Raw genomic sequence first — 80,816 nt, 5'->3', positions numbered from 1 at the left:
GCCGAAGAAACTATGGGATCGGCTTGGGCTTGTCTCGATACTGGATACGATCAACCGGCTTAGTCGCATGACCTGAACCGCCGTGTACGGAACCGTACGCACGGTGGTGTGAGAGGACGGCGGGTGTGAATCCGCCTCCTACTCGATCATGCCTCGCCATCCCCGGAGTTCTCTGTGGTTGAATAGTGGCTCGCTGAAGTGCCAGGTACTTCAGGTCTTGCCAGAAAGGAACTCGCAACGTGAGCTACCCAAAGTTGATTGGTTACAGTTATTCGATCCGCGAGGAGGCCGAGCGATATCTGCTCATGATCATTATCGAGGAGGAGGCCAACGAGGAAGAAATCGAGAGCTCTCTTCTCGAAGGCATCTTCATCAGATTTGAAGATATCCAGGGCGGGAAGGAAGGCGCCTACGCACTTGCGGTAAAGATTGGCGAGATGTGGGTGCGAGAAAAACAAAAGGACGATCCGCGCTTTGCGTCCCAGCTCGCGCAAGCATCGGTGAACTAGAGTGGACGACGGGCAGGTAGCGCCCAATCCATGAACAAGGAGGTTTAGATGCTCGCGAAGTTGCTGGTCACCGTTGGAATCATCTTTTACGCCGTGGTCGTGCCGATTTTCGAGATCAACGATACCCATGTATTCAACCCGGCCTGGGAGTCGCATGCGCGGCTTCATGAAACCTGGCAACTGTTCACCAACACCGCGCTCGGGGCATTCAGTGTCTGGCTTGTCTGGGGCAGGAATGACCTGGCGCTGGCGAGTCTGCTCACGACCTTCGTCACCGGCGGGTTCCTGATGGCCTACTGGCTGCGGGATGGCTACGGTGGGTCGATGATCCTCACGGACGGCTCCGAGAAACTGATCTTCGGTCTGAACCTGGGACTGGTCGCCTACCTGCTGGCCATCGCGCTTGCCGGGCTTGCGGTGGCCATCGATCAACGCGATCGAAAGTTCTCCCAGGGGCCCGAATGATGCACAGCTGATCCGAGTCGCACCGTTCACGCAGGCAGGAAGAAGCCCGGCAAAGGCCGGGCTTCTTCGATATTGGCAAGACGACGGCTGTGCAGGCGAGCACGGCCAGGGCGATCAGTGATGCCGATGCCGGCGCTTGTGCTTGTGTTTGCCCGAGTCACGGTTGTCGTCCGCCAGGTGGTTGCCCAGCGCGCCACCCGCGGCGCCGCCGAGGCCGGCGCCGATGGTCGAGCCGGTGGAGCCACCGACCTTGCCGCCGATCAGCGAGCCGCCCGCCGAGCCCAGGCCGCCGCCAATCGCCGCTTCGGTGCGGTTGCCTTTCTTCGCGGCCACGGCGCTGCCGGCGGCGCCACCGAGGCCGGCGCCGATGGCCGCACCGGTGCTGCCGCCGATCTGCTGGCCGACGACGTTGCCAAGCACGCCACCAAGACCGCCGCCAATGGCGGTGGTGCCGTCACCGGCCAGTGCGGTCTGGGAAATCAGGAAACCTAGAGCGAGGGTAGGCAGGGAGAAACGCATTGGAAAAACCTCGGGGGCAATGGAGCGGTCAGGCAAACAGGAGTGGGGTGCGATCAGTCGTCATCGCGGTAGCGGCGATCATCGCGGCGGTGATCGTAGCGGTCGTCGTAACGGCGCCGGTCATGATCGTGCCAGCGGCGTTGATCGCGATCGCGCCAGCCATCGTCGTCACGGTCATGATGATGGTGATGCGCGCAGCCGCTGGCGAGCAGCACTGCGGCAAGCAGGGAAAACTGAGTCAGACGGGTCAACACGATGATTTCCTCGAATCGACGCTGAAGGGTCGATGGCGCGGTTATGACCACGTTTTTCCGTTTTTGTTTCCGGGTGTTGGCGCCAAGTAACTGGCAGATATGAAAAAAGCGCCTCGATGGGCGCTTTTCCGGGATTGGTGCGAGTGGCGGGACTCGAACCCGCAAGGCTTGCGCCGACAGATTTTAAGTCTGCTGTGTATACCAATTCCACCACACTCGCGGTCTGCGTCGGCCATCACAAGGCTGATCGAAGCAAGCGGGCTTTATAACTCATCGTTATATTCCAGTCAATGCTTGCGACGCTCGATCAGCGCGCCATGTAGCGTTGCACCCAGCGCCGCGGAATCAGCAGCGATGCCACGCCGAGCAGGGCTGCGAGCAGGCTGCTGAACAACAGGGCGGCGAAGCCCAGGCGATGTTCCAGCCAGCCACCGAGCACCGCGCCGACCAGCATGCCGGCCCAGGGCACCAGTTGCATGCGCCAGCCGCTGCGGCGCTCGCCCATCAGCCAGCGGCCGAGGCCGCGGCCGAAGCGGGAGAGGGCGCCGGTGACATAGGTCAGGCCGATGGGCAGGCCGTTCACTTCCTCGACCGCGGCGTTGAGCATGCCCATGGCCAGGATGGCCGCGAGCAGTGCCAGCAGCTCGAGGTAGTCGCCACAGAAGGCCGCGGCCAGCAGCAGCAGGGCGGTGAGCCCCAGCAACGGCCAGGCGCGCTTGCGGCTGGAGCGCGCGATCATCACGCCGAGGGCATTGCCGAGGACGAAGGTGAGCACCAGCAAGGCCAGGCGCAGGACCAGGTCGAGATGTCCCTGGCTCACCGCTACCGCCAGGCGCGTGGTGTTGCCGCTCATGAACGAGACGAAATCACCGCTGGCGAGAAAGCCGATGGCATCGGTCATGCCGGCCAGCACCGAGAGACCGCCGACGAAAAACAACCCGACCTGGCCACGCTGTCGATACAGGCGCAGGGCTTGCGGTCGGCGTTGTCCCCCGGGGTGTTCTGGCAGCATGGGCAAGGTCGCTCAGGTGGGATCGATGCTGCTGGCGACCGCTCGCAGTTCGCTGATCGAGGCGTTGAGGCCACTGACCCGTTCGTTGACTTCGACGGCATCGCCGGCATGCACCGAGCCCTGCAGGTACACGGCATGTCCGGCCAGGCCGCGGGCCAGTTGCTCCATGCCGTCGGCGGTATGCTCGAGATCGTCGTGGATGATTTTCATGCGTTTGTTGATGACCAAGATCCCTTTCCTCAACCGCTTGTCTGTCGTAACCGTCGGGCGGGCAACTATAGCAAGTCACCCCGCATCCCGCAGGCGCGATGGCGACAATCGCGCTATACCTTGATCCAGCGCAATGGTTGTGGGGCATATCTATGTTCAGCGCAGGAACATTCTTGCGGTGATGAAGGAATACGCCTTACTCGGTGTCGTCCTCGGCGTATGCTGTAGCTACACTCCGATCATAGACAGCGGACTCCGAAATGGATCCATCCGAACGTGTTGACCTGCATGGCATGAATGCCGGTCTGTACGAGCAACTCGTGCAGACGGTGGTGGACTATGCCATCTACATGATGGACCTCACTGGCCACATCATTTCCTGGAACGCCGGTGCCGAACGCATCAAGGGGTACCGTGCCGAGGAGGTCATCGGTCGGCATTTCTCGCTGTTTTTCACCGAGCACGACTGCCTCGCCGACCGCCCCGGTGTTCTCCTCGACAAGGCCCTCAGCGACGGGCGCGCCCAGGACGAAGGCTGGCGCGTGCGCAAGGACGGTACGCAGTTCTGGGCGCTGGTGGTGCTGGATGTGGTGCGCTCGCCGGAGGGCAAGGTGATCGGCCTGGCGAAGATCACCCGTGATATCACCGATCGCCGCGATGCCGCGCTGCAGCTCGACGCCATGCGCGCGCAACTGTTCCAGTCGCAGAAGCTCGAGGCCCTCGGCCAGTTGACCGGGGGCATGGCCCATGACTTCAACAATCTGCTGACCATCATCCTCAACTCGGCCCGGCTGGCGATGAACAGCCAGGATCCGCAGCGCACCCGGCGCCTGCTCGAACATGTGCTCGACGCCGGTCAGCGCGGCAGCCAGATGACCCAGCAACTGCTCAGCTTCGCCCGGCGCAAGGAGCTGAACGTGGTGCGTATCAATCTGTCGGACGTGATCGAGTCGATCCGCGCGCTGCTGCACCAGGCCCTGCCCAAGGGCATCGAGCTGCAGGTGCGCTGCGATGACAACCTGGCGCCGGTGGAGGTGGATGCGGGGCAACTGCAGATGGTCCTGCTCAACCTGGTGCTGAACGCTCGCGATGCCATGGAAGGGGGGGGCGAGATTCGCATCCACGCACGCAACGAGGCGCTGCTGGGGGAGCGCGATGGCCTGGTCGGCGACTATGCCCTGGTCAGTGTCAGCGACACCGGCAAGGGCATCGACGCCGAGGTGCTGCCGCGGATCTTCGAACCCTTCTTCACCACCAAGGGGTTCGGCAAGGGCACGGGTCTGGGCCTCAGCCAGGTGTACGGTTTCGCCAAGCAGAGCAATGGCGGGATCTGGGTCGACAGCGAACCGGGACAAGGCACCTGCATGACCCTGTGCCTGCCGGTCGTGATCAACGGGGAGGGCAGTGAATCGTGGAACAGCTCCAGCGTCTAGCGACGGGAATCAAGGGTCTCGACGAGCTGCTCATGGGCGGCCTGATCGCCGGTGCCGCGTACATCGTCCAGGGCCGGCCCGGCTCGGGAAAGACCGTGCTGGCCAATCAACTGGCCTTCAATCATGTCGAGCAGGGCGGCCGGGTGCTGGTCGCGACCTTGCTCAGCGAGTCCCACGAGCGTCTGTTCCAGTATCTGTCGACCCTGTCGTTCTTCGATGCGGCGAAGATCGGCGACCAGATCCAGTTCCTCAGTGCCTTCGACACCATGGAGCAGGAGGGCCTGGAGGCCGTGGTGCGCCTGCTGCGTGGTGAGATCGCCCGGCACGGCGCTTCGCTGCTGATCGTCGATGGCCTGCTCAATGCCCGCTCGCGGGCGGAGACCGTGCTCGACACCAAGAAATTCATCTCCGAACTGCAGGCCCACGCGGCGTTCGCCGGTTGCACGCTGCTGCTGCTGACCAGCAGCCACCTGGAGGATGACTGCCCCGAGCACACCATGGTCGACGGTGTGATCGAGCTGGGCGAGGACCTGCACGGCGCCCGCGCGGTGCGCCGTATCCAACTGCGCAAGACGCGCGGCAGCGCGGCGTTGTCCGGCTTGCACGAATGCGATATCGGCAGCGACGGCCTGCAGGTCTATCCACGCCTGGAATCCCTCCATGGCCACCCCTCCGGACCCGGCAGCGAGACCTGGACCCGGGTCGGCAGTGGAGTTGCCTGTCTCGATGAACTGCTCGACGGTGGCCTGGCGCAGGGTTCGGTGACCCTGGTGATGGGGCCGTCCGGCAGCGGCAAGACTTCCCTCGGCCTGAGCTTCCTCGGTGCCGCCACGGTTCAGGCCCCGGCCCTGTATTTCGGGTTCTACGAGCCGGCCACGCGCCTGCGCGCCAAGGCCGCCAGCCTGGGCCTGGACTTCGCCGGGCTGGAGCGCGAAGGGCGCTTGCACATCGCCTGGCAGCCGACCACCGAGGGTTTGCTCGACGATGTCGGCGCGCGCCTGCTGCGCCTGGTCGGCGAGCATGGCAGCAAGCGGGTGGTGATCGACAACCTTGGCGCTTTCGCTCGCCTGGCGACTCGCCCTGAACGCCTCAATGGCTTCTTCCGCGCACTGATGGGCGAACTGCGTGCCCGCGACGTGACGGTGCTGGCGACCTGGGAAATGCGCGATCTGTTCGGCGCGGAAATCACCGCGCCGGCTCCGGAGCTGTCGAGTATCGTCGACAACCTGCTGCTGATGCGCTTCGTCGAACTGAACTCGCAGCTCAAGCGTGTGCTGTCGATCCTCAAGGTGCGCGACAGTCGCTACGACCCGTCTCTGCTGGAGGTGTGCTTCGGCGCCGGCGGGATGGAGCTGCACAAGACATTCAACGAGGCCGCCGCGGTGCTATCGGGCACGGCGCAGCCGCTGGAGCGGTCCTGATGGCCGCGGTCTGATGATATGAGCACAGTCCTGGTGGTCGACGACGAGTACGTGATCTCCGACATCCTGGAGCTTGCCCTGGAAGACGCGGGGTATCAGGTGGAGAAAGCCAGCAATGGCTTGAGGGCGCTGGAAGTGCTGGACAAGACACGGGTCGAGCTGCTGATCACCGATTACATGATGCCGGTGATGAATGGCGAGGAACTCGCTCGAAAGCTTCGCGACGACCCGCAATTCAAGGCCTTGCCGATCATTCTCATGAGTGGTGCGCAGGCCAGTATCGGTCGGGAGAACCCGGGACTGTTCGATGGCGTGCTGGATAAACCGTTCGATACCGAAATGCTGATTGCCATGGTTCAGCGGCTTGTCCCGCCGCCCGGGGGCTGAGCCCCGGTTTCGCGATCAGTGGGTTCGAGGGTCCGGGCTGGGACCAGGCGCATCCGTGCGACTCCAATCAAACGGATGGCTTACTGATTGTTTTCTCCTTTTTCCGGTGCCGGGCTGCCGGCCTGAATGCGTTTGTAGATCTCTTCACGGTGCACCTGAACGTTCTTCGGTGCATCGATGCCGATCCTCACTTGCATCCCTTTGACGCCTAGAATGGTGACCTTGATGTCATCGTCGATGACGATGCTTTCGCCAACCTTGCGGGTGAGTATCAGCATGTATTTCTCCTTGGTAACTTGAAATGCCTCGCAGGCGGTACCCACTGAGGATGGGGGCGCCGGGGAGCGCTTCCCTCTTTCCCTTCATTAAAGACGCATTCGTTGAAAATTAATTCCCCGAGCAAAATATTTGCTGATGTCTTTTTCGGGTTGGGAGTCGATCGGGCTGTGTGAATTTCGCGTGGCGAATTTGTTCACCCCGCAAGCATAGGGGGCTTCAACGAATATGGGAAATTTCTCTTGTGAAAAGAGAAACTTTCGTGAATTAACGTTCATTCAGTAGGGTTTTAATGCGCTGCCCCAAATGAGTTTCATTCCTGCCAAAAAGCCCCGGTCATCTGCTCCGGAGAACGGCTGAAGTGCCTGCCCGGCGATGTCGCTGGCGCACTCGCGAAATCCTGGCGGGATGGCGGCCCTGTGGTGCTGGTGCTGAGGTTTGCGTGCATATCCATTGGCCAAGGCGACCTTGAGTCACCTTTCCGCCCTTACGGCGGGTCACTTTTGCTGGGCGGCAAAAGTAACCAAAAACGCCACGCTCCTGCATCCGGCCCTCCGCTGCGCTACGGGTTCCCTCCCTCCGCACTGATTCCGGGGGCCGCGCCATACGGGCTCCTGCCCGATGGCGCTTTCCGGGCCATCCATGGCCCTCCACCCCCTCCATCAGCGCTCCACTCGGCCTCCTGATGTCGCACGTAGATCAAGATCAAAAGCACAATTCGCTACGCTCTTGCCGGGCGAGAGTGCTCTCAGGAGGGTGACGGCTACGCTCTGGATTTTTGCTTTGCTTTGCTTTGCTTTGCTTTGCTCTTGATCTGGCTCTTGATCTGCCGGCGACATCAGGAGGCTGAGTGGAGCGCTGATGGAGGGGGTGGAGGGCCATGGATGGCCCGGAAAGCGCTATAGGGCAGGATGCCCGTATAGCGCGGCCCCCGGAGTCAGTGCGGAGGGAAGGAACCCGGAGCGAAGCGTAGGGCCGGATGCAGGAGCAAGAGCGTTTTGCCCACTTTTGCGCTGTTCAAAAGTGGGTCGCCGTAAGGGCGAAAAGGTGATTCAGCGTCGCCTTGGCAAATGGATCAACACACGATTCCCGTACCCGCAGCGCTCAACACAAAGCATCTGAGCACCGTACCTCTGGCTCAAGAGCTCCCACAGGGTTCACGCGCTATCTTGAGAAAGCATTTCAGGCACTGTGGCCGAGCAAGGCCACGCCCTTGATCTGCGCCCACAACACCTGCCCTTCGTGCAGGCCGAGCTGATCGCTGGAATAGCGCGTGACCCGGGCCAGCAGCGGGTGCCCGGCGGCGTCCAGGCTGACCAGTACCTGCGCCGGGTTGCTCTGTGCGCTCAAGGCGCGCAGGGTCACCGGCAGGCGGTTGATGATGCTCGAGCGGCTGTCCTCGGCCAGGCTCAGGCTGATGTCGCGGGCCTGGACCTTGACCCGCAGCAGCGACCCCGGCGGCAGCGCGGCATGGGGAATGCGCAGGCGCAGGTCGCTGCCTGGCAGGTGCAGGTCGAGCAACTGGTAGGTCGCGTCGTAGGCGCCGGTGCGGCCTTCGATGATCACGCCGGCGTCTTCGTCCTCGGCCAGCGGCAGGTCGAGGCGGGCGAGGGTCTGGTTGAGCGGGCCGCTGGCCAGGACCTGGCCCTGTTCCAGCAGCACCAGGTGGTCGGCGAGACGGGCGACTTCCTCCTGGGCATGGCTGACGTAGATCAGCGGGATGCGCAACTCGTCGTGCAGACGCTCGAGGTACGGCAGGATCTCGCGCTTGCGCGGTGCATCCAGCGCCGCCAGCGGCTCGTCCATCAGCAGCAGGCTCGGACTGGTGAGCAGGGCACGGGCGATACCCACGCGCTGGCGTTCGCCGCCGGACAGGGTGTCGGCCTTGCGCGCCAGCAGGTGATCGATGCCCAGCAGTTCGCAGGCCTGCTGCAGGTTGATGCGGCGGCTGGCGGCCTCGATGCGGCGCCAGCCGAACTCCAGGTTGCCGCGCACCGAGAGGTGGCTGAACAGGCTGGCTTCCTGGAAGACGTAGCCGATCGGGCGCTGGTGCGGCGGGACGAAAATGCCGTTCGCCGAGTCCTGCCAGACCGTCCCGGCGACTTCGATATAGGCGTCGCCGGCCCGCTCCAGGCCGGCCAGGCAGCGCAGGCAGGTGGTCTTGCCCGAACCGGAGGCGCCGAACAGGGCGCTGACACCCCGGCCCGGCAGGCTCAGGTTGACGTCCAGGGTGAAGTCGTCCCGGGCCATCTTGAGGCGGGCGTGGATCTGCGAGGTCATGCGGCGCTCCAGGCCGATTTGCGGCGGCTGCCATACAGGGCCAGCAGCACCAGGAACGAGAACACCAGCATCGCCCCGGCCAGCCAGTGGGCCTGGGCGTACTCCAGGGCCTCGACGTGGTCGTAGATCTGCACCGAGACCACCCGGGTCTTGTCGGGAATGTTGCCGCCGATCATCAGGACCACGCCGAACTCGCCCACGGTGTGGGCGAAGCCGAGGATGCTGGCGGTGACGAAGCCGGGGCGGGCCAGGGGCAGGACCACGCTGAAGAAGGTGTCCCAGGGGCTGGCGCGCAACGTCGCGGCCACTTCCAACGGCCGTTCGCCGATCGCGCTGAAGGCGTTCTGCAGCGGCTGCACCACGAACGGCATGGAGTACACCACCGAGCCGATCACCAGCCCGCTGAAGCTGAACACCACGGTCCCCAGCCCCAGTGCCTGGGTGGCCTGGCCGATGAAGCCATGAGGACCGAGGGCCAGCAGCAGGTAGAAGCCGATCACCGTCGGCGGCAGCACCAGGGGCAGGGCCACCACCGCGCCGACCGGCCCGCGCAGCCAGGAACGGGTGCGCGTCAGCCACCAGGCGATCGGGGTGCCGACCAGCAAGAGGATCAGGGTGGTCAGCGACGCCAGCTTGAGGGTCAGCCAGATTGCGCCGAAATCGCTGGCGTCGAGCGGCATCAGAGTTCGTAACCGTAGGATTTGATGATCGCCGCGGCCTTCGGCCCTTTCAGGTAGTCGACCAGGGCCTTGGCGGCCGGGTTGTCCTGGCCTTTTTCGAGGATCACCGCGTCCTGGCGGATCGGGTCATGCAGCTCGGCCGGGACGATCCACGCCGAACCGCTGCTGACCTTGCCGTCCTGGTAGATCTGCGACAGGGCGACGAAGCCCAGCTCGGCATTGCCGGTGGAGACGAACTGGAAGGCCTGGGTGATGTTCTGGCCTTCGACGATCTTGGCTTTGGTCGCTTCGCTCAGCTTCAGCTTGTCCAGCACCTGGGTGGCGGCCAGGCCGTAGGGCGCGGCTTTCGGGTTGGCGATGGACAGGTGCTGGAATTCGTTCTTCTTCAGCACCTCGCCCTTGGCGTCGACATAGCCGGGCTTGGCCGACCACAGGGCAAGGGTGCCGATCGCGTAGGTGAAGCGCGAGCCCTTGAGCGTGGCGCCTTCGTTTTCCAGCTTGGCCGGGGTGCTGTCGTCGGCGGCGAGGAAGACTTCGAACGGCGCGCCATTCTTGATCTGCGCGTAGAACTGTCCGGTGGCGCCGTAGGCCGCGACCAGCTTGTGACCGGTGTCCTTTTCGAAATCCTTGGCGATCGCCTGGATCGGCGCGGTGAAGTTGGCCGCGACAGCGACCTGGACCTCATCGGCCCACGCGCTGTTGAGCGCCATCAGGGTGAACAGGCCGGTCAGGGCAATACGAGGTGCAGGCATACGCATGAAACAGCTCCGTGGATGAATGAAGGCAATCGCTATATATGGAAATATATAGCGATTGCCTTGCAAACGGAAAGCCCTGTTTCAGCGATGGAGCAGGGCGAGGCTGCGTTCGGCGAGTTCGCGGGTCAGTTCGGCGGCCGGACGTTCGACACCGAGGCGCAGGGCCTGGCCGGACCAGAGGTTGCTGAAGTCGCTGCTGCCCTGGGGTTCGCTGATGGCGCGCAACGGCATCAGCGCGCCACCGGCCAGGGGGAAGGCCGGTGCCAGGTCGCTGACCGGACCCAGTTCGCGCATGATCCGGTTGACGATGCCGCGGGCCGGGCGACCGGTGAACAGGTTGGTCAGCGCCGTGTCGCTTTCCCGCGCGGTGTGCAGGGCGCGGCGGTGCGCCGGGGACACCTTGGCTTCCGGGCAGAACAGATAGGCGGTGCCCAGTTGCACGGCCGACGCGCCCAGGGTGAAGGCGGCGGCGATACCGCGGGCGTCGCCGATGCCACCGGCGGCGATCACCGGCACGCGCACCGCGTCGGCGATCTGCGGGACCAGGGCGAAGGTACCGACCTGGCTGGCGAGGTCATCGCTGAGGAACATGCCGCGATGCCCGCCGGCTTCGTAGCCCATGGCGATGATCGCGTCGCAGCCGCGCTGCTCCAGCCACAGCGCCTCGGCCACCGTGGTGGCGCTGGAAATCACCTTGGCGCCGGTGGCCTTGACCCGCGCCAGCAGGCGTGGCTCGGGCAGGCCGAAGTGGAAGCTGACCACCTCCGGCTTGTACGCCTCGACCAGCGCGCAGCCCGCATCGTCGAAGGGCGCGCGACTGGACACCGGCGTCGGCGCCGCGAAGTCGGCACCGACTTCGTCGTAGTAGGGCTTGAGCGCCTGCTTCCAGCGCTCGATGCGCGCCGGATCGTCGGCAGGCGGGGTATGGCAGAAGAAGTTCACGTTGAGCGGGCCGCGACTGGCCTGGCGGAAGGTTTCCAGTTCCTGGCGGATCTGCTCGGTGCTGAGCATGGCGCAGGGCAACGCGCCCAGGCCGCCGGCATTGCTCACCGCAATGGCCATCGCCGAGCCGTTGGCGCCGGCCATCGGCGCCTGGAGGATCGGCTGTTCGATGGCGAACAGATCGAGAATGCGCGGGTCCGGCCATTGCCTCATTGCTGCGGTCTCCTTGCTGGGGTCGCGGGCTTCAGAGCGCCTTGCTGACCTGGATGTCGGTGATCTTTTCCGCGTCGTCGCCATGGATCTTGCGCAGTGCGGCCTGGGCCTGCTCCAGCGAGTTGTCCGGCAGTTGCGCGAAATCCCAGCGGCGTTCGCCGTCGAGCTTGTACTTGATGACGTATTTGATGGTGGCGGTCATGGGGCTTATCTCAGTTGCGACGACGAGCGACGGATGATCTTGATCTTGTGGCTGAAGGTCGGCTTGCGGGTCACCGAGATCGGCCGCGGGGTGACGGTGTCGATGGTGATGTTCCAGAAACCGGTGCTCGGCACAGTGATCTTCGCCGGGAAACGATCGAAGGCCCCGCCGTGATAGGTGTGCCGACCGCCATTCTTGAAACTGCGGAAGTTGGCGTCGTTCATCAGGCGGATATTGCAGCGCTGGGAACACTCGATCACGACGATATCGTCTTCGTTGAGGTGTTCGCGCTGGTGGACGAATTTCATGTTACGGCTCCGCAAGGGGTGTTTCGGCAAAGCGGCACGATAACAGATGGATGTAGGAGGAATGTAGGACTCGTCACATTCCCTGTGATAAATATGACAATCAAGGGAGCAAATTGGCCTAATAGTGGTCTTAGGATTTTTATATGTGGGAGCGGGACTCGATGAAATGGTTTGTATCTGCCTTGGCCTTGACGCTGACTGGTTGCGCCAGTGTGACCGAGCTGGAACAGAGCCCTGAAACTCTCGATGTGATTTCCGGCAAAACGCCGGACCAGTACCTGACCTGCGTCCAGGAGCGGCTGAAGGACAGCCGCGATTCGCTGCAGGTGACCCGCGACAAGAACTCGATTCGGGTGATCGTGCCGCAGAAACTCTCGGACGGACCGGCGGCGGTGATGGACATCAGTGAGCGTTCCAGTGGCAGTGCCATCAAGCTGCATGAGCGGCTGAACAACTTCCCGTTGCGCCTTTCGGACGTGAACAACGCGGCGACTCGCTGCATTTCCGGTTGAAGCCTTGACTGTGTGTCGCTAGTCCGGTGGGAGCGAACCCTGCTCCCACCGTCGCTCATGAATTAATCGATTCACTCCTCCAGACGCTCTCTTTTGGTGCATTTCGCCGTTGTGATGGCGAAAGGATAGTCCTACTATCCATAGGCTTATATTTTTTAAGTCTAAGCATATAACCATAAGAAGGAGCTCCGTGATGAGTCCACTGGACCGAGTCCTGATCAGCAGCCTGCTGTTGTTCGCCCTGCCGGCGGCGCACGCCGATCAGGGCCAGAACGTCTTCACCCAGGGCGGTGCCAATCCCGCCGCCATGGCCTGCCAGGGTTGCCATGGGGCGGACGGCCTGGGCATGGCTGCCGCCGGTTTTCCCCGTCTGGCCGGGCTGTCGGCCGCCTACCTGAGCAAGCAACTGCGCGATTTCCGCGATGGCACGCGCCAGAACCCGATCATGCAACCCCTGGCTGCGGCCCTGAGCGACGAGGAAATCGCCGCGGTGACCGACCGCCTCGCCGCCATGCCGGCCCCCGCCGCGCCGGACGCGCGCCGTCAGCAGATGGCCAGCAGTGCCGTGCAGCAACTGGCCCTGTATGGCGACTGGAGCCGGCAGATTCCCGGTTGCGTGCAATGCCATGGCCCCGGCGGCAGAGGGGTGGGTGAGCACTTCCCGCCGCTGGCCCATCAGCCGGCCGCCTACCTCAGCGCGCAGCTCAACGCCTGGCGCGACGGCAGTCGGCACAACGATCCCAACCAACTGATGGTGGGTGTGGCCAAGGCCATGACCGATGACGAGGTCAACGCCATCGCCGAATATTTCGCCGCCGGCCAGGAGGTCAAGCCATGAAAGCATTCGTTGTTACCGCGCTGGCCTTCGCGCTGGGTACGGCTCATGCCGCGCAGGTTGCCATGGAGGACCAGTCGCAACTGAAGGTGCCAGCGGCCAGCCAGACGCCGTTCTTCGTCCCGCCGGCGCAGAGCGAACTGCCGGACAACGCCTTCGGCAAGATGGTCCGCGACGGTTACGCGCTGTTCGTCGATACCGGACGCCTGGCTCCGGACTACGTCGGCAACGGCATGAAATGCAGCAACTGCCACCTCGACCAGGGGCGCCTGGCGCACTCGGCGCCACTCTGGGGCGCGTATCCGATGTACCCGGCCTATCGCAAGAAGAACGACAAGGTGAACACCTACGCCGAACGCATCCAGGGTTGCTTCCAGTTCAGCATGAACGGCAAGGCACCTGCGGCTGACAGCCCGGAGATCACCGCGTTGTCGGTGTATTCCTACTGGCTGGCGAGCAAGGCCCAGGTCGGTGTCGAACCACCGGGGCGCGGCTACCCCGATGTCGCGCAGCCGGCGGGCGGTTACGACATCGCCCGCGGCGAGAAGGTGTACCAGGCGCAATGCGCGATCTGTCACGGTGCCGATGGCGAGGGCCAGAAGGTCGCCAACGACTACGTGATGCCGCCACTGTGGGGCAAGGACTCCTACAACTGGGGGGCCGGCATGCACCGGATCAATACCGCGGCGTCCTTCATCAAGCACAACATGCCGCTGGGCAAGCCGGGCAGCCTCAGCGACCAGCAGGCATGGGACGTCGCCGCCTTCGTCAACAAGCACGAGCGCCCGCAGGATCCGCGGCTGGTCGAGGGTTCGGTGGAGAAGACGCGGGTGAAGTTCCACGCCAACGACGGCGTCAACCTCTACGGCCAGACCCTCGATGGCGTGCTGATCGGCCAGGGCACCGGCAAGTGATGACACGACACCCTGAAAAGTGATGGCCATGGCGCCGTTTCGCCCCTGCGAGCGGCGCCTTCGTGGCGTCAGAAGGATGGCGCGAAGCCAATATTTCCAGTGGTCGGGAACTATCTCCCGCTGGATTTCTCTATGATGGCAACGGTTGCGCCCAGGTGGGGCATTGTAAGGTGCCCGCCGCCTGATTAGACTGCGCCGAATTTCGTACGCACAGCCCTTCGTTAAGGACTTTTATGATCAAGAAATGCTTGTTCCCGGCAGCCGGCTACGGCACGCGCTTCCTGCCAGCAACCAAAGCCATGCCCAAGGAAATGCTGCCGGTGGTCAACAAGCCACTGATCCAGTACGGCGTCGAAGAAGCCCTCGAAGCCGGCCTGACCGAAATCTCCATCGTCACCGGTCGCGGCAAGCGCGCCCTGGAAGACCACTTCGACATCAGCTACGAGCTGGAAACCCAGATCAAGGGCACTGACAAGGAAAAATACCTGGTCGGCATCCGTCGCCTGCTGGACGAGTGCTCCTTCTCCTACACCCGTCAGACCGAGATGAAAGGCCTGGGTCACGCGATCCTCACCGGCCGCCCGCTGATCGGTGACGAGCCGTTCGCCGTGGTCCTGGCCGACGACCTGTGCGTCAACCTCGACGACGACGGCGTGCTGACCCAGATGGTCAAGCTGTACAAGCAGTTCCGCTGCTCGATCGTCGCCATCCAGGAAGTCGATCCGCAGGAAACCAACAAGTACGGCGTGATCGCCGGCGAAATGATCCGCGACGACATCTATCGCGTGCACAGCATGGTCGAGAAGCCGAAGCCGGAAGACGCGCCGTCGAACCTGGCGATCATCGGTCGCTACATCCTGACCCCGGACATCTTCGACCTGATCGAACAGACCGAGCCGGGCAAGGGTGGCGAGATCCAGATCACCGACGCGCTGATGAAGCAGGCGCAGAACGGTTGCGTCATGGCCTACAAGTTCAAGGGCAAGCGTTTCGACTGCGGTGGCGCCGAAGGCTACATCGATGCGACCAACTTCTGCTTCGAGAACTTCTACAAGACTGGCAAGGCTTACTGATCGGTAGCCGCTGTCTGTAAGAAAAAGCCACCTTCGGGTGGCTTTTTTGTTTATGCCGGGCACTGGCGCTATGCTGGCGACCTGCCGAGGAGATTGATATGGCCTACGATTTTGACCTGTTTGTGATTGGTGCCGGTTCCGGCGGTGTGCGTGCCTCGCGATTCGCCGCGGGCTTCGGCGCCCGGGTGGCGGTGGCGGAGAGTCGCTACCTGGGCGGGACCTGCGTCAACGTTGGCTGCGTGCCGAAGAAGTTGCTGGTGTACGGCGCCCATTTCGCCGACGAGTTCGAGCAGGCCTCGGGTTTCGGCTGGTCGCTGGAGGATGCGCAGTTCGACTGGAGCCAACTGATCGCCAACAAGAACCGCGAGATCCAGCGCCTCAACGGTATCTACCGCAACCTGCTGGTCAACAGCGGCGTGACCCTGCTCGAAGGCCACGCCCGGATCACCGCGCCCCACGAAGTGGAAGTGGAAGGCAAGCGCTACTCGGCGAAGCACATCCTCATCGCCACCGGTGGCTGGCCGCAGATTCCGGAGATTCCGGGACGTGAGCTGGCCATCAGCTCCAACGAGGCGTTCTTCCTGAAGGACCTGCCCAAGCGTGTGCTGGTGGTGGGCGGCGGCTACATCGCCGTCGAGTTCGCCGGGATCTTCCAGGGCCTCGGCGCCGATACCACCTTGCTCTATCGCGGCGACCTGTTCCTGCGTGGCTTCGACGCCTCGGTGCGCAACCACCTCAAGGAAGAACTGGAGAAACGCGGCCTCGACCTGCAGTTCAACAGCGATATCGCGCGCATCGAACAGCAGGCCGACGGCAGCCTCAAGGCCACCCTCAAGGACGGTCGCGAGCTGATCACCGACTGCGTGTTCTACGCCACCGGGCGCCGGCCGATGCTGGACAACCTCGGCCTGGAGAACACCGAGGTGCAACTGGACAAGCGCGGCTTCGTCCAGGTCAATGACCAGTTCCAGACCGACGAACCGTCGATCCTCGCCATCGGCGACGTCATCGGCCGCGTGCAACTGACCCCGGTGGCCCTGGCCGAAGGCATGGCGGTGGCACGGCGGCTGTTCAAGCCGGAAGAATACCGTGCGGTGGATTACCGCAATATCCCGACGGCCGTGTTCAGCCAGCCACCGATCGGCACCGTCGGCCTGAGCGAAGAACAGGCGCTGGAGGCCGGGCATTCGCTGAAGATCTTCGAAAGCCGTTTCCGGCCGATGAAGCTGACCCTCACCGAGGTCCAGGAAAAGACCCTGATGAAGCTGGTGGTGGACGCCGACAGCGACCGCGTGCTGGGTTGCCATATGGTCGGCCCGGACGCCGGCGAGATCATCCAGGGCCTGGGCATCGCGCTGAAGGCCGGGGCGACCAAGCAGCAATTCGACGAGACCATCGGCGTGCACCCGACGGCGGCGGAGGAGTTCGTGACCATGAGGACGGTCACCCGCTAAGGAATATCGTTGCGTGTCCACTGTAGGAGCGTGGCTTGCCCGCGAAGGACCGCAACGCGGTCCCAGACATCACCGTTATTAGGGACCGCTAACGCGGTCCTTCGCAGTGGTTCGTCACACGACAAGCCAGCTCCCACGATTTCCCTATAGCCAAAACCAATCACCTACATGGTTTTTGCCAATGAGCATTAACCGACTCTATTGACTAGGATCTCTCCATCAAGTTTTCACAACCCCTGAAGGAGAGTCACCGATGCCTATCATCAACAGCCAGGTCAAACCGTTCACCGCAACCGCTTACCACAACGGCAACTTCGTTCAGGTCTCCGACGCCGATCTGAAAGGCAAATGGTCCGTTGTGTTCTTCTACCCAGCCGACTTCACTTTCGTCTGCCCGACCGAGCTGGGTGACCTGGCCGACAACTACGCCGAGTTCCAGAAGCTGGGCGTGGAAATCTACGGCGTGTCCACCGACACCCACTTCACCCACAAAGCCTGGCACGACACCTCGGACACCATCGGCAAGATCCAGTACCCGCTGATCGGTGACCCGACCCACCTGATCTCGCGCAACTTCGACGTCCTGATCGAAGAAGCCGGCCTGGCCGATCGCGGTACCTTCGTGATCAACCCGGAAGGCCAGATCAAGATCGTCGAACTGAACGACGGCGGTGTCGGCCGTGACGCCAGCGAGCTGCTGCGCAAGGTCAAGGCTGCCCAGTACGTCGCCGCCCACCCGGGTGAAGTCTGCCCGGCCAAGTGGAAAGAAGGCGAAGCCACCCTGGCCCCTTCGCTGGACCTGGTCGGCAAGATCTAAGCCGCTCATGTCGCCGCGGGCGGTGTTCGACCGCACCCTGTAGCCGCAACCCCGCCCCGCACAAACGCCCGGGCGCTTTCGCCCGGGCGTTTGCATTTACAGAATCTGAAAAAGGAATCGCCCGTATGTTGGACGCCACGCTTAAAACTCAGTTGAAAACCTACCTGGAGCGGGTCACTCAGCCGATCGAGATCGTCGCTTCCCTCGATGACGGCGCGAAGTCCCGCGAACTTCACGACCTGCTGCGCGAGATCGCCAGCCTGTCGAACCTGATCACCCTGCGCGAGGACGGCAGCGACGCCCGTGTCCCGTCGTTCTCGCTCAATCGCCCCGGGGCCGATATCAGCCTGCGTTTCGCCGGCATCCCCATGGGCCATGAATTCACCTCCCTGGTCCTGGCCCTGCTGCAGGTCGGTGGGCACCCGTCCAAGGCCAGCGCCGAGCTGATCGAACAGATCGCCGGGCTGAAGGGTGAATTCAATTTCGAAACCTACTTCTCGCTGTCGTGCCAGAACTGCCCGGACGTGGTCCAGGCGCTGAACCTGATGGCGGTGCTCAACCCCAACGTGCGCCATGTCGCCATCGACGGGGCGCTGTTCCAGGCCGAAGTCGAATCGCGCCAGGTCATGGCGGTGCCGAGCGTGTACCTCAATGGCCAGGTGTTCGGTCAGGGCCGCATGGGCCTGGAAGAGATCGTCGCCAAGCTCGACAGCGGCGTCAGCGAGCGCCAGGCCGAGAAGCTCAACGCCAAGGACGCCTTCGACGTGCTGGTGATCGGTGGCGGCCCGGCCGGTGCGGCGGCGGCCATCTATGCCGCGCGCAAAGGCATCCGGACCGGTGTCGCGGCCGAGCGTTTCGGCGGCCAGGTGCTGGACACCATGGCCATCGAGAACTTCATTTCGGTGCAGGAAACCGAAGGGCCGAAACTGGCCACTGCGCTGGAAGAACACGTCAAGCAGTACGACGTCGACATCATCAACCTGCAACGCGCCGAGGCCCTGGTGCCGGCCGCGGTCGGTGGCCTGCACGAAGTGCGCATGGCCAGCGGCGCGACGCTCAAGGCCAAGACCGTGATCCTCGCCACCGGCGCGCGCTGGAGGGAGATGAACGTGCCGGGTGAGCAGGAATACCGCAGCCGTGGCGTGGCCTACTGCCCGCACTGCGACGGCCCGCTGTTCAAGGGCAAGCGCGTGGCGGTGATCGGCGGTGGCAACTCCGGTGTGGAAGCGGCCATCGACCTGGCCGGGATCGTCGCCCAGGTGACCCTGATCGAGTTCGACAGCCAGCTGCGCGCCGACGCCGTGCTGCAACGCAAGCTGCACAGCCTGCCCAACGTCAAGGTGATCACCAGCGCCCTGACCAGCGAAGTGCTCGGTGACGGGCAGAAGGTCAACGGCCTGCGCTACAAGGACCGCACCACCGATGCCGAGCATGAGCTGGCACTGGAAGGGATCTTCGTGCAGATCGGCCTGCTGCCCAATACCGACTGGCTCAAAGGCACGGTGGAGCTGTCGCCGCGTGGCGAGATCATCGTCGACTCCCGTGGCCAGACCAACCTGCCGGGCGTGTTCGCCGCGGGTGACGTGACCACGGTGCCGTACAAGCAGATCGTCATCGCGGTGGGCGAGGGGGCCAAGGCGTCGCTGGCGGCGTTCGATCACCTGATCCGCACCTCCGCGCCAGCCTGACTGGCCTCATCGCGGGCAATGCCCGCTCCACAGGTATTGCATGCACCGCAAATCCCTGTGGGAGCGGGCGTTGCCCGCGATGACGTCCGACCAGACAACAAAAATCCCGGCCAGTTGGCCGGGATTTTTCATTCAGCCCAGGCTCAATGCGCCCCAGCTGCCTTGCTCAGATCACTCTCCTGCCACTCGGTATAGACACAGGCATCCGCCACTGCCCAGCGCACCTTCACCTCATCCCCCGGCTTCATCGACATGCCCGCCGCCGACAAGGCCTTCACGGTCATGGCCGTGCCACCGGCGGTGATCACGCTGCAGGTCTGGCTCTCACCCAGGAACAGCACCTCGCAGACCTTCGCCGTCACCTCGTTCCAGCCCGCCGGCAAGGCCTCCAGCGCGGCCTGCTCGCGGCTCAGGGCCAGGGCCTTTTCCGGGCGTACCATCAGCAGCGCATCCTGGCCCTTGGCCAGGCCTGGGGTCAGGCGCATGGCCACCGCCTGGCCCTCGAAACTGGCTACGCCATTGCCCTGGGCCTGCACTCGCAGGAAGTTGGAGTTGCCGAGGAAGGAGGCGACGAAGGCATTCGGCGGATTCTGGTACAGGTCATAACCGCTGCCCAGGCCGACGATCTTGCCGTGGCTGAAAATGGCGATGCGCTGTGACAGGCGCATGGCTTCTTCCTGGTCGTGGGTGACGTAGACGATGGTGATGCCCAGGCGCCGGTGCAACTGGCGCAGTTCGTCCTGCAGGTCCTCGCGCAGTTTCTTGTCCAGCGCGCCCAGCGGTTCGTCCATCAGCAGGATGCGTGGCTCGTAGACCAGCGCCCGGGCGATGGCCACGCGCTGCTGCTGGCCGCCGGACAGTTGCGCCGGGCGGCGATGGGCGAACTTGTCCAGTTGCACCAACTTGAGCATGGCGTCCACCTGTCTGTCGCGCTCGGCGGCGCTGCGCTTGCGGATGGCCAGGGGGAAGGCGATGTTGTCGCGCACCGACAGGTGCGGGAACAGCGAATAGCGCTGGAACACCATGCCGATGTCGCGCTTGTGCGGCGGCACGTTGACCAGCGACTGACCGTTGACCAGGATCTCGCCGCTGCTCGGCGTCTCGAAGCCGGCGAGCATCGACAGGGTGGTGCTCTTGCCCGAGCCGCTGGAGCCGAGGAAGGTGAGGAATTCGCCGTCCTGGATCTCCAGGTCGATGTTGTCCACCGCGGCGAAGTCGCCGTAGTGCTTGTTCAGGTTGCGCAGGCTGACGAGGGTCTTGGCCTGGGCGGCATCTTTGATCACTGCACTCATTTCTATTCTCTCCAGGCGCTCAGGCGCTGACTTCGTTGCGCCGGCGCAGAGCGGCGGCGATCACCATGACCAGTACCGACAGGCCGATCAGCAGCGTCGAGGCGACGGCGATCACGGGCGTCAGGTCCTGGCGCAGGGTGGTCCACATTTTCACGGGGAGGGTCTGCAGGGTCGGGCTGGCCATCATCACGCTGAGCACCACTTCGTCCCACGAGACGAGGAAGGCGAACAGGGCGCCGGCGATCATCCCCGGGCGGATCGCCGGGAAGGTCACCTTGAATACCGCCTGCAGGCGCGAGGCCCCGCAGATCACCGCGGCATCCTCGATCGACTGGTCGAACAGCTTCAGCGAGTTGATGATCGAGATGATGGTGAAGGGCAGGGCGACGATCACGTGGCTGACCACGAAGGAAAACAGCGTGCCGGTGTAGCCCAGCTTGAGGAACAGCGCGTACACCGCCACGGCGATGATCACCAGCGGCACGATCATCGGCAGGGTGAACAGGCCATAGAGCATCTCGCGGCCGGGGAAGCGCCCGCGCACCAGGGCGAAGGCGGTGGGCAGGCCCAGGGCTACGGCGCAGATCGTCGTCAGCACGGCCACCTTGAGGCTGGCCAGGGCCGCGTCCATCCATTCGGCATTGGAGAAGAACTGCGTGTACCACTTCAGGGTCCAGCCCGGCGGCGGGAACACCAGCCACTGCGATGAGCCGAACGACAGCAGGACGATGAACACGATCGGCAGGAGCAGGAACAGCGCGATCAGCCCGGTGGTGGCGTAGAGCCCGAAACGCATGCGCCGGCTCATGGCATTGGGGGTCAGGAGCATGGTCGCTTACCTCGCGTTGCTGTTGCCGACCGGGGATTCCGGTTGCAGCTTCAGGTAGAAATAGAACAGCACCAGGGTGATCAGGATCAGCAACGCCGCGGCGGCACTGGCCAGGCCCCAGTTGAGGAACGACTGCACCTGCTGGACGATGAACTCCGGCAGCATCATGTTCTGCGCGCCACCGAGCAGGGCCGGGGTCACGTAGTAGCCCAGGGACATGACGAAGACCATCAGGGCCCCGGAGAACAGGCCCGAGCGGCACAGTGGCAGGAACACCTTGAAGAAGTTGGTCCAGGGGCTGGCGCCGCAGATCGAACCGGCCTGCAGGACCATCGGGTCGATCGCCTGCATGGTCGCCTGCAGCGGCAGGACGATGAACGGGATCATGATGTAGCTCATGCCGATCACCACGCCGGTGAGGTTGTGCACCATCTCCAGCGGGGCATCGATGATGCCCATGGCCATCAACGCCTTGTTGATCACCCCGGAGGCCTGCAGCAGTACCAGCCAGGAGTAGGTGCGGGCGAGCAGGCTGGTCCACATCGACAGCAGGACGATATTCAGCAGCCAGCGGCCCCAGCCGCGCGGCACCAGGGTGATCGCCCAGGCCAGGGGAAAGCCGAGCAGCACGCTGATCAGGGTGACCAGGCCGGCCACCGAGAAGGTGTTGAACAGCACCCGGGCGTAGGCCGAGTTGGCGAACAGCTGCTCGTAGTTGCCCAGCCCCGGCACCGGCTCCAGCACACCGCGCAGGAGCAGGCCGATCAGCGGCGCGAAGAAGAACAGGCCGAGGAACAGCAGGGCCGGCAGCAGGTTGCGGCTGCCGCGCCAGCGTTGGCGCAGCGGGGGCGTGGACGGCATGGCCGCTCCCTTGGCGCCGGTGCCGCCGGCACCGGTCGCGTTATGCAAGGCGTTGATGGCGACTTTCATTTGACCAGCCACTCATTCCAGCGGGTGGCGATGGCTGGACCGTTCTTCGCCCAGTAGGCGAAGTCCAGGGTGACCTGATCCTGAGCGTAGGCGGTCGGCAGGTTCGGCGCGAGGTCGGACTTGAGCTGGCCGATGCTGTCCAGGTTGACCGGGGCGTAGGCGGTGAGGTTGGCGAAGTCGGCCTGGCCCTTGGCGCTGCTGGCATTGGCCAGGAACTTCATGGCCGCGTCCTTGTTCTTCGCGCCTTTCGGGATCACCAGGAAGTCGGCCATGACCAGGTTCTGCTTCCAGCTCACGCCGACCGGCGCGCCGTCCTGCTGCAGGGCGTAGACCCGGCCGTTCCAGAACTGGCCGAGGGTCGCCTCGCCGGAGGCCAGCAGTTGCTGCGACTGGGCGCCGCCGCCCCACCAGACGATGTCCTTCTTGATGGTGTCGAGTTTCTTGAAGGCGCGGTCCAGGTCCAGCGGATAGAGCTTGTCGGCGGGTACGCCGTCGGCCAGCAGGGCCAGTTCCAGCACGCCGGGGCTCGGCCATTTGTACAGGGCACGCTTGCCGGGGTAGGTCTTGGTGTCGAACAGCGCGCTCCAGTCCTGTGGCTTGTTGCCGCCCAGCTTGCCCTCGTTGAAGCCGAGGACGAAGGAGAAGAAGAACGAGCCGACGCCGTGGTCGGAGACGAAACGCGGGTCGATGCGGTCGCGCTTGATGGTGTTGAAGTCGAGGGGTTCGAGCAGGCCTTCGCTGGCGGCGCGCAGGGCGAAGTCGGCTTCGACGTCGACCACGTCCCACTGCACGTTGCCGCTTTCGACCATGGCCTTGAGCTTGCCGTAGTCGGTCGGGCCGTCCTGCACCACCTTGATTTCGCTGCTCTTGCTGAAGGTGTCGGCCCATGCCTGTTTCTGGGCGTCCTGGGTGGTGCCACCCCAGCTGACGAAGTTCAGGCTGTCGGCTGCCTGGGTGGCCTGGCAGGCCAGGGTCAACAGGCTGGCGGACAGCACTGCGGTTACACGTTTGCTCAACAGCATGGTTACGCCCTCGTTGCTTTTGTTATTCGAGGCGGGCTTCTGTCGCCCGCCAATCATGTTCGGGGAGCAGCTTTGAAACAGTGTCGGTGGCCGGGTCTGAGTGTAGGAAACGGCCGGGCAGTTTTAAGGTCTACGGGATATCATATTATGGTATTCCAAACTTTTGGCAAGAGGTTGGAGGCTACCGGCTATCACTTGCCAATTTGCCTGTTGTAGGAGCTGGCTTGCCTGCGAAGGCCCGCAACGCGGGCCCAAACCCTGAATCCACTGTCTACCGGAAACACTGCGGAGAATGGTTTCGGGCCCGCGTTGCGGGCCTTCGCAGGCAAGCCAGCTCCTACAGGGAGTGCAGGGAGTGCAGGGAGTGCAGGGAGTACAGGGAGTACAGGGAGTACAAGGAGGGCGCCGCTTCATTCTTCAAACGGAATGCTCTGCACTACCTCCAGGTCATACCCGGTCAGCCCCGCATACTTCAGCGGCGGCCCCAGGTGGCGCAGCTTGCCCACTCCGAGGTCCTGGAGGATCTGCGCCCCGGTGCCGACCTCCGAGTAGGTCCGCGACTGTCCGCGCTGGTACGGCCGCGGCGGCTGGGTCAGCTGCGGCACGCGCTCCAGCAGGGCCTGGGACGACTCATGGTTGGCCAGCACCACCACCACCCCGGCGCCTTCGGCGGCGACCTTCTGCAGCGCCGCCCACAACGTCCAGTTGGCCGGCCCGGCATAGTCGGCGCCGACCAGGTCGCGCAGCGGATCGATCACATGCACGCGCACCAGGGTCGGCTGCTCGCGACGGATATCGCCCATGACCATGGCCATGTGCACGCCACCCTCGATGCGATCCTCGTAGGTCACCAGGCGGAAGGTGCCGTGCACCGTCGGCAGCTCGCGTTCGCCGATGCGCTTGATCGTCTGCTCGGTGCTCAGGCGGTAGTGGATCAGGTCGGCGATGGTGCCGATCCTGATGCCGTGACGGGCGGCGAAGATTTCCAGGTCGGGACGGCGGGCCATGCTGCCGTCGTCGTTGAGCACCTCGACGATCACCGAGGCCGGAGTGAAGCCGGCCAGGCGCGCCAGGTCGCAGCCGGCCTCGGTATGCCCGGCGCGGGTCAGCACGCCACCTTCGCGAGCGCGCAGGGGAAAGATATGGCCGGGCTGGACCAGGTCGTCCGCCGTGGCGTTCGGTGCCACCGCCGCGGCCACGGTGCAGGCGCGGTCGGCGGCGGAGATGCCGGTGGTGACCCCGCGCGCCGCCTCGATCGACACGGTGAAGGCGGTACTGAAGGCACTGCCGTTGGCCGGCACCATCTGCTCCAGGCCCAGGCGCTGGCAGTGTTCGTCGGTCAGGGTCAGGCAGATCAGGCCGCGCGCCTCGCGGGCCATGAAGCTGATCGCGGCGGCGTCGCAACGCTCGGCGGCGATCAGCAGGTCGCCTTCGTTTTCCCGGTCTTCGTCGTCCACCAGCAGGACCATCTTGCCCTGGCGATAGTCTTCGAGGATTTCTTCGATGCTGTTGAAAGCCATGCTGCGCGCTCACTGTGGTTCGCTGAAAATTATGGTATACCATAATACGAATTGACCCAGTAGAGGAGCATGACCCGATGAAGGCGTACTGGATTGCCCATGTCGATGTGAGCGACCCCCAGCAGTACCAGCAATACACCCAGCGCGCCCCGGCGGCGTTTGCCGCGTTCGGCGGCAGGCTGCTGGCCCGTGGCGGGCGCAGCGAGGCGATGGAGGGGCGAGCGACGCCGCAGCGCAGCGTGGTCATCGAGTTCGAATCGTACGAGAAGGCCGTGGCCTGCTACCGCTCGGCGCAGTACCAGGAGGCGTGTGCCCATCGGCAGGGGGTGGCCAAGGCGGAAGTGATCATCGTCGAAGGCTGCGAGCCCTGAACCGACAGGCGGTCCAGGGCTCGCGGGCGATCAGGCCATGCCGGGCAGTTCGTGCGGACGCAGGTCGAACACCAGGACCTCGGCATCCTCGCCGTTGCGCAGCTCGACGATCTGCTCCTGGCGCAGGCGCACACCGTCGCCTTCACCCAGTTGCAGGCCGTTCAGCACCACGCTGCCGCGGGCCACATGCACGTAGGCGTTGCGCTCTGCCGGCAGGGTCAGGGTGGCGCGCTCGTCGCCATCGAACAGACCGGCGTAGACCCGCGCGTCCTGACGGATATGCAGCGAACCGTCGGCACCGTCCGGCGAGATGATCAGCTTCAGCCGACCGCGTTTTTCCTCGGTACCGAAGTGTGCCTGCTGGTAGCGTGGCTCGGCACCATTGAGCGCCGGGACGATCCAGATCTGCAGGAAGTGCACCGGCTCGTCGTGCGAATGGTTGAACTCGCTGTGGGCCACGCCGCTGCCGGCACTCATCAACTGCACGTCGCCCGGACGGATCACCGAGCCGGTGCCGAGGGTGTCCTTGTGTTCCAGCGCGCCTTCGAGGACGTAGGAGAAGATCTCCATGTCGCGGTGCGGGTGCTGGCCGAAACCCTTGCCCTCGCTGACCCGGTCGTCGTTGATCACCAGCAGGTCGGAAAAGCCCTGCTCGGCGGGGTTGCGGTAATGGGCGAAGGAAAAGGTGTGGTAGGACTTCAGCCAGCCATGGTTGGCCAGGCCACGATCGGACGCTTTGCGCAGGGTAAGCATGGTGAATCTCCTTGTCTGGTCGGGTTGCGGAAGGCAACCGTCGCTGTGATGGGGCTAGATTACTGGTTACCCTTTAGCGCAATAAGTAGGCGTAAATGGAATGACTGTCCTGATTGAGTGGACAATATGCCAGAGCGTTCCGATGTCACGGTGCGACACGTCATACTGCGTCGCACTCCTTCTCTAGACCTGCGGTGACCCCCTTCGATGAAAAGCGTGGCCATGGTGCTGTTCCCGGACTTTCTCCTGCTGGACATGGCGGGGCCGCTGGAGGTGTTCTCCATCGCCAACCGCTACCTCGAGGCCGAGCACCACTACCAGTTGACCACCCTTGGCGCGGTGCCCGGGGCGATCCGCGCGTCCAATGGCGTGACGGTGCAGCCCGACCGCCCGATCGCGGCGGACGATGGCGGCTGGGACCTGCTGCTGGTACCCGGCGGCCCCGGGGCCTACAACGAAATCTGCCCGCCGCTGAACCTGTGGCTGCAGACGCTCGCCAGCCGCGCCCGGCACTACGGTTCGATCTGCACCGGCTCGTTCATCCTCGGCCATGCCGGCCTGCTCGACGGCTATCGCGTCACTACCCACTGGCACTACACCGAACGCATGGCCCGGGCGTTTCCCCGGACCCGGGTGGAGACCGACCAGATCTATGTCCGCGACCGTCAGTTGATCACCTCCGGCGGGGTCACAGCGGGGATCGACCTGGCCCTCGGGGTGGTGGCCGAGGACCATGGCAAGAAGGTCGCCCAGGATGTCGCCAAGGTGCTGCTGGTGGTGATGAAGCGCCAGGGCGGGCAGGCACGTTTCAGCCCGCTGGCGGGGGCGGTGGCCAAGGAAGAGACGCCGATCACCCGGGTCCAGCAGCATGTCCTGGCGCACCTGGAAGAGCCGTTCGGCATCCAGCGCATGGCGGCCCTGGCGGCGATGAGCCCGCGGCATTTTTCCCGGGTGTTTCATCGCGAGGTGAACATGACGCCCATGGCCTTTCTGCAGAACGCGCGGATCGACCGGGCGCGGGAGTTGCTGGAAAGTGGTGATCTGCCCTTGAAGACCGTGGCTTACCGCAGTGGCTTCGGCAGTGTGCGGTACATGCGCCAGGTGTTCAGCGAGCGCCTGGGGGTGACGCCGGGCGAGTATCGGCAGCAGTTCGGTTGAATTGAACTCTGAAAACCCCGTAGGAGCTGGCTTGCCTGCGAAAGGACCGCGCAGCGGTCCCAGTATTTGTTGACATCACCCGCAGGGGACCGCTGCGCGGTCCTTTCGCAGGCAAGCCAGCTCCTACGGCTGATGTCCGTCCTCGACACCCCTTTGGCCGGATCCTGCCCTTCGGCGCGGTTGTCCTGACGTGTACGCCTGCCAAGATGAATCCATCGATTCATGCGCAGGAGGTGACAGGTCTTGGGGGCGCTCGCCAGTATTTCCGGCAACGACGCGGTGCTGCGTTTCGGTCGCTACACGTTGCGCGCCAGGCAGCGCCAGCTGCTCGATGGCGCCGAGCCGCTGCGCATCGGCGGGCGGGCCATGGACATTCTCCAGGTGTTGCTCGAACGCCCCGGCACGGTGGTCGACAAGCACACCCTGATCGCCCGTATCTGGCCCCACAGCGTGGTCGAGGAAATCAACCTGCGGGTGCATATCGCCGCGCTGCGCCGCGTTCTCGGCGAGGGCTTCATCGTCAATGTGCCGGGGCAGGGCTACCGCTTCGCCGCCGCGGTACGTCACGAAGGCAGCGTCGCCAGCCACAATCTGCCGACCCGCCTGACGCGCCTGGTCGGTCGCGACGATGAACTGGCGGCCATCGACCGGCTGCTGGCGCAACGGCGCCTGGTCACCCTCAGCGGCCCGGTCGGGGTCGGCAAGACCGCCCTGGCCCTGGGCGCCGCCGAAGCGCAGATGCGCCGCTGGCGCGACGGCGTCTGGCTGATCGACTTCGCCCAGGCGCAGTGTCCCGCGCAGGCCGTGGCCAATCTGCTGCGCGACCAGGGCCTCGAGCCCAGTGATGAATGCCCGCTCGGCGGCCTGCCCGGCTATCTGCTGGAGCGTCGTCTGCTGCTGGTGCTGGATCACTGCGAGGCGCTGCCCCAGGGCAGTCGGCGCCTGGTCGAGGCGCTGCTGGCGCTGGCGCCGGGTGTGACGATCCTCACGGTGAGCCGCGAGCCGCTGCGCATTCGTGGGGAAACCCTGTTGTCGGTGCTGCCGCTGGCAGTGCCGCCCAATGGCGACGGGCACAGTGTCGAGCAGTTCATGGGCTATGCCGCGGTGCGCCTGTTCGTCAGTTGCGCCCAGGCCCGTCAGGCCGACTTCCGCCTGCGCGAGAGGGACCTCAAGCCGCTCTGGGAGATCTGCCGGCGTCTGGACGGCCTGCCGCTGGCGTTGGAGCTGGCGGCGGCGCAGATCGATGTGCTTGGCCTGGTGGGCCTGCGCGCGCAACTGGAGGCGGGCCTGCAGGTGCTCAATCGCGGCCGGCGTACCGCCGAGGCCCGCCACCAGTCGCTGTGCGCGGCGCTGGAGTGGAGCTTCCAGCGCCTGCCGGACATCGAACAGCGGGTGCTGCGCCGGCTGGCGCAGTTGCCACGGCCGTTCGACCTGGAGCAGGCGGTGGCGCACGTTGCCGCCGATGGCATCGGGCCGCTGCGCGCGGTGCGGGCGGTGGAGCAACTGGCGGCCAAGTCGTTGCTCACCCTGCACGACGCACCATCGCGCTATCGGGTGCTCAACAGCACTCGCTGGTACGTCCAGCGCCACGCTCAGCCGGCGTAGCGGCTCGGGGACTTTTCGCGGGCGGGCAAGCGTTGCAGCAGATGCCCGGCCTCAACCAGTTCACGGCTGGCGAACCCCTCGCTGAAACGCGCGTACACCGGCGCCAGCAGCTGCCGCGCCGGCAATGGCCGGCCGTCGTCCAGCCACAGTTGCGCCAGGGCGCTGGCACTGCGCAACTCCCAGGCCAGCGCCTGCTGCCTGCGCGCGATGCCCAGGGCCTTGAGCAGCAGCGCCTCGGCTTGCTGGCGCTGGTCGTCGGCGAGCAACCCGGCGGCCTGCGCGCAGAGCAGGGCGGCACTGGCCCAGCCGGCCTCGCCGCTGTGGGCGCGGGCCAGTTGCCCGGCGTCGACCCGCCCCGGCACCAGGGTCGCCAGCAGGTCGCCGAGCAGGCCCTGGGCGCTGCTCGGCAACGGCGCGGCATCCTCCAGGGCCTGGGCGTAATGCCCGGCCCAGTCCTGGAACAGCCACAGCGCATGGCGAAGCGACTGCTCACGCAGCAGCGCCACCCGTTCCCGGGCCAGGTCGCGCTCGCCGTTGTACCAGGGGATGACGCAGCCACTCAGGGCCAGGGTGTAGCACAGCGTGGTGCCATGGTTGATCTGCAGGGCCAGGTTCAGCGCCTGGTCGGCGGTGCGCGCGGCCTGTTCCGGCAGGCCCTGCAGCCAGAGGATGCGCGCCAGCAGGGTGAGGGCGGCGACGCTCTGGTCGTACTGCACGCCGAAGCCCTGGGTGAAGCGGTTGAGACGGCCGCTGTGGGCCATGCGCTGCAGGGCATCCTCGGCCTCGCGACGGGCGCCCGCCTGGTCGCCGCTGAAGTGCAGGCCGAGCCCGCGCAGGCGCTGGGCGCTGAGGGCCAGCAAGGGATCCGCGGCCGGGCCGCGCTGGTCGAAATCACGGCTCAGGCGCAGGGCCTGGCGGTATTCGCCGCGGTACAGATCCACCGCCATGTGCCCGGAAATCGCCCGCAGCTGACCGGGCAGGTCACCGTGGCGCTCGGCCAGTTCGCGGGCGCTGGCGAAGGCTTCCAGGGTCTGGGCACTGCCGCCCTGGCCGTGATAGCTGAAGGTGCCCATGGCCAGTTTCAGGTCGATGTGCAGGCGCCAGCCCGGATGGGCCTCGCTGTCGAGGCGGCGCAGGGCCTTGCGGATATGCCGGCCGTGCTCGGCGAGCAGCGACAGCTCCTGCCAGAGAGGCGCCGACGCCGCGGTCAGGCGGGCGCCGAGCAACCCGGCGTCGCCGCTGGCGAAACTCCACTCGAGCGCCGCGCGCAGGTCGTCGAGGCCCCGCGAATAGCGCTCCAGCCATTGCTCGGCGGCGGTCTGCGCCCATTCGCCTTCGGCCTGCTGCATCACCGCCAGGCAACGCTCGGCATGGCGTTTCTGCGCGGCGGGCAGTTCGCCGGCCTGTTGCAGCTTGCCCAGGGCATAGCAGCGGGTGGTGTCGAGCATGCGGTAGAACACGTCCTCGTCGCCGACATCGACATTCAGCAGCGACTTGCCGACCAGCTGGCTCACCGCATCCAGCACCTGTTCCGGGGCGAGCCGTTCGCCCGCGGCCAGGGCCTGCGCCGAGGCCAGGCTGAAGGCGCCGCGAAACACGCTGAGGCGGCGCAGGCAGGTGCGTTCGCTGTCGGCCAGCAGCTGGAAGCTCCAGTCGAGGGTGGCGGCGAGCAGGTGCTGACGCTGTTCGTCGCTGGCGGACGGCACCAGGTGGCGGCGCAGGTCGGCGAGCAGGCTGTCGAGGCCGAGGCTGTCCAGTTGCGCGGCGGCCAGCTCCAGGGCCAGGGGGATGCCGTCGAGATGACGGCAGATGGCGATGACCGTGGCCAGGTTGTCCGGGGTCAGTTCGAAGCTTTCCCGGCTGGCCATGGCCCGTTCGACGAACAGCTGCACCGCGCCGAAACCCAGGGCGGCGTGCGGTTCGAGGGGGGCGTCGACGACGGGGCAGTCGAGGGCCTGCAGACGCTGCAGGCATTCGCCCTCGGCGCGCAGGCTTTCCCGGCTGGTGACCAGGATCTGCAGGCGCGGCGCGCAGCGCAGCAGGTGTTCGACCAGGGTGGCGACCGAGTCCACCAGGTGTTCGGCATTGTCGATCAGCAACAGCAGGTGGCGCTCGCGCAGCCAGGCGCAGAGGGCATCCAGCGGCGCCTGCTCGGGCAGGGTCAGGCCGAGCACGCCGGCGAGGTTGCTGACGATGGTCGAGGGGCTGTTCAGCGGGCTAAGGTCGAGCAGGCGGATGCCGTCGTCATAGTGGCCGAGCAATTGCTCGGCGACGCGCAGGGCCACGGTAGTCTTGCCGATGCCGCCGGGCCCGGCGAGCGTCAGCAGGCGCTGGCGGGTCAACTGGCCGAGCAACTGGTTGACCAGCACCTGGCGGCCGATCAGGCGGGTGCGCCGTGGCGGCAAGTTGTGCCGGACCTCGCCGCTGGCCGGCGCCGGCAGCTCCCGCGCCTGCGCCAGCGTAGCGACGAAGCTGTAGCCACGCTGGGCCACGGTGACGATGTAGCGCTGGCCGCCCTGGCCATCGCCGAGGGCCTTGCGCAGCGCGGCGATATGTACCCGCAGGCTGATTTCCTCGACCACGCTGTCGGGCCAGACCCGCGCCAGCAGTTGTTGCTTGCCGATCACCTCGCCGGGTCGCTCCAGCAGCACCAGCAGGATGTCCATGGCCCGGCGTCCCAGGCGCAGGGGGCGATCGTGCTCGACGATCAGGCGCTGGCCGGGATAGACCCGATAGGGGCCGAACTGCACGGCCTGTTCACGGTTGCGGCTCAAAAACTTTCACTCCCGACGCTGGTTCCCGACTATCGGCAGACCCTTGCAGAGGGCTCTAATCCGTGGCTCGCGCGCATGTTGGGCGGGTTTGCGCAACAACGCAACGCCTGCAACTTCGATGCCTGTCACCCCGGGCGACTACGCTTGTACGGCTTCGCTCGCCAGCCCCGTATCCAGGGGCATTCGTCCCGACCCGCGGCAAAGACACTACGCCGCATGGGGGGATAATTAACAACGATTAACTCGTGCATCACCCGCTTCACGCCCAAGAATCCACTGGATCAAGCGCTAACGGGGGAACTTCGCATGACTGAATCATCCATGTTGCGGCCTGACGCACACCCGGTCGCCGCGACTGCCGGTGAGGGCGTGACCCTGGTGGTGCGTCACCGCATCAAGGCCGGCCACGAAGCCGCCTACGAGGGCTGGCTGCGGCAGACGGTCAGCACCGCCGCGCAGCGTCCCGGTCACCTCGGCGTCGATGTGGTGCGCGGGCGTGATGGCGGCCTGCATACCTTCACCAGTGTGCTGCGCTACAGCTCGGTCGAGGCCCTGCAGGCCTGGCTCGATTCCGCCGAACGCCGCGAGCTGGTCAGCCAGGCCGAAGCGATGCTGGCCGACGGCGACCAGGTCGAGCTGCATCCGTTCAAGGAGTTCTGGTTCACCCCACCGAGCGACACCGCCAGCGCGCCGCCACCCCGCTGGAAACAGGCGCTGGTGACGCTGCTGGTGATCCTCCCGCACACCCTGCTGGTGCCGCTGGCGTGGCAACCGCTGCTCAAGCTCCACCCGTGGCTGTCCAGCTACTTCGTCGCCACCTTGCTCATCACCCTGACCATCGTGCTCTCGGTGGTCTACGTCTGCATGCCGGCGGCGACCCGACTGTTCGCGCCATGGCTGCAGGGCAACGGAGAACGGCCATGACCGACAAGGATGAGCGCAACGATCCGACCCGTCGCCACCTGCTGGCCGGTTCGCTGCTGACCGCGGCCGCGGCGCTGCTGCCGCGGCTGTCCTTCGCCTCCTTCAACCCTGACCAAGGACCTGCAATGAATGCCGATCTGATTCTGTTCAATGGCCGGTTCCACACCGTGGACCGCGAGAATCCCGAGGCCACCGCGGTGGCGATCAAGGACGGGCGTTTCCTCGCCGTTGGCAGCGATGCCCAGGTCATGGCCACGCGCGGCGCTGCCACCCAGGTCATCGACCTCAAGGGCCGCTGCGCCATTCCCGGCCTCAACGACTCGCACCTGCACCTGATCCGTGGCGGCCTCAACTACAACCTGGAACTGCGCTGGGAAGGCGTGCCGTCGCTGGCCGACGCCCTGCGCATGCTCAAGGACCAGGCCGCGCGCACGCCGACGCCGCAATGGGTGCGGGTGGTCGGTGGCTGGAACGAATTCCAGTTCGCCGAAAAGCGCATGCCGACCCTGGAAGAACTCAACCAGGCGGCACCCGACACCCCGGTGTTCGTCCTCCACCTGTACGACCGCGCGCTGCTCAACCGCGCCGCGCTGCGGGTCGCCGGCTACACCCGGGACACGCCGAACCCGCCGGGCGGCGAGATCGTCCGCGATGCCCGTGGCGAGCCGACCGGCATGCTGGTGGCGCGGCCCAACGCGATGATCCTCTACTCGACCCTGGCCAAGGGGCCGAAGCTGCCGCTGGACTACCAGATCAACTCGACCCGCCAGTTCATGCGCGAACTCAACCGTCTCGGCCTGACCAGCGCCATCGATGCCGGCGGCGGCTTCCAGAACTACCCGGACGACTACGAGGTGATCGAGCACCTGGCCCGGGAAGACCAGTTGACCGTGCGCATCGCCTACAACCTGTTCACCCAGAAACCCCGGGAGGAACTGGCCGACTTCAGGAACTGGACCGGCAGCGTCAAGCTGCACCAGGGCGACGACATGCTGCGCCACAACGGTGCTGGCGAGATGCTGGTGTTCTCCGCCGCCGACTTCGAGGACTTCCTCGAGCCGCGTCCGGACCTGGCGCCGTCCATGGAGCAGGACCTGGAGCCGGTGGTGCGCCACCTGGTCGAGCAGCGCTGGCCGTTCCGCCTGCACGCCACCTACGACGAATCCATCAGCCGCATGCTCGATGTGTTCGAGAAGGTCGACCGCGATATTCCATTCAACGGCCTGCCGTGGTTCTTCGACCACGCCGAGACCATCACCCCGCGCAATATCGAGCGGGTCCGCGCCCTCGGTGGCGGTATCGCCATCCAGGACCGCATGGCCTTCCAGGGCGAGTACTTCGTCGACCGCTACGGCGCCAAGGCCGCCGAGGCCACGCCGCCGATCAAGCGCATGCTCGCCGAGGGCGTGCCGGTGGGTGCCGGTACCGATGCCACGCGGGTCTCCAGCTACAACCCGTGGACCTCGCTGTACTGGATGGTCAGCGGCCGCACCGTCGGCGGCCTGGCCCTGCACCAGGAAGGCCTGCCGCGCGCCACCGCCCTTGAACTGTTCACCCGTGGCAGTGCCTGGTTCTCCTCGGAGCAGGGCAAGAAGGGCCAGATCAAGGTCGGGCAACTGGCCGATGTGGCGGTGCTCAGTGCCGACTTCTTCAGCGTCGAGGAAGAAGCCATCAAGTGGATCGAGTCGCTGCTGACCGTGGTCGGCGGCAAGGTGGTCTATGGCGCTGGCGACTTCGGGTCGCTGGGGCCGAAGGAGATCCCGGTGCTGCCGGACTGGTCGCCGGTGGCCAAGGTCCCGGGGCACTGGCGCCCGACCTCGCCGCTGGTGGCCCAGGTGCACCAGTGCAGCGGGCCGTGCGCAGTGCACTCGCACAGCCATGAGCGGGCGCGCCTGGCCAATGTCCCGGTCAGCGACTTCCAGGGGTTCTGGGGGGCCTTCGGCTGTTCCTGCTTCGCCTTCTGAGTTCCACCCCGGCGCGGGCAGGGGCCCGCGCCTCATTCAATGCAGAGGAGTCATGAGATGAGCAACGACTACAAACGCCTGAACAAAGACGATGCCGTGGTGTTGCTGGTGGATCACCAGACCGGGCTGATTTCCCTGGTGCAGGATTTCTCGCCGAACGAGTTCAAGAACAACGTCCTGGCCCTGGGTGACCTGGCGAAATTCTTCGGTCTGCCGACCATCCTCACCACCAGCTTCGAGCAGGGTCCCAACGGCCCGCTGGTGCCGGAGCTGAAGGAGCAGTTCCCGGACGCGCCGTACATCGCCCGTCCTGGCCAGATCAACGCCTGGGACAACGCCGACTTCGTCCAGGCGATCAAGGACACCGGGCGCAAGCAACTGATCATCGCCGGCGTGGTGACCGACGTGTGCGTGGCCTTCCCGACCCTGTCGGCACTGGCCGAGGGCTATGACGTGTTCGTCGTCACCGATGCCTCCGGCACCTTCAACGAGACCGTGCAGCAGGCCGCCTGGGCGCGCATGAGCGCGGCCGGTGCGCAACTGATGAACTGGTTCGCCGTGGCCTGCGAGCTGCACCGTGACTGGCGCAACGACATCGAAGGCCTGGGCAACCTGCTGTCGCAGCGCCTGCCGAACTACCGCAATCTGATGAACAGTTATGCGGCGCTGAAGTAATGAACTGCGCCCCGGATGTTGGACAACAAATCCAACACCTGGGGTGTTTTACATGAGCAAGTACTCAAAGCAGTTCAAGCTGTCCAACATCGAAGCCTTCATCACACGAGGCCTTCGGCAACACTGGAAGATCCGTGCTTATTGAGTGACCTTCGGTTTGGTTGGGCGGTCGCCTATGCAGTCGGGAGCGTTGGGGCCAATAGAAATAAAACCTGCCTTCACCACAGGGTTACCAGTGTGCCCCCATCTTATTGGACCGCTTGCATTTTCCAGATCGTAGATTTTGCTTTGCCCGAGGAATTCTCCTGTTCGCTGGTCGTATAAACGATAGAAACCCGGCAGGCCCCAACGGGGAAACCAGGTCGGAGGGCGATCTTCGTCCGGATGCGACTTGCGATGGAACATGTCAGGCAGTAACCAGAACGGTTTGAGTTCAACAACCCGATAGCAGCCGTTGGGGCTGAGTACTGGATCATTCAAAGGCTGTGCGAGTCTGCTCTGCCACCATTCGGAGGCGAGCCAGATCCCCCCTATTGCTCCAACAGTGGCCAGGAGGCTCCTGAGCACACTCATTGATTGCTTTCTAAATGGACAGGTTTATCGCCAATGCAATCGGCGACATTAGGACCGATAGGTATCAATCCGGCCGATACTTCGGGGAAGCTTTTGGTGCCCCACAGCAGCGGTCCGCTGGTACTTTCCAGATCGTAGATTTTGCTTTGGCCAAGAAACGCTCCATTGCGCTGGTCGTAAAGACGATAAAAGCCTGGGTTACCCCATCTGGGAAGCCAGGTTGGCGGTCTGTCTTCATCAGGATGCGAGCGGCGATGAAACATGTCAGGCAGCACCCAAAAGGGCTTGAAACGTTCTACCCGATAACATCCATTCGGGCTGAATACCGGCTCACGAAGTGGCTTGGCCAAGCCGGTTTCCCACCACTCCGATGCGAGCCAGATGCCACTGACGGTTCCAACCGAATACAAAAGGAATGCCATCAACTTCACGACAACTCACCCAGTTCAATGACCCCATCGTACTTTCGCCACAGTACGTCGGAATAGATCACGAAATCGCCGCCCCGTCTGTGCCTTGTTCGATAATCACGAAAATCAGAATTGCTGACCGCAGCAAACGGCTCATTCCCCACATTGATTATGGTTTGACCAGCGAGTGTTAGACTGAATATTGTCTCCGACTTGCTGAGCACCCTATCCTCAGTCCATGTTCCAAGATATTGAGGACCGTTGAAGTCATAGTTATCCCGGATGTAAAACCCAAGGTATGAAATCTTGAAGTAGTGATGAGTCTTGTCCGTAAGCGGATCGATTTCGGAATAAGCATTGCCTACAACCCCCACCTTTAGGGTGCCAACCCCTATCGCACCATACATATCATCCAGCGTGTCCAGCTCGTCGCCAAATACAGCAATATTCACTTGGGATACAGCATCCATCTGTAGCGCTGACATGTTGTAAAAACCAAGATCACAAGTCGAGCCGGGTACCCAGCCAGCAACCTTCAATCTTTCCTGCAGCAGTTTGACTGCTTTGGGTGTAGCAATACGTCCTTCTGCAATCTCTACCGCTTTTCGGCAACTGGGAAATCTCATTGCCCATTCCATTTTTACAATCTGATCATCGCAAGTCGCAGCAGTCAGGCTCCTCGGATCGGGCCTGGTTTCGTCATCTTTCCACACCTCCGGCATCGTCCACGCCGGGCTATCGAACCACCGCTGCATCAACGCCGCCGCCGTATCCCAGCCCATCTTGCGCATGGCACCCGGCAGGGGGGTCAGGGCGAGGCGATTGACCATCACTTTCTTGGGCGGATGATGCTTGCCCGGGGCGGTATCCAGCGTGGCGTCCAGGAGATACAAGGTATCCGGGCCCAGTGCGTCGGCCTGTTCAAAATCGTTGAGGGACATGGGCATTACTCCAGGGCAGGCGCAGGCGCGCTGATGGCGATATCGAGATCGAGGGGATTGGTGCTGAAGCAGATATGGCAGTAGCCCTCGTCATTGAGGGTTTCTCCAGCTAGGCAGGCGCCATTGCGCAGCAAGGCGTACTGGCGCGAGCCACAAGGCAGGCGATATTGGTCGAGCAAGTGGAAACTGCCGCTGCAGCGCTCGTCTGCCGGCTCGGCACTTGCCGCCGATGGGGAATGCGCCTGCGAACTGTCCGCGGCCTGCGTGGCAGGACTTGCGGATTGACCAGCCGCTCCAGACCCGCCATGCGGGGGCGGCATCTCGTCCTCGTAGTCGTATTTCACATGGGTGATGGAAGCTTGAAACTGCGCGCGGCATGGACAGGAGCTGACGCTGTGCAAGGTCCCGGCTCTTCGGCTGCCATGGGTATTGAACTGGTTCAGGCCACCCACGATCTGGTAGGTCTTGCCGGTCACGCCACAGGTGACTGCGTGACCTTCCCGGGCATGGCCGAAGCCGAACATGTTGATGCGATCGTCGCCTTCCACGACGACACCGCCGCAGGTGGTGCGGTCACCTTTGCGAATGAAATATCCGTAGGTCATCAGGCCTCCTTTTTCGCGTGCCAATCAATGATTCGGACGCTTGTTCAGGTGACGGACGACAGCGGCTTTCCCGAGGGATGAAAGCTATGTCGTCCAAGGGGGCAGAGGATGGAAGTTATTTGGAAGGAAATAAGTAGGAAGAATCTGGTGTTTTCAGTGGAAATGGCTGTACCGATCAATGGATATGCTCATAGCCCTTCGTGCCACTGCGGCAATACGTGCCGAATCGTCGCGAAGGGCCGCAAAGCGGCCCTCGAAGCGATTACTGCAGATGCGCCTTCAACTCGACCGCCGCCTGGCGCATCGCCGCCTGCACCGCCGGCACCCTGGCCAGCGGGTTGAGCAGGCCGTAGTCGTGGATCATGCCGTTGTAGCGCACCGCGGTCACCGTCACCCCGGCGGCGTCCAGCTTGCGCGCATAGGCTTCGCCTTCGTCGCGCAGGACGTCGAGTTCGGCGGTCTGCACCAGGGCCGGTGGCAGGCCCTTGAGCTGTTCGACGCTGGCGCGCAGCGGTGAGGCATGGATCTGCGCGCGCTCGCCCTGATCGGTGGTGTAGCTGTCCCAGAACCAGTTCATCACGCTGCGGGTGAGGAAGTGACCGTTGGCGAACTGCTGGTACGAGGCGGTCTCGAAGTTGGCATCGGTCACCGGCCAGAGCAGCAACTGGAAACGCAGGTCCGGGGTTTTCCGCTCCTTGGCCATCAGTGCGACCACCGCCGCCATGTTGCCGCCGACACTGTTGCCGGCCACTGCCAGGCGCTTGCTGTCGACACCGATTTCCTTGCCATGCTCGGCGACCCACTGGGTGGCGGCGTAGGCCTGGTTGATCGCGGTCGGGTAGTGGGCTTCCGGCGATGGCGTGTAATCGACGTACACCGCCACCGCGCCGGAGCCGACCACCAGGTCGCGGATCAGCCGCTGGTGGGTCGGGAAGTCGCCGAGCACCCAGCCGCCGCCGTGGAAGAACATGAACACCGGCAACTCACCGGCGACCTTGGCCGGGCGCACGATCTTCAGAGTGAGCTTGTCCTGGCCGACGCCGATGATCTTCTCGCTGACCTCGATGCCGGACAGGTCGACCTGCACCGAGGCCTGGGCGCCGCTGAGCACCGCACGGGCGTCTTTCGGCGCGAGCTGTTCCAGCGGTTTGCCGCCGGCTTTTTCCAGCGCTTCGAGGAAGGCCTGGGTGGTGTGTTCGACACCCGGGCTGCCGGCGGCGAAGGCGTTGCCGACGGAGAGGGCGAGGAGGGTGGCGCCGAGGGTCTTGTTGAGGAGGTTCATGTGCAGATTCCTTTTCTTCGCAATGAGTCGGGTAGCAAGGCTTGGAGCCTTCAGCGCCGCGGGTTGTGGGTGGGCTGCGCTGCAAGGTGTGGCTAGATTATTGGGATGCGTAAAAGTGAAAAAGCGGCTATAAAGCGTTTTACTGTCTACCAGAGAGTGACAATGAACCCGTTCGAAGACATGCGTATCTTTTCCCAGGTCATGGAGTCCGGCAGCTTTACCGCTGCCGCCGACAAGCTGGGCCTGTCCAAGCAGTTCGTCAGCCGCCGGTTGATGGCCCTGGAAGAGCGCCTGGGCGTGCGTCTGCTCAACCGCTCGACGCGCCGCCTCGATCCCACGCCGCTGGGCCAGAGCTATTACGAATCGGCGCTGCGCCTGCTCAGCGAGGTCGAGCAGGTGGAGCAGGGGATTGCCGGGCAGACCAGCGAGCCGCGCGGCACCGTGCGGGTCAGTGCGCCGCTGTCGTTCGCCGTGGCCCACCTGGGCTGTCTGCTGCCGGAGTTTCTCCAGCGCTACCCGCAGGTCAGTGTCGAGGTGGACCTGAGCGATCGCTCGGTGGACCTGCTCGGCGAAGGCTACGACCTGGCGCTGCGCATTGGCGTGCTGGAGGACTCGACCCTGATCGCCCGTCGTCTGGCGGCCATCGAGCGGGTCTACTGCGCCAGTCCCGATTACCTGGCGCGCAAGGGCACGCCGTCACGCCCGGACGAACTGGCCAGCCACGACTGCCTGCCCTACGGCCATGGTCGCCAGGTGCAGTGGCGCTTCGTCGAGCAGGGCAAGGCCAGAGTGGTGACGGTGTGCGGGCGAATGCGCGCGAACAACGGCGAGCTGCTGCGCGATGCGGCGATCAAGGGGATGGGGATCACCTATCTGCCGACCTTCATCGTTGCTGATGCGCTGGCGGCGGGGCAGCTGGTGTCGGTGCTGGAGACCTTCGCCCCCGAGCCGTTGCAGCTTTCCGCGGTCTACCCGCAACACCGGCAGAGCGCGCGGCCGGTGCAGGTGCTGATCGAGTTCATGCGCGAGCGCCTCAGCGTATGAAGTGCACTTTGCCGCTGTCGTCGTTGCCCATGTAGATGCCATAGACCCCGGCCTGGCGTTCCTCGATATAGCGTTCGAGGATCTGTCGGATCGCCGGGTAGTAGATGGCGTCCCAGGGAATCTCGTCGGGGGCGAAGAAGCGGCAGTCCATGGTTTCCGGGCCGTACTGGCCGGTGATTTCCACGGCCACGGCGCGGAAGATGATGTACACCTCGCTGATCTTCGGCACGCTGAAGATCGAGTAGGGCGAGACGATGTCGGCGCGCACCCCGGTTTCTTCCCAGACTTCGCGCAGGGCCGCCTGTTCGGTGGTTTCCCCGGCTTCCATGAAGCCCGCCGGCAGGGTCCAGGTGCCCGGGCGCGGCGGGATGGCGCGCTGGCACAGCAGGTACTTGCCGTCGCGCTCGATGATGCAGCCGGCGATGATCTTCGGATTGACGTAGTGGATGTAGCCGCAGCCGGCGCACATCAGGCGCTCGTGGGTATCGCCGTCCGGCCGTCCCTGGTGCAGCGCGGCGGAGCATTGCGGGCAGAAACGCGGGACGGCGGGCATGATCAGCGACCTATGCGGGGTTCTTTGAGGGCGATGGGCGTGGCGATTTCACGGATCTTGCCGGCGTCTTCCTGCTTCGAACGCAGGTAGTCGAGGGCCACCCTGGCCGCGGCGCGAACGTGGTCGACCGAGGCCTGGTGCGCGGCCAGCGGATCGCCGCTCTTGATCGCCTCGACGATCTTTTCCATTTCCTGGTTGCTGGCGCCGCGGCGGTTTTCCTGGGACACCGAAGTGGCGCGCAGGTAGCTGATGCGCGCCTGCAACTGGCGCAGCTGGGTGGCGGCGACGTGGTTGCCGGAGCCTTCCAGGAGCACGTCGTAGAAACCCTGCACCGAATCCAGGACCTGTTGCAGCTCGCCGTCGGTGAGGGCGTTGCGGTTTTCTTCCAGGGCCTTTTCCAGGGCGCGGATGTCCTTGGCCTTGGCATTGAGGGTGAACAGCTGGACGATCAGGCCTTCGAGCACGCAGCGCAGCTCGTAGATGTCGCGGGCGTCTTCCAGGGTGATGATGGCGACCCGCGGACCCTTGGCGTCGGCGAATTCCACCAGGCCTTCGGACTCCAGGTGGCGCAGGGCCTCGCGGACCGAGGTGCGGCTGACCCCGAGGCGGTCGCACAGATCGCGCTCGACCAGGCGATCGCCCGGCAGCAGGTGGAAGTTCATGATCGCGCTGCGCAGTTTGTCCAGCACGATTTCGCGCAGGGTAACGGGGTTGCGGTTGACCTTGAAGGTGTCGTCGAGTGGCTGGCGTTTCATCGTCTGCGCTCTGAAATTGACTGTTGCCAGCGACATCGGAGCACTCGACAACCGGGTGCTCCCTGCGGTGGTTTCGAACAGCCAGTGTTTAACTGGTTGACTCCGAGTCGGCCTCGGCGAAGGCTTCGCGGGCCAGGCGGAAGCTGTCCACGGCCGCGGGTACACCGCAATAGATACCGACCTGGAGGAGAATCTCGCGTATTTGTTCACGACTCAGTCCGTTGCGCAAGGCGCCGCGGATGTGCAGCTTGAGCTCGTGGGGTCGGTTCAACGCGGAAATCATTGCCAAGTTTATCATGCTGCGTTCTTTCAGCGATAAGCCGTCGCGGCCCCAGACGTGGCCCCAGCAGTACTCGGTGACCAGTTCCTGCAGCGGTTTGCTGAACTCGTCGGCGTTCTGGATCGAACGCTGGACGTAGTCTTCGCCGAGCACCTGGGTGCGGATGGCGAGGCCTTTCTCGTACGTGTCGTTGCTCATGCGGGCAGGTTCCTGCATCGGTTGTAAAAACGGGACTCTCCCCCCACTCGTAGGAGCGAGGCTTGCCCGCGAAGGACCGCGCAGCGGTCCCCATTTTCGGTGACATTGGGGACCGTTTCACGGTCCTTTCGCGGGCAAGCCTCGCTCCTACGAGGGGGCAGTGAGCGTCAGCCCAGGGGCGGCAGTGCCCCGAGTTTTCCCTTGTGGTAGATCATCGGCGTCACCGGCTGTTCGGGCAGGATCAGGTTCTTCACCTCGCCGACGATGATCGCGTGATCGCCACCGTCGTATTCGCGCCACAGTTCGCACTCGATCACCGCGGTGGCATTGGCCAGCACCGGGTTGCCCAGTTCGCTCATGTGCCAGTCGATGCCCTTGGCCTTGTCCTTGCCCTTTCCGGCGAAGGCATAGGCTTCGGCGGTCTGGCCGGCGGCCAGCAGGTGGATGGCGAAGCGCTTGCTGTCGCGCAGGATCGGGTAGGTGTCGGAAGCGTAGTTGGGGCAGAACAGCACCAGCGCCGGGTCGATCGACAGCGCGCTGAAGGCGCTGGCGGTGATGCCGACGATGCCGCCCTCGGCGTCCAGCGTGGTGACGATGGTCACGCCGGACGGGAAGGAGCCCATCACGTCTTTGTAGATGCCGGGTTCGATCATGTCAGTTCACCTGTCAACGCATCACGAAGGGGTCGGGCATGGGCGCGGTCGAGAGGTTGATCCAGACCGTTTTCAGTTCCGTGTAGGCCAGCACCGAGTCGATACCGCTTTCGCGGCCATAACCACTGTTCTTGAAGCCGCCGATCGGCGCCATGGCCGATACCGCGCGGTAGGTGTTGACCCAGATGATCCCCGAACGCACGTCGCGGGCCAGGCGGTGGGCACGGCCCAGGTCGCGGGTCCAGATGCCGGCGGCGAGGCCGAACTGCGAGTCGTTGGCGATGGCCAGGGCCTCTTCCTCGGTCTTGAAGCGGATCACCGCGGCGACCGGGCCGAACACTTCTTCCTGCATGATCTTCATCGAGTTGCTGTCGCACTCGAACAGGGTCGGCTCGTAGAACCAGCCGTCTCCCTCGACCTCGGCGCGCTTGCCGCCCATGCGCAGGCGCGCGCCCTCGGCATTGGCCGCGGCGACCAGGCCTTCGACCACGGCCAGTTGCTGGGCGGTGGCCATGGGGCCCATCTCGCTGGCTTCGTCCTGCGGGTTGCCGATGCGAATGCGCCTGGCCCGTGCGATCAGGCGCTCGACGAATTCGTCGAAGATCTCGTCCTGCACCAGCAGGCGCGAGCCGGCCACGCAGCTCTGCCCGGAGGCGGCGTAGATGCCGGCCACGGCGCCGTTGATGGCGCTGTCCAGGTCGGCGTCGGCGAAGATGATGTTGGGCGATTTGCCGCCCAGTTCCAGGGACAGCTTGGCGAAGTTCTCGGCGCTGCTGCGCACCACGTGGCGGGCGGTGGCGGCGCCGCCGGTGAAGGCGATCTTGCGCACCAGCGGATGGCGGGTCAGGGCCGCACCGGTGCTCGGGCCGTAGCCGGTGACGACGTTGACCACGCCGGCCGGGAAGCCGGCCTCGAGGGCCAGGCGCGCCAGTTCGAGGATGGTCGCCGAAGCGTGCTCGGACGGCTTGATGACGATGGTGTTGCCGGCAGCCAGGGCTGGGGCCAGCTTGATCGCGGTGAGGTACAGCGGGCTGTTCCACGGGATGATCGCGGCGACCACGCCGATCGGCTCGTGCACGGTGTAGGCGAACAGGTCGGGCTTGTCGAGGGGCAGGGTGCCGCCTTCGAGCTTGTCGGCCAGGCCCGCGGTGTAGTGGAAGAACTCCGGCAGGTAGCCGACCTGGCCGCGGGTCTCGCGGATCAGCTTGCCGTTGTCGCGGCTTTCCAGCTGGGCCAGGCGCTCCTTGTTCTCGCCGATGAGGTCGCCGAGGCGGCGCAGCAGCTTGCCCCGGGCGGTGGCAGTGAGGCCGCGCCAGGCCTTGCTGTCGAAGGCTTTCTGCGCGGCCTGGACGGCGCTCTCGACGTCGGTTTCGTCGGCATCGGGCAGTTGCGCCCAGGCTTGCGCGGTGGCCGGGTCGAGGCTGTCGAAGGTCTTGCCGTTGTGGGCATCGCGCCATTGGCCGTCGATGCACATCTGGAAGCGAGTGAGCGTCATGCAACGATCCCCTTGGCTGAGTCGGAGAGGGTTCGGGCGTGCCCGAGGAAGTCCAGGAGCATCTGGTTGACCAGGCGCGGCGACTCCACTGGCATCATGTGCCGCTGTTCGGCGAGGACCACGCTCTGCGCGCCGGGAATGCGCGCGGCGAGTTCGCGGGTCATGGTCGGGGTCGAACCGAGGTCGTGCTCGCCGGTGGCGATCAGGGTCGGCACCTGGATGCTGCCCAGGTCGTCGGCGCGGTACATGTCCTGGGTGGCGAACAGTTCGTAGGTGGTCAGGTAGCCCTGCGGGTCGTTGCCGGCCAGGGTCTGGCGGATGGCCGCGACCTGGGCCGGGTTGGCCGCCTGGTATTCGCGGCTGAACCAGCGCGCCAGGGCCGCTTCGGCATTGGCGTCGGGGCCGTGTTCGGCGGCCTGGGCGGCGCGGGCGATGACCCCGGCGCTCTGCTCGGGGCTGCGGTTGAACACGCTGTTGAGCACCACCAGCGCGGACAGGCGCTGCGGGTAGTGCAGGGCGAAGGCGCGGGCGACCAGGCCGCCCATGGAGAAGCCGATCACCGTCGCCTGGGCAATCTGCAGGTGGTCGAGCAGTTCGACCAGTTGCGCGGCATAGCCGTGCAGGTCGGTACCGGGTTGCGGACGCGGGCTCTGGCCATGGCCGAGCATATCGTAGGCGATGACCCGATGATCGCTGGCGAGGCCGACGAACTGTCCGCCCCACATTTCTTTGTTCAGGCCGACGCCGTGGATCAGTACCACGGGTTGGCCCTGGCCGCTGTCCAGGTAGCTGGTGCCGGCGGGTGTACGTTCAGCGACAGGCTGAATCATGGTGGGGCGCTCCTTCAGAGTCGGGCGTGGTGCGACCCACGCCCCGGCCCGGTGGAATTGTTGTTATTGGTTTTTTTCCGCTGCCAGCTCTTCCAGGTCGATGTAGCGGTTGCCGATGCGCGGGTGCAGGCGGCCGCCGTCGGCAGCCCCCAGGACCACGACGATCTCGTCGGCGCGCGGGGCGTCTTCGATCTGCATTTCCAGGGTGATGTAGTGCGAGCGCAGGCCTTCGTCGTCCTTCTGCATCATCGGGATCTGGATCGAGGTGCCCGGGCCGCCGCGCTTGTTGGTGAAGCTCAGGTAGCTCTTGGCCTGGACCGCTTCACGGTAGTGGTTGCCGAAGCGCAGGGTGTGGATCACCGCGGAGGCATGCTCGATCTCGCCGTCGGCACCGACCACCGCCGCCTTGCCGTAGGCCTCGATCCGGTCGGCACCGCCGATGGCGGCGGTGAGGCGCTCGACCATCAGTGCGCCGAGGTCGGAGCAGTTGGCACGGATCTCCGGCTTCAGGTCCTCGACGAAACCGCGACCGGCCCATGGGTTCTTGATCACCACGGCCAGGCCGACCATGGTCACCGGCTTGTCGGTGGCCTTGCCGCCTTCGATGCGGGTTTCTTCGGAGTAGGTGACGATCTTGCGGATTTCGAAACTCATGGGGCGGGGCTCCTGTGGCGTGTGTTCAGGTCTTGTTGTCTGATGGTATACCATAATATTTGATGTGCAATAGGTATCGAGAAATTTCTACAGGAAGGGGATAGGTGGTTGGAGCGGAGGGAGGGTAGTGCGCGGACGGCGTGGGAGCGGATTTATCCGCGATTGGCCGCAAAGCGGCCATAAAACCTGAGTCCCGGGTGTGTCAGGTAGATGCGGGACTCAGGTTTTACGACGGCTTCGCCGCCGATCGCGGATGAATCCGCTCCCACGCCGTGATGTGTCAAGCGAAAGAGCGGTGATGTTTATCCAGTTGCTGATCCACCAGCCATCGGCCATGCGCCAGCGACGCATGCTGGGCATTCTCCAGGTCGGCCATGAACGCCATGTTCACCGGCAACGACAGGCGCCGGCTGGTGTGGCCTTGGGGATCGGTGATGAGGCAGCCAGCGGCATAGGGGGTGGGGATGCCGGGATGGGCTTCGACGCTGGCGGTGATGATGTAGTCGCGGTGCTCACAACTAAGGGTTTTCATCGTCCTGACCTCGCTGCGGAAAAATCGGAAGTCTCCTACCGATATACCACAGCGTCGGACCGGGGTTCCCCGGCCCGACGAACGTGCCTTACCTGAAGGCCGGCACCACTTCATTGATGAACAGCTCCAGCGACTTGCGCTTCTCTTCGTGCGGCAGGCTGTTGTCGCACCAGAAGCTGAACTCGTCGACGCCCAGTTCCTGGTAGTAGCGAATGCGTTCGATGACCTGCTGCGGGGTACCGATCATCGCGGTCTGGTGCAGGCTTTCCAGGCCGAACTCCGGACGTTCGGCGAACTTCGCTTCCGGGCTCGGCGCCAGGAAGCCGTTGTCCGGAGTCTGCTTGTTGCCGAACCAGGCGTCGAAGGTGCGATAGAAGCGGTTGATCGCCTGGGCGCCGATCTTCCAGCCCTCGGGGTCGTTTTCCGCGTGGACGTGGGTATGGCGCAGCACCATCAGTTGCGGGCGCGGCACCCCCGGGTTGTTGGCCAGGGCGGTTTCGAACTTGTTCTTCAGGTCGACCACTTCCTCGTCGCCCTTCATCAGCGGGGTGACCATGACGTTGCAGCCGTTGGCGACGGCGAAGTTGTGCGAGTCCGGGTCGCGGGCGGCGATCCACATCGGCGGCATCGGCTTCTGCAGCGGCTTGGGCACCGAGGTGGAGGTGGGGAATTTCCAGATCGCGCCGTCGTGGGCGTAGTCGCCCTGCCACAGCGCGCGCACCGCCGGGACCATCTCGCGCAGGGCCGCGCCGCCTTCGGAGGCCGGCATGCCGTTGGCCATGCGGTCGAACTCGAACTGGTAGGCACCGCGGGCCAGGCCGACTTCCATGCGGCCGTTGCTGATCACGTCGAGCAGGGCGCATTCGCCGGCGACGCGGATCGGGTGCCAGAACGGCGCGATGATGGTGCCGGCGCCGAGGTGGATGGTTTCGGTGCGCGCGGCGAGATACGCCAGCAGCGGCATCGGGCTTGGCGAAATGGTGTATTCCATGGCGTGGTGTTCGCCGATCCACACGGTGCTGAAGCCGCCTTTCTCGGCCATCAGGGTCAGCTCGGTCAGGTCTTCGAACAGCTGCCGGTGGCTGACCTGTTCATCCCAGCGTTCCATGTGCACGAACAACGAAAATTTCATGAGGCGTTTCCTCGGCTCTTGTTATCGGTCGCCCGGCGGATCGGGCGACAGCTGACGGGACGGACAGGCGGCACCTGTCACCAGAATAGGGGCTCAGGCGAAGGCCGGCAGGCTGGCCATCTTGCCGCGGCAGTAGACCAGCGGGCTGGGGGCCTCCGCCGGAACGATCAGGTTCTTCACCGCGCCGACCATGATGGCGTGATCGCCACCTTCGTATTCGCGCCACAGCTCGCACTCGATGATCGCGGTGGCATTGGCCAGCAATGGATTGCCCAGCGCGCTCAGGGTCCACTCAATGCCCTGGGCCTTGTCCTTGCCCTTCTTCGCGAAGGCATAGGCCTCGGCCTGTTGCTGGCCGGAGAGCAGGTGGATGGCGAAGCGCTTGTTGCGGATCAGCACGGGGTAGGAATCGGAGCTGTAGTTGGGGCAGAACAGCACCAGCGGCGGCTCCATCGACAGGGAGCTGAAGGCACTGGCGGTCAGACCGACGATCTGGCCGTCGTCGTCCAGGGTGGTGATGACAGTGACGCCGGACGGGAAGGAGCCCAGAACGTTCTTGTAGACGGTTGCGTCGATCATGGCGTGGTCCTCGGATACAGCGGTTTGGTCCGCGTTTTTATCGTTGATGTGTCTGATGGTATACCGTAATACCTAATTTGCAAGAGGAATCTTTCGCCCCTGACGAACGTGTCGATTCAGCTCGAGGCCAATGATTACGGGGCCTGGCGGCAAAAGGGCGGGCGCGGGGAGGGTGGGCAAGGCAGATCAGTTGGTCGGCAAAACAGCGAATCAGTGTTGTCAAAATATTGGAATACCATAATATGGTCTTCAGCTTCGACGCCGCCTGCCGTGTGCCGCAAGCGGTTTCCTACAAAGATAAAAACAGAACCTTTCGAGCTTTTTGCCCATGTCCCAACCGTCTTCGCAACACCAGTTGATCGAGAACCATACGGTCGATTACGTACCGCCAGCAGAGCGCCATGGGAAGGCGCGGGATCTGTTCACGCTGTGGTTCAGCACCAATATCGCGCCACTGCCGATCGTCACCGGGGCCATGGTGGTCCAGGTGTTCCACCTCAACCTGGTCTGGGGCCTGCTGGCCATCGTCCTCGGCCATCTGCTCGGCGGTATCGTCATCGCCCTGGCCTCGGCCCAGGGGCCGCAGCTGGGGATTCCGCAGATGGTGCAGAGCCGCGGTCAGTTCGGTCGCTACGGCGCGTTGCTGATCGTGTTCTTCACCGCGCTGATCTATGTCGGCTTCTTCATTTCCAACATCGTCCTGGCGGGCAAGTCGATCCATGGCATCGCCCCGAGCGTACCGATGCCCACGGCGATCATCCTCGGTGCCCTGAGCGCCACCGCCATCGGCGTCATCGGCTATCGCTTCATCCATACCCTGAACCGCATCGGCACCTGGGTGATGGGTTCGGCCCTGCTGGCCGGCTTCATCATGCTGTTCGCCCAGGACCTGCCGGCGGACTTCTTCAGCCGCGGGGGCTTCAACCTGTCCGGCTGGATCGCCACGCTGTCGCTGGGGGTGATCTGGCAGATCAGCTTCTCGCCGTATACCTCCGACTACTCGCGCTACCTGCCCCGTGAAGTGGGGATCGCCAAGCCGTTCTGGGCCACCTATTGCGGTGCGACCCTGGGCACCATCCTCTGCTTCAGTTTCGGTGCCATTGCCGTGCTCTGCGTTCCTGAAGGCACCGAGGCAATGGATGCGGTGAAGCAGGCCACCGGCTGGCTGGGGCCGATCCTGATGGTGCTGTTCCTGCTCAACATCATCAGTCACAACGCCCTGAACCTGTACGGCGCGGTGCTTTCCATCGTCACCGCGATCCAGACCTTCGCCAGTGCCTGGACGCCGAGCATCAAGGTGCGGGTGATCCTCGCCGGGGTGATCCTGCTGGGGTGCTGCCTGACCGCACTGAGCGCGAGCTCGGACTTCATCGGCCACTTCATCGGCCTGATCCTGGCGCTGCTGCTGGTGCTGGTGCCGTGGGCGTCGATCAACCTGATCGACTTCTACCTGATCAAGCGTGGCAACTACGACATCGCCTCGATCTTCGCCGCCGATGGCGGGATCTACGGGCGCTTCAACCTGCACGCGATCATCGCCTATGCCTGCGGCATCCTGGTGCAGTTGCCGTTCGCCAACACGTCGCTGTATGTCGGCCCTTACGCCAACCTGGTGGAGGGGGCGGACCTGTCGTGGCTGGTGGGCCTGGTGGTGACGCTGCCGCTGTATTACTGCCTGGCGACGCGGGGGCGGGGCGAGGCGCTGGTGGCGGCCTGGCGGACGGAGTAATCCCTGAATGTCTGCGGACTCCCACAGGGTTTTGTGCCTGCCCCGGGATGGAACCTGTGGGCGCTGGCGTCGCCAGCGATGAGGCCAGTGGCGACACCACATGACACCAACAAAAATGCCGCGATGATCGCGGCATTTTTCGTTTATCAGAACTCGGTCGGCTGGATGATCTCGACCCAGTACTCATCCGGGTCCTTGATGAACGCCAGGTGCTTCATGCGCCCGTCGCTCAGGCGCTTCTGGAACGGCACGCCCAGTTCTTCGAAACGCGCGCAGGCGGCCCGGATATCCGGCACGGCAATGCAGATATGGCCAAAGCCGCGCGGGTCGGTATTGCCGTTGTGATAGGCGAACGCCGGGTCGTTCTCGGTGCCATGGTTATGGGTCAGTTCGAGAATGCCGGGGATCGATTTCATCCACTCGGTACGCTTGGCCGCATCCGCGGGGATCTGCGCCTTGTCCACCAGGGCGAGGAAGTACAGGCTGAATTCCGCTTCCGGGAAATCGCGCTTCTCCACCAGGCTGAAACCCAGCACGCGGGTGTAGAAGTCCAGGGACCTGGTGATGTCCTTGACCCGCAGCATGGTGTGGTTGAAGACGAAGTTGGCGGTGGCGGCATCGGGTTGCGCGGTGACGCCAGGGAGGGTATCGAGATCTTGCAGGCTCATGGGCACTCCGCAGTAGAGGCCGACGCCAGTGACGCCGGCGGAACAATCAGGCGGCCATCATACGGAACTGAATCAATTGCGCAAACGACAACGCCCCGTGGCCGAGGCTCACGGGGCGTTTGAATTAGAAGCCCGCCGAAGCGGGCGCATGGGGCGCTAGTCCTTTAGCAGCCTTCATCCTGATCCAGCGCTTGTGAAAAATATGTGAAGCGAAACTCATTTGCGCAACCAGCTTTCTACCGTTGGTCCGCCGTACTGTTCTTTCCAGGCTTTCAGGCCGCGATGGTTGCCACCCTTGGTCTCGATCAGTTCACCGGTGTGCGGGTTTTCATAGACTTTCACCACCCGCGCGCGGCGTTGTTTCGGCGCCTTGGGCACGGCCTTGCCGACCGTGGCCGGATCGAGGATGGCGATGATGTCGCGCAGGCCCTTGTCATAGCTTTTCATCAGCGCGACAAGTTTCTGTTCGAATTCGATTTCACGTTTAAGGCCGGCGTCCTTTTTCATTGCCTCCAGTTGTGCGAGCTGTTCCTGAAGGGCTTTTTCGGCGGCACGAAACTCTGCAAGTCTGGACACGGTAATCACTCCTTTATCGGCAGTGGACGCCGCGCGGCGCGAGATGATCGACGCGAATAACACGGGGTCCACAGGGGCTGTAATAACAGCATAGTTAACAGTGTAGCCAACGGCTCATGGACTAACAGCAAACTTTTATGAGGCCGCGCCGGGAACTTTCAAACTTGCTCATGTTCGTCTTCCCTGAGTATTAAGCGGAGGCCGTTACCGGGTGCTGCGACCATGGTCCAATGGCCCGGGGCAGAGCGCTCGCGGATAATCGGCAGGCGTCGTGCGCGAAGCGGCGGCGATCATCGCCCCGGCTGTTGCGACGGGGCGGCTTGTTGGTTTCTTATTCGGATTCGTGGTCCTCATGTTTGTCCCTTTTTCCTGCTCTTCCGGGCGCGCGCTATGTGGCCTGGCGGGGCTGTTCGGCGCTGTTTCGGCGCAGGCCGGTGGTTTTATCCAAGACAGCAGCGCGCGCCTCGAGGCACGCAATGTTTACTTCAATCGCGACTTTCGCGATGGGCACAGCAGTTCCGCGCAGGGCGCCTCGAAACGCGAAGAATGGGCGCAGGGTTTTATTCTCGACGTGCGTTCCGGTTATACCGAAGGGACCGTGGGATTCGGCGTCGACGCACTGGGCATGTATGGGCTGAAACTCGATTCAAGTCCCGCCGACAGCAACAGTGGCCTGCTGCCCTCCCGTGGCGATGATCCGCGACACTCGGTGGATCAGTACGCCAAACTCGGCGTGGCCGGGAAAGTGCGGATCTCGCGGACCGTGCTGAAGTACGGCGCGATGCTGCCTGACATGCCCTTGCTCAAGTACAACGACGGCCGCCTGCTGCCGACGATGTTCCATGGCGCGTCGCTGACCTCGGAAGAAGTGCGCGATGTGCGTTTCAACCTGACCCGCCTGGACCGGTACACCGCCCGCGACTCCACTGATGCCCAGGACATTCGCGTGCACTGCAAGAACAAGCGCTACGCCTGCGACACCCGTGCCGATCATTTCGACCTGGCCGGGGTCGACTACCGGGTCAACGAGCGCATCAGCGCCCAGTACCAGGTGGCGAAGCTGGAGAACATCTATCGTCAGCATTTCCTCGGCCTGGTCGCCAGCCAGCCGTTGAGCGTCGGCAGCCTGTCCGCTGACCTGCGCCTGATCAGGAGCGACGACATCGGCCGTGCCCGTGCCGGCGCGATCGACCACCGCGCCTTCAGCGGCATGCTCGCCTACAGCCTTGGCGGACACCGGATCAGCGCGGGCTGGCAGCGCATGTTCGGCGACAGCGCCATGCCGTATCTGGATGGCAGCAACCCGTACCTGGTCAACTATGCCCAGGTCAACGACTTCGCCGCGGCCCGGGAACGCTCCTGGCAACTGCGCTACGACTACGATTTCAAGGCGATGGGGGTGAACGGCCTGAGCTTCTTCACCCGCTACATCAGCGGCGAAGATATCCAGGTCCCCGGCAGCCTCGCCGAAGGCAGGGAATGGGAGCGCGACAGCGAGCTGAAGTACCAGGTCCAGGGCGGCACGTTCAAGGACCTCAGCGTGCGCCTGCGCAATTCCACCTATCGCAGCAACTACGAACGTTTCGCCCGCGACATGGACGAAACCCGGGTCATCGTCAGCTACAACTTCTCGATCTGGTAAAACTGCGCCCGCTGCGTCGACAATGGGCCGCTGCATTTCGGGAGTTCGTCCATGAAACACCTGCTGTTGATCGGCATCGGCCCGGGCAACCCGCGCCAGATCACCCTGGAAGCCGTCGATGCGCTGAACCGCGCGGATGTCTTCTTCGTGCTCGACAAGCACCAGAGCAACGACGACATGCTGCACCTGCGCAAGGCGTTGCTGGAGCAACTGGTCAAGCGTCCCTACCGCCTGGTCCAGGTCGATGATCCGCGGCGCGACGGCGCGGCCGCCGACTACCAGGGCGCGGTGCGCGACTGGCACCGCCAGCGGGCGGCGCTGTATGGCCGGCTGATCGCCGACGAGCTCGGCGAGGGGGAGTGCGGCGCCTTCCTGCTCTGGGGCGAGCCGGGGCTGTACGACAGCACCCTGCGCATCCTCGAACTGATCGACGAGCAGGCCTTCACCCTCGAGGTCATTCCCGGGATCAGCAGCGTGCAGGCGCTGGCGGCCCGTCACCGGGTCCCGCTGAACCGGATCGGCGAGCCGCTGCAGATCCTCCCCGGCAGGCGCCTGGCCGAGGTGGCGAGGATCGACAACGTGCTGGTGATGCTCGACGGCCAGTGCGCCTTCGCCGAACTAGACGACCCCGACCTGGACATCTACTGGGGTGCCTACCTGGGCAGTGCGGACGAGATCCTGATCAGCGGGCCGCTGCGCGAGGTCAAGGCGCGGATCCTCGCCGCCCGCGAGCAGGCGCGGGCGCGCAAGGGCTGGATCATGGACACCTATCTGCTGCGTCGGCGCCACTGACGCGGTTCTTCGCCTCGATTCACTGCGCCATGTCCCTGGTGTTCTTGTGCTGGTGATGACGCAGCATGGCCCCGGTGAAGTTGTACAGGCGCTGGTCGGCCAGCTGCGTCAGGGTCTGCTCGATGCGCTCGACCAGCGCGCTGCTGTGCCAGTGCCAGTCATAGCGGGCTTCGAGCAGGCGGCGGCGGGCCATCGGCCAGATGTTGTGCTTCATCCAGAGGAGTTGGGCTCGGGCCAGACGTAGCCAATGATCAGGACGTGCAGGGAGGAGGCGGACATGCGCGAGGGGCCTTGGGGCAAAAGAGCGTATTAGAAGCGCTCGGGCTGGATGCGGCAAGAAATGCAAAGAGCGCAAAGCGGCCCCGTTGGCATAGGTATCTACACATCTCTGAAAACCTGGCGGAAACCGCATCAAGGCCGCCAGGTGCCTGTCTTGAGTCTTGCAGCGCCCTCAAGATCGAGCGCCGCCCGCGCGGCGCATCGCGGGCTACGCCCGCTCCCACATTTGTTGCAACGTACCTATGGCTGACAGGCCATGGTTGGCCGCCTTGTTGGTTCGACTCGATACCGAGTCGAGCCCAACAGCCTCCCCGCGATGCATCGCCGAAAAAACAAAGGCTGACAACTCAAATCCAACAGGCCATGGCACGTTGCAAAAGATGTGGGAGCGGGCGCAGCCCGCGATGCGCCGCGCGGGCGGCGCTCGATCTGGAGGGCGCTGCAAGGCTCAAGACAGGCACCTGGCGACCTTTATGCGGTTTCCCGCCAGGCCGTCAAAGTTGTGTAGATACCCATGCCTATCGCACAGGCGTCAATGACAGCAGGGCTTCTGCCCCGGGGGGCCCTCGTAGCGATCATGGTGCCGCACCCAGTCCATCGTGCCGTCCTCGTTCCGGCCCTTGGGCATCAGGTCGAGGAAGTTGTAGGTGCCTACCAGGATGTCCAGGCCACGGGCATAGCTGGAATAGGTATGGAAAATCTCGCCGGCCTCGTCACGACAGAACACGCTGAGCCCGGGCAGCTCGGTCTCGTTGCCCGCATAGGGCTCATAGTTGTACTCGGCACCTTCGGCCGCCGGTGTCACGCCGAAATCCCGGTTGAAGCTGCTGCCATGGGACGACACCCAGGGGAAGCGCCAGCCCATGCGCTGGCGAAACGCCTGGAACTCCGGGTAGGGCGCCCGCGATACCGCCACCAGCGAAACATCATGGTGGGCCAGGTGCAGGTTGGCGCCATCGAAATGGTCGGCAAGGAACGAACAGCCAGGACAGCCTTCGTCCCAGCCATCGGCGAACATGAAGTGATAGACCAGCAACTGGCTGCGCCCGGCGAACAGCCCGGCCAGGTCGACCTCACCCTCGGCGCCCTGGAAACGGTAGTGCTCTTCCACCTTGACCCAGGGCAGGGCGCGGCGCGCGGCGCTGAGTTCGTCGCGTTGATGGGTGAAGGCCTTTTCATGCAGGAGCAACTGGCGGCGGGCGCCGAGCCATTCCCGCCGGGTGACCACCGGGTGCTTGCGATCGTTGTTCATCTGGATGACTCCGGGGTGGGGGTGTCTGTTCTTCTGGTCGTCTGGCGCTGTCACCGTTCGACACAACGATCCCGCAATCTTCATGAAACCGACGAGTGGAGCGCTTCCGGCCCGTGAAAAACATTGATAGCATCCGGCCATCTTTTTACGAGTCATTTTTGTGACGCGCTTCTCTTTTCTCGCCGGCCTGAGCCTGGCCCTGATTTTCCTCGCCAACGCCTCCTGGGGAGGCAATACGCCCTGTTCCGGGCGCAAGGGCGGTATCGCGGGCTGCGCCGGCGATGCCTTCCTGTGCAATGACGGTTCGCTCAGCGCCTCGAAGAAAAGCTGCAGCGCCTACACCGGCAACCGCAACCCGCGGCCAGTGGCGCAATCATTGCAAGGTGCCAGCACTGAGTGCAGCTGCGCATCGGGGACCTTCTGCACCGGCCCCCGGGGCGGGGTGTACTGCCTGACACCAGGCGGCCAGAAAAGCTATCGCCGGCACTGACCAACGGCGATTCAGGTTCGCCAGTCGGCGGCCGATATCCAATTGACACAATCCAGACCTTACAGGGACGTAGCAAGATGAAGCAGGCAGTGTGGTGGGCGGCGTTGGCCTTGATCAGTGGTGTGGCCCAGGCCGCGACCGAGGGCGATCCCTTGCTCGATGGCGCCACCTCTGCCGCCAGCGAGGTTCGTGGTGTACTGCGCGCGCGTTCCCAGGCGGTGCTGGCCAGCGAGCTGCCCGGGCGGGTGGTGGAAATGCCCTATGCCGAGGGCCAGTCGTTCAGCAAGGGCGATGTGCTGGTGCGCTTCGACTGCAGCGCCTACCAGGCCCAGGCCAATGCCTCCGGCGCCGCCGTGCGCGCTGCCCGTGAAGAGCTGCGCAACAAGCAGCAACTGGCGGCGCTGAACTCCGTCGGCCGTTTCGAAGTGGCCCTGGCCGAGGCCCGTCAGGCCCAGGCCCAGGCCGAATCCCAGGTCTACCAGGTGCAGGTGCAGCGTTGCCAGGTCAAGGCGCCGTTCGATGGCCAGGTGGTCGCGCGCCGCGTGCAGGCCCACGAAAGCGTGGCCAGCGGCGCTGCGCTGCTGGAGATCGTCGACAACCGCTCCCTGGAAATCCACCTGCTGGTGCCGTCGCGCTGGCTCGGCAAGCTCAAGCCCGAGCAGACCTTCAGCTTCGTTCCCGATGAAACCGGCAAGCCGATCGAGGCGGTGGTCAAGCGCCTCGGCGCGCGCATCGACGAAGGCAGCCAGACCCTCCTGCTGATCGCCAGCGTGCCGGCCAACACTCCGGGCCTGCTGGCCGGGATGAGTGGCAGCGCGCACTTCGCGGAGCCGCAATGAACGCTCCCGTCCCCGGCGCCCTCGAACAACTGCTGGCGCACTACCTCAAGCTGGAGCGCCAGGCTCGCGCCGCCGCGTCCACCGAGGTGCTGGCCTTCAGCATGGTCAACGACAGCCAGGCGCTGTTCGGCTACCGCCACGGCGCGTTGCTGATCGCCGGCAAGGTGCGCGCGCTGACCGGCATCAGCATGGTCGAGCCGAACGCGCCGTTCGTGGTGTTCATCGAACGCATGGCCGCGCGTCTCGCCGCCGGCGAGCGTTTTGCCCTGCCTGGCGCGGTGCCGCCGGAGAGCGTCGACCAGGCCAGCCGCGACGACTGGCAGGCACTGTCGGCGCCCTACGCCTTCTGGCTGCCGCTCAAGGACCGCGACGACCAGGTGTTCGGCGGTCTCTGGCTGGCCCGCGACACCCCCTGGAGCGACGCCGAGCAGGTCCTCCTGGCTCAGTTGGGCGACTGCTACAGCCATGCCTGGCGTGCCCTGCAGCCTGGCAAGCCCTGGCGCTTGCGTTGGCCGGCACGGACCCGTTGGGCACTGGCCGGCGCGCTGCTGCTGGCGCTGCTGGTGCCGGTGCGACAGTCGGTGCTGGCGCCGGCGGAAGTGGTGCCGCGCAACGGCCAGGTGGTCGCCGCGCCGCTGGACGGCGTGGTCGCCGAATTCCTGGTCAAGCCCAACCAGCCGGTGCAGGCCGGGCAGGTGCTGGTGCGCTTCGACGCCACCAGCCTCAAGGCCCAGGCCGACGTCGCCGAGCGCACCCTGGGTGTGGCCGAGGCGGAGCTCAAGGCCAACACCCAGCGGGCATTTTCCGATACCGATTCCAGCGCCCGCCTGGACCTGCTGGCGGCCCGGGTCGAGCAGAAACGCGCCGAGCGCGATTACGCCCGCGACCTGCTTGCGCGCAGTGAAGTCCGCGCCGAGCGCGACGGTATCGCGGTGTTCGCCGATGCCCAGCGTTTCATCGGCAAGCCGGTACGCACCGGCGAGCGCCTGATGGACATCGCCGACCCGGCCCAGGCCGAGCTGCGCATCGAGCTGCCGGTGGCCGACGCCATTGGCCTGGACAACGGCGCCGAAGTCGCCCTGTTCCTCGACAGCGATCCGCTGAACCGCCACAGCGCCACCCTGGAGCGCGCCGCGTACCAGGCGCAGAGCACCGCGGCCGGCCAGCTGGCCTATCGTCTCGACGCCGCCTTCGACAACGCGCCGCCGCGCATCGGCCTGCGCGGTACCGCCAAGCTGTTCGGCGAACGCGCGCCACTGGCCCTGTATCTGCTGCGCCGGCCGCTGGCGGCCCTGCGCCAGGCGGTGGGCCTGTGATGCTCCCGGCGCTGCGCCCTGACCTGCAGCTCTCGGTGGCGACACCGGGACTGGACGGCTCGCCGCAATGGACCCTGGCCGATCCGCTGCGCGGCAAGTACTTCAAGCTCGGCGCGCCGGCCATGCGCCTGCTGCGCCACTGGGCCCTGGGCGATGCCCTGCAGGTGCTCAAGGCGGCCAATGGCGAGCCCGGCGCGCCGCTGACCCCGCAGGCGCTGGACGAGCTGCTCAAGTTCCTGCGCGGCCACGACCTGATCAGCGGCGGCGATCCCGAGCAGAGCGCCAGCTACGCGGACAAGGCGGCCAGCCGGCGCCAGGGCCTGTGGACGCAGGTCCTGCACAAGTACCTGTTCTTCCGCATTCCGCTGTGGCGGCCGGATGCCTTTCTCAATCGCACCTGGCCGTGGCTCGAGCGCTTCGGTCCGAACCTGCTGCGTTTCGGCCTGCCGCTGGTGCTGCTGCTCGGCGCCTTCCTGGTGATGCGCGACTGGGAGCGCTTCCTCGCTACCTTCCCGCAACTGCTCAGCCTCGGCGGCGCGGCGGCGTTCGCCATCGCCCTGGGCTTCGCCAAGCTCTGCCATGAATTCGGTCATGCCTACATGGCCAAGCGCGCCGGTTGCCGGGTACCGAGCATGGGCGTGGCGTTCATGGTCCTGCTGCCGATGCTCTACACCGATGTCAGTGACGCCTGGCGCGTGCAGGACCGGCGTACCCGCCTGCTGATCGGCGCCGGCGGGGTCCTCGCGGAAATGCTCCTGGCCTGCATCGCCTTGCTCGCCTGGTCGCTGCTGCCCGATGGGGCAGGGCGCACGGCGGCGTTCATGCTGGCCAGCGCCACCTGGATCACCACGGTGCTGATCAACGTCAACCCGCTGATGCGTTTCGACGGCTACTTCCTGCTCAGCGACCTGTGGGGCGTCGACAACCTCCAGGGCCGCGGCTACGCCCTGTGCCGCTGGCACCTGCGCGAGACCCTGTTCGGCTATGGCGAGGCGGCGCCGGAGCGCTGGTCGCCGGCGCTGCGCAAACGCCTGCTGTGCTGGGGCTATGCCTCCTGGCTGTGGCGCGCGGTGCTGTTCTTCGGCATCGCCCTGGCGGTCTACCACATGTTCTTCAAGGTGCTGGGCATCTTCCTGATGATGGTCGAGCTGGTCTGGTTCATCTTCCTGCCGATCTTCAAGGAAATGGGGCACTGGTGGCAGCACCGCGAGCAGGCCCATCCGCGCAAGGTGCTGTTCCTCGGTGGCGGCCTGCTGGCTTTGCTGGCGGTGCTGCTGGTGCCATGGCGCAGCGGCGTGGAAGTGCCGGCGATGCTCGAAGCCTCGCGGGTCAGTGCCCTGCATGCACCGGCGGCGGCGCGGATCCGCCAGGTGCTGGTGAAGGATGGCGAGCAGGTGGCGGAGAACCAGGTGCTAGTGGAGCTGGAGTCGCCCGACCTGGAGTCGCGCCTGAGCATCACCCGGCGCGAGATCGAGATCCTGCAATTGCAGTTGCGTCGCCAGTCCAGCCGCAGCAGCACCGCCGCCGACAGCGGCATTCTCGAACAGCGCCTCGCCGAGTCGCTGGCCGAATACCGCGGCCTGGCCGCGCAGCGCGAACGCCTCAACCTGCGCGCGCCGCATGCCGGCAGCGTGCGCGACCTGGCCGACAGCCTCACGCCGGGCCGCTGGGTCAGTGCCGAGCTGCCGTTGGCGCAGATCACCAGCGAGGGGCTGCGCCTGCGTGGCTATCTGGCGGAGGCGGACTTGTGGCGGGTGACGCCGGGAACTACCGGGCACTTTGTCGCCGACGATGTATTGCGCCATTCAATTGCGGTAACGCTTGAAGAAGTTGATGCCAATGGCGTTTCTTATATCGATCAGGAATCCCTCGTTTCCGATCACAAGGGTCCTATTGCAATAAGACGTGATGAAGAGAAAAGGGCACAACCGTTGCAAGCGCAATATGGCGCGCAGTTCGTGCTCGGGAAGGATGCCTCGGGGGCCATTGGCCATCCGCTGCGAGGCCTCGTCGTGCTTGACGGAGAGGGCGAATCGCTGCTGTCGGCGGCATGGCGACGCATGGCGGCGATCGGGGTGCGAGAAAGTGGATTTTAGTAGTGTGATTGTAAGGCAATTGAGGTAATCTGCTGTCAATTAGCCATGCATGTTGCTGTGATGTTCGTCACATAAATAGTTGGCCCACAAAGTTTCACTTACAGGGAAGTTTGCTTTGATGTCGAAGTATGCTGTGACACTCCGTGCCTTGCATCCAGACGATATGGCTTTCATCGAACGCCTGTACGCTGGCACGCGGGCCGAAGAAATGTCCCATAGCGGCTGGCCCACCGAGCAGATCGCAGCTTTCCTCCACCAGCAGTTCAACGCCCAGCACACCTACTACCAGGCCCACTTCGCCGACGGCGAGTTCTTCATCATCGAGCACCAGGGGCAGGCCATCGGCCGTCTCTATCTGTTCTGGGGCCAGACCACGCTCAATCTCATCGATATCGCGCTGCTGCCAGAATGGCAGAGCCAGGGCATCGGCAGCGCATTGCTGCAGCCGCTGATCGGCCGTGCCGACGAACAGGGCCTGGCGATCGAACTGTCGGTGGAAACCTACAACCCCGCGCAGCGTCTCTACGCCCGTCTCGGCTTCCAGGTCATCAAGGAATCCGGGGTCTACCTGCGCATGCGCCGCGAAGCTCGCGGCGCTTCGAGGATCGCTTCATGAACCCGATTCCCAGTGCCATTCCATCCCGTGCCGACCTGGCCGATGCCGACCCCGCGGGCTTCGTCCTGCAGGTCGCGCCGGAGCAGGGCATCCGCGTCACCCTCGTCGATGTGCGCGAGGGCGTGGCGATGAATGACCGCTTCGAATGCTACTCCCTGATGATCGCCCTGCCGCTCGGCGTCGCCATGATGCAGGAGGTGTATCGCCTGTTCGGGCCTGACGGGCGGCACTGGGATCTGTTGATGACACCGCTTCTGCCCGATCCGGATGGCCGGCACATCCTCGAGGCGGTGATCCATCGGGAAGTCAGCGCAACCGCGTGAACGTTTTTTCCAACAACGCAAGTTAACAACAAGGAAGCATCCGATGAGCGAACCCTACCTCGGCGAGATCAAGATGTTCGGCGGCAACTTTGCGCCTCGCGGTTATGCCATGTGCAGCGGCCAGCTGTTGTCGATTTCGCAGAACACGGCGCTGTTCTCCATCCTCGGGACCACCTTCGGCGGCAATGGCCAGTCCACCTTCGGCCTGCCTGATTTCCGCGGTCGCAGCCCGGTCCATCAGGGCCAGGGCCCAGGCCTGAGCCCTATGGTCCTGGGTGAAGCGTCGGGTTACGAATCGGTCACGCTGCTCTCCTCGCAGATGCCGATGCACGTGCACCCGCTGGGGGTCTCCACTGCCGAGGCCAACCTCCCCAGCCCAGGCGCTGGTACGTCGTTCGGCGCGGCGACCGACAAGGACGGCAACCCGGTGAACCTGTACGTCGCCGCGGCTCCGAACGTAACACTGAGCCAGCAGAGCGTCGGCATCGCCGGCGGCTCCCAGCCGGTCGGGCTGCGCAACCCGTTCCTCACCGTGACCTTCATCATCGCGACCGAAGGTCTGTTCCCTACGCGCAACTGATAGCGATAACCGGCGGCCTCCCAGGGGGCCGCCACTTATTCTGTGCGCCCGGCCAGCCTGTGCCGGGCGGACGTATACCAGGAGGTGCACCATGAAATTCATCGAACGTTTCTCGCGCAAGCCAGCCCCGCAAGTGCCGCCCGCCGAGCCCGGCGCCGCACCCTTGCTGGTGGCCCTCGAACCGCGAATCATGTTCGATGCGTCCGTGGCCGTGGTCGCGCAGGAGGCCGACCAGGCCACCGCCGAGCCGGCCAAGGACAGCACCTCCGCTGACAACGCCAGCCCGGCCGCCGCCAGCGCCGACACCCGCGCCAGCAGCAGCGACAGCAGCCAGCGCCAGGAAGTGGTGTTCGTCGACGGCCAGGTCGGCAATGTCAACCAGATGCTCACCGGCCTGTCGCCCAATGCCGAGATCGTCGTGCTCGACCCGAGCAAGGACGGCCTGCAGCAGATGGCCGACTACCTCAAGGGCCGCGAAAACCTCGACGCCATCCACCTGCTGTCCCACGGTGCGGACGGCACGGTGCAGGCCGGCAATGTCTGGCTGGCGCAAAGCAACCTCGCCCAGCACAGCGCCGCGCTGGAAAGCATCGGGGCCGCGCTCAAGGCCGATGGCGACCTGATGCTCTACGGCTGCAAGGTCGGCGACAGCAACCAGGGCCAGGCCTTCATCGACGCGCTGGCGCAGATCACCGGTGCCGACGTCGCGGCCTCCGCGGACGATACCGGTGCCGCGGCGCTGGGCGGCAACTGGAGCCTGGAGCGCAGCAGCGGACAGATCCAGACCTCCGCCCTGGCGGTGGCCGGCTACGAGGGTGTCCTGGCCAGCTCCTGGACCATCGGCAACACGCCGCTGGGCACCACCATCACCAACGCCGGGCGGACCATCGTCGGCGACTTCGATGGCGATGGCGATACCGACATTCTCTACCAGACCGCCGGCACCAGCAGTCCATTCGCCTATGCGCGCAGCGACGGCAATGGCAACTTCACCCAACTGTCCCTGGGGCAATCGCCGTTCGCCGGGCTGAGCCTGCCCGATGCCTCGGGCACCAACTACTTCGTCGGCGACTTCGACGGTGACGGTGACGTCGACGTGCTGGTGGGGGCCAACGGCGGCACCGGGCAGTACTTCCGCAACGATGGTGGAACCTTCAGCAGCCAGTCCAGCGCGAACTTCCCCGCGCCCGGGTTCAACTCACGCATGGTCGTGGGTGATTTCGATCGTGACGGTGACGCCGACATCCTCTACCAGACCGCCGGCAGTGGCAGTCCCTGGGGTTATTACCGCAGCAACGGCGACGGTACCTTTACCAACGTCAGCTTCGGCAGCTCGCCATTCGCCGGTCTGGCCCTGCCTGACCATGCGGGCAACAACTACTACGTGGCCGACTTCGATGGCGACGGCGACCTCGACATCCTCGCCGCCGTGAGCGGCGGCACCGGTACCTACCTGCGCAACGATGGCGCCAGCTTCAGCACCCAGTCCACCACCACGTTCCCCGCTCCGACCTTCAACGGCCGGATGCTGGTGGGTGACTTCGATGGCGACGGCGATGCCGACATCCTCTACCAGACCGCCAACACCAGCAGCCCGTTCCAGTACGCGCGCAGCAACGGCGATGGTACATTCAGCATCGTGGCCCTGGGCTCGTCGCCCTTCAACGGTCTGAGCCTGGCCGACCACACCGGTAGCAACTACCGGGTCGGCGACTTCGATGGCGACGGCGACGTGGATATCTTCTTCGCCACCAACGGCAGTTCCGGCAACCTCCTGCTGCAGACCGATCGTCCACCTGCGCTGCAAAGCTCCACCCCGAGCGACAATGCCACCGGTGTCAGCCCGGGCGCCAATATCGTGCTGACGTTCACTGAATCGGTGAGCAAAGGCACCGGCAACATCTACATCGTCCGCACCTCGGACAACCAGACCGTCGAGACCATCCCGGTCGGCAGTGGCCAGATCACCGGCTCCGGCACCACCTGGACCATCGATCCGTCGATCACCCTGGTCGGCGGTGTCAGCTATGCGGTGCGCATCGACTCGAAGACCTTCGTCGACAGCGCCGGCATCGTGTTCCAGGGCATCAGCGACAACACCACGCTGAACTTCACCGCGGCCAACCTGGCGGCGCCGGTGATCGCCAACCTCAATGGCGACGCGGTCAACTACCTCGAGAAGACCAGTGGCATCCTCATCGACGGAAGCAACAACGCCACGGTCACCGACGCCGACTCGGCCAACTTCAACGGCGGCAACGTGCGCGTCGCGGTCACCGGCAACGCCGTGACCAACGAGGACGTGCTGTCGGTCCTCAGTGTCGGCAGCGCCGCCGGGCAGATCTCCGTCTCCGGCAGCAACGTGCAGTACGGCGGTGTCACCATCGGTACGCTCACCGGCGGCACCAGCGGCAACGCCCTGGTGATCACCCTCAATGCCAACGCCGACGCCAGTGCGGTGACCGCGCTGGTGCGCAGCCTGCAGTACAGCAACAGCAACAGCACCACGCCGAACACCAGCGCGCGCACCCTCAGCATCACGGTGACCGACGAGACCGGCACCACCAGCACGGTGTCCACGGTCACGGCCAATATCCTGGCGGTCAACGATGCGCCGGTGGTCAGCGTCACCGGCACCAACCCGACCTTCACCGAGGACGGTTCGGCCGTGGCCCTGTTCAGCGGTGCCAGCATCAACGCCGTGGAGTCCACGCAGAGCATCATCCTGATGACCATCAGCGTCTCCAACCTGGCCAACGGCGCCTCGGAGAAGCTGGTGATCGACGGCTCCGACGTGACCCTGACCAACGGCACCAACCTGGTCACCCTGAACAACGGCGCGACCGTTTCGGTCTCGGTCAGCTCCGGCACCGCCACCGTGAGCCTGGCCCACTCCGGGCTGTCCACCGCGACCGCGCAGACCATCGTCAACAACATCGCTTATCGCAACGACAGCAATGCCCCGAGCGGCACCTCGCGCACCGTCACCCTGACGAACGTGCGCGACAGCGGCGGCACCCTCAACAGCGGCATCAATACCACTACGGTGAACGCCGCCAGCATCGTCACCCTGGTCCCGGTCAACGATGCGCCGACCCTCAGCGGCGGTCCGTACGTGATCACCTCGACCAACGAGAACACCACCAGCAGCGCCGTGTCCGTCTCCACGGTGCTGGCTGGCGCCAGCTATGCCGACGCGGACGCGGGTGCCGCCTCCGGCATCGCCGTGATCGCCACCGTCGGTCGCGGTACCTGGGAGTACTCCACCGATGGCACCACCTGGACCGCCTTCGGCACGGTCTCGACCAGCAGCGCGCTGTTGCTGACATCCAGCAGCCAGGTCCGCTACATCCCGGACAACGCCAACGGCGAGAACGTCTCCTTCACCTACCGTGCCTGGGACCGCACCAGCGGCGCGGCGTCCACCAACGGCTCGCCGAATACCGGCGACACTACCTTCAACGGCAGCAGCACCGCGTACTCCACCGGCTCTGCCCAGGCCACCCTGGTCGTCACTTCGGTCAACGATGCGCCGGTGGTGACTCCGGTCAACCCGAGCCTGACCGGCATCAGCGACACCGCCACCAACAACAGCGGCGACGCGGTCAGCGCACTGCTCGGTGGCGTGACCGATGCCGACACCGGCGCCATCAAGGGCATGGCCATCACCGGCCTGACCAGCACCTACGGCAAATGGCAGTACAGCATCAACGCCGGGACCACCTGGACCGACATCGGCACCGCTTCGGATGCTTCCGCGCTGGTGCTGCGCTCGGGCGACCGCGTGCGTTTCGTCCCGGATGGCCTGCATGGCGAGACCGCCACCATCACCTACCGCGCCTGGGACCAGACCAGCGGCACCCTCGGCCAGCAGGGCACCCGCTGGAACGTCACCAGCCTCCTCGGTGGCAGCAACACCTTCTCCACCGCCACCGACACCGCCAGCGTGGTGGTCACCGCGGCCAACGATGCGCCAGTGCTGACCGGCAGCGGCGGCAGCGTGGGCTGGACCGAGGGCAACAACGTCGCCTCCACCCCGGTGGCTATCGACAGCGGTATCGTCATCAGTGACCCGGACGGTCCGGGCATCGCGTCGGCCACCGTCAGCCTGGGCGGCACCTACGTCCTTGGAGAAGACACCCTGGCCTTCAGCAACGACCCGGCGACCATGGGCAACATCAGCGGTTCCTGGGACGCCACCACCGGCATCCTGACCCTGACCTCCGCCGGCGGCGCGACCCAGGCGCAGTTCCAGGCAGCGCTGCGTTCGATCACCTACACCAACGGCTCGGACACCCCGACCACCACCACCCGCACCGTATCGTTCAAGGTCAACGACGGCAGCCTGGACTCCCTCCTGGTGACCCGCGACGTCACCCTCACCGCGGTCAACGACGCGCCGGTGATCAGCGCGCCGACCAACGTCAGCGTGACCGAGGACAGCCTGTCGCCAGTCACCGGCATCATCCTCAGCGATGTCGACTCCAGCAGCGGCACCCTGACCCTGACCGTCGGCGCGGGCAACCTCAGCGGCGTCAGCGGCAGCGGCGTCACCGTGGGCGGCACCGGTTCGGCGCTGACCCTGACCGGTACCCTGACCGCGATCAACAACTTCATTGCCGCCGGCAGCCTGAAGTACACGCCGGCGTTGAACTCCAACACCAGCGTGACCCTCGGCCTGAGCCTGGACACCACCAGCGTCGGCACCGACACGCGCAACCTGACCCTCGACATCACCCCGGTGAACGACGCGCCGACCATCAGCGGCCCGGTCAGCATCAACGTCACCGAGGACGTGGCCAAGTCCATGGCCGGCATCACCTTCGGCGATGTCGACGCCGGCAGCGGCAGCGTGCGGGTGATCTTCAGCGTGGCCAACGGAAACGGCACCTTCACCGCGACCGCCAGCAGCGGGGTGACCGTGACCAACAACGGCACCAACGCCATCACCCTGGAAGGTACCGTCGCCGACATCAACACCCTGGTCAGCAACGGTCGCCTGACCTACCTCGGCGCGGCGAACGCCACCGGGGTCAAGACCATGTCGATCTCGATCAACGATAACGGCAACACCGGCAGCGGCGGCCCGCTGCAGGTCAACGCCAACATCTCGCTGGTCATTGCCGCGGTCAACGACGCGCCGGTCAACAACCTGCCGGCGACACAGACGGTGCCGCAGGACGGCTCGCTGGTGTTCAACAGCGCCAACGGCAACCTGATCACCATTAGCGACGTGGATATCGGCGGCAACGTCATGAAGCTGTCCCTGACCGCCGTCAATGGGCAGATGACCTTGGGTTCGATCGTCGGACTGAGCTTCACCACCGGCGATGGCAGCAACGACACGGCAATGGTCTTCACCGGCACCCTGGCGGCAATCAACGCCGCCCTGAACGGCCTGACCTTCACACCGCAGGCCGGCTACAACGGTACCGGCTCGATCACCTTCGAGAGCGACGACCAGGGCTACAGCGGCAGCGGCGGTGTCAAGACCGACGTCGATGTCCTGGCGATCACCATCTCGCCGATCAACCCGAAGGTCACCGGCGTGGTGGCGGCCCCGGGCAGCGATGGCCTGCACAAGGTCGGCGACCAGATCGACATCGTGGTCAACTTCGACAACAACGTGGTGGTCGACCTGACCGGCGGCAGCCCGCGGCTGCTCCTGGAAACCGGCGCGATCGACCGTGAGGCGGTATACGTCAGTGGCTCCGGCACCACCCAGCTGACCTTCCGCTACACCGTGCAGGCCGGCGACGTCAGCGGCGACCTCGATTACGCCAGCACCACGGGGCTGTCGTTGAACGGTGCGGTGCTGCAGAGCACCCAGGGCTACGCGGCGATCCTGACCCTGCCGACCCTGGGCGGCGCCAGTTCCCTGGCCGGCCAGCAGGCCATCCAGATCGACGGTGTGGCGCCGAGCATCGGCAATATCGTGCTGCCGGGCGATGCCAGCTACCGCCTCGGGCAGAACCTCGACTTCACCGTCAACTTCAGCGAAGCGGTCACCGTGGGCGGTACGCCGCGTATCGAAGTGACCCTCGACACCGGCGGCACCGCCTATGCCGACTACGTGTCCGGCAGCGGCACCAGCGCCCTGGTGTTCCGCCTGGTGGTCGCCAGCGGCCAGCAGGACAGCAACGGCATCAGCGTGGGCAACAGCATCCAGCTCAACGGCGGCAGCCTGCGCGACCTGGCCGGCAACGACAGCGCCACGGCGCTCGTTCCGGGCAGCAGCAGTGGCATTCTGGTGGATGGCATCGTGCCGACGGTGGCCACTGTCAGCGTGCCGGCCAACGGCGGTTACAAGGCTGGCGACGTGCTGAGCTTCACCGTCAACGCCAGCGAAGCGGTATTCGCCAGCGGTTCGCCGCGCCTGGCCCTGGATGTCGGCGGGATTACCCGCTACGCCACGCTGGTACCGGGCAGCAGCAGTGGCTCGACCCTGGTCTTCCAGTACACCGTGCAGGCCGGTGAAACCGATGCCGATGGCATCAGTGTCGGCAGCAGCCTCGACCTCAATGGCGGCAGCGTCAAGGATGCCGCCGGCAACGATCTGAACCTGACCCTGAACAGCGTCGGCAGCACCACCGCGGTGCTGGTGGATACCACGGCGCCAAGCGTCACCGGTATCGTCAATGTCGATGCCCTGCTGAGCAACAGGACCAGCCTCGGCTACACCGTGACTTTCGACGAGGACGTGACCGGACTGGACGCAGCGGACTTCAACCTGACGACCACCGGCAATGCGTCGGGCACGATCACCGGTATCACCCGCATCGATGGCCGGACCTACACGATTCAGGTAGGCAATGTGAGTGGGGACGGGACGCTGGGACTGGATCTCAGGAGCGACGCCACGGTCTATGACAAGGCCAACAACCGGGTGACCGGCGGCCTGACCGGTGCGGTCTACACCGTCGACCATTCGACACCGATGCCGATCCAGGTGACGCCTCCGTCCAACGGGCACATTTATGTGGCCGGCGAGAACATCGATATCAGCGTGAAGCTGAACGAAGTGGTCTACGTCGATGGTGTTCCATCCATCTTCGTAATGATTCAGAGCGGCGGCGGGCCCGGGCTCTTCTTGCCCGCAAATTATCTGTCTGGCTCCGGCAGCGACACCTTGGTGTTCCGCCTGCCAGTGACTGCCGGTATGAGCGATAGCGACGGCATCCGGATCAACAACCGAATCAATTTGGCCGCCACCACCATTCGTGACGCCGCAGGCAATGGCGCCAGCAGTGTATTGGCCAGCGATGCCTTCCAGACCTGGGTGCGCATCGATGCCGTCGTACCGGTGATAGACAGCGTCAGCCTGCCGGCGAACGGCAGCTACAAGGCCGGCGATGTCCTCAGCTTCACCGTCAACACCAGCGAAGGCGTGGTGGTCGACAGCACCGGCGGTACCCCGCGGCTGGTGCTCACCGTGGGTGGCGTGACCCGCTACGCCACCTACGTCTCCGGGGCGAACGGCGGCGCACTGGTGTTCCAGTACACCGTGCAGTCCGGCGACACCGCCAGCGGCGGCATCGCGGTCGACGGTACCCTTGACCTCAATGGCGGTCATATCAATGACCCGGCCGGCAACGCCCTGAACCTCAACCTCGGCGCGGTGGGCAACACCGGCAACGTGCTGGTCGACACCACCACGCCATACGCCACCAACATCACCCGCGTCGACGCTACCCCTACCAACAGTGGCTCGGTCAGCTACACCGTGACCTTCAGCGAGAACGTCGGCAACGTCGATATCAGCGACTTCAACCTGATCTTCGGCGGCAGCGTCGCCGGCAGTATCGAAAGCGTGACGGCGGTGGACGGCAAGACCTTCACCGTCAAGGTCAGCAGCCTGATCGGCACCGGCACCGTGCGCCTGGACCTCAAGCCGGGTACCGATATCGCCGATGCCGCCGGCAACCTGGTACCGGGTGGCCGTGTGGGTGTGAACTACAGCATCGACCGCGACGTGCCGAAGGTCACTGGCGTCGACGTGCCGGCCAACGGTACCTATGTCGCCGGCCAGAATCTCGACTTCACCGTGCACCTGAGCGAAGTGGTACAGCTGAACACCAGCAACGGTTCGCCGCGTCTGCAAGTGCTCCTGGACAACGGCCAGACTGCCTGGGCCGAGTACGTTTCCGGGGCCGGCAGCAACGCCTTGCTGTTCCGCCTGACCGTCAGCACCGGCCAGCTCGACAGCAACGGCATCAGCGTCGGCTCGGCCATCGAGCTCAACGGTGCGACCCTGCGCGACGCCGTCGGCAACAATGCGCAACTCGGTCTCGACGGCCTGCCGCCCACCGATGGCGTGCTGATCGACGCCGTGGCGCCGAGCGTCGCCACCGTGGGCGTGCCAGCGCCGGGCGCCTACAACGCCGGCGATGTCCTGCAGTTCACCGTGAACACCAGCGAGCCGGTGATCATCGATACCAGCAGCGGCACGCCACGGGTGGCGCTGAACATCGGCGGCGTGACCCGTTATGCCGAGTATGTGTCCGGCTCCGGTACCTCGGCGCTGGTCTTCGCCTACACCATCCAGGCGGGCAACAACGCCGCCGCTGGCATCGCCCTGGGCGGCAGCATCGACCTCAACGGCGGCACCGCCCGTGACGCCGCGGGCAACGCGCTGAACCTGGCGCTGAACAATCCAGGCAGCAACGGCAGCGGCATCGTCATCGACACGACCGCACCACAGGTCAGCGATATCGTCCGCGTCGACACCACGCCGACCAACGCCGGCTCGGTGCGCTACACCGTGACCTTCGACGAAAGCGTCTCCGGGGTGGACAGCGCCGACTTCAGCCTGGCCTTCACCGGCAGCGCCAATGGCCGCATCGCCTCGGTGCAGCAGGTCAACGGGCGTACCTACGTGATCCTCGTCGACAACCTGTCCGGCGCCGGCAACGTGCGCCTCGACCTGAACGCCAGCGGCACCGGCATCAGCGACGTGGCGGGCAACCCGATCACCGGCGGCCTGGCCGGCAGCAGCTACAGCATCGACCGGGTGGCGCCGTCGGTCAGCAGCGTCGGCGTTCCGCCGGCCGGCACCTATGTCGCCGGTGCGCAGCTGGACTTCACCGTCAACACCAGCGAAGCGGTACTGGTGGACACCGGTGACGGCGCGCCACGCCTGGCCATCACCCTGGACAACGGTCGCGTGGTCTACGCCGACTACCTGTCCGGTTCGGGCGGTACCGCCCTGGTGTTCCGCCTCAATGTCACCAGCGGCATGGCCGGCAACAGCAGCTTCACTGTCGCCTCCGGTATCGACCTCAACGGCGCGACCATCCGCGACGCCCGCGGCAACGATGCGCAGACCGGCCTGAACAACGTCGGCAACACCAGCGGCATCCTCGTCGATGCCCGCGCGCCGCGGCCGAGCAGCATCGTGGTCGACGGGCCGGTATTGCCGACCGACCGCAGCCTCAGCTTCACCCTGACCTTCGACGAGGCGGTCAGCGGTGTCGATGCCAATGACTTCAGCGTGCTCGGCACCAGCAGCGCCAGCGGTGTGGTGCAGTCGGTGCAGCAAGTCGATGCGCGGACCTACCGCATCGTCGTCGGCGACCTGCGCGGCCAGGGCAGCCTGGCCCTGCGCCTGAATGCCCTGGGCAGCGGCATCCAGGACGGCGCCGGCAACCAGATGGCGGTGAACCTGGTCGGCCAGGCGCAGTCGATCCAGACCCAGGATGTCGGCGATCTGGACTTCCGCATCAATCTGCCACCGGTCGTAGCCGAGCCACTGCCATCGGTGATCCAGCCACAGGTGCCGAACCTGGTGGTCAGCAGCAGCGTGTCGCCGCTGGTTCCGGGTTCGCTGTTCGAAGTGCGTACCGTGGGCGGCGATATCCAGCCGCTGGGCACCATCTTCCTCGGCAACGCCAGCAGCGCACCGAGCTTCATCGCCCAGGTCTTCGGCAGCAGCGACAGCGGTGCCGGCCTTGGTGGCCCGGGCGGATTCCTCGGCTTCGGCGGCGGTAATGGCGGAGTGTTCGGCAGCAGCACGCTGTCGACGATCTTCAGCCACGACGTACCGGGTGTCAGCGAGATGAGCGTGTTCAATGGCAACCAGTGGCGGCCGGCGGACATCAACCAGGGACTGCGCGGGGTATTCGGTTCGCCGACCTTCGGCCAGCAACTTCAGCAACTCAACGAAGCCGACCAGCGCCATGTGCGCGAGTTGGCCAAAGCCCTGGCGCAACCCGCACAGATCGGGCAGCAGGCATGACATACAGAGCAAAACTCGATAACCAAGCCGTACCAGGGGGCGGCCCAAGGATGAATAAAAGCCACAAACTGTTTGCCGCCAGCCTGTTGGCACTGGCCATCAGCGGATGCGCCGTGACCAGCGAGCCGATCGACCGCAGCGCCAGCGAGGAGCGCGCGCGCACTGACCTGGCCAGCATGTTCAAGGACCAGGAACCCCTCAGCGGGCCCCTGACCCTGCACCAGGCCATGGCCCGCGCGGTGAAGTACAACCTCGAATCGCGCCTGAAGGTGATGGAAGAGGCCCTGGCCAAGCGCCAGGTCGACCTGGCCCGCTTCGACATGCTGCCGCGCATGGCGATGGAAGCCGGCTACGCCGGGCGCAACAATGTCAGCGCCTCCAGCAGCCAGAGCGTCGAGACCGGTACCCAGTCCCTGGAACCTTCGACCTCCCAGGACCGCGACCGCGACGTCGCCGACCTGACCATGGTGTGGAACGTGCTGGACTTCGGCGTCAGCTACGTCAGCGCCAAGCAGCAGGCCGACCAGCGCCTGATCCTCCAGGAGCGCAAGCGCAAGGTGGTCCACACCATCACCCAGGACGTGCGTTCGGCGTACTGGCGAGCGGTGGCGGCGCAGCGTCTGCTGAACCAGATCGACAACCTGATGGGGCGTATCCACGAAGCCCGTGGCAACAGCCAGAGCATGAGCGCGCAGCGCGTCGGCGACCCGGTGCAGACCCTGAGCTACCAGCGCGCGCTGATCGAGGCCACCCGCCAGCTGGAAGAGCAGCGTCGCGCGCTGTCCCTGGCCAAGACCGAACTGGCCGCGCTGATCAACCTGCCGCTGAACACCGACTTCACCCTGGCCCCGGAAGACGGCTACGTGGTGCCGGAGTTCAAGGGCAACCTGAGCCAGTTGGAAGAGCAGGCCCTGGCCAACCGTCCGGAACTGCGCGAGCAGGACTACCAGACCCGCATCAGCGCCGCGGAAACCCGCAAGGCCATGCTGCGCATGCTGCCGGGCCTGGAGTTCTCGGCCGGCGGTCACTACGACAGCAACTCGTTCCTGACCAACCAGAGCTGGGCCGACTACGGCGTCAAGGTGACCTGGAACCTGTTCAACGTGCTCTCGGCACCGGCGGCGATCAAGGTGGCCGAAGCCGGCGAAGACGTCGCCGCGGCACGGCGCCAGGCCATGTCCATGGCGGTGCTGGCCCAGCTGTACGTGGCCAACGCCAACTACAGCGAGTCGGTGCGTCAGTTCCGTACCAGCGAAGAGCTGGCGACTCTCGACGGGCAGATCGCCGAGCAACTGCGCAACCGCTACCAGACGCAGAACATCGGTGAGCTGGAGCTGATCCAGGGCGAGCTGAACAACCTGCAGACCCAGCTCAAGCGCGACCTGGCCTACGCCGAACTGCGCAATGCCTATGCGCAGCTGTATGTCAGCTCGGGTACCGACCTGCTGCCGGACAGCCTGCCGGACAACAACCTGCAGACCATCGCCACGGCGTTGCAGAACGGCGAGGCGAACTGGAACCGCTGATGGTGTGATCCGCGCCGGTGAAACCTGCGCGGACACCAATCCGGTGCGTAATCTGTAGGAGCGGGCTTGCCCGCGAAAGGACCGCACAGCGGTCCCCATCACGGTGTCATTGGGGACCGCTACGCGGTCCTTTCGCAGGCAAGCCAGCTCCTACAGGGCACGGGTGTTGCAGAGTCCCGCCAGCAGATCGCGCAACGCCAGCCCATCCTCATCCAGCCCCGCCCGCGCATACAGCGCCAGCTCCAGCCCCGTCACCGGCATGAAGCCGTCCTCCACGTCCAGCACCCGATGCCCCGGCAGCACGCAGCGCGAGGGAATCAGGCTGACCCCCAGCCCCGCACTCACCGCCGCACCCAGGCTGGCCAGGCTGGTACTGGAATAACTGATCCGCCACGGCCGCCCGCTGCTTTCCAGGGCGTGGATCATTTCCTGGCGATACAGCGCGCCCACCGGAAACACCACCAGCGGCAAAGGCTCGCGCGCCAGCAACCCGCGCGCGCTGCACACCCAGGACAGCGGCTCCGGCCAGCGCGCATGGGCATCGCGATCGGCGCCCCATTGCTTGACCAGGAGCATGTCCAGCTCGCCATTGCGGTACAGGTGCAGCAACGGATTGCTCAGGCCGCTTTCCACTTCCAGGCGCAGGTGCGGCCGCTCGCCGATGAACCCGCGCAGCGCTTCGGTCAGCAGTTCGCCGGCCAGGTCCTCCGGCGCGCCCAGGCGCAGGGCGGTCTGCGCCTGGGCCGGACTCAGGGCCAGGCGCGCTTCCTCCTCCAGGCGCAGGATCCGCCGGGCATAGCCCAGCAGGCGCTCGCCGGCCTCGGTCGGCCAGACCTGGCGCTGGCTGCGGTCGAGCAGGCGACTGCCCAGGCTCTGTTCCAGGCGAATGATCTGCTGGCTGACGGTGGACTGGGTCAGGTGCAGGCGTTCACCGGCACGGGTGAAGTTGCCGGTTTCCACCACGGTGACGAAGGCACGGAGCAGGAGAGGGTCGAGCATGCGCAAATCCACTGGTATGCATGAAATCAATTAATTTCATGCTACACCCGGCGCCCGGGATAATCGCGCTTCATTCGTCCGTCGATCTGCAGGAGTCGAACATGGCCCACGAAGCCTTCATGCGCGAAGCCCTGGCCCTGGCCCGGGACAACATCCACGCCGGCGGCCGGCCGTTCGGCGCGGTGCTGGTGCACGAGGGGCGGGTGATCGCCCGCGCGGTCAACCAGATCCACACCAGCAACGACCCCACCGCCCACGCCGAGCTGCAGGCGATCCGCCAGGCCAGCCAGGTGCTCGGCCGACCCCGCCTGGACGGCTGCGAGATCTACGCCAGCGGCCATCCGTGCCCGATGTGCCTGGCCGCCATGCACCTGTGCGGGATCGAGCGCGCCTGGTTCGCCTATGACAACGCCGAAGGCGAGCCCTACGGCCTCTCCACCGCCGCGGTGTATGCGCAGATGGCACGCGCGCCCGGGCAGCAGGCTGTGCCCCTGCGGCCGCTGAAGCCGGCGGGAGAGGAGGGGCTCTATGCGCTCTGGCAGCAGGTGCGCCCGGCATGAGCGTGAGCACTTCGCCCTGGCGCGGCACCGCGCTGATGCTCCTGGTCATCGCGGTGACCCTCAACCTGCGCCCGATCCTCACCAGCATCGGCCCGCTGCTGGAGGACATCCGCGCCGGCACCGGCATCGGTTATCAGCAGGCGGCCCTGCTCACCGCCTTGCCGGTGCTGTGCATGGGCCTGGTGCCGCTGGCGCAGCCGTGGCTGCGGCGCTGGCTGGGCGAGCAGGGCGGGTTGCTGCTCGGCCTCGCCGCCATCGGTCTTGCCTGCCTGTGGCGCCTGCTGCTGGGCAGTGGCGGCGCGCTGATCGCCAGTGCGGTGCTGGCCGGGCTGGGTGTGGCGTTCGTCCAGGCGCTGATGCCGGGGCTGGTCAATCGCTGGTTCGCCCAGCGCCTGGCCCTGGCCATGGGGCTGTACTCGGCGGCGTTGATGAGCGGCGGCGGCCTGGCCGCGGTGCTCGGGCCGCGGGTCGCCGAGTACTTCGGCCACTGGCAGGCCGGGCTGGGCGTCTGGCTGCTGCCGGTGCTGCTGGCGCTGTTGCTGCTCGGCCTGATCGGGCCGAACCTGGAAAGCGCCGCCGGCCGTGGCGGCAATCCCGGCGGGCACTTCTTCGGCAATCGCCGGGCCTGGCTCCTGGCGGTGTACTTCGGCCTGATCAATGGCGGCTACACCAGCATGGTGGCCTGGCTGCCGGCCTACTATCAGCAGGTCGGCGGCAGTGCCCGCGGCGGCGGTGAGCTGGTGGGGCTGATGACCCTCTTCCAGGTGCTGGGTGCCCTCGGTCTGCCGCTGCTGTTGCGGCGGATCGCCGACCGGCGGCCGGGCCTGTGGCTGGCATTGACCGCGCAACTGCTCGGTTTTGCCGGCCTGCTGCTGGATCCGGCGCGGTCGCCGGGGCTGTGGGTCGGCCTGATCGGCTTCGGCCTCGGCGCCTGTTTCAGCCTGAGCCTGACCCTGACCCTGGAACACCTCAAGGAGCCGCGCCAGGCCGGCGCTCTGGCGGCCTTCGTCCAGGGCATCGGCTTCATCATCACCGGCCTTGTGCCCTACCTGACCGGCTGGCTGCGCGATATCAGCGGTGACTTCCAGGCCTCCTGGACCCTGCTGACGCTGACCGTGCTGCTGATGCTGCTGGTCACCGGGCGTTTCGCGCCGCGTGGCTATGCCGCCGCCATGGCCGCTCGCGACACACCGGTCGGCGCCCTCAACTGAGCGATTGCAGGGTATCGCGCAGGCGGTCCAGGGCCGGGTCGATATCCAGCCGTTCGATGGCGCCGAAGCCCAGCAGCAGGCCGGGGCGCGGCGGCGCTTCGCTGTAGAACGGGCGCAGCGAATACAGGCCGACTTCCACCTTGCGTGCCAGGGCGATGACGAACTCCACGTCCAGCTCGCCCCGGGCCAGGGCGCTGAGGTGATAGCCGGCGCTGCTCGGCACCGCCTCGAACCACGGCTGCAGGTCGTCGTCGAGGCGCTGCAGGATGCGCTCGCGCCGGGCTGCGTAGAGCGCATGGCAGCGGCGGATATGCCTGACCAGGTGGCCTTCGCTGATAAAGCGCGCCAGGGTCCACTGGCTCAGGGTCGAGGTGTGCCAGTCGCTCAACTGCCGGGCGATCCTCACTGGCTCCAGCAGCGCTGGCGGCAGCACCGCATAGCCCAGGCGCAGTTCCGGCAGCACGGTCTTGGAGAAGGTCCCGACATAGGCCACCAGCCCTTGTCGGTCGAGGCTCTGCAGGGCGTCGGTGGGACGCCCCGTGTAGCGGAACTCGCTGTCGTAGTCGTCCTCGATGATCACCGCGCCCAGTTCGGCGGCGCGCGCCAGCAGGGCGTGACGCCGCGCCAGGGCCATGGGCATGCCCAGCGGGAACTGGTGCGACGGGGTCACGTAGATCAGCCGCACGCCGGCCTCGATCAGCTCGACGCGCATGCCGTCGGCGTCCACCGGCACATGCTGGATGCGCGCGCCGAGGGCTTCGAACAGGTGCCTGGCCGGCGGATAGCCGGGATCTTCCATGGCCACGCGGCAGCCCGGCTCGATCAGCACCCGGGCGATCAGGTCCAGGGCCTGCTGCGCGCCGTTGCACACCTGCACGTCGCCCGCGGCGCAGTGCACGCCACGGGCGAAGGCGATATGCCGGGCAATGGCTTCGCGCAGTTCGGACAGGCCCTGGGCATCGCTGTAGCGCGTGGTGCTGCGCTGGCACTGGCGCAGGGCGTACTGGCTGCACTGGCGCCAGAGGTCGAAGGGGAAATGCGCCTTGCTCGAAACGCCGCCGACGAAGTCATAGCGCGACGGCTGCGCCAGCGCCGAGCGGCCCATGGGCATGCCGCGGGCGCGCCAGCGCGCCAGGCTGTCGGCGCTGGCCAGCGGGGCCTGGCGGGCGTCCGGCGGGGTGACCTGGGGCTGCGGAGTGACGAAGGTGCCGCGCCCGACCTGACCGCTGAGCAGGTTGTCCGCGCTCAGTCGCGAATAGGCTTCGGCCACGGTCTTGCGCGACACCCCCAACTGCTCGGCCAGCAGCCGTGTCGGCGGCAGCTGCGTGCCGGCGGCGAGACGGCCGCTGTCGATGCCGTCGCGCAATTGCCGGTACAACTGCTCGGCGAGGTCCTTGCGGCCGTGCAGGGTGATGTGCAGTTCCATGGGGGAGTGGTTTCCGGGGCAGGCGGTGGGTCAGGTTAACCGATTTTCCTGCCGTTGATCCCCTCGGGCCACGGAGTCCGCGGAGCGAATCCACACTCAAGGGTGATGTGAGCGCAGATCGGTGCATTACCTTGAACCAGGGAGATTCGCCATGAAAGTGCGTGCGATGTTGCTTCCCGTCCTGCTTCTGTCCGCAGCCGCCCAGGCTGCGCAGACACCCATCCCGGTCGACTACCACTACGGCATGCCACTGGATATCGCCAGGGTCCTCGACTTGCGCGAGCCCGCTGGCGACCAGCAGTGCAAGGTGGTCCAGGCGACCATGACCTACCTGGACTCCCAGGGTCAGGAGCACGCCTTGCGCTACCTGAAACTCGCAGAGGAATGCTCCGACCAGGGCTGAGTCAGTCCCAGCGCGGTGCCAGTCCGGCCGGGTCGGTCAGACGCAGGCCGCTGTCCAGTGTGGCGATGCGGGCCATGTCCGTGTCGCTCAGGCGCAGGCCGACGGCCTTGAGGTTGCTGGCCAGGTTGTCCCGCCGGGTCGAGGACGGGATCACCGCGTAGCCCAGTTGCATGGCCCAGGCCAGGGTGATCTGCGCCGGGGTGGCGTTGTGCTGCGCGGCGATTTCCTTGATCAGCGGGTCTTCCAGGACCTTGCCGTAGCCCAGCGTCATGTACGAGGTCACGGCCACTTGCTGGCTTTGCATGAATTCCACCAGGCGGCGGTTCTGCAGGTACGGGTGCAGTTCGATCTGGTTGCTGGCGATCTGCCCGGGACCGGTCACGGCGATGGCCTGGCGCAGCAGCTCGATGGTGAAGTTGGACACGCCGATCTCGCGGGTCAGGCCGCGGGCCCTGGCCTCCAGCAGCGCGCCCATGAATTCGGCGACCGGCACCGCGCCGTTGGGCGAGGGCCAGTGGATCAGGGTCAGGTCGAGGTGGTCGGTGCGCAGCTTGCGCAGGCTCTCTTCGAGGCTGGGGATCAGGCGCTCGGCCGAGAGGTTCTCGGTCCAGATCTTGCTGGTCAGGTACAGCTGGTCGCGGGGCACGCCGCTGGCGGCGATGGCCTGGCCGACCTCGGCCTCGTTGCCGTAGATCTGCGCCGTGTCGATGGCCCGGTAGCCCAGTTCCAGGGCCTGGCTGACCGAGTCGATGACCACCTGGTCCTTGAGGCGGAAAGTGCCGAGGCCGAACAGGGGGAGCGTCATGGGGATGTCCTCATTGGGTGGGCAGGGAATGAGGGTAGTATCCGGGCGCGGGGTGGGTGGAAAAACCGCTGGTGGGGCACGGGAGTTTTGCGTTTTGCGCATGAATCCCCGGCCCCCCCCTCTGGGTGATGAAGTGCTCGGCAGGTAGGAGCGTGGCTTGCCCGCGAAGGAGCGCGTTAGCGCTCCCAAAACCATGCAATACCGAATTCGGCACTGCGTTGCGGTCCTTTCGCAGGCCAGCACCTACAAGGCCAGTTGTATCCGCTCCACGATCTCCTGCTGAAACGCCGTCACCGCCTCGTTCGGCTGCTGCAACCCGACGAACTCCAGCATCGGATCGACCACCGCGGTCCTGATCCCCGCCAGTTCTTCGATGGTCGCCAACCCGCAGAACGGCACATAGGCCTCCGAATAGCCGCCTTCATGCACCAGCACCAGACGCCCCTGGCACAGCCGCTCGGCGGCCTCGCGTACCAGGCGGGTCATGGCGCGGAACGAGTCGCTGTGCAGCAGCATCCGCGCCAGCGGGTCCACCGCGTTGGCGTCGTAGCCGCAGGCGACGATGATCAGCTCCGGCTCGAAACGCTCCAGCGCCGGCACCACGATGCGCTCCATCGCGTGGATATACGCCGCGTGACCACTGCCCGGCGGCAGCGGGATGTTGATGTTCGCCCCCAGTCCCGCGCCGCGACCGCGATCCTCCTCGCCGCTGTAGCCGGCGGGAAAGCAGCCGTCCTGGTGCAGGGAGATGGTCAGCACGTCGGCCCGCGCTTCGAAGATCGCCTGGGTGCCATTGCCGTGGTGCACATCCCAGTCGATCACCGCCACCTTGCCCAGGCCACGACGGGCCTTGGCCGCCTCGATGGCGATGGCGATATTGGCAAGGAAGCAGAAGCCCATGGCGCCATCGGCCAGGCAGTGATGTCCCGGCGGGCGTGACAGCGAGTAGGCGTTGTCCACCTCGCCGTCGAGCACCGCGTCCACCGCGGCCATGGCCAGGCCGGCGGACAGCCGGGCGATCTCGTAGCTGCCCGGACCGATCGGCGCATGGTGGCCCAGTTCGCCGCCGCCGGCATCGCTGAGGGCCTTGAAGCGTTGCAGGTAGCCGGGCGTATGCACCCGCAGCAGGTCGTCCTCGCTGGCGGCCGCGGCACCACGCACCAGCAGTTGGCGGGTCAGGCCGGAGACGTCCAGCAGGCTTTTCAGGCGCCGCTTGGTTTCCGGTGATTCGGCATGCCCGGCAGCGGCGGGCGGCTGGACCCAACCGCCCACGGGCAGGGTCAGGGCATGCAGGCCGGCGCTGTGCCAGAGGCTCAGTTCATCGAAGAAGAAGGCAGTGTTTCGGCTCATGGTGATTCCGTTTTTCCAGGGTAAGGGGAGGCTGCTCAAGCGCCGCGACGGCAGCCGAGGATCAGCAGCAGGGAGAGGCAGGTGGTGACGGCGGCGCCGATCAGCAGTGGCTGGAAGCCGCCGCTGCTTTCGATCAGGCGTCCGGCGATCGCCGGGCCGATGGCCAGGCCACCGCCGATCACCAGGTTGGAGGCGTTCATCAGCTTGCCGGAGCGGTCGAGGTCGGCCAGGCAGGCGAGGATCAGCGGCAGGATGAAGGTCCAGGTGAACTTGAAGGCCAGCGCCGCCAGGGCCAGGCGCGCCAGGGGCGGCTGGCCGAGCAACAGCAGCAGCGAGCCGATCATCAGGCCGTAGCCCAGCAGCAACAGCAGCCCGCGCGGCAGGCGGTCGCCGATCAGCGAGGCGCAGCCGGCGCCGACGATGCCCATCACCGTGGCGATGGCCAGCACCTCGCCGCTGGCCTCGGCGGAGATTCCCGCGCCGGCGCTGATGGCGCCGATGAAGGTCCAGACCCCGCTGAGGCTGATGTAGAAGGCCAGGATGCCGAGAATGCCCAGGGCGACCTTGCCTCTGGCCAGCGGCGCCGCCTCGCCGGCCTGGGCGGCGACCGGCGCGCCCTGCGGGAAGTACCGCGCCAGCGGCAGGAACAGCGCCATCAGCACGGCCAGCAGCAGGTAGCAGGCCGCCAGGCCGTAGTGCTCGAACAGGCGCGGCAGCACGCTCAGGCCGATCGCCCCGACCACCAACTGGCCCATCACCCAGAGGCCGTAGACCCGGCTGGGGTTGGCCGTGGAGGCGGCGCTGGACAGGCACACGATCATCAGCGAACCGCCGGCCAGGGCGCTGCAGAAGCGCAGGGCGAGCAGGGTGGAATAGCCGCTGGCCCAGATCGACAGCAGGTTGGCGGCGATGAAGGCGACCCCGGCGAGCAGCGCCGCGCGGCGCCAGTCGACACGCTTGAGCCAGTAGAACGCAGGCAGGGTGGCCAGGCTCATGGCGCCCAGTTCGGCGGAGAACAGGTCGCCGATCTGCGAGGGTGCCAGTTGCCATTGCGTGGCCAGTTGCGCGGCCACGGCCGGCGCGGTCATGAGGATGGTCGGGGTGATCGCGGCGAACAGCACGATCGCCGCGAGCAGGGCCAGTTGGGCCGAGGCCTGGGGCCGGGCGGCGGGCAGCGGTTTGGAGTCGGTGGTCATGCACATCTCCTGGGAAAAGACAGAGCGCCCGGATTGAGTGGGGAGTGGTGAACTCCCCCCACACCGAGCGCGGCGCATTCAGAACACATGCACCAGGCGCAGCAGCGCATCGGTGCCGTGGTAGCCGTTGTCGGTGGCGACGTTCTGCGAAAGGCTGAACATCAGCTGGTTCTGCTGGTCCAGCCAGTGCCCCAGCTCGAAGCCGACCTGGGTGTAGCGCTTGTGGGTGTCGTCGATGCGCCGGTCGTCGATGCGCAGTTCGCCGCCGTCGGCGTGGATCAGGCGCAGGGCGCCATAGGTGGCGGGGGTGAAGTCGTAGGAGGCGAAGGCCTGCAGGCGATACAACGGGTCCTGTTTCAGGTCGCTGCCGAAGTAGTCGTCGTTCTTGCCGTAGAGCTGGGCTTCGAGGTTGG

General features: G+C 65.3%; 76 protein-coding genes, 1 tRNA gene and 1 pseudogene (1 of these 78 only partly in view). 36 read left to right on the top strand and 42 right to left on the bottom strand.

What is annotated here, in order from left to right:
- The 3 genes and pseudogenes from RTI28_RS24920 to RTI28_RS24910 form a co-directional block, all read left to right on the top strand.
- Positions 1-76, top strand: a pseudogene (locus RTI28_RS24920) (maturase); the annotation flags it as partial.
- Positions 77-239: 163 nt separating this feature from the next.
- Positions 240-509 (top strand): hypothetical protein, encoded by a 270-nt coding sequence (locus RTI28_RS24915; RefSeq protein WP_316922935.1) that lies wholly within the window; start codon positions 240-242, stop codon positions 507-509.
- Positions 510-557: 48 nt separating this feature from the next.
- Positions 558-974, top strand: a complete 417-nt coding sequence (locus RTI28_RS24910) for a hypothetical protein (RefSeq protein WP_316922934.1) — start codon at positions 558-560, stop codon at positions 972-974.
- A gap of 114 nt (positions 975-1,088) precedes the next feature.
- On the opposite strand, the gene RTI28_RS24905 is transcribed toward RTI28_RS24910, so the two are convergent.
- Positions 1,089-1,493, bottom strand: coding sequence for a glycine zipper domain-containing protein (locus tag RTI28_RS24905; protein WP_316922933.1), 405 nt, complete (start codon positions 1,491-1,493; stop codon positions 1,089-1,091).
- 47 nt (positions 1,494-1,540) lie between these two features.
- On the opposite strand from RTI28_RS24905, the gene RTI28_RS24900 reads away from it, so the two are divergent.
- Entirely contained in the window at positions 1,541-1,837 is a 297-nt protein-coding gene (locus RTI28_RS24900; RefSeq protein WP_316922932.1) for a hypothetical protein, read from the top strand.
- 45 nt (positions 1,838-1,882) lie between these two features.
- Here the strand turns inward: RTI28_RS24900 and RTI28_RS24895 are convergent.
- The 3 genes from RTI28_RS24895 to RTI28_RS24885 form a co-directional block, all read right to left on the bottom strand.
- A tRNA-Leu gene (locus RTI28_RS24895) sits at positions 1,883-1,967 on the bottom strand.
- Between the two features lie 87 nt (positions 1,968-2,054).
- Entirely contained in the window at positions 2,055-2,759 is a 705-nt protein-coding gene (locus RTI28_RS24890; protein ID WP_316922931.1) for a YoaK family protein, read from the bottom strand.
- A gap of 12 nt (positions 2,760-2,771) precedes the next feature.
- Entirely contained in the window at positions 2,772-2,987 is a 216-nt protein-coding gene (locus tag RTI28_RS24885; RefSeq protein WP_316922930.1) for a hypothetical protein, read from the bottom strand.
- Positions 2,988-3,229: 242 nt separating this feature from the next.
- Here RTI28_RS24885 and RTI28_RS24880 point away from each other — a divergent pair, with 242 nt between their 5' ends.
- The 3 genes from RTI28_RS24880 to RTI28_RS24870 are packed head-to-tail and all read left to right on the top strand — an operon-like array spanning position 3,230 to position 6,210.
- On the top strand, positions 3,230-4,402 hold the full coding sequence (locus RTI28_RS24880) for a two-component system sensor histidine kinase NtrB (RefSeq protein ID WP_316922929.1): 1,173 nt from the start codon (positions 3,230-3,232) through the stop codon (positions 4,400-4,402).
- A complete protein-coding gene (locus RTI28_RS24875; protein WP_410479040.1) occupies positions 4,381-5,823 on the top strand; it encodes an ATPase domain-containing protein in 1,443 nt (480 codons plus the stop codon). The genes RTI28_RS24880 and RTI28_RS24875 overlap by 22 nt, the downstream gene beginning before the upstream one ends.
- An 18-nt stretch (positions 5,824-5,841) precedes the next feature.
- Positions 5,842-6,210 (top strand): response regulator, encoded by a 369-nt coding sequence (locus RTI28_RS24870; RefSeq protein WP_316922928.1) that lies wholly within the window; start codon positions 5,842-5,844, stop codon positions 6,208-6,210.
- Between the two features lie 80 nt (positions 6,211-6,290).
- Here RTI28_RS24870 and csrA read toward each other — a convergent pair whose 3' ends face one another.
- The 7 genes from csrA to RTI28_RS24835 form a co-directional block, all read right to left on the bottom strand.
- On the bottom strand, positions 6,291-6,488 hold the full coding sequence (csrA, locus tag RTI28_RS24865) for a carbon storage regulator CsrA (protein ID WP_042124702.1): 198 nt from the start codon (positions 6,486-6,488) through the stop codon (positions 6,291-6,293).
- 1,180 nt (positions 6,489-7,668) lie between these two features.
- Entirely contained in the window at positions 7,669-8,766 is a 1,098-nt protein-coding gene (gene modC, locus RTI28_RS24860) for a molybdenum ABC transporter ATP-binding protein (protein ID WP_316922927.1), read from the bottom strand.
- Positions 8,763-9,446, bottom strand: coding sequence for a molybdate ABC transporter permease subunit (modB, locus tag RTI28_RS24855; RefSeq protein ID WP_316922926.1), 684 nt, complete (start codon positions 9,444-9,446; stop codon positions 8,763-8,765). Before modB ends, modC begins: the two co-directional genes overlap by 4 nt.
- Positions 9,446-10,198 carry a molybdate ABC transporter substrate-binding protein gene (gene modA, locus RTI28_RS24850; protein WP_410479043.1) on the bottom strand — a complete coding sequence of 251 codons (753 nt, stop codon included), beginning with the start codon at positions 10,196-10,198 and terminating at the stop codon, positions 9,446-9,448. The genes modB and modA overlap by 1 nt, the downstream gene beginning before the upstream one ends.
- An 87-nt stretch (positions 10,199-10,285) precedes the next feature.
- On the bottom strand, positions 10,286-11,359 hold the full coding sequence (locus RTI28_RS24845) for a nitronate monooxygenase (RefSeq protein WP_316922924.1): 1,074 nt from the start codon (positions 11,357-11,359) through the stop codon (positions 10,286-10,288).
- Positions 11,360-11,390: 31 nt separating this feature from the next.
- Positions 11,391-11,561: a hypothetical protein gene (locus tag RTI28_RS24840; RefSeq protein ID WP_089266523.1), complete on the bottom strand. Its 171-nt coding sequence runs from the start codon at positions 11,559-11,561 to the stop codon at positions 11,391-11,393.
- 5 nt (positions 11,562-11,566) lie between these two features.
- Positions 11,567-11,869: a DUF1883 domain-containing protein gene (locus RTI28_RS24835; RefSeq protein ID WP_042124691.1), complete on the bottom strand. Its 303-nt coding sequence runs from the start codon at positions 11,867-11,869 to the stop codon at positions 11,567-11,569.
- Between the two features lie 161 nt (positions 11,870-12,030).
- Between RTI28_RS24835 and RTI28_RS24830 the strand changes: the two genes are divergently transcribed.
- From RTI28_RS24830 to ahpF, 7 genes are all read left to right on the top strand, one after another.
- Positions 12,031-12,381, top strand: coding sequence for a hypothetical protein (locus RTI28_RS24830; protein ID WP_316922923.1), 351 nt, complete (start codon positions 12,031-12,033; stop codon positions 12,379-12,381).
- 193 nt (positions 12,382-12,574) lie between these two features.
- Positions 12,575-13,219 carry a c-type cytochrome gene (locus RTI28_RS24825; RefSeq protein ID WP_316922922.1) on the top strand — a complete coding sequence of 215 codons (645 nt, stop codon included), beginning with the start codon at positions 12,575-12,577 and terminating at the stop codon, positions 13,217-13,219.
- Between the two features lie 62 nt (positions 13,220-13,281).
- On the top strand, positions 13,282-14,130 hold the full coding sequence (locus RTI28_RS24820) for a c-type cytochrome (RefSeq protein WP_316922941.1): 849 nt from the start codon (positions 13,282-13,284) through the stop codon (positions 14,128-14,130).
- Positions 14,131-14,363: 233 nt separating this feature from the next.
- Positions 14,364-15,203 carry a UTP--glucose-1-phosphate uridylyltransferase GalU gene (gene galU / locus RTI28_RS24815; RefSeq protein WP_316922921.1) on the top strand — a complete coding sequence of 280 codons (840 nt, stop codon included), beginning with the start codon at positions 14,364-14,366 and terminating at the stop codon, positions 15,201-15,203.
- Positions 15,204-15,301: 98 nt separating this feature from the next.
- Positions 15,302-16,657, top strand: coding sequence for a glutathione-disulfide reductase (gene gorA, locus RTI28_RS24810; protein ID WP_316922920.1), 1,356 nt, complete (start codon positions 15,302-15,304; stop codon positions 16,655-16,657).
- A gap of 253 nt (positions 16,658-16,910) precedes the next feature.
- Positions 16,911-17,474, top strand: coding sequence for an alkyl hydroperoxide reductase subunit C (gene ahpC / locus RTI28_RS24805; protein ID WP_316922919.1), 564 nt, complete (start codon positions 16,911-16,913; stop codon positions 17,472-17,474).
- A 125-nt stretch (positions 17,475-17,599) separates the two neighbouring features.
- On the top strand, positions 17,600-19,162 hold the full coding sequence (ahpF, locus tag RTI28_RS24800) for an alkyl hydroperoxide reductase subunit F (RefSeq protein WP_316922918.1): 1,563 nt from the start codon (positions 17,600-17,602) through the stop codon (positions 19,160-19,162).
- Positions 19,163-19,305: 143 nt separating this feature from the next.
- Here ahpF and RTI28_RS24795 read toward each other — a convergent pair whose 3' ends face one another.
- The 5 genes from RTI28_RS24795 to ribBA all read right to left on the bottom strand — a co-directional run bounded on the left by RTI28_RS24795 (position 19,306) and on the right by ribBA (position 24,755).
- Positions 19,306-20,454 (bottom strand): ABC transporter ATP-binding protein, encoded by a 1,149-nt coding sequence (locus RTI28_RS24795; RefSeq protein WP_316922917.1) that lies wholly within the window; start codon positions 20,452-20,454, stop codon positions 19,306-19,308.
- 19 nt (positions 20,455-20,473) lie between these two features.
- A complete protein-coding gene (locus RTI28_RS24790) occupies positions 20,474-21,283 on the bottom strand; it encodes an ABC transporter permease (protein ID WP_316922916.1) in 810 nt (269 codons plus the stop codon).
- Positions 21,284-21,289: 6 nt separating this feature from the next.
- Positions 21,290-22,213: an ABC transporter permease gene (locus tag RTI28_RS24785; RefSeq protein WP_316922915.1), complete on the bottom strand. Its 924-nt coding sequence runs from the start codon at positions 22,211-22,213 to the stop codon at positions 21,290-21,292.
- Positions 22,210-23,235 carry an ABC transporter substrate-binding protein gene (locus RTI28_RS24780; RefSeq protein ID WP_316922914.1) on the bottom strand — a complete coding sequence of 342 codons (1,026 nt, stop codon included), beginning with the start codon at positions 23,233-23,235 and terminating at the stop codon, positions 22,210-22,212. Before RTI28_RS24780 ends, RTI28_RS24785 begins: the two co-directional genes overlap by 4 nt.
- A 410-nt stretch (positions 23,236-23,645) precedes the next feature.
- Positions 23,646-24,755 (bottom strand): bifunctional 3,4-dihydroxy-2-butanone-4-phosphate synthase/GTP cyclohydrolase II, encoded by a 1,110-nt coding sequence (gene ribBA, locus RTI28_RS24775; RefSeq protein ID WP_316922913.1) that lies wholly within the window; start codon positions 24,753-24,755, stop codon positions 23,646-23,648.
- A 77-nt stretch (positions 24,756-24,832) separates the two neighbouring features.
- Here ribBA and RTI28_RS24770 point away from each other — a divergent pair, with 77 nt between their 5' ends.
- Positions 24,833-25,126: a DUF1330 domain-containing protein gene (locus tag RTI28_RS24770; protein ID WP_316922912.1), complete on the top strand. Its 294-nt coding sequence runs from the start codon at positions 24,833-24,835 to the stop codon at positions 25,124-25,126.
- Positions 25,127-25,156: 30 nt separating this feature from the next.
- Here RTI28_RS24770 and RTI28_RS24765 read toward each other — a convergent pair whose 3' ends face one another.
- Positions 25,157-25,879 (bottom strand): pirin family protein, encoded by a 723-nt coding sequence (locus RTI28_RS24765; protein WP_316922911.1) that lies wholly within the window; start codon positions 25,877-25,879, stop codon positions 25,157-25,159.
- 207 nt (positions 25,880-26,086) lie between these two features.
- Between RTI28_RS24765 and RTI28_RS24760 the strand changes: the two genes are divergently transcribed.
- Positions 26,087-27,037, top strand: a complete 951-nt coding sequence (locus RTI28_RS24760) for a GlxA family transcriptional regulator (protein WP_316922910.1) — start codon at positions 26,087-26,089, stop codon at positions 27,035-27,037.
- 243 nt (positions 27,038-27,280) lie between these two features.
- A complete protein-coding gene (locus RTI28_RS24755) occupies positions 27,281-28,642 on the top strand; it encodes an ATP-binding protein (protein ID WP_316922909.1) in 1,362 nt (453 codons plus the stop codon).
- Here RTI28_RS24755 and RTI28_RS24750 read toward each other — a convergent pair.
- Positions 28,630-31,416 carry an ATP-binding protein gene (locus RTI28_RS24750; protein WP_316922908.1) on the bottom strand — a complete coding sequence of 929 codons (2,787 nt, stop codon included), beginning with the start codon at positions 31,414-31,416 and terminating at the stop codon, positions 28,630-28,632. The two genes, RTI28_RS24755 and RTI28_RS24750, sit on opposite strands and share 13 nt — an antisense overlap.
- A 306-nt stretch (positions 31,417-31,722) precedes the next feature.
- Between RTI28_RS24750 and RTI28_RS24745 the strand changes: the two genes are divergently transcribed.
- The 3 genes from RTI28_RS24745 (at position 31,723) to ycaC (ending at position 34,979) form a co-directional block, all read left to right on the top strand.
- Positions 31,723-32,340, top strand: coding sequence for an antibiotic biosynthesis monooxygenase (locus RTI28_RS24745; RefSeq protein ID WP_316922907.1), 618 nt, complete (start codon positions 31,723-31,725; stop codon positions 32,338-32,340).
- A gap of 125 nt (positions 32,341-32,465) precedes the next feature.
- Positions 32,466-34,304, top strand: a complete 1,839-nt coding sequence (locus RTI28_RS24740) for an amidohydrolase (RefSeq protein WP_316922940.1) — start codon at positions 32,466-32,468, stop codon at positions 34,302-34,304.
- A 57-nt stretch (positions 34,305-34,361) separates the two neighbouring features.
- Positions 34,362-34,979, top strand: coding sequence for an isochorismate family cysteine hydrolase YcaC (gene ycaC, locus RTI28_RS24735; RefSeq protein WP_316922906.1), 618 nt, complete (start codon positions 34,362-34,364; stop codon positions 34,977-34,979).
- A gap of 569 nt (positions 34,980-35,548) precedes the next feature.
- Here ycaC and RTI28_RS24730 read toward each other — a convergent pair.
- From RTI28_RS24730 to RTI28_RS24715, 4 genes are all read right to left on the bottom strand, one after another.
- On the bottom strand, positions 35,549-35,974 hold the full coding sequence (locus tag RTI28_RS24730; protein ID WP_316922939.1) for a hypothetical protein: 426 nt from the start codon (positions 35,972-35,974) through the stop codon (positions 35,549-35,551).
- Between the two features lie 5 nt (positions 35,975-35,979).
- Positions 35,980-36,903 (bottom strand): DUF6402 family protein, encoded by a 924-nt coding sequence (locus RTI28_RS24725; RefSeq protein ID WP_316922905.1) that lies wholly within the window; start codon positions 36,901-36,903, stop codon positions 35,980-35,982.
- Between the two features lie 5 nt (positions 36,904-36,908).
- Positions 36,909-37,508, bottom strand: coding sequence for a PAAR domain-containing protein (locus RTI28_RS24720; protein WP_316922904.1), 600 nt, complete (start codon positions 37,506-37,508; stop codon positions 36,909-36,911).
- A gap of 262 nt (positions 37,509-37,770) precedes the next feature.
- Positions 37,771-38,790, bottom strand: coding sequence for an alpha/beta hydrolase (locus RTI28_RS24715; RefSeq protein WP_316922903.1), 1,020 nt, complete (start codon positions 38,788-38,790; stop codon positions 37,771-37,773).
- A 162-nt stretch (positions 38,791-38,952) separates the two neighbouring features.
- Here RTI28_RS24715 and RTI28_RS24710 point away from each other — a divergent pair, with 162 nt between their 5' ends.
- Entirely contained in the window at positions 38,953-39,834 is an 882-nt protein-coding gene (locus tag RTI28_RS24710) for a LysR family transcriptional regulator (protein ID WP_316922902.1), read from the top strand.
- Here the strand turns inward: RTI28_RS24710 and RTI28_RS24705 are convergent.
- The 10 genes from RTI28_RS24705 to RTI28_RS24660 all read right to left on the bottom strand — a co-directional run bounded on the left by RTI28_RS24705 (position 39,824) and on the right by RTI28_RS24660 (position 47,495).
- The gene (locus tag RTI28_RS24705; RefSeq protein ID WP_316922901.1) at positions 39,824-40,387 is read right to left on the bottom strand and encodes an NUDIX hydrolase; all 564 of its coding nucleotides are present in this window, start codon (positions 40,385-40,387) and stop codon (positions 39,824-39,826) included. The genes RTI28_RS24710 and RTI28_RS24705 overlap by 11 nt on opposite strands.
- 2 nt (positions 40,388-40,389) lie before the next feature.
- On the bottom strand, positions 40,390-41,142 hold the full coding sequence (locus RTI28_RS24700; protein ID WP_316922900.1) for a GntR family transcriptional regulator: 753 nt from the start codon (positions 41,140-41,142) through the stop codon (positions 40,390-40,392).
- Positions 41,143-41,230: 88 nt separating this feature from the next.
- Positions 41,231-41,620 (bottom strand): carboxymuconolactone decarboxylase family protein, encoded by a 390-nt coding sequence (locus RTI28_RS24695; protein ID WP_316922899.1) that lies wholly within the window; start codon positions 41,618-41,620, stop codon positions 41,231-41,233.
- Positions 41,621-41,787: 167 nt separating this feature from the next.
- Complete coding sequence (locus RTI28_RS24690; protein ID WP_316922898.1) at positions 41,788-42,273, bottom strand: flavin reductase family protein; 486 nt, start codon at positions 42,271-42,273, stop codon at positions 41,788-41,790.
- Positions 42,274-42,286: 13 nt separating this feature from the next.
- Positions 42,287-43,768 (bottom strand): aldehyde dehydrogenase, encoded by a 1,482-nt coding sequence (locus RTI28_RS24685; RefSeq protein ID WP_316922897.1) that lies wholly within the window; start codon positions 43,766-43,768, stop codon positions 42,287-42,289.
- The gene (locus tag RTI28_RS24680) at positions 43,765-44,598 is read right to left on the bottom strand and encodes an alpha/beta fold hydrolase (RefSeq protein ID WP_316922896.1); all 834 of its coding nucleotides are present in this window, start codon (positions 44,596-44,598) and stop codon (positions 43,765-43,767) included. The genes RTI28_RS24685 and RTI28_RS24680 overlap by 4 nt, the downstream gene beginning before the upstream one ends.
- A gap of 63 nt (positions 44,599-44,661) precedes the next feature.
- Entirely contained in the window at positions 44,662-45,252 is a 591-nt protein-coding gene (locus tag RTI28_RS24675; RefSeq protein WP_316922895.1) for an amino acid synthesis family protein, read from the bottom strand.
- Positions 45,253-45,532: 280 nt separating this feature from the next.
- Positions 45,533-45,784: a hypothetical protein gene (locus RTI28_RS24670; RefSeq protein WP_316922894.1), complete on the bottom strand. Its 252-nt coding sequence runs from the start codon at positions 45,782-45,784 to the stop codon at positions 45,533-45,535.
- Between the two features lie 88 nt (positions 45,785-45,872).
- A complete protein-coding gene (locus RTI28_RS24665) occupies positions 45,873-46,916 on the bottom strand; it encodes an LLM class flavin-dependent oxidoreductase (protein ID WP_316922893.1) in 1,044 nt (347 codons plus the stop codon).
- Between the two features lie 93 nt (positions 46,917-47,009).
- A complete protein-coding gene (locus tag RTI28_RS24660) occupies positions 47,010-47,495 on the bottom strand; it encodes a flavin reductase family protein (RefSeq protein ID WP_042128968.1) in 486 nt (161 codons plus the stop codon).
- Positions 47,496-47,823: 328 nt separating this feature from the next.
- On the opposite strand from RTI28_RS24660, the gene RTI28_RS24655 reads away from it, so the two are divergent.
- Positions 47,824-49,224: a purine-cytosine permease family protein gene (locus RTI28_RS24655; protein ID WP_316922892.1), complete on the top strand. Its 1,401-nt coding sequence runs from the start codon at positions 47,824-47,826 to the stop codon at positions 49,222-49,224.
- 146 nt (positions 49,225-49,370) lie between these two features.
- Here the strand turns inward: RTI28_RS24655 and gloA are convergent, their stop codons facing one another.
- Both gloA and RTI28_RS24645 read right to left on the bottom strand, forming a co-directional pair.
- Positions 49,371-49,892 (bottom strand): lactoylglutathione lyase, encoded by a 522-nt coding sequence (gene gloA, locus RTI28_RS24650; RefSeq protein WP_316922891.1) that lies wholly within the window; start codon positions 49,890-49,892, stop codon positions 49,371-49,373.
- Between the two features lie 216 nt (positions 49,893-50,108).
- Entirely contained in the window at positions 50,109-50,468 is a 360-nt protein-coding gene (locus RTI28_RS24645) for a histone-like nucleoid-structuring protein, MvaT/MvaU family (RefSeq protein ID WP_316922890.1), read from the bottom strand.
- A 352-nt stretch (positions 50,469-50,820) separates the two neighbouring features.
- Between RTI28_RS24645 and RTI28_RS24640 the strand changes: the two genes are divergently transcribed.
- Positions 50,821-52,110, top strand: a complete 1,290-nt coding sequence (locus RTI28_RS24640) for an OprD family porin (RefSeq protein ID WP_316922889.1) — start codon at positions 50,821-50,823, stop codon at positions 52,108-52,110.
- A 51-nt stretch (positions 52,111-52,161) separates the two neighbouring features.
- On the top strand, positions 52,162-52,902 hold the full coding sequence (cobF, locus tag RTI28_RS24635) for a precorrin-6A synthase (deacetylating) (protein ID WP_316922888.1): 741 nt from the start codon (positions 52,162-52,164) through the stop codon (positions 52,900-52,902).
- A gap of 19 nt (positions 52,903-52,921) precedes the next feature.
- Here cobF and RTI28_RS24630 read toward each other — a convergent pair whose 3' ends face one another.
- On the bottom strand, positions 52,922-53,116 hold the full coding sequence (locus RTI28_RS24630) for a hypothetical protein (RefSeq protein ID WP_316922887.1): 195 nt from the start codon (positions 53,114-53,116) through the stop codon (positions 52,922-52,924).
- 597 nt (positions 53,117-53,713) lie between these two features.
- Entirely contained in the window at positions 53,714-54,433 is a 720-nt protein-coding gene (locus RTI28_RS24625) for a thioredoxin family protein (protein ID WP_316922886.1), read from the bottom strand.
- A 187-nt stretch (positions 54,434-54,620) separates the two neighbouring features.
- Here RTI28_RS24625 and RTI28_RS24620 point away from each other — a divergent pair, with 187 nt between their 5' ends.
- The 9 genes from RTI28_RS24620 to RTI28_RS24580 all read left to right on the top strand — a co-directional run bounded on the left by RTI28_RS24620 (position 54,621) and on the right by RTI28_RS24580 (position 72,453).
- A complete protein-coding gene (locus tag RTI28_RS24620) occupies positions 54,621-54,923 on the top strand; it encodes a hypothetical protein (RefSeq protein ID WP_316922938.1) in 303 nt (100 codons plus the stop codon).
- Between the two features lie 77 nt (positions 54,924-55,000).
- Positions 55,001-55,762 (top strand): efflux RND transporter periplasmic adaptor subunit, encoded by a 762-nt coding sequence (locus RTI28_RS24615; protein WP_316922885.1) that lies wholly within the window; start codon positions 55,001-55,003, stop codon positions 55,760-55,762.
- Complete coding sequence (locus tag RTI28_RS24610; protein ID WP_316922884.1) at positions 55,759-57,078, top strand: efflux RND transporter periplasmic adaptor subunit; 1,320 nt, start codon at positions 55,759-55,761, stop codon at positions 57,076-57,078. Before RTI28_RS24615 ends, RTI28_RS24610 begins: the two co-directional genes overlap by 4 nt.
- Positions 57,075-59,174, top strand: a complete 2,100-nt coding sequence (locus tag RTI28_RS24605) for an HlyD family efflux transporter periplasmic adaptor subunit (RefSeq protein WP_316922883.1) — start codon at positions 57,075-57,077, stop codon at positions 59,172-59,174. The genes RTI28_RS24610 and RTI28_RS24605 overlap by 4 nt, the downstream gene beginning before the upstream one ends.
- A gap of 163 nt (positions 59,175-59,337) precedes the next feature.
- The gene (locus RTI28_RS24600) at positions 59,338-59,790 is read left to right on the top strand and encodes a GNAT family N-acetyltransferase (RefSeq protein ID WP_316922882.1); all 453 of its coding nucleotides are present in this window, start codon (positions 59,338-59,340) and stop codon (positions 59,788-59,790) included.
- Complete coding sequence (locus RTI28_RS24595; RefSeq protein WP_316922881.1) at positions 59,787-60,113, top strand: DUF6916 family protein; 327 nt, start codon at positions 59,787-59,789, stop codon at positions 60,111-60,113. Before RTI28_RS24600 ends, RTI28_RS24595 begins: the two co-directional genes overlap by 4 nt.
- Positions 60,114-60,156: 43 nt before the next feature.
- Positions 60,157-60,693, top strand: coding sequence for a phage tail protein (locus RTI28_RS24590; protein ID WP_316922880.1), 537 nt, complete (start codon positions 60,157-60,159; stop codon positions 60,691-60,693).
- A gap of 91 nt (positions 60,694-60,784) precedes the next feature.
- Positions 60,785-70,927 (top strand): DUF4347 domain-containing protein, encoded by a 10,143-nt coding sequence (locus RTI28_RS24585; RefSeq protein WP_316922879.1) that lies wholly within the window; start codon positions 60,785-60,787, stop codon positions 70,925-70,927.
- Positions 70,928-70,977: 50 nt separating this feature from the next.
- Positions 70,978-72,453, top strand: a complete 1,476-nt coding sequence (locus tag RTI28_RS24580; RefSeq protein ID WP_316922878.1) for a TolC family protein — start codon at positions 70,978-70,980, stop codon at positions 72,451-72,453.
- Between the two features lie 150 nt (positions 72,454-72,603).
- Here RTI28_RS24580 and RTI28_RS24575 read toward each other — a convergent pair whose 3' ends face one another.
- Entirely contained in the window at positions 72,604-73,452 is an 849-nt protein-coding gene (locus RTI28_RS24575) for a LysR substrate-binding domain-containing protein (protein WP_316922877.1), read from the bottom strand.
- 101 nt (positions 73,453-73,553) lie between these two features.
- On the opposite strand from RTI28_RS24575, the gene RTI28_RS24570 reads away from it, so the two are divergent.
- Both RTI28_RS24570 and RTI28_RS24565 read left to right on the top strand, forming a co-directional pair.
- Positions 73,554-74,012, top strand: a complete 459-nt coding sequence (locus RTI28_RS24570; protein ID WP_316922876.1) for a nucleoside deaminase — start codon at positions 73,554-73,556, stop codon at positions 74,010-74,012.
- A complete protein-coding gene (locus RTI28_RS24565; RefSeq protein WP_316922875.1) occupies positions 74,009-75,223 on the top strand; it encodes a CynX/NimT family MFS transporter in 1,215 nt (404 codons plus the stop codon). Before RTI28_RS24570 ends, RTI28_RS24565 begins: the two co-directional genes overlap by 4 nt.
- Here the strand turns inward: RTI28_RS24565 and RTI28_RS24560 are convergent.
- Positions 75,216-76,649, bottom strand: coding sequence for a PLP-dependent aminotransferase family protein (locus RTI28_RS24560; RefSeq protein ID WP_316922874.1), 1,434 nt, complete (start codon positions 76,647-76,649; stop codon positions 75,216-75,218). The genes RTI28_RS24565 and RTI28_RS24560 overlap by 8 nt on opposite strands.
- 151 nt (positions 76,650-76,800) lie before the next feature.
- Between RTI28_RS24560 and RTI28_RS24555 the strand changes: the two genes are divergently transcribed.
- The gene (locus RTI28_RS24555) at positions 76,801-77,052 is read left to right on the top strand and encodes a DUF2790 domain-containing protein (protein ID WP_316922873.1); all 252 of its coding nucleotides are present in this window, start codon (positions 76,801-76,803) and stop codon (positions 77,050-77,052) included.
- 1 nt (position 77,053) lies between these two features.
- Here RTI28_RS24555 and dkgB read toward each other — a convergent pair whose 3' ends face one another.
- The 4 genes from dkgB to RTI28_RS24535 form a co-directional block, all read right to left on the bottom strand.
- Positions 77,054-77,857, bottom strand: coding sequence for a 2,5-didehydrogluconate reductase DkgB (dkgB, locus tag RTI28_RS24550; RefSeq protein ID WP_316922872.1), 804 nt, complete (start codon positions 77,855-77,857; stop codon positions 77,054-77,056).
- 243 nt (positions 77,858-78,100) lie between these two features.
- Positions 78,101-79,207 carry a class II histone deacetylase gene (locus RTI28_RS24545; RefSeq protein ID WP_316922871.1) on the bottom strand — a complete coding sequence of 369 codons (1,107 nt, stop codon included), beginning with the start codon at positions 79,205-79,207 and terminating at the stop codon, positions 78,101-78,103.
- A gap of 35 nt (positions 79,208-79,242) precedes the next feature.
- The gene (locus tag RTI28_RS24540) at positions 79,243-80,403 is read right to left on the bottom strand and encodes an MFS transporter (protein ID WP_316922870.1); all 1,161 of its coding nucleotides are present in this window, start codon (positions 80,401-80,403) and stop codon (positions 79,243-79,245) included.
- 78 nt (positions 80,404-80,481) lie between these two features.
- Positions 80,482-80,816, bottom strand: partial view of a transporter gene (locus RTI28_RS24535; protein ID WP_410479039.1) — the final stretch only. 541 nt of this gene lie beyond the right edge of the window; the window shows 335 of its 876 coding nt (coding positions 542-876); its start codon lies off the right edge, out of view — the gene reads right to left on this strand; it ends in the stop codon at positions 80,482-80,484.

Origin of the sequence: Pseudomonas sp. zfem002, assembly GCF_032621685.1 — a bacterium.
GTDB classification, from domain to species: domain Bacteria; phylum Pseudomonadota; class Gammaproteobacteria; order Pseudomonadales; family Pseudomonadaceae; genus Aquipseudomonas; species Aquipseudomonas japonica.
The sequence above is the reverse complement of the archived record's forward strand: the minus strand, read 5'-3'. Positions and strand labels throughout refer to the sequence as shown.

Coding starts and splice junctions, on each gene's coding strand:
- RTI28_RS24845 (WP_316922924.1), bottom strand. CDS start 11,359: ATGAGGCAATGGCCGGACCCGCGCATTCTCGATCTGTTCGCCATCGAA.
- RTI28_RS24615 (WP_316922885.1), top strand. CDS start 55,001: ATGAAGCAGGCAGTGTGGTGGGCGGCGTTGGCCTTGATCAGTGGTGTG.
- RTI28_RS24710 (WP_316922902.1), top strand. CDS start 38,953: ATGAACCCGTTCGAAGACATGCGTATCTTTTCCCAGGTCATGGAGTCC.
- gorA (WP_316922920.1), top strand. CDS start 15,302: ATGGCCTACGATTTTGACCTGTTTGTGATTGGTGCCGGTTCCGGCGGT.
- RTI28_RS24720 (WP_316922904.1), bottom strand. CDS start 37,508: ATGACCTACGGATATTTCATTCGCAAAGGTGACCGCACCACCTGCGGC.
- RTI28_RS24700 (WP_316922900.1), bottom strand. CDS start 41,142: ATGAAACGCCAGCCACTCGACGACACCTTCAAGGTCAACCGCAACCCC.
- RTI28_RS24725 (WP_316922905.1), bottom strand. CDS start 36,903: ATGTCCCTCAACGATTTTGAACAGGCCGACGCACTGGGCCCGGATACC.
- gloA (WP_316922891.1), bottom strand. CDS start 49,892: ATGAGCCTGCAAGATCTCGATACCCTCCCTGGCGTCACCGCGCAACCC.
- modB (WP_316922926.1), bottom strand. CDS start 9,446: ATGCCGCTCGACGCCAGCGATTTCGGCGCAATCTGGCTGACCCTCAAG.
- RTI28_RS24910 (WP_316922934.1), top strand. CDS start 558: ATGCTCGCGAAGTTGCTGGTCACCGTTGGAATCATCTTTTACGCCGTG.
- csrA (WP_042124702.1), bottom strand. CDS start 6,488: ATGCTGATACTCACCCGCAAGGTTGGCGAAAGCATCGTCATCGACGAT.
- RTI28_RS24540 (WP_316922870.1), bottom strand. CDS start 80,403: ATGACCACCGACTCCAAACCGCTGCCCGCCGCCCGGCCCCAGGCCTCG.
- RTI28_RS24880 (WP_316922929.1), top strand. CDS start 3,230: ATGGATCCATCCGAACGTGTTGACCTGCATGGCATGAATGCCGGTCTG.
- RTI28_RS24575 (WP_316922877.1), bottom strand. CDS start 73,452: ATGCTCGACCCTCTCCTGCTCCGTGCCTTCGTCACCGTGGTGGAAACC.
- RTI28_RS24555 (WP_316922873.1), top strand. CDS start 76,801: ATGAAAGTGCGTGCGATGTTGCTTCCCGTCCTGCTTCTGTCCGCAGCC.
- RTI28_RS24655 (WP_316922892.1), top strand. CDS start 47,824: ATGTCCCAACCGTCTTCGCAACACCAGTTGATCGAGAACCATACGGTC.
- RTI28_RS24840 (WP_089266523.1), bottom strand. CDS start 11,561: ATGACCGCCACCATCAAATACGTCATCAAGTACAAGCTCGACGGCGAA.
- RTI28_RS24630 (WP_316922887.1), bottom strand. CDS start 53,116: ATGAAGCACAACATCTGGCCGATGGCCCGCCGCCGCCTGCTCGAAGCC.
- RTI28_RS24790 (WP_316922916.1), bottom strand. CDS start 21,283: ATGCTCCTGACCCCCAATGCCATGAGCCGGCGCATGCGTTTCGGGCTC.
- RTI28_RS24785 (WP_316922915.1), bottom strand. CDS start 22,213: ATGAAAGTCGCCATCAACGCCTTGCATAACGCGACCGGTGCCGGCGGC.
- RTI28_RS24670 (WP_316922894.1), bottom strand. CDS start 45,784: ATGAAAACCCTTAGTTGTGAGCACCGCGACTACATCATCACCGCCAGC.
- modA (WP_410479043.1), bottom strand. CDS start 10,198: ATGCCTGCACCTCGTATTGCCCTGACCGGCCTGTTCACCCTGATGGCG.
- RTI28_RS24690 (WP_316922898.1), bottom strand. CDS start 42,273: ATGATCGAACCCGGCATCTACAAAGACGTGATGGGCTCCTTCCCGTCC.
- ribBA (WP_316922913.1), bottom strand. CDS start 24,755: ATGGCTTTCAACAGCATCGAAGAAATCCTCGAAGACTATCGCCAGGGC.
- RTI28_RS24870 (WP_316922928.1), top strand. CDS start 5,842: ATGAGCACAGTCCTGGTGGTCGACGACGAGTACGTGATCTCCGACATC.
- RTI28_RS24905 (WP_316922933.1), bottom strand. CDS start 1,493: ATGCGTTTCTCCCTGCCTACCCTCGCTCTAGGTTTCCTGATTTCCCAG.
- ahpC (WP_316922919.1), top strand. CDS start 16,911: ATGCCTATCATCAACAGCCAGGTCAAACCGTTCACCGCAACCGCTTAC.
- RTI28_RS24705 (WP_316922901.1), bottom strand. CDS start 40,387: ATGCCCGCCGTCCCGCGTTTCTGCCCGCAATGCTCCGCCGCGCTGCAC.
- RTI28_RS24545 (WP_316922871.1), bottom strand. CDS start 79,207: ATGAGCCGAAACACTGCCTTCTTCTTCGATGAACTGAGCCTCTGGCAC.
- RTI28_RS24780 (WP_316922914.1), bottom strand. CDS start 23,235: ATGCTGTTGAGCAAACGTGTAACCGCAGTGCTGTCCGCCAGCCTGTTG.
- RTI28_RS24595 (WP_316922881.1), top strand. CDS start 59,787: ATGAACCCGATTCCCAGTGCCATTCCATCCCGTGCCGACCTGGCCGAT.
- RTI28_RS24640 (WP_316922889.1), top strand. CDS start 50,821: ATGTTTGTCCCTTTTTCCTGCTCTTCCGGGCGCGCGCTATGTGGCCTG.
- RTI28_RS24560 (WP_316922874.1), bottom strand. CDS start 76,649: ATGGAACTGCACATCACCCTGCACGGCCGCAAGGACCTCGCCGAGCAG.
- RTI28_RS24675 (WP_316922895.1), bottom strand. CDS start 45,252: ATGAGTTTCGAAATCCGCAAGATCGTCACCTACTCCGAAGAAACCCGC.
- RTI28_RS24660 (WP_042128968.1), bottom strand. CDS start 47,495: ATGATCGACGCAACCGTCTACAAGAACGTTCTGGGCTCCTTCCCGTCC.
- RTI28_RS24600 (WP_316922882.1), top strand. CDS start 59,338: ATGGCTTTCATCGAACGCCTGTACGCTGGCACGCGGGCCGAAGAAATG.
- RTI28_RS24580 (WP_316922878.1), top strand. CDS start 70,978: ATGAATAAAAGCCACAAACTGTTTGCCGCCAGCCTGTTGGCACTGGCC.
- RTI28_RS24835 (WP_042124691.1), bottom strand. CDS start 11,869: ATGAAATTCGTCCACCAGCGCGAACACCTCAACGAAGACGATATCGTC.
- RTI28_RS24890 (WP_316922931.1), bottom strand. CDS start 2,759: ATGCTGCCAGAACACCCCGGGGGACAACGCCGACCGCAAGCCCTGCGC.
- ahpF (WP_316922918.1), top strand. CDS start 17,600: ATGTTGGACGCCACGCTTAAAACTCAGTTGAAAACCTACCTGGAGCGG.
- RTI28_RS24590 (WP_316922880.1), top strand. CDS start 60,157: ATGAGCGAACCCTACCTCGGCGAGATCAAGATGTTCGGCGGCAACTTT.
- ycaC (WP_316922906.1), top strand. CDS start 34,362: ATGAGCAACGACTACAAACGCCTGAACAAAGACGATGCCGTGGTGTTG.
- galU (WP_316922921.1), top strand. CDS start 14,364: ATGATCAAGAAATGCTTGTTCCCGGCAGCCGGCTACGGCACGCGCTTC.
- RTI28_RS24715 (WP_316922903.1), bottom strand. CDS start 38,790: ATGAACCTCCTCAACAAGACCCTCGGCGCCACCCTCCTCGCCCTCTCC.
- RTI28_RS24680 (WP_316922896.1), bottom strand. CDS start 44,598: ATGATTCAGCCTGTCGCTGAACGTACACCCGCCGGCACCAGCTACCTG.
- RTI28_RS24695 (WP_316922899.1), bottom strand. CDS start 41,620: ATGAGCAACGACACGTACGAGAAAGGCCTCGCCATCCGCACCCAGGTG.
- RTI28_RS24820 (WP_316922941.1), top strand. CDS start 13,282: ATGGAGGACCAGTCGCAACTGAAGGTGCCAGCGGCCAGCCAGACGCCG.
- RTI28_RS24610 (WP_316922884.1), top strand. CDS start 55,759: ATGAACGCTCCCGTCCCCGGCGCCCTCGAACAACTGCTGGCGCACTAC.
- RTI28_RS24570 (WP_316922876.1), top strand. CDS start 73,554: ATGGCCCACGAAGCCTTCATGCGCGAAGCCCTGGCCCTGGCCCGGGAC.
- RTI28_RS24730 (WP_316922939.1), bottom strand. CDS start 35,974: ATGGCATTCCTTTTGTATTCGGTTGGAACCGTCAGTGGCATCTGGCTC.
- RTI28_RS24795 (WP_316922917.1), bottom strand. CDS start 20,454: ATGAGTGCAGTGATCAAAGATGCCGCCCAGGCCAAGACCCTCGTCAGC.
- RTI28_RS24740 (WP_316922940.1), top strand. CDS start 32,466: ATGAATGCCGATCTGATTCTGTTCAATGGCCGGTTCCACACCGTGGAC.
- RTI28_RS24830 (WP_316922923.1), top strand. CDS start 12,031: ATGAAATGGTTTGTATCTGCCTTGGCCTTGACGCTGACTGGTTGCGCC.
- cobF (WP_316922888.1), top strand. CDS start 52,162: ATGAAACACCTGCTGTTGATCGGCATCGGCCCGGGCAACCCGCGCCAG.
- RTI28_RS24745 (WP_316922907.1), top strand. CDS start 31,723: ATGACTGAATCATCCATGTTGCGGCCTGACGCACACCCGGTCGCCGCG.
- RTI28_RS24665 (WP_316922893.1), bottom strand. CDS start 46,916: ATGAAATTTTCGTTGTTCGTGCACATGGAACGCTGGGATGAACAGGTC.
- RTI28_RS24765 (WP_316922911.1), bottom strand. CDS start 25,879: ATGCTTACCCTGCGCAAAGCGTCCGATCGTGGCCTGGCCAACCATGGC.
- RTI28_RS24825 (WP_316922922.1), top strand. CDS start 12,575: ATGAGTCCACTGGACCGAGTCCTGATCAGCAGCCTGCTGTTGTTCGCC.
- RTI28_RS24685 (WP_316922897.1), bottom strand. CDS start 43,768: ATGACGCTCACTCGCTTCCAGATGTGCATCGACGGCCAATGGCGCGAT.
- RTI28_RS24565 (WP_316922875.1), top strand. CDS start 74,009: ATGAGCGTGAGCACTTCGCCCTGGCGCGGCACCGCGCTGATGCTCCTG.
- RTI28_RS24585 (WP_316922879.1), top strand. CDS start 60,785: ATGAAATTCATCGAACGTTTCTCGCGCAAGCCAGCCCCGCAAGTGCCG.
- RTI28_RS24760 (WP_316922910.1), top strand. CDS start 26,087: ATGAAAAGCGTGGCCATGGTGCTGTTCCCGGACTTTCTCCTGCTGGAC.
- RTI28_RS24625 (WP_316922886.1), bottom strand. CDS start 54,433: ATGAACAACGATCGCAAGCACCCGGTGGTCACCCGGCGGGAATGGCTC.
- RTI28_RS24770 (WP_316922912.1), top strand. CDS start 24,833: ATGAAGGCGTACTGGATTGCCCATGTCGATGTGAGCGACCCCCAGCAG.
- dkgB (WP_316922872.1), bottom strand. CDS start 77,857: ATGACGCTCCCCCTGTTCGGCCTCGGCACTTTCCGCCTCAAGGACCAG.
- modC (WP_316922927.1), bottom strand. CDS start 8,766: ATGACCTCGCAGATCCACGCCCGCCTCAAGATGGCCCGGGACGACTTC.